Source organism: Pacificimonas flava (genome assembly GCF_000342165.1).
GTDB lineage: Bacteria > Pseudomonadota > Alphaproteobacteria > Sphingomonadales > Sphingomonadaceae > Pacificimonas > Pacificimonas flava.
The window spans coordinates 1-98,241 of record NZ_AMRV01000010.1; the positions used below are offsets into that span (position 1 = coordinate 1).

Below are 98,241 nucleotides of genomic sequence, written 5' to 3' on the forward strand. Positions count from 1 at the left end.
TCGAGTTCAGGGGCAGGTCACACGACCGCCCCACCGTCTGAAATCCACCTGCCTCCTTTCGTCATTCCTGCGAAGGCAGGAATCCACCAGCCTGCGCGGCCTTCCGGCTCCGCGCACCAGCCGCCATGGACCCCTGCCTCCGCAGGGGTGACGATGACGGTGGAGGTCTGCGCAAAGAACCTCCACCGAAGCGCCACACCGCCGCTCAGAAAAGGGTCGAGTTCAGAGGCAGGTCACCCCGACCGCTCAGCAGTCTGAAAACCACCTGCCCCCTTTCGTCATTCCTGCGAAGGCAGGAATCCACCAGCCTGCGCGGCCCTTCCGGCTCCGACCCGCTGCGCCGCATGGACCCCTGCCTTCGCAGGGGTGACGAAGATGAGAGGGGTGTTTCTCAACTGTCGGCCAATCGAACGTCGGATCATTGCCTTGTTGAGTCCGCCTCGCCACACCGCCACACCGCGTCTCCGCGACCCCGCAGCGAAACGCGCGGCGCGTAAACCTTCTTACCGCTCCTCAGACCGCTCGCGCCTCGCCCGGTACGCCTCGGCGATACGGTCGACCTCAGCCAGCCGGTCCTCCATGCCGTTCGCCGTCATGGCCTGAAGCGTGCTTTCCAATATCTCCGGCCGCGCGGTCTCCGGCGTGCCGCCGCCAAGCGGTGCCGGATCGTATTCCAGCGCCAGCTGAATCCGCTCCGCAACGTCACGGCCGTGCAGCCTTTCAGCGATTCGGAAGGCGAAATCGATGCCCGCCGTCACACCGCCGCCGGATAGGAAGCGCCCGTCCTCGACCACGCGCTCCGCGACCGGCTCGGCGCCGAACGCGGCAAGCCTGTCCCGCCACGACCAGTGACAGGCGCTCCGCCGCCCCTCCAGCAGCCCGGCCGCCGCCAGTATCAGCGAGCCGGTGCAGACGCTGGTGACGAACCGGGCGTCCGCCGCCGCCTGCCGCAACCAGCTCAGCACCTCCTCATCCCGCATCATCGCCGCGCAGCCATAGCCGCCGGGCACGCAGATCATGTCCAGCGCTGGCGCGTCGGCAAAGGTCGCCGTCGGCTGAAACACGAGGCCCAGATCGTCGCTGACCGGCTCCAGCCGCTTCCAGATGAAGTGCAGACGCGCACCCGGCATGCGGCCAAGCACCTGCGCCGGACCCGTCATGTCGAGCTGCGTCAGCTGCGGGTAGAGAAGAAATCCGATGTCGAACCGCTGCGCCATGGACGATCCTTTCCGCTCTCTAAGGTCGGTCCGTGCTATGCGCTCCGAACCCCCACCCGCAAGCGGCGATGGCCGTTCCTGGCGGCGATCCGCCGAAGGCCGGACTTTCCCACGAAGACGTTTCTGCGCTATCTGCCGCCGCATGATGTTTCCCGCTTCGCGCAAACCGCTGCGCTCCGCCGCCCTGATCGCCGCTATCATCGCCTTTCCTGTCGCTGCTCAGGAGACCGCGCCCATCCCCGGCGATGCAGAGGATTGGGTCGTCCAGCAAACCGAGAAGGCGCAGGCATTTGCGCCCGCGCTCGCCGATCTGCAGGCGGAGGCGGTCGAGCGCGTCAGCTGGTCGAAGACCATCGAACCCTGCGCCGCCCCGCCGGAAACGCTGCGCCTCTATGGCCTGCAACCCGCCACGGCCGATCGCATGGTCGCGCAGGGCATCATGGACGGCCGCTACCGTGGCGGCTGGACCTTCTACGGCGAAACCGGCTGTCCGGAGACGCCGGTGCTTCGCTTCCTCTACGTCGCTGAGGCGGACGGACGCCACATGATGGTCGTCGTCAACCGGGGAGAGGTCATCTCGACCCCCAGTATGATGAAGGAGACGAGCGCGCTTGCCGGGGCGGAGGCCTATGAGGCGGCGCGCCGCGCGGATCCGGACTGCTCGGTGGAAAGCGTCGTCATGCGCCGCACGGAGATCGCCGCGACCGACCGCAACCTTTCCGCCCCGGTGGGCGGCGCGCGCTTTGCCGGTGGCTGGAGCGAGAACTGGCGCTTCAGCGCCTGCGGCGAGATGGTCGACGTGACGGTCCGCTTCGATACGGACGGGAAGGGCGGGACGACCGCGCGAATTGCCGAGGTGGATGTGGACGCCTGAACCCGTGAAAAGGGAATGACAGCATCGCGATTTTGGAGAGATCAGCATGACCATTCCCGCCCTTTTCGACCTTAGCGGCCAGACCGCCATCATCACCGGCTCCAGCCGGGGTATCGGCCGCGCCATCGCGCATCGCATGGCGGAGCATGGGGCGAACGTCGTTGTTTCCAGCCGCAAGGTCGAGGCGTGCGAGGAGGCTGCCGCCGAAATCAACGAGCGTGTCGGCCGCGCCGCCGCTATCGCGACGGCCTGCAACATCTCGTCCAAGGACGACCTGTCGAACATGGTGGACCTCGCCGCCCGGACGTTCGGGCAGGTGGACCATCTGGTCTGCAACGCCGCCTCGAATCCCTATTACGGCCCGCTGGCGGAAATCGCTGATGAGCAGTTCCAGAAGATTCTGGCGAACAACATCGTGTCGAACCACTGGCTGGTGCAGCTTGTCGCGCCGGCCATGCGGCAGCGCAAATCGGGCACGATCACCATCGTCTCATCCATCGGCGGCCTGCGCGCCTCCACCGTCATCGGCGCTTATAATGTGTCGAAGGCGGCCGACCTGCAGCTCGTGCGCAACTACGCCGCCGAGCTCGGCCCCGACAATATCCGCGTCAACGCCATCTGCCCCGGCCTCATCAAGACCGACTTTGCAAAGGCGCTGTGGGACAATCCCGACACGCTGAAGCGTTCGACGGCCCATTCGACTCTGAAGCGCATCGGCGAACCCGACGAGATCGCCGGCGCCGCCGTCTTCCTCGCCGCGCCCGCCGGCGCCTTCACCAGCGGCCACGCCATGGTCATAGACGGCGGCGCCACCATCGTCTGAGGGGGCAGGACGCCGCGAACAATGCGGCCTTAACACCACCCTAAAGACCGTCGCCCCTGCGAAGGCAGGGGCCCATCCACGGTCAAAACCTGCGACGATCGCCAAACACGCAACCATGGGCCCCTGCCTCCGCAGGGGCGACGAGACGTGCGGTGAGCGTTGGAACAACCAATCATGCAGAGAGGCCGCCCTCCAGCGACGCAGCCTTACTCCCCTCACCAAAATACATCGTCGCCCCTGCGAAGGCAGGGGCCCATTCGTACTCGAAGCCCCGGAGCAGCGCCAAACACGCGACCATGGCCCCTGCCTCCGCAGGGGCGACGAGACGTGTGATGAGCTTTGAAAACTCAACATGGGGAGACCCGGCCGCCTAACGATGCAGCTTTACCTCTCCAAATACACCGTCGCCCCTGCGAAGGCAGGGGCCCACCGCCACCGCCCATCACCGACATAGCGGCCGGAAAGCCCCTCAGCTGATAAGCCTTTCCAGCGCCTCGATCCGGTCCGCCTCCGCCGCCGGCTTGTCGGTGCGGATGCGGTGGATGCGCGGGAAACGCATGGCCACGCCGGATTTGTGCCGTTTCGACGCGTGGATGCTGTCGAAGGCGATTTCCAGCACCATGGTCTTCTCCACCTCCCGGACCGGCCCGAAGCGCGCGACGGAGTTCTGCCGCACGAACTTGTCGAGCATGCGCAGCTCCTCGTCGGTGATGCCGGAATAGGCCTTGCCCACCGGCAGCAACTCGCCATCCTCGGTCCAGCAGCCGAACGTATAATCGCTGTAATAGGAGGACCGCCGCCCCGATCCGCGCTGCGCATACATCATGACGCAGTCGGCGAGCAGCGGATCCCGCTTCCACTTATACCAAAGGCCGGTCTTGCGCCCCGCGACATAGGGGGAATTGCGCCGCTTCAGCATCAGCCCCTCGATGGCGGCGCTGCGGGTACCCTCCCGTATTTCCGCCAGATGGTCGAAATGATCGGCATCCACCACCTCGCTCAGATCGAAACGGTCCGCGGGCAGGCGGTCGACGAACGCTTCCAGTCGCTGCCGCCGCTCGTGCCAGGGCAGGGCGCGCAGATCCTCCGCCCCGTCGAACAAAATGTCATAAACGCGCACGAAGGCCGGGGCTTCCTTCAGCATCTTTTTCGAAACCGTCTTGCGGCCCAGCCTTTGTTGCAGCGCGTTGAAGCTGGCCGCCTTGCCGCCCTGCACGTCGCCCTGGACCAGCAGCTCGCCATCGATCACCCCGTGCTCGGTGAACGCCTCAGCCACATCGGGAAAGCTGCCGGTCACGTCGTCGCCCGTGCGGCTGAACAGCTTCGTCTCGCCCCTCACATGGTTCAGCTGCACGCGAATGCCGTCCCATTTCCATTCCGCGACATAATCGGCCAGGTCGACGCGGCCGTCCTCCAGCGGATGCGCCAGCATGAAGGGGCGAAAGACGGGAATATCCTCATGGGTCGGCTGCGATATGCGGCCCTCGCCCCAGGCGAACAGCGTCGGATAGGGCGCATCGATGCCGTGCCACACCTCCTCGACATCATCCGTGTCGAGGTCAAACGCCTGCGCGAATGCGGTCTTCGCCAGCCGCGCCGAAACACCGATCCTCAGCGCGCCGGTCGCCAGCTTGATGAGGGCGAAGCGTTCCGTCGGTGTCATCTGATCCAGATAGGCCGTCATCACCGCCGGCGCGTCGGTCCGCGACAGGGCCTGCAGGCGTTCCACCACCTCCGCCAGCCGAACGTCTCGCATTTCCGGCTCCGCGCCCGGCAGCGGCTCCCAGATCAGGGAGACGGTTTCCGCCATGTCGCCAACGAAGTTGCGGCTCATCCTGAAGAGGACGGGGTCGACGCGCTCCTCGACCAGCGCCTTGATCAGCCCGGGCTTCACGCTGCGGAAATCGAGCTCGCCCGTCAGCGCCGCAAGCGCCCAGCCGCGATCGGGGTCGGGCGTCTCCACCAGATAATCCGCGATCAGCTTCAGCTTGGCATTGCGGGAACGGGTGTAGACCAGCCGTTCCAGGAGTTCCGCGAAAGCCTTCATCGACAGGGGGAACGCGGCATATTCGGCCGGGGTCCCTCCTGGATTCAGTCGGCGGCGGACAGTTCCAGGACGAAACGCGTGCCCGGCACCGTCTCGTCGCGGCGCAGCGTGCCCCCGGCCTGCGCGGCAAAGGCCGTGATCAGCTTCTGCCCCAGGCTGCCGGGCCGCGCCTCCGCGCCGTCCATGCCGCAGCCGTCATCGGCGACGATCAGGCAGATATTGCCGTCGGCATTGCCGTGCATGCGGATTTCGATCCGCCCTTCGCCCAGGTCCGGGAAGGCGTGCTTTGCCGCGTTCGTCGCCAGTTCGTTGACCAGCAGGCCGATGGTGATGGCGCGGTCGCGCGGCAGGTGGATGTCTTCCGCATCGCAGACCACCTCGATTCCGCGCGACAGCGACAGGCTGTCCGTCAGCGCGGTGCACAATTCCTGCAGATAGGGGCGCATCGCCACCATCGTCGGAAGGTCGCTGCCGCGATAGAGGGAGCGGTGCGCCCGCGCGATGGACTCGATGCGCAGGGCCGCCGTGCTCAGCGCCTCCGCCGCCGGATCGCCCTTCGGGAACTGCCGCCGCTGCATGTCGAGCAAAGAGGAGACCATGGCGAAGTTGTTCTTCACCCGGTGGTCGAGCTCCTGCAGGTAGAGGTCGCGCCGGGCCAGCGCCTCGTCGCGCTCCGCCGCCGCCCGCCGGACGGCACCGCGAAACACCTCGGCCAGCGCGACGATCATCAGGCCGGCGATCACGTTCGCCGCCACGCGGGGGCCGTCGGACGGCAGTTCGAACGCGAAACTGTCGGGGTAGGGCAGCACATGGTACCAGACGAAGACGGCGCACAGGATCTCCGTCAGCAGCCCGCTTTGCCACCGGGCGAACAGGCTGGCGATCAGTACGAAGGGCAGGGTCAGCGAAAACGGCCCGGCGCCGGGCATGACGCGGTCCACCAGCCAGCGCGTCGTATAGGCAAGGACACAGCAGACCAGCGCCGTCAGAACCATCGTGGCCGCGCGCGGCACACGCTGCGCGAACCTGTCGGGCAGGTCCAGTTCTCCAAGACGCATTCTGTTATCGACCCCGCGAGACGCCGCCCCGATATCTTCATTACGCCAAGGCCGCTGCGCTTGCGAATCGTTTTTTTCTCCTTAACTTAGGTCAGTCGTCTTCATCCTCTCGGCCCACCAGGTGCAGCGCGCGCGCCTTGATCTGCCGCGTCATGCACCAGTGGAGGAGCGCGTCCTCCCGCCCGTGCGTCACCCACACTTCCTTCGGACCGACCTCCGTGATGGTGCCGGTCAGCTCGTCCCAATCGGCATGGTCGGAGATGATCAGCGGCAGCTCCACGTTCCGTTGCCGCGCGCGCTGGCGGATGCGCATCCAGCCCGAGGCCATGGCGGTGATCGGATCGGGCAGGCGCCGCGACCAGCGGTCGTTCAGCGCGCCGGGGGGCGACAGCACGATGCGCCCGCGCAGTTCATCCTTCGTCTTTCCCGTCGCCAGTATCAGGTCGCCAAGATCGACGCCGAGATCGCCATAAAGCGAGCACAGCCGTTCCAGCGCGCCGTGAATATAGATCGGGTCATGGTGGCCGAGATCGCGCAGGTGCCGGATCACCCGCTGCGCCTTGCCCAGCGCATAGGCGCCGATCAGAACGCAGCGGTCGGGGTTGGCGGCAAGCGCCTCCAGCGCCTTTTCCACCTCTCCCGCCGTGTCCGGATGGCGGAAGACCGGCAGGCCGAACGTCGCCTCCGTGATGAAGACATCGCAGGCGACAGGCTGGAACGGCGCGCAGGTCGGGTCGGCGCGGCGTTTGTAGTCGCCGGACACCACCACGCGCTCGCCCGCGTGATCCATGACGATCTGCGCCGATCCCAGCACATGCCCGGCCGGCACGAAGCTGACGTCGACCTCGCCCACGCGCATCACCTCGCCGTGTTGCACGGGCGTCGATTCCGCATATTCGCCGTAACGGGTTTCCATGATAGCCAGCGTCTCGGGCGTGGCCATGACATGGTCGTGTCCGGACCGGGCATGATCGGCGTGGCCGTGCGTCACCAGCGCAAGCGGCTGCGGATCGGACGGATCGATCCAGAAATCGCCCGGCGGCACGTAAATGCCGCCGGGATGCGGCTTTATCCAGGAACCGGGCGTTGGCATGCTAGAGCGGACAATGAACGAAAAGCACCAAGGTTCACAGGACAGGCCCGGCACCGAAGCGGATGGCGAGGACGAGGAGGGGGCGCCCATGAAGACCGGCCCCCTGGCGGCGGCGCGCGGCCTATGGACCGGTGCGGCCGGCGCCGGACCCGCGCCGGCGGACGCAAGCCGTGCGCGGCCCGCCGCCACCGATGCGGATAGGGATGCTTCCACCGATGCCGGGGCAGGGCAAGCCGGCATGGAAGCCTCGGCAGCGCGGCCAGATGACGGGGCAGCAGCGGACGCTTCCGGAGACGCCGCCACGGATGCCGCGGCGGAGGCCGAGGCGCTCGCCCTCATGAAAACGCGCAGCCCTATTGCCCGCCGCCTCTATCTCGCGGCGGGCTGGTTCAATGTCGGGCTGGCGGTGATCGGCGCCATCCTGCCGGTGATGCCGACGGTCATCTTCCTGATCGTTGCGGCGGCCTGCTTCGCCAATTCCAATCCGAAGCTCGAGGCGCGCCTCCTCACCCACCCCGTCTTCGGCGAACATATCGTCGCCTGGCGCCGCCGCCGCGCCATCACGAAGAAGGGCAAATGGGGCGCAAGCCTCGGCATGCTCTGCGGCGCCGCCTTCGGCCTCATCTTCCTCCCCACCCCCTGGCGCTATGTCGGCACCGTGGTCGCCCTCATCTTCATCCCCTGGGTCTGGTCCCGCCCTGATCGGTGAGAGAGCTCGGACGCTGTTTGGTGACGTTCATGCTTGTAACCCGTCTTCCAAAGAGCGGACGCTAATTATCGTGTAGCGCGCATCCAAATGTAGGTGATGTCGGGCATCTTCTCTTCATTTCGTTCACCATCTGTCATTTCTTCAATGATGAATCCGTGCTTTTCGTAAAACGCTCGCGCGCCAACATTCGACTGGAAGGTGTATAGCCGAAGCTCGGATTGGTTCGATTGCGCAATCTTAATCAAAGACGAGCCGATACCTTGTCGATGCAAAGAAGGACCGACGTAGAGGTGATTTACCCATCCTGTCGAAAACGCTACGAATCCACTTAAATCCGGTCCGTCGAAAGCTCCCCAAACTGCATTTCTTTGCAGCACGTCGTCGCGATAGAACGCGCGATACTCTGCGGCGGAATGAATGGAGGTATCATAGTCCGGGACCAGCGCGACCGACGTACGGTGAAGATCGGCTGCAGCGTCGGCATGTTCGGCATTCAGTTGAACAAAAGTCAGCATACACAGCGATTATGGCGTTAGTCGGTCAACAATCCATCCATCGTGGAAAAAGTGTTTCCGCCTTACAAACCGCTGCCCTTCCAAAATAGGATTGTGAGCGCCATCTTCGCCGACATGGATCGGGCACATCTTGGCGGCATGATTTCGGGGTTGGACGCGGCTGCGGCCGGACCTGTGTCATGTCAGCAACAGTGCCGGATTTCTTCAATGATTTCTCATGCGCGCGTGCGTGAGTGGGTGTCCACATTGTCAACTTCGGGCCGGCGAGGGGCGTTTTGACGGCGCGTGCCGCCGGTCAGCCGGCGCCTGATCTGCCGCCCGTCATCGCGGACTGGTTCGCAGGCCGCGGGTGGCGGCTGCGGCGGCATCAGGCGGAAATGATCGCGGCGGCGCGCGGCGGGCGCGATGCGCTACTCGTTGCCTCGACCGGTGCGGGCAAGACGCTGGCCGGCTTCCTCGCCTCCATCGCCGACCTGATCGAGACGCCGCAGGAGGGGCTTCACACCCTCTACGTCTCTCCGCTGAAGGCGCTGGCGGTCGATGTGCAGCGCAACCTGATGGAGCCCATTCAGGAAATGGGCCTCGACATCCGCGTCGAAACCCGCACGGGCGATACGCCGTCGGACCGCAAGGCGCGGCAGCGTGCACGGCCGCCGCACATGCTGCTGACGACGCCGGAAAGCCTGTCGCTGCTCCTCAGCTACCCGGAGGCGGAGACCATGTTCGCCTCCCTGAAGACGATCATCGTCGATGAAATCCACGCCTTCGCACCCACGAAGCGCGGCGACCTTCTGGCCCTGGCCATGGCGCGGCTGCAACGCCTTGCCCCCGGTCTGCGCCGCGCGGCGCTGACGGCGACGGTGCGTGACCCGGACGGGTTTCGCGGCTGGTTGTCGCCCGACGGCGATTTCGAAGCGGTGGCGCTGGTGCGCGGCGAACCCGGCGCGCGGCCCGACATCCGCATCCTGCTGCCGGAGGACCGCGTGCCCTGGTCCGGCCATTCCGGCCGCTATGCCGCGCGGCAGGTGATGGAGGAAATCGAGGCGCACAAGCTGACGCTGGTCTTCTGCAACACGCGCAGCCTGGCCGAGCTGATCTTTCAGGATTTGTGGTCGGAAAACGAAAACGCGCTTCCCATCGGCGTCCATCACGGTTCCCTGAGCCGGGAGGCGCGGCGCAAGGTGGAGGGGGCGATGGCGCGGGGCGACCTGCGCGGCCTGGTCGCCACAGCCAGCCTCGACCTTGGCGTCGACTGGGGCGACGTCGATCTGGTTATCCAGATGGGCGCGCCGAAGGGCTCGTCCCGCCTGCTGCAACGCATCGGCCGCGCCAATCACCGGCTTGACGAGGCGTCGGAGGCGGTCATCGTCCCCGGCAACCGCTTCGAATATCTTGAAGCGCGCGCCGCCCTCGATGCCGTCGAGGAGGGGGAGCTGGACGAGGATCTGTGGCGTCCCGGCGCGCTCGACGTTTTGGCACAGCATATCATGGCGCTGGCCTGCGCCGCGCCGTTCGATGCGGACGATCTCTACGCCGAAATCCGCACCGCCGCGCCCTATGCGACGCTGCCGCGCGAAACCTTCGACCGGGTGCTGCATTTCATCGAATCCGGCGGCTATGCGCTGCGCGCCTATGACAAATACAAGCGGATTACGCAGGGGAAGGACGGCCTCTGGCGCATCAGCCATCCGCGCTATGCGAAGCAGCACCGGCTGAACGCCGGCATCATCGTCGATGCGCCCGTCCTCGACGTGCGGTTTCGCAACGGCCGCAAGCTGGGCACGGTGGAGGAATATTTCGCCTCTACCCTGACGCCGGGCGACACCTTCTTCTTCTCGGGCCTGTCGCTGGAGGTGGAGGGCATCAAGGATGCCGACCTGTTCGTGAAGGCGACCGCGAAGCCCGCGCGCATTCCCACCTATGTCGGCGCGCGGATGCCGCTGTCCACCAACCTCGCCAATCGCGTGCGCCGCTTCCTGCACGAGCGGGAGGAATGGCGGCGCTTCCCGCCCGACGTGCGCGAATGGCTGCGCATTCAGGACGAACGCTCGGTCCTGCCGCAGCCGGACCAGCTTCTGGTCGAGACATTCCCGAGAGAGGGGCGGTACTATATGGTCGCCTATAGTTTCGAGGGGTGGAACGCGCACCAGTCGCTGGGGATGCTCATCACGCGGCGCATGGAAACCATGGGCCTGTCGCCCATCGGCTTCGTGTCGAACGATTATGCCATCGCCTGCTATTCGCTGAAGCCGGTGGAGGATCCGCGCCCGCTGTTCTCGCCCGACATTCTGGAGGACGAGCTGGTCGAATGGATCCAGACCAGCCACCTTCTGAAGCGCGCCTTTCGGGAGGTTGCGGTGATCGGCGGCCTGATCGAGCGGCACGTCCCGGGAAAGCGAAAGACCGGGCGGCAGGTCACCTTCTCCACCGACCTCATCTACGACGTCCTCAGGAAATACGAACCCGATCATATGCTGCTGTCCGCCGCCTGGGAGGATGCGAAGGGGCGGCTGACCGATATCGGCCGCCTCGCGGACCTTCTGGACCGCGCGCCGCGCACCATGGTGCATCGGGCGCTGGACCGGATCAGCCCGCTCGCAGTTCCCGTCCTCGTGCTGATCGGGCGGGAGAAGGTGGCGATGGGAACGGCGGACGACGAACTGCTGATCGAGGCGGAATCGCTGGCGGAGGAGGCGATGCGCCTGAACTGATTTTCTTTGACGACAGCGGTCGTTCGTCACGCCGGCGATTGACGTGAAGCCGCTTCGGGCAGACACTTTCTCGCCATGCCTTGGGAAGGGCGAGACGACGATGAAGAGGGTTCCGTTCGCTGCCATAATGCTTGCCGTGCTGCCGGCCGCCAGTCTTCAGCCGCTGCCGCCGCCCGGTCCGGCCGACGAGATCGCGACCGGCGCGGACCGCTATGAGCGCATGACCGTGCCCGTCACCGTCAATGGAAAGGGCCCGTTCCCCTTCGTCATCGACACCGGGGCGGAGCGCACCATGGTCTCCACCGAACTGGCGGAATCGCTCGGTCTGGAAAGCCCCGGCGACGCCATCGTCCACGCCGTCACGGGCCTGCACCGCGTCCCGCTCTACAGTATCGACAGGCTCAGCGTCGCCGGGGACGGCGTGGATTTTCTGGAGGCGCCCTCCGTCCCGCAAAGCCGTCTCGGCGCCGTCGGCCTGCTTGGTCTCGACAGCCTGCAGAATTCTCACGTCGTCTTCGACATCGGCCGGGACACGATGACGGTCCGCGCTTCGGCCCGGGATCAGAAGCCGGCGCGCAGCTATGGCAACACCATCGTCATCACCGCCGAAAAGCGGCAGGGGCGGCTGATCTTCACAAACGCCAGGATCAACGGCGTCGCGGTGCGCGTCGTCGTCGATACCGGCGCGCAGGTTTCGCTGGGCAATGAGGCGCTGCGGCAGGCCATCATCCAGCGCCGCGTTCTGGAAGAGCGGGTCGGCATCATCAGCGTTGTCGGCGACAGCATAGAGGGCGATATCCTGAACGTCCGCAAGCTGACGCTCGACGGGCTCAGCATGATCGGCGGCAAGATCATCTTCAGCGATGCGCCGATCTTCGCCCAGCTCGATCTGGACGCGCAGCCCGCGCTGCTTCTCGGCATGAGCACCTTCCGCGCCTTTCAGCGCGTCGAGATCGATTTTCCGAAGCGTCAGGTCAGTTTTGTGCTGGAGCGCGATCCGACCCTTGACGGGCTCGTCCGGACTGGGTGCCGCGGAACGCGTATTGATCGCGGCGGCTGCTGAGGGCATAGGATCCGCATGGTTCCCCTTTCGTTCTGTGGCCATGATCTGGTTCCCCTGCCGGACGGCGCGGTGTTCTGGCCGGCGCGCCGGGCGCTGCTCGTCGCCGACCTACATCTGGAAAAGGCAAGCTGGTTCGCCCGTTCCGGTCAGATGCTGCCGCCCTATGACAGCCTGAAAACCCTGGAGGATCTTGAAGGGGTAATAGACGCTGCCGGCGCCCGTGAAATCTGGTGCCTGGGCGATTCCTTCCACGACCGCGAGGGCTGCGACAGGCTGCCCGCCGATGCGCGCAGCCTTCTCGAATCGCTGACGGCCAGAACGCAGTGGACGTGGATCACCGGCAATCACGATCCCGGCTTCTCTGCGACCTGCGGCGCCGCCGTGGTGGAGGAGGCGGAGGTGGACGGCCTGCTGCTGCGGCACGAGGCGGACCCGCGTGAGACGCGTCCTGAACTCAGCGGGCATTTCCACCCGAAGCTGCGGGTGCGCCTGCGCGGGAGGGGCGTGTCGCGCCGCTGTTATGTCGCCAGCGAGCGAAAGATCATCCTCCCCGCCTTCGGCGCGCTGACGGGCGGCCTCGATGCGCAGTCGAGGGCGATCCTGCGCGCGATGGGCGGACCAGCCGCCGCATTGGTGCCGACGCGGGACAGGCTGCTGCGCTTTCCGCTCGCGGCCTGAAAAAGGGGGGGAGCGCTATCGCTTCGCGTGTCGTTGGTGCGGTGAACTTATGAAGGAGCCTTTCCGTAATGCCGAAACTCACCGCCATCGCCCTCAATGCCACATTGAAATCGTCGGGAGAGGAAGCGTCCTCCACCGACAAGATGATCGACCTTCTTGCGCAGAAGCTGTCCGCCCATGACGTAGAACTGACGGAAACCATCCGCCTTGCCGACCATGACATCAAACCCGGCGTCACCTCCGACGAGGGGGAGGGCGACGCATGGCCTGCCATCCTTCGCAGGATTCTTGCAGCCGACATCCTCATTTTTGGAACGCCGATTTGGCTGGGACAGATGTCGTCCGTGGCAAAGCGCGCCTTGGAGCGCATGGACGCGTTTCTGTCGGACACCGACGATAAGGGCCGGATGCCGAGCTATGGGAAGGTTGCGGTGCTCGCGATCGTCGGCAATGAGGATGGCGCGCACAGCATCACGGCAAGCGCGCTTCAGGCGCTGAACGATACCGGCTGGACCATACCGGCGGCGTCGGCATGCTATTGGGTGGGAGAGGCGATGCAGTCGAAGGATTTCAAGGACTTCGATGAGACTCCCGAGAAGGTCGATCAGACGGCCGGGATGGTGGCCGACAACGCCGCCCATCTTGCGACGATCCTGAAGGGTCACCCTTATCCGGGCCATGAGGATTGAGCGAAGGACAGCGAACGGCTGAACCCCCTCTACGGATCGCAAAAGAAAGGCTTGTTTGCCGGACCGGCGTGCCGGGCCCATCTAGGCCGCATGAGTGAAACAGGTCGCATCATCCTCGTCGGCGCCGGTCCGGGCGATCCCGATCTCTTGACCCTCCGCGCCCTCCGCGCACTGGAGGGTGCGGAGGTCGTGGTCCATGACGGGCTGGTTTCCGGCGAAATTCTGGACCTGGCGAACCCGCAGGCGCGCCGGATCAGTGTCGCCAAGCGGCGGGCGCGTCATACCCTGCCGCAGGAAGCCATCGGCGAACTCCTGGTGCGAGAAGCGCGCGCGGGCCGCATCGTCGTGCGTTTGAAGGGGGGCGACCCCTTCATCTTCGGCCGCGGCGGCGAAGAAGTTGCAGCGGCGCAGGCGGCGGGTATTCCCGTCGAGGTGGTGCCCGGGATCTCGTCCGCGCTTGGCGGCGCGGCGGCGGCGGCGATGCCGCTGACCCACCGCGATCATGCCTCCGTCGTCAGCTTTGTTGCGGGGCAATGCAAGGGGCTCAGTGAACAGAATTGGGCGGGTCTCGCCGGCAAGGGCAGAACGCTCGTCATCTTCATGGGCGTGGCGACATCCGCCGCCATTGCCGAGAAGCTGATGCATGACGGTCTGGCGCCCGATACGCCGGTGGCCGTTCTGGAGCGGGCGACTTTGCCGGACATGCGGGTGCTCAGAAGCCTGCTTGCCGACCTGCCCGGTCTTGTCGAGCGTGAGGGCGTCCAGAGTCCTGCGCTGATTGTCGTTGGCGATGTGGCGCAGCTCGGCGCATCGCAGATTGCCGAAATGGAGCGAGTGAATTGATTATCCTGACGGGAAACGATCTGAAAACAGGCGACGTCGTGTGGTGGACCGGAGACGGCTGGTCGCGTCATGTCGGCCATGCCGTTTTTGTGGGCAGCGGCGAAGAACCGGGCGGCGCGGCCGAGATCATGCACCGGGAGGAGGCTGCGCGCGCGGTCAACGGTCCCTATGAGGTGGAAGCGACGGACGAGGGCGCTGGTCCCGTCCCCTCGCATATCAAGGAACGCATGCGCGCGGCCGGGCCGAGCGTGCGTCTTGATCTCGGCGTGCAGGCAGAGGGTTAAGCCGAATGTATCAATATGACGAATACGACCAGAAAATGGTCGAGACCCGTGTGGCCGAGTTCCGCGATCAGGTGGAACGGCGCCTTTCCGGAGATCTGACGGAGGATCAGTTCACGCCGCTGCGGCTGATGAACGGCCTTTATCTGCAGCTGCACGCCTACATGCTGCGCGTCGCCGTCCCCTACGGCACGCTTTCGGCCGCGCAGATGCGCATGCTCGCGCAGATTGCGCGAAAGTACGACAAGGGCTACGGTCATTTCACGACGCGCCAGAACATCCAGTATAACTGGATTCAGCTAAAGGACGCGCCGGACATCCTTGCCGATCTGGCGACGGTTGAAATGCACGCCATCCAGACCAGCGGCAATTGCATCCGCAACATTTCGTCGGATCAGTTCGCCGGCGTCGCAAAGGACGAGGTCTGCGATCCGCGCCCCTATGCGGAATTGCTGCGCCAATGGTCGAGCTTCCATCCGGAATTTTCGTATCTGCCGCGCAAGTTCAAGTTCGCGGTGATCGCCTCGGCCGAGGACCGGGCTGCAATGCGTTTGCATGATATCGGCATCGAGATGGTCAGGAACGACGCCGACGAACTCGGCGCGAAGTTCTTCGCCGGCGGTGGCATGGGCCGAACGCCGATGATCGGTCCGTGTGTGCGTGAATTCGTGCCAGCGGACGCGCTCATCAGCTATTCCGAGGCGATCCTGCGCGTCTACAATCGCTACGGCCGGCGCGACAACAAGTACAAGGCGCGTATCAAGATCCTGGTGCACGAACTCGGCATCGAGGAATTCCGCCGTCAGGTGGAGGCGGAGTTCGCGCATATGCATCCCCTCGACCTCGATCCGCCGCGCGCCGAACTGACGCGAATCCAGGCGTTCTTTGCGCCGCCTGCCTATGAACCGCTGCCGGACGGGTTCGACGACAGCGACCCCGACTTCAAACTGTGGGCGGACGCCAATCTGCATCCGCACAAGGTGCCGGGATATGCGGCCGCCACGATCAGCCTGAAGCCCGTCGGGGGCATTCCGGGCGACGCCTCGGCGGAGCAGATGGACCTCATCGCCGACCTCGCCGCGCGCTATTCAATGGACGAGGTTCGCGTGACCCACGCGCAGAATCTGGTCCTGCCGAACGTGCGGCAGGCGGATCTCTACGCCCTGTGGCAGGAACTGGATGCTGCGGGTCTGGCGCCAGCCAATCTCGATCTGGCGAGCGACATCATCGCCTGCCCCGGCCTCGATTATTGCAGCCTCGCCAATGCGCGCTCCATTCCCATCGCGCAGAAGCTGGCGCAGCGGCTCGCGCCGGTGGAGCGGGATCTGGGCGAGCTCAAGATCAAGATTTCGGGCTGCATCAATGCCTGCGGCCACCACCATGCCGGGCATATCGGCATACTCGGCGTCGACCGGAAGGGGGTGGAGAATTACCAGCTTCTTCTCGGCGGGTCGGGCGCGGAGGATGTCAGCCTGGCGAAGATCACCGGCCCCGGTTTTGACGAAAACGGCATCGTCGATGCGGTCGAAACGGTGACCAACCTCTATCGCAAACGGCGAGAGGACGGCGAGCGCTTCGTCGACACCTATCGCCGGCTGGGCATGGATCCGTTCAAGGAGGCGCTTTATGGCTGATTGGCCCCGTTACCGCGACGATGCAGCCGTGAACGAGCCGGCCGTGACGCTGGAGGCGTTCCTGGCGCAGCCGGAGGCCGTGGCCGTCCGCATCGAACCCGGCGCGGACGTGCGCGAACTCGTCCCGCACCTGGCGCGCCTGAAGCTCGTCGAGATCGGCTTTCCGACCTACCGCGACGGGCGCGGTTATTCTGCCGCACGCATCCTGCGGGAGGAGGGCTATCAGGGCGAACTGCGCGCGGAGGGCGACGTTCTTCTCGATCAGCTCGCCTATATGCGCCGTTGCGGCTTCGACAGTTTTGCGCCGGCCGCAACCATCGATGCGGGCAAGGCGGTGGCGGCCATCGGACGTTGGCCCTATCATTACCAGAAGGCGGCGGACGGTCTGAAGGCGGGTGCTGCGCCGCCGATATGGGCGCTGCGTCATGGCTGACATCGATGCGGCCAGCGAAGCGCGGCTGCGGGACCGGGTCGATTTCGGCTATACCGCGAACGACGCCTATGCGCTGAACCGGGAATTTCGCGGTGCGGACGCATCGGAATTTCTCGATGCGATGCTGAACGATCGGTTTGTCGGCGAACTGGCGATGGTGTCCTCGTTCGGGACCGAAAGCGCCGTGCTGCTGGACCTCGTGGCGCAGATCGATCCTTCGCTGCCCGTCATCTTTCTGGACACTGGCAAGCATTTTCCGGAAACCTTGGCCTACCGAGACACGCTGATCGCGCATCTCGGTCTCACCGGCGTGCGCAATATCGAGCCCGATGCTGCCGCCCTGGCTGAAAAGGATGAGAAGGGCCTTCGCTGGTCCTACGATCCCGACGGCTGCTGCGATCTGAGAAAAGTCCGCCCGCTTTCGCGCGCACTTGCGGGATTCGGCGGGTCGATCACGGGCCGGAAGGCGTTTCAGGCGGATACCCGCACCCTCTTGCCGCGCGTCGAGGTCGGCACCGACGGCAAGTTGAAAATCAACCCGATCATCGATTGGCAGAAGGCCGATATCGACGCGTGGTTCGAAACGCGCGGCCTGCCGCGTCATCCGCTTGAGGAATGCGGCTATCCCTCCATCGGCTGCGCACCCTGCACGTCCAAGGTGAAGCCGGGGGAGGATCCGCGATCCGGCCGCTGGCGCGGGTGGGACAAGACCGAATGCGGCATTCATGTCCCGGGCGAGACGAGCGAGCTGCCGAGCTTCTAGGGCAGATAGGGCTTCAGTTCGGCGGGGACGTCCTCTCGGAATGCGTCGTCCATCGGATAATGGGGCATGGCTTCTCGGATCGCGACCAGCAGCGCAGCGCCCTGCATGCGGTCCTTCTCGACCTTCAGCCGGTCCCGTCCCGGCTTTTCCGCCAGCCACAATTTCATCAGCGCGAAATAGCGCGGATCGGGCGCCACGATCCGCGCAGCCTTCCGGTCCGCCGTCGGAAGAACCTGGTCGACGGGCCGGCCCATCAACAGCCATTCCTGCTCGGCAAGCGGCACGGGCCGGGGCTGGTCGCGGCGCGGCAGGCCGGGCAGGGTGGAGGGCGCGGCCAGAAGCTCCACTTCATAGGCGTCGGCATTGCGAGCCTGGAATCCGCGCTCGCTGTTCACGGTGAAGGTCGTGTCGACGGATTTCAGCATCGGCCAGACCGCGGGTTCGGGTTCCGGCGTGTCGCCCTTCCGCCCGCCAGCAGCCCAGGCCAAATCGAAATCCTCCGTTTCCAGCGGTGCATCGTCGATCAGGGCCGCAGCCTCAGCCATGTAAGCGGGCAGGGCGTTCGTACCGACGACGAGAAGCTGCCCGTCGAGCATGCCGCGCTCGTCCGCTGCGCGCAGAATGGCGCCGGGCAGATTGGCGATCATCGGCAGACGCAGCGCGCGGGCAAGGGCGGCGCTTTCCGCCACGGCGGCGGAGGTGCGGGCCATCCGATCCTTCAGCGCGGCCTTTTCCGTACGATAGTCCTCGAAACGCTGCGTCAGCGCCTCGTCCATGCGGCCAAGGCTCTTGCCGTTCCCGTCCCGACCCGTGATTTCATAGAGATAGGACGCGCCGCCGACCTTCTTCCGGCGCAGGTCGTACGGCAGGGCCGCGAAGGCCCGCTGCGCGTCCATCCACCCTTCATAGCGCGTCCGCAGATTGACGAGCGTACGGGACTGTTCCTGTGAGAAGGCGCGCATGTGGATTTATCCCACAATTTCGAAAATGACGCAATTGTGGGATAAAGCACCGTTTCCGAGAGAGTTAAGCGTGGATCGGCTTGCCCTCAACCGCCATTGCGGCCTCTTTCAACGCTTCCGAATGGGTGGGGTGGGCGTGGCAGGTGAGTGCGATATCCTCGCTGGAGGCGCCGAACTCCATCGCCTGCGCAGCCTGTGCGATCATCGTGCCGGCCATGCTGCCGATCATGTGCACGCCGAGGACGCGATCGGTCTTCTTGTCGGCGAGCACCTTGACGAAGCCGTCCGTGTCGCGATTGGTTTTCGCGCGGCTGTTGGCGGCGAAGGGAAAGCTGCCGACGGCATAGTCGACGCCGTCCTTCTTCAGTTCTTCCTCGGTCTTGCCGACCGTCGCGACTTCCGGCTGGGTATAGACGACGGCCGGAATGACCGCATGGTTCACATAGCCTTCCTTGCCGGCGATCCAGTCGGCAACCGCAATACCCTCATCCTCCGCCTTGTGCGCGAGCATCGGGCCGGTGGTGACGTCGCCGATGACCCAGATGTGTCCTGCTTTCGTGCGGCCCTGATGATCACCCTCGATCTGGCCGCGCTCGTTCGTTTCGAGACCCGCTGCCTCCAGGTTCAGGCCCTCCGTATTCGCCTTGCGGCCGATGGATACGAGCACGGTATCGACTTTCAGGACGTCCTTGTCGCCGCCCTTTGCGGGTTCGACGGTGACCTCCGCGCCCTTGCCCTTGCGCTCCACCTTCGTCACCTTCGTGCCGGTTTTCAGCGTCAGGCCCTGTTTCTTCAGAATGCGCGTGAAGGCCTTTTGCACCTCGCCGTCGAGGGCAGGGACGATATTGTCGAAATATTCGACGACGGTGATCTTCGTGCCCAGGCGATTGTAGACGCTGCCGAGTTCCAGGCCGATATAGCCGCCGCCGATGACGACCATGCTCTTCGGCACGGACTTCAGGGAGAGGGCGCCCGTCGAGGAGACGATGACCTCCTCGTCGATATCCGCGCCCGGCAGCGGCATGACGGAGGAGCCGGTGGCGATGATGAAGCTGTCCGCGGTGTAGGTCTTGCCGTCCACCTCGACGCTGTTTGCGTCCTTGAAGCTGGCGCGGCCCTTCAGCCACTCAACCTTGTTCTTCTTGAACAGAAATTCGATGCCGCCGGTCAGTTCCGAAACGGCCTTTTCCTTTTCCGCCTTCATCGCGTCCCAGTCGAGTTCGACACCCTTGAAACCGACGCCGAATTTCGACAGCGCGCCCGATTCCGCCTCATGGTAGATTTCGCTGGCATGCAGCAGCGCCTTCGACGGGATGCAGCCGACGTTGAGGCAGGTGCCGCCCAGCGTGTCGCGGCTTTCCGCGCAGGCGACCTTCAGACCGTTTTGCGCGGCGCGGATGGCGGCAACATAGCCGCCGGGGCCGGCGCCTATGACGATAAGATCGAAGTCGGACATGGGCAGATTCTCCGGAAAGTCTGGTTTGCGCCGCGTCTAGCCCGCCCGCGCGGGAAAGATAAGGCGAAGAATGGCTGCCGCGGCAACCGGGACTTGTCATGACACTAGGGCGCGGGGCCTTTTCCGGCAATGGAAGGGCGGCTATGCGCTGACGCTATGGCAAAGCTCGCATTTCTCGGCCTCGGCGTCATGGGATATCCCATGGCCGGGCATCTCGTTTCCGCCGGCCATGAGGTCACCGTCTATAACCGAACCCCCGCAAAGGCGGAGGCCTGGGCGAAGGAGCATGGCGGCCAGACCGCCCCCACTCCCGCGCGGGCCGCGGTGGGCGCCGAGATCGTTTTCGCCTGTGTGGGCCGCGACGAGGATCTGCGTGAGGTGACACTGGGGAAGGATGGCTGCTTCGCGGCTATGCGTGAGGGGTCGCTGTTCGCGGACCACACGACCGTCAGCGCCGCGATCGCGCGGGAGCTGGACGAGGCCGCCCGCGCAGGGAAATTCGGCGCGCTCGACGCGCCCATTTCCGGCGGGCAGGCCGGGGCGGAAAGCGGGCAGTTGACCGTCATGGTGGGTGGGTCCGAGGAGGATTTTGCGCGCGCGGAGCCGGTCATGCAGGCCTATGCGAAGCGTGTCGGCCATATGGGCCCTGCGGGCAGCGGCCAGACGACGAAGATGGTCAACCAGATCTGCATCGCCGGCGTGCTGCAGGGCCTGTCGGAAGGGGTCAGCTTCGCGCAGGCCGCCGGCCTCGACACGGGCGCGGTTTTCGACGTGATCGGCAAGGGGGCGGCGCAGAGTTGGCAGATGGACAATCGCGCGGACACGATGGCGCAGGGGGAGTTTGATTTCGGCTTCGCCGTCGACTGGATGCGCAAGGATCTGGGGCTGGTGCTGGACGAGGCAGAGCGGCGCGGCGTGGCCCTGCCGCTGACGGCGCTCGTCGATCAATTCTACAAGGATGTGCAGGCCATGGGCGGCGGCCGACAGGATACGTCCTCGCTGATCCGGCGACTGACCGCATTCAAGGGGGAATGAGATGATGAAAACGGTTCTGTCGGCTGCGCTGATGAGCGCGGCGTTGGTCAGTGCGGGCACTGCCGATGCGCGCACCATCTTCACCGGCGCCAATGGCTATACGATTGACGAAAGCGGTCGCCTTCAGCGCTTCTCGACGTTGATCGTCGGCGACGACGGCCGCATCGAGGGAACGCGCAGCGGGAATGGCGACCTGCCGAAGGGGAATGTCGTCGATCTGAAGGGCAAGACCCTGCTTCCCGGTTTGATCGACGCGCACACGCACATCATGGGCCTGGGCGCGCAGATGCTGTCGCTCGACCTGACGGAGACGGAATCGCTGGAGGAGGCGGTATCGGCGATCGGAGCCTATGCCGAGGAAAATCCGGACCTCCAATGGATTACCGGCGGCGGCTGGAACCAGGTGATCTGGGGATTGGACCGCTTTCCGAACGCCGCAGACCTCGATCCAGTGGTGGCGGATCGTCCGGTCATGCTGTCGCGGGTCGACGGTCACGCGGCGTGGCTGAACAGCGCAGCGCTGAAGGCGGCGGGCATCACGGCGAAGACGGAGGATCCGGACGGCGGCCGTATCGAACGAGACGATGCCGGCAACCCGACGGGGTTGCTCGTCGATGCGGCCGTAGGGCTGGCGGACGCGAAGGTGCCCGCGCCGACGCAGGCACAGCTCGACGCGCAGTTGACGGCTGCACTTCGCGCGATGGCCGCCACGGGCATGACCGGCGCGGCCGATATGGGGACCACACCGGAAGCTTGGGCGACGTTCGAAAGTTTCGCGGAGGCGGGAAAACTGACCGCACGCATCGGCGCCTATGGCCGGCCCTATGCGTCCTTCACCGCTATTGCCGGACACGAACAGCCGGGCTGGCAATATGACGACCATCTTGCCCTTTCCGGGCTGAAGCTGGTCGTCGACGGCGCGCTCGGTTCGCGCGGGGCAGCCATGCTGGAGCCCTACAGCGATGCGCCGGAGGAAACTGGGCTGACGATCATCGACGGGGCCAAACTGCGCAATCAGATGGTGGGGGCGGCGAGCCAAGGTTATCAGATCGCCGTACATGCCATCGGCGACGCCGCCAACCGGGAGGCGCTGGATGCCTTTACAGACCTGTCGGATTATATGCCGGCGGGGCGGAACCGCGTCGAACATGCGCAGATCGTATCGAAGGACGACCTGCCGCGCTTTGCGGAACTGGGGTTGATCGCCTCCATCCAGCCGACCCATGCCACCAGCGACAAGGCAATGGCTGAGGACCGCATCGGGCCGCAGCGGATCGAGGGCGGCTATGCCTGGCACAGCATTGCCGAAACCGGGACCAGGCTGGCGCTCGGTTCGGACTTTCCCGTGGAGCCGGTCAATCCGTTTTACGGTCTCCACGCCGCCGTCACGCGGCAGGACCGGGAGGGTATGCCGCCCGGTGGCTGGTACCCGGAGGAGGCGCTGTCGCCTGCGCAGGCGCTTGCGGGATTCACCGCCGGCGCGGCCTATGCGATGAAGCTGGACCGTGCTGCCGGAACGCTGACGCCGGGCAAGTGGGCGGACTTCGTCATCGTCGACGGCGATCCCATAGAGGGGCCGCCGGGTGACATCTGGACGATCGAGGTGCTGGAAACCTGGGTCGGCGGCGAGCAGGTCTACGCCGCCGACTGACCGGCTAGTAGCGCAGGACCGAGACGATAGAACCGAAGTCGTCGCGCCATGCGCTGACGTTGTGACGTTCGAGGGGGCGCCAGCCCTGCGCTTCCGGCAAAGCCTCGATGCGCGATGCGTCCGGCGACATGGCGACCCAGATGGACCGCGTCGTCAGTCCGGCGCTTGGCCCCTCCTCGGACGGCCGGTCGTCCATGATGCGCGCCTGCCAGCCAAGCTCCTCGGTGATGGCGGACACGACCGGCTCCAGGTTCAGGAACCGATTGGAAATATGCACCATGAGCACGCCGTCTGTCGCGAGCCTCTGGCCATAAAGCTGAAAGGCCTCAATCGTCATCAGGTGCTGCGGAATCGCATCGGACGAGAAGGCATCGATGGCGAGGAGGTCGTATTTCGGCTTGTCCTTGCGCGCCAGGCTGAGCCGGGCGTCGCCAAGAACGATGCGAGCATCCGGGGTGCATGACGACAGGTAGGTGAAACGGCTCTCGTCGCGGGCGATCCGCACGATAGCGGGATCGATTTCGTAGAAGGTCCAGTCCTGTGCAGGCTTTGCGTAGCAGGAAAGCGATCCGACACCGAGGCCGACGACGCCGATCTTCGCGTCGGCCGCCGCCGCCGCGAATACGCGGCCGGCTCCACTGGTGTCCGAATAATAGCCGAGCGGCGTGCGGCGGTTCCCCGGCTCTAGGCTCTGCAGGCCGTGTAGCGTCGTGCCGTGTTCCAGGCGCCGCACCCCCTGATCCCGGTCAGTGGTCACGGTATAGATGCCGAAGAAGCTGCGCGTACGCTGACCGGTAGTGACACTTTGCACGACGGTCGTCCAGCCGCCCATCGACAGCAGAAGCGCGGTGAAGGCGAGCGCGAAGGGAAGGCGCATGCCGATCAGAATGACGGCCCCGATGCCGATGCCCACACGCAGCCATGTCGGCGTCCCTTCCGAAGAACCGAGCGCGACCGTGGACAGCGCCAGCAGGACAAGCGCGAGCGTCCAGGCTGCCTGCCGCCCGCGCGGGCCCTGCCACAGCGCCGCGAGCCATTTCAGAAGCGGCGTCGCCGGCAGCAGCGCCGCCGCGCCGATCAGCAGGATGGGATATTCGTATGTCCAGTCGAAGGCAGATGGAGCAACGACGGCGGGAAACAGCCCGCCGATCATGCCGCCGACGGAGATTGTCAGATAATATGCGGTAAGCTGCGCCGGTGGGGGGCGCGTCGCTGCCAGCTCTCCGTGCAGGGCAAGGGCAACGTAGAACAGCAGGATCAGCCCCGCCATCGCGAACAGCAGCGCCAGCACGCCGTCCGCCAGAAAGGCGTAGCTGCCGACACCCAGCAATAGGAGCGGTGCGATGAAGCGCGCCTGGCGCACGAAGATGGCGCCCCCCTCGGCATACGCGACGATATAGCTGAGTAGGTAGAGGCCGAGCGGTATGACCCAGAGAAGCGGAACGGCGACGATGTCCATGGTCAGGAACGTCGTCGTCGACAGCATCAGCCCCGATGGGATTGCCGCCAGCGCGCCCCAGTAGACATAGCGCCGACGCGGTATTGGCGCCCCGGCGGCGAGCGCGTCCCGCTTTTCCGGATGCACCCCGCGCGAAGCGAAGAAGGTGAGCGCGGCGAGAAGGAGGAACCCCGCCGACCAGCCGAAGCGCTGCACGTCGACGGGGAAATAGGGCTCGATCAACAGCGGATAGGCTGCAAGGGCAGCGAGGCTGCCGGCATTGGAGGCAGCATAGAGAAAATAGGGGTCTTGTCCGTGCGTGCGCTCGCCGGCTGCGAACCAGCTTTGCATCAGCGGCGCTTGCGCGGCGACGAGGAAAAAGACCGGTCCGATCGAAACCGTCAGCAGCGCCAGCAGCCAGAGCGTCGGCCCCACTGCCTCATAACCGCCAATGTCGCGCATGCCGATGGGAAGCGTCAGTGCGGCGGCGCCGAAGAGAGCGAAATGCACCCATGGCTGCCATTTCCCGCCGCGCCGGGTGAGGAGATGCGCATAGACATATCCGGCAAGTAGCGCAGCCTGATAGAACAGCATCGCCACCGTCCAAACGCCGGGTGCGCCGCCGAGCGCAGGAAGCGCGATACGGGCGAACATGGGCTGCACCAGGAACAGGAGGAACGAGCCGGTGAACACCGTCAGGACGAACAGTCCGCGTCCGGGCAGCGGCAATCCAGGCCGCTCGGGGCCGGTTTCAATAGTCATTGCTGATCCTGATTCCGATCGAATTGCCGCGGAAGGTGGAAACCCGTCCGAGAATTGAGAATACACGCGTCAGCGCATATTCGATTTGGGTGGCGGTGTTGCCCTCCGTGTCGGTCGCGACCTCCACATAGGTCCGCCGCCCGAGATATTCCCCGGCGGCAAAGCCCGCTCCCGATCCCTCGGGGCCGGACCCCCCGCCGATACGCAGTCGGTCGATGCCGATGGCGCTGCGAATATTGCCGATGGGGTCGAGCGCGCTGGATCCGCCCGACTGCAGCGCGGCCACGGCTCCTGCGAGTTGAACCGCTTCTGCGGGGTTCAGTTCTGCAAGCGATGCGCCGAACAGGACGCGTGAAAGGATTTCGTCCTGCGGAAGGCTGGGGATCGAAGCGAAGCGGATCTGCGGCTGGCTCGCCGTGCCGCGAATCTGGATGGTCGCGGTCAGGCCCTCCACCCGCGCTTCTGCATCGATATCGAGTGCAGGATCGGGCGGATAGCGTCCCTGAAACGCGATTTCGCCTCGGGTCAGCGCAAATCGGCGACCCGCAAAATCATAGTCGCCGCGCAGCAGGTTCGCCGTTCCCGTGACCTTCGGCTCGCTGACAGGCCCGCCCAAGTCGAAATCGACCGCCCATTCGCTGTCGAGGCCGGCGCCGCGGACCGTCACTCGGTTATTTCCGGCGGCCCTGACAGCGAGGGTCCAGTCCTCGGTCTGGGGTTGCGGCGGTTCCGCACGGGCAAACTCGCGGTTCACCTCCCTCACATTCAGGGCAGGGATCGCTGCGAGCTGCGCCTCGCCCGGCCGGTAACGCGCGCGGTCGACATTGAGGGCGCCCTCGATCCGGCCGCCGCGGTCCCGGCTGTTCGTGACGAGAAGGTCGCCCGTCACGCGCGCGGACAGCGTATCGATGTCGACGAGGTCGGTCTCTTCGGCCCTCAGGCTGATCTGCAGCGGAAATCCGCGCGTAAAGCTAAGGTCGATTGCGCCGGTTCCCGTGACCTTGCCGCCATTCTGGCTGCGTCCCGAGAAAGTCTGCAGCAGGAGACGCGATCCGGAAAAGCGCCCCTCGAGCGACAGGTCTTCCACGACCGTGCCGCTTGCAACGCTTTCAAAGCGCATTCTATCCGAAGTCACCGATCCCGACAGGTCGGGATCACCGATGAGGCCGCCAATGCGGATATCGGCAGCGATCGGTCCGTAGAGCGCCACCGATTCGATGCCGGTCAGCGGCCAGATGGCGCCGGCCGGCCCGGAAAAATCGAGGCGTCCACGGACACGCGCGCCGGCGAGCGCCGTCAGCGGTGCGGGCGCGTCGACGTCGATGCCGGTCATCGACGCGGCGAAGTTGCCGAGCTTCGTTTCGTTGTCGGCAAAGGCCGCACGCATTGCGGCGCGGCTGCCGGAGAGTTGCCCGATCAGCGCAATGTCGATCGGCTTTGCAAGGACACCGCTCGTTCGGGAGAAATCGTTCACGAACAGACGGGCTTCGGCAGCAGCGGCGCGTCCGGGGGCAGTACGGACGTAGGCGGCCTGGCCGCTGACCGTTCCGGAGAAGCTGAGGTCCGGCACGAATAACGACAGGGGCTCGAGGCCGGCCTCCTCGAACGAGAGGCGGATTGCCTGTTCACGTCCCAGCGCTCCCGATAGCGTCACCGAACCGCGCGGAAGGTCGAGCACCGTTTCCCGAAGCCGGTATGTACCCTCGTCCGCCAAAATGCGAGCGGGCTGCATAAGGCGAAAATCGTCACGGCCATATTGACCATTTGCGGCAAGCGTCAAGCCAGCGGGGTCAATGCCGAGATCCATCTCGGCGTTGAAGGGCTGTCCCCGCCGCCCGGTCAGTGCTGCGCTGACCTTTCCATCCTCACCGTTCAGGCGAAAGGTGCCGCGTGCGCGGGAAAGCGACAGACCGGCGAGGCGGACCCCCTGCAGATCATACTCGCCATTGGACCGGTTCCCCTCCGGCGCGATGCGAATGTCGGCCACCACCTTTCCGGAGCCGATATGAAGCTGCGGCTGGGCATCGATCATGCCTCGCCTCGCCAGAAGGTTGAGATCGATATTCTGCACGTCATCCTCGCCGGAGAAGCGGGCGGTGCCGTCGATCCCTTGTCCGGCAAGGCTCAGGGTGCCGTCCACCGGGACTCCCCCGCTCGGCTTCAGCACGCCGGCGGCCCGGATGCCGGCAAGATCGATGCGATCGAAACGATAACGGGTATCGTTCCCGGAGAGCACCGCTCCCTGTGTTTCGATCGGGCCGAGCGGCGTGTCTCCGGCGGCGGAAAATTCGTAGCCGCCATCGAAGGGCAGGAACGATCCGCGTATATTTCTGAGAGGCAGGCCGAGCCGGTATTCGTCCACCAGAATCTCGGCCGCCGGCTGGGCGATATCGCCGCTCAGTTCCGTCGCGACAGTTCCGAAGCGCCGCTGTGTGCCGGCGGCCGTAAAGGCGATTTGCTGACCCAGCCTGTAGGTGCCTTTGCCCGACAATGTCATATCCGGTCCGCGAACCGTTGCATCGGCAAAGCGTATGGTTCCGTCCGGCGTCCTGACGATCGAGGCCGTGCCGCTCGGCAACCCCCCAAACAGGAAGGACAGGAGCGGGTTGTCGAGTTGTGTCAGCTGCGCGCTGACGGGGCCGGTAATTCGCATTTTGCGCGGCTGTCCGGGTTCCGGGAACAGATGCAGGCGCGCCTTCGCCGCGACGACGGCGAAGCCCGGAAGCGGGTAGCGCGGCACATCAGTCGTCGCCCGAACGTCATAGCGCCCATCCCGAAGATCGAGCATGACCTCTGCGCGCGCCCGACCCTGCTCGGTCCGCATGTCCAGATCGTCCGTGGACAGCCTTAGTCCGTCCAGCTTGAGAATGGCGGAAAACTCTGCGCCGGTCGAAAGCTCTTCCACAAATTCGCCCGCCCCTGTCAGGCGGTTGAAGCGACCCTTCATGGAAAGGTCGCCGCCCCTGATGGCAGCGCCGAAGGCTCCGCTGGCGGCTGGGCGGACCAGCCTCTGATCGCCGAGCGATGCCCAGTCGGCTGCGAAACTATACTGGCCGTCGGGCGCCAGCGTGCTGCCGCTCAGGTCGGCGCTGAGGCGCATGTTCCGACCGCGCAGGGTGCTCAGCAAGGCAGAGGGATCGCTGAGCGTGATGAGGAGCTTCGTATTCTGTAGACGGCGCGCATCCTCAAGAAGAATGCCGCGGCCGTCGATGATGATGGCTTCGCTGGCTGCGCGGAATACGAACGGCATCCGTCCGCCGTTCGCGGTCAGGTCGCCGGTGATCCGAAGCCCGTTCGGGGCCAGCCGTCCAGGCACGCCGCCGACGAGCGGTGCCGGCGCCGCGCTGCCGTTGAGGTGGAAGTGGCCGCGGGTGGCCGTAATGCGGATGCTTGCGAGGCCCTGCCCCCCATCGGGCACGGCGGCAACAAGGTCGCCCTGCCAGCGCGACCATGTGCCCTCTCCCCCGATACGGGCGCGGACGGCGTTCGGTAGCCCGGCAAGGCCGGCGATCACGCCATCCGCCGGCGCTTCCACCCGAGCAGCCAGCGAAAACCGGTCGTCGTCGGGCTGCGCGTCGAGGTCAAGACGGACGAGATCGCCGCCGGTCGGGCTGCGCGCCGAAAGATGGACTTCGAGACGATTGGCCGCGCTTTCGGCTCGGCCGGAGAGCGAAAGGACGTGCGCTTGTCCTGCGACACCTCGGGCAAGTTCCAGCCGGCGAATATCCACTTCCGACAGATCGAGCCTTATGTCCGGCCATGCCGCGCCGGTGGCGTTCAACTCCGGCCGGCGCAGCACGGTCGCGCGGTCCGCAGCAAGACGGCTGATGGCGATCCGGCGTTCGGCAAGCAGCGGCCGTGGGCGCCAATCTATCGTCAGGTGCGGCGCGGTCAGGAACGCCCCCCGCCTATCGTAAAGGGTCAGCCCCTCGATCTCCATCTCTCCATAGATGGAGCCGGTGATCCGTTCGGCACGGACGCGCAGGCCGGACGCCGGCGCGATATTCGCAAGTTGCCGGACAAGCAGATCGCGCCCCGTCTGGGTATTCAGCAGCTGCGTGCCTGCGATCAGCAGCAGAAGCGGCAATCCGATAAGAAGGGCGCTCCATCGGACGATGCGTTGCAGGTGGCGTGTGATGCTCCGCATCAAAAGGCCTGCCCGATTGAAACGTAGACTGCGACGGTGGGATCGCCGGGACGGGGGTTGATGGGGGTGGCGATATCGGCGCGAATGGGCCCGAAACTCGTATAATAGCGAACACCGACACCCGCACCGTAGCGCAAATCGCGAAAGGACGGTGTCGTGGCGGTGTAGACCTGCCCCGCATCGAGAAAAACGGCCGCTCCCAAATCGCCGAAGCGATACCGGCCCTCGACACTGCCCTCGACCTTACTGCGGCCGCCACGTGGATCCCCATCATCATCGATGGGCCCGACATCCTGGAACCCGTAGCCGCGCACCGAACCGCCGCCGCCCGCGTAGAAACGGCGAGACGGAGCAATGTTCTCGCGCCCAGCGCCGATGATACTGCCGGCACTGCCGCGCAGGGCAATAATTCCCGTTCGGGCGGCATTCACCGGAATATAGGTCGAAGCCGCAACCTCCGCCCGGGTGTAGGCGAAGGCCCTACCGCGCATAGAGACTTCCGGACTGACGAACCCCGTCAGGCGAAAACTTTCGGTGGGGTCCAGGAGGTCGTCGGTTCCGTCATAGGTAAGCCGCGCGGGGAAGGCGCCGATGACATAATCGCGCAGCACCGGCTGATCGGCGGATCGGTCGCGTTCCTGGGTAAAGAGCAACTCGGGTCCGAATCTATAGGTCCAGCGCTTCTGCCAGATGATGTTGGTTTCGCGTTCCAGATAGGCGGAGACCGAAACGCCGCGATTGTAGAAGGCGTCCCGATCCTCGCGAAAGAAAGCGAGCCGGCCGCCGACCGCCTGATCGCGGCGGCGGAAATTAGAGCGGCGAAGCGCGGCGGAGGCAAGCACCTGCTGTTCGCCCGCGATCAGGGAGGCGGTGAAGGCGCCCTCCGGTGGGAACAGGTTTCGGTGTTGCCAGCTTCCCTCCACGCGAACGCCGTCGACGGTATCATAGGCAAGCTGTGCGGCGAGAGTGCGGGGCGGCGCGCGCTCGACCGTCATGACGAGATCGACGGACGCAGCGTTTCCGCCATCCGCCTCACCGGCCTCGGGCGAGGAGGGGGCGCTGCCAAGATCCGCGCCGGACGCCAATCCAGCCGGAGTGGGTTCGATGCTGATACTGCCGACGAGACCAGTCGCGATCAGGGCACGGCGCAGATCCTCCACATCCTCCGGATCGTAGCGATCACCAGGCGAAAAGCGCGCCAGACTGGCGATATGCTCCGCGTTGAAGGGTGCGTCCTCGTTTTCGACTATGATCCGCCCGAACGCTCCGCGCGGGCCGGGCGCGACGTCGACCACCAGTTGCGCTCTGGCGGTCTCATGATCCACCGTCACTTCGGCTTCCGGCACTTCGGCGAAGGCGAACCCGTTCGTTGCCAATGTGCCTGCATAGGCCGCAACGGCGGCCTGAACGGCCCTGGCATTTACCGGATCGCCGACCGCAACGCCGAGGTCGACAGGGCTGACCGAGGAGAAGCGGTAGATCGGCCCCGGATCGATATCGAACGACACGTCATAACCGCCGCCCGCGCGCGTGGTCAGTTGCGGATCGACCAGCGCGTCATAATAGCCCGCGGCGCGTAGAAGCTGTCCGATGACCTCGCTGTCGACCCGCACGCGTCTGTTCAGCTCGGCGAGCGACGGGGCAGAGCGCCCCGCGTCGCGCAGGAGGACGGAATACGCCGTGAAATCCCCGCTGAGGCCGATGCTATCCAGCGCGGAGGTGGAGACGGAATAGGCGATGTCGCCGCTGTCCGGTGACCGGGCGCCCGTGGCGGGATCGCTGCGCAGCAGCGCGTCGACCTCTGCCTCGCTCGGTATGCTGACTTCCGGCAGGTCCGGCGTCAGGGCCGTATCCTGCGTCGTCTGCGCGTGAAGGGGAAAGGCGCAGGAGCAAAGCAAGACGATAAGGGGCAGGGACCGGGCGCAGAACTGCATCGCGTTTCTTATCCCCGTCACCACTGCACAGAAGCTGAACTCGGCATGAGGCGCCGCCGTAACTTAGCGGCGCGCGCGTGTGAACAGTCGGGTGGGTCCGGACAGGTCGATCATCCGCTCGAAACCATAGCCGCACTTCTCCGCAACGCGGGCGCTCGCGCCATTTTCCCGGTCGATGAGGCAGCATGTCACGGGAGCGGAGAGATGGGCGTCGGCCCAGGACAGCATGGCCGCGAGCGCTTCCGTCGCGAAGCCCTGGCCCCAGGCATAGGGAGCGAAGGCCCAGCCGGCCTCCGGCGCGGTCAAAGGCGGGTCGGACGGGCGGTGGAAGTCGGCAAAACCCCCTTGACCGGCAAGGCGCCCCTCATGTTCGATCAGCCAGTAGCCATATCCGAGAATATGCCACATGCCGGCGCCGGCAAGCATGCGCATCCACACGTCCGCTGGCGGGCGTACCGCACCGCCGATGAACCGGACGGTTCGCTCATCGCCCCACATATCGGCAAGTGCCGGAAAATCGTCGCTCGTCGCGGGGCGCAGACGCAGGCGCGGCGTCTCGATCACCGGAATCTCGTTCACTTTGCTGATATGTCCCGTTCCCCCGCGGCCTTTGTTTTCGTCCCTACTGTGCGGTGTGCCTTCGTTTCCTTTTCCCGTGCCGGCGCGTCGGCCGCAGGCGGGACGAAGCCGGGCCGTTGGATTGCCGCCGTTGCCTGCCGCAGGCTTTCCGACCAATCGCGCGAGAGGTTCGTGAAATACTCGTCACCCTCTTCGATCGTATGTTCGACGGGCTGGGAGTCCGGTTCGTCGCGCAGCATGACAATGTCGATGGGAAGACCCACCGCAAGGTTCGACCGCATCGTGCTGTCGAAGCTGATCAGGCCGATCTTCACCGCTTCGTTCATGCGCGAATCATATTCCAGGGCGCGGTCGAGTATCGGCTTGCCATATTTGATCTCGCCGATCTGCAGGAACGGATTTTCCGGCCGGCATTCGATGGCGTTTCCGGCATCGTAGACGCGGAACAGCTTCAGCGGTTCGTCACCGACGCGGCCGCCGACCAGCATGGATGCACCGGACCGAATGCCGTCTTCGCGCAGGGCATCGCGGACCTCCGCGCGCGCTGCGTGGAGCGCGCGGCCGATCAGACGGGTCACGCGGAAGATGTTGGGCTGGTTGTCGATCGTCTCCAGCTTGGTTTCGTCGTCCCCCTCCAGCCCCTCATCCAGGCGCAGAAGCGCGCTCTGCGTCACGGACAGGCTGCCGGCCGTGCAGATCGCGACGAAGCGATCGTTGCGTTCGTAGATATGGAGCTTGCGATAGGAAGAGATATTGTCGACGCCCGCGTTCGTCCGGCTGTCGGCCATCATGACGAGACCGGCATCGATACGCATTCCCACGCAATAGGTCATGGGCTAGACCTTCCCTCCGGCCAGGCGGCGGGTATTGCCGCGCTTACTGATTCTGCGATTGCCCCATAGCGCTGCCGGAATGCGATTGCGACTGTGACTGTCGCGCTGCTCGTCCCGCCATTTTTCGGCTCGTCTCCGCCGTGACGGTCAAATCCTCGGTGCCGCCGCCCATACGCGTTCCGACGATGGGGGCGGCCGTGCGATAGTCGAGGCCGGAGGAAACCCGCACATAATGCTCGTCCGTCGAAATCCCGTGCGCCGGGTCGAAGGCGGTCCAGCCCAGATCCTCAATATAGGCCTCCGCCCAGGCATGGGCCGCCGGCTGCCGGTTCTGCCCGTCACGGCGCAACAAGTGTCCGCCCACATAGCGGGCGGGAACGTTCAAACTGCGCGCAGCGCCGCAGAAAAGATGCGCCAGATCCTGACAGACGCCCGCGCGGTGCTGCCAGGCCTCCCGCGCCGTGGTGTGCACATCCGTCGTTCCGGGTTCGAAGCGAATCTCCGCGTGGAGCGCGGCCAGAAGGGCATGCATCTTGGCGAGGGCGCCATCAACCGCTTCCGTCGCTTCCCGCGCGAAGGCAGCGATGCCCTCATCGACCCGGCTGAGGTGCGTGGGGCGGCGATAGACGGTCGGCACAAGCGGTTCGTCCAGACCCGTCACCACACCGCTGGTGTCGACCGTGTCGACATGGCCCTCGGCCGTGATGAGCAATTCGTTTGGCGGCTGTTCGACGGTCAGAAGATGCGTGATGTTGCCATAGGCATCGCGCTTGCGGATGAGATCGGCATCGCAGTTGACGTCGATCTGCCAGCTGCCGACAATTTGACCGTCATATTCCCGCGGGGTCAGGCGGAGGAGCTGCATGACGCGCCGCGGCGGCGCCTCGTAGCGGTAGAGCGTCTGATGCTGGACTGAGATACGCACGGCGTCGGTCCTTTCCCGCTCAGAAGGAGAATTGCCGGCCAATCTCCCGGCTGAGGCGGTTGTTCTCTGCAATGAAGGTCTGCAGAAATTCGTGAAGACCGTCCTTGTAGATGGTGTCGATGTCGAGATGGCCCAGCCGGTCCGACAGCTTTCGGGCCAGGCGGTCTGCCGGTCCCACGCGGCCGTGCCGGGCGCGTAGATCCTGCATATATTCGCTGGCGACATCCATGCAGTGGGCAAGGCTTCTTGGAATATCCTCGCGCAGGATAAGGAGGTCGGCGATCAGCCATGGCTTCAACGTTTGTCGATAGGCGTGGCGGTAGGCCGTGACGGCGCTGACGGAGCGCAGCACGGCGGTCCACTGCGCCTGATCGAGCGCGCCGCCAACGTCCTCACCTTCTGGCAGAAGGGTGTGATATTTTACATCGAGCAGACGCGCCGTATTGTCCGCGCGTTCGATGACCGTGCCCAGGCGAATGAACCAGAAATTCTCACCGCGCATCAGGGTTCGCCAGATGGCCCCTTCGAAATTGCGAACCTCGAGCTTTATGCGCTCGATCAGCGTCTGCATGTCCACGCTTTCGCCGCGCCGCAGCCAGTCCTGCATTTCCATCCAGCATTGATTGAGCGTTTCGAACGCTTCGCTTGTCAGCGACGCGCGTACGATCCGGGCGTCGAACCGCGCCTTGTCGATACAGGATCGAATGGAACTCGGATTGCCGGCGTCGAGAGCAAGGAATTCCGAGACCGTGTCGTGGTTCGCCGTCAGTCCTCGCTCGTCGAACAGGGGGCCGGACCCGGACGAGCGCACCGCGCTTTTCCATCCCGAATTGGGGTCGTGCTGGGGCAGAGCCTCGAACCGGTAGGCCGCGTCCATGAGGCGCGCGGTAAAGTCCGCGCGCTCGACATGACGGCCAAGCCAGAAGAGGGCGGCGGCGGCGCGGCTAAGCATCGGACAGGACCCAGCTGTCCTTCGTGCCGCCACCCTGGCTCGAATTCACGACGAGCGAGCCGTCCTTCAGCGCAACGCGCGTCAGACCTCCGGGTACGACCCGAACAGCATCCGGGCTCGAGACGGCGAAGGCGCGAAGATCGACATGGCGCTCGGCAATGTTCTTGCCGATCACCGTAGGGCAGGTGGACAGTGCGAGGGTCGGCTGCGCGATATAGCCGTCGGGGTCAGCCTTTACCCGGCTGCGAAATTCCTCGATCTCTGCCTGCGTGGCCGCAGGACCGATCAGCATCCCGTAACCCCCGGACGCATCGACACGCTTCACGACAAGTTCGCCGATGTTCTCGAGCACGTATTTCAGCGAATCCGGCTCCCGGCAGCGCCAAGTCTCCACATTCTGCAGACTGGCGTCCTTTCCGGAATAGAATTTCACGATGTCCGGCACGTAGGAATAGATCGCCTTATCGTCCGCAACACCGGTTCCCGGCGCATTTACGATGGTGACGTTTCCGGCCTCATAGGCATCCATCAGCCCGGCGACCCCCAGGATGGAGTCCGGCCGAAATTCCAGAGGGTCCAGATAATCGTCGTCGATCCGGCGATAGATCACGTCGACCCGCTCCGGCCCCTCCGTGGTCCTCATGTAGATGCAGCGCCCGGATGCGAACAGATCACCGCCCTCAACCAGTTCGACACCGAGCCGGTCCGCAAGGAAACTATGTTCGTAATAGGCGCTGTTCAGCGAACCCGGCGTGAGCACGACGCCCAGCGGATCGCCGCGAACCCCGCGCGGCGCCACCTCCCGCATCATGTCCTGCAGATGATCGATGTAGGTGTCGACCGGGCGAACACGATGTTCGCGCAGAAGCTTTGGAAAGAGGCGCAGCATCGCCTCCCGATTTTCGAGCATGTAGGCGACGCCCGAAGGAGTGCGCAGATTATCCTCAAGGACGAAGAACCCCTCTGCGGTACGCACCATGTCGATGCCGCTTATGTGCGAATAGATGCCGCCGGGCGGCCTTATTCGCGTCATGGCCGGTTGGTACTGCGAGTTCGCCAGCACGAGTTCGTCTGGAATGATGCCGGCCTTCAAGATCTCCTGCGGACCGTAGATATCGGCCAGAAACTGGTTTAGCGCCTCGATGCGCTGGATGACGCCCGCCTCGAGGCCTGCGAATTCGTCGCTGGTCACGATACGGGGAAGGACATCGAAGGGAATGATCTTCTCGTCGGCACTCTCCTCCCCATAGACTGCGAAGGTAATGCCGAGGCGGCGAAAGGCGATTTCGGCAGCGGCATGGCGCCGTTCAAGTTCGTCGACCGGGATTTCCCGCAGCCACGCATCGAGACGTTCATAGGCGGGGCGAACCGCGCCGTCTTCGCCAGTCATCTCGCTGAAATTTGTCAGACAATCCTCTCGTGGTTTGCACAGCTATGTTATAAACAGAAGGGACCGGGCATAAATTTGTTCCCAAGCTGAAAGGAATGCCATGCTGAGCTACGAACCCGTGGGAAAAGAGGGCTATGCCGTCCTCACTATCAGTGGCCGCGTCTCCGCTACCGACTTCGATGGCATAAGGCCGCAGATCGAGCGGGACATCGAGACGCATGGCAAGATCCGGCTTCTGGAGAAGGTCGAGAGCTTTTCGGGAATGGATCCCATGGCCTTCGTCAAGGACGTGCAGTTCGGCCTGCCGCTGATCAACAAGATCAGCCATGTCGCGGTCGTTGCCGAGCCGGCGTGGATGCGCGTTTCCACCGACCTTTTCGGCGGACTGTTCCCTGGAAAGGTGAAGAGTTTCGAACCGGAAACCGAGGAGGCGGCGAAGATCTGGTTGACGAAGGTCAGCTAGGCTCGGCGAAAGAACAAAGACAGATTGTTCGCCGGCATGTCGATGCGCTGCGTCAGCCTCAGGCCGTGTTGCCCTGCCAGATGTTCGACCGCGCTCAAGTCTCGCAGGCCCCATTCGGAATTTCGCGCGCGAAGGTCCGCGTCGAAGGCCGCGTTGGACGCAGCGAGCGTTTTTCCCGCCTCACGATAAGGGCCATAGAGGTAGAGAAGTCCGCCCGGCGGAAGACAGCGGGCAGCCCCGACCATCAGCCCCTCGGTCGCTGCCCAGAGCGAGATGTGGATCATGTTTATACAGGTGATGGCTTCGGCATGCTGAACCGGCCAGTGCGGAGCGGACGCATCCAGCGCGACGGGCGCCTTTAGATTGGGAAGGTCCGCGTTCCTCCGGTGCGCAGCGATTGAATCTCTCGCCCCCTCGTCCGGGTCGCTCGGAAGCCAGGTCAGTGCGGGAAAGCGGCGAGCGAGATACACCGCATGCTCTCCCGACCCTTCTGCTACCATTAGCACCCGGCCCTTAGCGGGCAGGGCGGGCGCCAGGGCTGCCGCGATTGGTTCCCTGTTGCGTAAGGCGGCTGGCGAGGTGCGGGCGGACATCGAGGGGGGTTTACCGCGGTCCGCCCGACATGGGAAAGGCCGGCGGCATCTCATTGCCGAGTTGCACTTCCGAATATTTCAACAGCTCGCCTGAATTTCCGCTCGTTCTGGCAATTGCATTGACGGCCGCGCCGCGCTCTATGGCTGCAAACACCATTCTTGGGGAGTGCCGTCTCGTGCCCGACTTCAATCGTCGCCGCTTTCTCGAATCCGCGGCTCTGCTTGCTGCCGCTGCGCCGCTCTCCGGGTGTCTCGATACGGTCCGTTCGACCGGTACGGGGCACTGGCGCGACGCTGTTTCGCAGGCAAGCAGCGTGCATGACCCGGCGGACGCGCTGGAACTCGTCAACCTGGCCATTTACCGGCTGCAGGAAGTAAATGGCCAGATCAATGCGGTCACCTTTACCGATTTCGACTCTGCCCGGCGCCAGGCGGTTGCGCTGCCGAACGGGCGTTTTGCGGGCGTGCCGACGCTGATCAAGGACAATTTGATGGTGGCCGGGAAACCCTACACGCAGGGGTCCCGCTCACTTGCCGAGTATGTCGCGACCCAATCCGATCCCTTTTACACCTCGGCGATCGGGCCCATGGGTCTCGTCCCCATCGGCCGTTCGTCGCTGCCGGAGTTCGGGCTGACTGCGACGACGGAGCCTGTGCTGAGCGGGGCTGCGCGCAATCCCTGGAACACAGGCCATTCCACCGGCGGATCGTCGGGCGGCAGCGCCGCAGCGGTGGCGGCCGGCGTCGTCGCCATTGCCCATGCCAATGACGGCGGCGGCTCGATCCGCATTCCGGCGTCCGCTTGCGGCCTCGTGGGCCTGAAGCCCAGCCGCGGACGCATGGCCGGCGACGACGACAGCGACGCCGCGACCGACCTTGGCGTTCAGGGTTTTCTGACCCGTACGGTGCGCGACACAGCCGCTGCCTTTCACGCCGCGCAGGGCGGGCCGCTTTATCCGGCGGCGGATCTTGTCACGGGCGCGTCCTCGCAGCGCCTGCGTATCGGCGGACGCCTGACGCGTGCGGACGGTTCTCTGCCGGACCCCGAAGTGGTGCGGGTCTTCGAGGAAACGATGGCGATCCTGTCGCGACGCGGGCACCGTGTTTCCGAAGCGGATGCGAGCTTCGTCCCCGCCACAATGGTCGGTGATTTCATGACGCTGTGGACGCTGGGGGCTGCGGACCGTTTGCAGCGCGCCAGGAGCCTCGGCGAAATTCCCGCAGATGGGGACCTTGCTGATTATTTCGAACCGCTGATGCTCGGCATGGCGGAGCGCGGCGCGGCCCTGACGGATGCGGATCGGGACGCGGCGTTTGGGCGGCTGGCGGCCTTCAGCGCGGCCTACCGCGAGCAGTTCCAGACCTATGACGTACAGGTGACGCCGGTGCTCGGCGCCCCGCCCGCGCCGATCGGCTATTTGTCGCCGCGCATTCCGTTCGAGGAGCAGCAGGCGCGGCTGACCGACTATGCGGGTTTTACCGGCGCTGAAAATGTCGCCGGTTTGCCGGCCATTTCGCTGCCCGTTGGCATGAGCTCCGACGGGCTGCCAATCGGCCTGCAGTTCATCGGTGCGCCGGGCGCGGAACCGGTGCTTCTTGCGCTGGCCTTTGAGCTTGAAAACGAACTCAACTGGGCCGGGCGGCGTCCGTCGGTCTGGGTCGGAGATATGGAGCTTCCCGAATGACCATGGAGATCTGGTTCAATCCTCGCTGCGGTACGGCGCGCAAGGTCCGCGGCCGGCTGGAAGACAGCGGGCGCGACGTCACGGTTCGCGACTATCTGAAGCAGCCGCCGACACGAACGGAAATCGAGGAGGTTTTGCGCAAGTCCGGCATGAAGGCGAGCGACCTGCTTCGTTCCAAGGAGTCCCTGGCAGGGGAACTCGGCCTGCGGGAAACAGACGATGAGAGCCGCATATTGGACGCGATGGCAGAGCATCCCGTCCTTATAAACCGTCCGGTCGTTATCGACGGAGAGCGCGCGCGGCTGTGCCGTCCGGCGGACGAAGTCGAGGCACTGCTGGACTAGATCATGACCCCGTCCGCCATCGTTACCCGTTTCGCGCCCAGCCCGACCGGCAGGCTGCACGTCGGCAATATCCGCACCGCGCTCGTCAATTGGCTGTTCGCCAGGCAGAATGGCGGCCGCTTCCTGCTGCGTCTGGACGATACCGACCGGCAGCGGTCCACCGAGGCTTATGCGCAGGACATCCGCAGCGATCTCGACTGGCTTGGATTGCGACCCGACGGGGAGGTGCGGCAGTCGGACCGCATGGCGCTGTATGACGCGGCATTCGAACGGCTGCGTGCGGCTGGCCGTATCTATCCCGCCTACGAGACGGCGGACGAACTCGATATCAAGCGCAAGGTGCAGCTGTCACGGGGTCTGCCGCCGGTATATGACCGTGCAGCGCTGAACCTGTCGGAGGACGACCGCGCCGCGCTGGAAGCCGAGGGGCGCAGGCCGCACTGGCGTTTCCGCCTCGATACGGCTGCCGAGACAGGCTGGACCGACCAGGTGCGGGGGCCGTCACATGTCGACCCTGCCTCTCTCAGCGACCCGGTCGTGCGCCGGGAGGATGGTTCCTATCTTTACATGCTGCCGTCCGTGGTCGACGATATCGATATGGGCATCACCCATGTGGTTCGCGGAGAGGACCATGTGACCAATTCCGGCGTGCAGGTGCAGATGTTCTCTGCGCTGGGGGCAGGCGCCCCGGCGTTCGCTCATCTCTCCCTGCTGACCGGGGCGCAGGGCGGAAAACTGTCCAAACGCGTCGGCTCCATGGGTGTCGACGAACTGCGGGAGCAGGGGTTCGAGGCCGGAGCGGTCACGTCGTTTCTGGCGCGCATTGGAACCTCTCAGCCCGTCGTTCCGGTGCCGGATCTGAATATCCTCGCGAAGGATTTCGACTTCTCCTCATTCGGTCGTGCGGCGGCACGGTTCGATCCAGAGGAGTTGGCGCACCTCAATGCAAAGCTGGTGCACATGCTCCCTTACGACCAGGTGGCGGACCGACTGCCGCAGGGAATGAATGAGGCGGCATGGTCTGTGCTGAGGCCCAACCTGAACACAGTTTCGGATGCCGCCGACTGGTGGCAGGTGGTGACGGGGCCGCTGACAATGGCGCCGCAGCCGGCGGAGCGAGACTTTCTTATCGCCGCGCGCGACGCTCTGAACGATCTTGGCTGGGACGACGATATCTGGAAGCGGTGGACGGCTGACGTGAAAGGCCGCACGGGCCGCAAGGGAAAGACATTGTTCCAGCCGCTGCGGCTGGCCCTGACCGGCCGTGAGCAGGGGCCGGACATGTCGGCCCTCCTCCCGCTTATCGGGCGAGAGGCTGCGCTCCAGCGCCTTGAGGAGGCCGCGGGTCCGGAGGGCCGGTCCGCGGCCTGAGTTCTACAGCAAGAGCGGTTATTGCTGCGGCGCGCCGCCCGCGCCACCCGGCACGGAGCTGACCCGGCCGATATTGCCGAAGATGTCCTGGAACAGGCTGCTGTCGCGTCCGAACACAGGGGTGGTTTCGCTGGCGGGGTCGAGCTGTACGACCTGCTCCAGCCCCTTCTGCCGGTCCACCGCAGCAACATTGCCGCCGGCATCGAAGCGCACGGTCAGCACCTGCTGGGAGGTGGGTTCGCTTGGAAGAAAGGCGAGCTGCTCGACATTGCGGGAGACGTAATACCAGGTACTGTCGTCCCATTCGGAAACGAAGGTCGGGCGGCCGAGCGTACGTTCCACCGATTCGCGATTGTCCACGCCGGGGGAGATCGCCGAAACGAGCTCTTCGTCCACGACATAACCCTGGGCGTCGCGAATCCGCGCGCAGCCCGACAAGGCAGAACCGGCGATCAGGGCGACAGTCAGGAATTTCGCCGCGCTGAGAGAATGGTTTCGGAAAATCATGGCTGGTTCACTATTGCGTCGAGGGTTATCCGGCAAGCGGCGGCGGCGTTCAAATGAGACGGCCTGCATGAAGCTGGGATGAAAAGCCGTGAAACAGGTGAGAAGGTGAAGGTGCCGTTTTTTTCGAAAGCCCGTGATCGCGAAGAAGAGATCGCAGCCGCCCTCTACGGAGACGTCGTGTCGCGAGCGCGCCGCCCCGCCTGGTATCAGGCGGGACAGGTGCCCGATACGGTCGATGGCCGCTTTGACATGGTCGCGCTGATCCTTAGCCTTCTGATCCTGCGGCTCGAAGCGATAAGGACGAAGGAAAGTCAGAGACTGGTGGTGCGCCTGACCGAACGGTTCGTGGACGACATGGATTCGTCGCTGCGCCAAATCGGTATCGGCGATATGGTGATCGGCAAGCATGTCGGGCGGACGGTGTCGGCGCTGGGCGGCCGGCTCGGGGCCTATCGGGAGGCCTTTGCGAAGGGGCGCGGGCTGCGCGATGCCTTGCAGCGCAACCTGTATCGCGGGGAGGGTGCGCAGGAGGCGCTGGACTGGACGGCGGAGCGCGTTCGAGAGGAATCGCTGCGCCTTGGGCAGATCAGCGACCGGGCCTTTTTGACGGGAGAGGCGGCATGAGTGCGGGAAGCGAATTTTCACGCATCGTTCGGGTGGATGAGATCGGCTCTGGCCTTTCACGCGATATTTCCGCGTCGGAACTGGAGCGGGCGGCCCTTGCCCGGCGTTTCGACCTGATTGCAATTCCGGTGCTGGATGCCGACGTGACGCTTCGTCCGGCACCGGGCGGCTACCGGCTGACCGGAAGAGTGAAGGGGCGGGCGATCGCCGCCTGCGTGGTGTCCGGCGAAGACGTCGCGCAAACCGTGGACGAGCCCATCGATCTCTTGCTGGGCGAACCGGCCACCCGGCACTCCCCCCCAATGGAAGAGGAAATCGAGCTGGACGAGGACGATCTCGACCGGCTGACGATCGAGAACGGGCGGGTCGACTGGGGCGAATTGTCGGCGACGAGTTTCGCACTTGCGCTCGATCCCTACCCGCGCGCTTCGGATGCGCGCATCGCCGACGCTCGGCGTCACCTCCTCAGCGAGGATGAGGCCGCAGCGCAGGAAGCGGAGGATCGGGCCTCCCAGTCTCCCTTCGCCGGACTGCGCCGGGATTGATGGGCGTACAGCCAAAGGGAGGGTTCGAAACACACCCATGGATTTGACTGATCGACCCCGGCGCATCGCGTTGGTCGAGGATGACGGCGCCCTTCGAACCTTGCTAAGCCGCACGTTGCGGGAAAACGGATTCGAGGCCAGCGGTTATCGTAGCGGAGCGGAACTGCGTGCGGCGCTGGAAGCGCAGCAATTTGATCTGGTTATTCTCGATATCATGCTGCCGGGGACCAACGGACTCGATATCTGCCGCTGGCTTCGGGCGCGCAGCCACGTCCCGATCATCTTCATGAGCGCGCGCGGTCAGCAGACTGATCGGATCGTCGGCCTGGAACTCGGTGCAGACGATTTCCTGCCCAAGCCCATCGATCCGCACGAGTTGATCGCCCGCGTGCGTGCCGTGCTGCGCCGCTGGGAGTCGCATCCCGGGGAACGCACCGAATCGACGGGAATCGTTCGTTTCGACGGCTGGAGCATGGACCGGCGTCGGCGCGAACTGACAGCACCCGACGGCAGCCGCGTCGCCGTGTCCAGCGCCGAGTTCGACCTGCTCGGCGTCCTCGTCGATATGCCGCAGCGCGTCGTCGGACGGGAACTCCTGCTGGAACAGGCGCGCGAGCGCCCGGCCTCCGGAGATTCCAGCGATCGCAGTATCGACGTCCTCATCAGCCGTCTTCGCCGGAAGCTTGGTCAGTATGATGGCGGGCGGGATATCATCAAAACGGTGCGGGGGATCGGTTACGTATTCACGCCCTCGGTCACCCGCTGATGCGGGTGATCCGGCTGTGGCCGGCGGGATTCACGGGCCGGGTCACTCTGGTGCTTCTTGGGGCGATCCTGGTGCAATTTTTGGCGGCCGCCTATCTGCTCGGTATCGGTGAACGGCATTTGCAGCAGGCCGATCTCGCACGGCGTATCGCGGAGCAGCTCGTCGTGGCGGAGCGCGTGATCGGCGCGGCGCCGCCGGCTGACAGGGCGCGTTTGGTCAGCGACTTGTCGACTGCTCATCTCTATTTTTCACTGGAGGAGGAAAAGCCGCCGCTTTCCGGCACCAGCCATCCGATGGTGACGGATGTCCGTGCCGAGATCATCCGCTGGGAGCCAGCTCTGGCCGCCTATGAAATGCAGTTTGCCGTCCGAACGGCGCGGCAGGTGGGTTTCGTGCGCAACCTGGAGGGCGCGTTGCACCTCCCCGGCGGGCCTTGGATCTACTTTCGTACGCAGCAGCCTCTCCTGGGTTGGGCCGTCATCGTCAGCACGATGATCTGGGTCGGATTGACGGCGGCCGCGGTCCTGTTGTTCGCCGCCGTCATGGTTCAGACACTGGGCGCGCCCCTGCGCAAGCTCGCCTCACATGCCGATCAGATCGGCACCGGGCCGCCAGTGCATTTCGCCGAGAACGGGCCCAAGGAGCTCAGGCGCGTGGCCTTGGCGCTGAACGAGATGCAGGCGCGTATCGCGGCGCTTATCGACGAACGCACGACGGCGCTCGCGGCGGTGGGGCATGACCTTCGCACACCCCTTGCACGGCTGCGCCTGCGGCTCTCTGCGGTGGCGGATACCAATGCGCGGGCCGCGGCGGAACGAGACGTGCGCGAGATGGAGGACATGCTTTCCGCGCTTCTGGAATTCCTGAACGGTGGGGAGGAATGGGGGGAGCGCGTGAAGACCGACCTTGCCAGCCTGCTTCAGGTCATCGTCGAGGAAGCGCAGGATCTCGGCGGCAATGCGGAATATCTTGGACCCGCCAAGCTGGTCGCCAATGTCTATTTCGACGATCTGCGGCGCGCGCTCGTGAACCTCGTGGACAATGCTGTCAAATATGGCGGCGCAGCGCATGTCGATGCCTGGGTTGAGGATCGGTTCCTGATAATCCGTGTCGACGATTACGGCCCCGGGATCGACAGCGAAATTCTGGGGGCCGTGAAGCAGCCCTTCTACAGGGCGGATCAGGCGCGGGGCGGCGATACCCACGGCTTCGGACTCGGACTTAGCATTGCCGAGCAGGTCGCGCGCCGGCACGACGGGGAACTGGTCCTCGCGAACCGGCCAGAGGGCGGGTTGTCGGCCAGCCTGAAACTTCCGCGATCGGGTAGCCAGCCTTCCGCCTGAGGCGTTCAGTAATATTTTGTCACAGTTCGCGGGGGTCCGGGGAAACAATCCTCCTTCATTTTCTGCGCTGACGGTCCCTCTCGGGACCCCGAAGTTTATGGAGGAAAATCTTGGATCTGCTTATTAACGGCGTCAGCCGCTTTCAGGGCGAAATCTTTCCGACGAAGAGCGAGCGCTTCCGGGACCTGGCGCAGAACGGACAGGCACCGAAAACGCTGATGATCAGCTGCGCCGACTCGCGCGTCGTGCCGGAACTCATTACTCAGTCGGAACCGGGTGATCTGTTCGTGTGCCGCAACGCCGGCAATATCGTCCCGCCGTACAGCCGCCATCCGGGCGGCGTCTCCTCTGCGATCGAATATGCGGTCGTCGCGCTGGGTGTCGAGGACATCGTGATCTGCGGTCATTCCGACTGCGGGGCCATGAAGGCCTTTCAGACACCCGAGGCGCTGGAGATCATGCCGACGGTAAAGGAATGGCTCAGCCACGCCCATGCCGCGAACGAAGCGGTTCGCGCGTGCTGTGCCGGCAAGGATGCAGGCGAGCAGACGGCCGCGCTGATCCGTGAGAACGTCATTGTCCAGCTCACGCATCTGAAGAGTCATCCGTCCGTCGCGGCTGGGCTGGCATCCGGAAAGCTGCGTTTGCATGGCTGGGTGTTTGATATCGAATCCGGCGAGGTTGAGGCGCTTGATGGCGCGACCGGCCTCTTCCACAAGGCGGACGGCGGTGCGCTCTCGGTCGCGGACCGCGGCCGACAGGCGGCGGTGCCGGCGGCGCCGATCGGAGCGGCGGCATGACGACCGCTCCCGCCGCGTCCGGCGTGCCGGACGTCGATCCGCACGGCTACAAGAGTGCGAACATCGTTCGCGACATCGCAGCGTCGTTCGTGGTCTTCCTGGTCGCGATGCCGCTGTGCATGGGCATTGCGCTCGCGTCGGGTGTTCCGCCCGCACTGGGTCTGATCACCGGGATCGTCGGCGGCATCGCCGTTGGCATGGTCGCGGGATCGCCGCTTCAAGTCAGCGGTCCGGCCGCCGGCCTCGCCGTCATCGTTTTCGGAATCGTGAACGATTACGGGATTGAATCGCTCGTGCCCATCCTGGTGCTTGCCGGAATCCTGCAACTCGTCGCTGGTGCGCTGAAGATCGGCACATGGTTTCGGGGCGTTTCGCCGGCCGTCGTTCACGGCATGCTTGCCGGCATCGGCGTGCTGATTCTGGCAGGGCAGGTGCATGTCCTGATGGATCAGAGCCCGCAGGCGTCGGGTCTGACGAACCTGGTGGAGATTCCGCGCGCGTTCTTCGACCTGTCCCTCGCCGATCCGAGTTCGGCGGAGGCCGCGCTTGCTGTCGGTCTCGCGACGATCCTGACCATGCTGGCCTGGGACAAGTGGAAGCCGGAGAAGCTGAAGCTGGTGCCCGGTGCGCTTCTCGGCGTGCTTGCCGGAATCGCTCTTGCGACGTTCGCCAACCTGAATGTCGACCGGGTCATCGTGCCTGAAGACCTTCTGAGCAGCCTTACGCTTCCGAACCCGTCGGAATTCAGTCTGCTCCTGAACCCGTCGATCATCTTCACCGCCGTTGCCGTTGCGTTCATCGCCAGCGCCGAAACGCTGCTGTCCGCAGCGGCTGTGGACAAGATGCAGGACCGGGTGAAGGCACGCTTCAACAAGGAACTGAGCTCTCAGGGCGTCGGGAACTTCATTTGCGGTCTGGTCGGGGCGCTGCCGATGACCGGCGTGATCGTACGGTCCTCTGCCAATGTTCAGGCTGGGGCCGTGTCGCGTTGGTCGACGATTCTCCACGGCATCTGGATCCTCGGGTTCGTTGCGGTCTTTCCGCAGGTCCTGGCGCTCGTCCCGACTGCTGCTCTCGCCGGCGTGCTCGTCGTCGTCGGCGCGAAGCTGGTGAAGCTGGACGACGGCAAGAAACTGTTCCGCCGCCACGGTGCATTGCCGGCCGCGATCTGGGCGGCCACGCTCATCACCGTTGTGGCCGTGGACCTGCTGGTTGGCGTCATGGTCGGCCTCGGGCTGTCAATGATCGAATTGCTGCCGCATTTCCGCGATCGCCGTCTGCACGTCGATCGGGAGCGGACGGAAGAGCGCGAGGATGTGCGTCTGTCCGGCAAGGCAACGGTGCTTCAGGTCGACGATCTGACGAAGTGCCTTGACGATCTGCCGCGCGACCGCGCGGTTCGTTTCGACATGACCGACCTGAAGTTCAGCGATCACAGCTGCGCGGAAATGATTGCCGATGCGATCAAGAGTCGCAGGCAGAGAGGGCTGGAAACCGAAGTTCGCGCTGCCGATGGCAGTGCCGGGGCGAGGATATCCGCGCTCGCAGCCGCGTAGGGGTCGGGGCTACGCAGCCTGATCAGTAGCCCTTCCCTGCCGGTGGCCTGCGATGTTGCCCCCGTCGCAGGTCACATCGCCCCGGATCGAATGCGTGACCGCATTCGGTTCGGGGCATTTTTATTTCCGCTGTTTTGGCTGGGCCGCGAGCGGCTGGCGTGCATATCGACGCGCGAGGACCGCGCAGACGAGGAGCTGAATCTGGTGAAAGATCATCAGGGGCAGGATCACCGGGCCGACCGCAGCCGCCGGAAACAGGATGGCTGCCATGGGAACGCCGGATGCGAGACTCTTCTTCGATCCACAGAACAGGATCGCGATTTCATCCGCACGAGAGAACCCAAGGCAGCGTGCCGCCCCGCGCGTCAGCAAGAGCACGATGGCGAGCAGCAGGCTCGATAAGAGGACCAGTGCCGCAACTTGCCAGGCCGGAACGTCTTGCCACAAGCCTTGCACGATGGCGGCGCTGAAGGCCGTGTACACAACCAGCAGGATTGAGCCGCGATCCACAAAGGAGACAAGGCTGCCATGCTTCTGCACGAATCCTGCCGTCAGCGGCCGGGACAGGTGGCCGAGAAGGAATGGTAACAAGAGCTGAAGCGCGATCGTTTCAACCTTTCCGAGGGCTATCGTCCCCGCACCTCCCATCAGTCCAGCGACGAGGAGTGGCGTGAGACCGATGCCGATGAGGTTGGAAAGCGACGCACTGCATATCGCGGCGGGAACGTTTCCGCCCGCGATCGACGTAAACGCGATGGAAGACTGAACCGTGGACGGGAGCAGCGCCAGAAACAGAAAACCCGACGCCAGCGAGGGGGCCAGAATCAGGGTGCCGAGTTCGCGAAATCCAAGGCCGAGGATGGGAAACAGAAGGAACGTCGCTGCAAGGATGACGAGGTGCAACCGCCAGGCGGTCAGCCCGCCGACAATGGCGGCACGAGAGAGCTTCGCGCCATGCAGGAAGAAGAGCAGCGCTATGGCGAGCGACGTGACGGCTGCGAAGATGTCGGCGCCGGCGCCCCTGAGGGGCAGCAGCGAAGCCAGCAGGACGGATGCAAGAAGCGCCGCGCTGTAGCGGTCGACACGCTTCGGAATTCTAAGCATGTCGGACCGTTCGAAAATCGGGCTGGCGGGCGGAGCGGCGATGGGCCGACCCGCGCCCCGCCCGCAAGTCTAGGGTCAAGACGAAGGGATCAGAAGGGAACGTCGTCGTCGAGATCGTCGTCGTACGTCGGGCGTTGCGGGCGCGAGCCACCGCCACCGCCACCGCCACCGCCACCGCTTCCGCCGAAGTCGCTGCCGGAGCTGCCGCCATAACCCCCGCCATAGCCGCCGCCGGAGCCGCCGTCGCCGCCGCGACCGTCAAGCATGGTGAGCTCGCCGCGAAAATTCTGCAGGACAACCTCTGTCGTATAACGGTCATTGCCGTTCTGGTCCTGCCACTTGCGTGTCTGCAACTCGCCCTCGACGTAAATCTTCATACCCTTCTTCAGATAGTCGCGGGCGATCTTCACGAGTTGCTCATTGAAGATGGCAACGGAATGCCACTGGGTGTTCTCGCGCCGCTCGCCGGACTGGCGGTCACGCCAGGTCCGCGTCGTGGCGAGGCGCAAATTGCAGACTTCGCCGCCATTGGCGAACGACCGGAATTCCGGATCCTGGCCCAGATTTCCGATCAGCATGACCTTGTTCAGGCTTCCCGACATGATGTCCTTTCGCTGTTGCCGCCGTCAGGCGCCCAGCGCCCAGCGTGCGGTCCAATATGTGATTCCCGCCCCCACATAGGCCATGGCGAACAGGTATGCGAACATGAAGATCGGCCATTTGTAGCCGTTCGTTTCCCGCCGGGTGACGGCGAAGGTGGAAATGCACTGCGGTGCGAACACGAACCATGCAAGGAAGGCGAGGGCGGTCGGCAGCGGCCAAGCGTTTCTCAACCGGTCGACCAACTGCCCTTGCAGCACGTCCTCTTCCTCCGCGTCGATGGCGTAGACCGTGCCGAGCGCGGCGACGGCGACTTCCCGTGCGGCCATGCCGGGGACGAGAGCGATGGAAATTTCCTTGTTGAAACCGATCGGCGCGAACACATGCTCGAGACCGGTGCCGATCCGGCCCGCTATGGAATAGTCGACCTGGCTCACGCCCTCCGGCGCACGCGGAAAGCTTGCAAATGCCCAAAGCACGATGGTCGAGGCGAGAATGATGGTGCCGGCACGCCGCAGAAAGGCCCATGCACGCTGCCATATGCCGATGCCGAGATCGCGAATCGCGGGCCACTGATATTTCGGCATTTCCATCAGGAAGCCGCTATGCTTGCCCTTCGTGACCGTGCTGCGGAGGGCAAGGGCTGCCAGAAGCGCGCCGACGACTCCGAACGCATAGAGGCCGAAGAGCACGAGACCCTGCAGATTGGCGAAGCCCACCGGCCGGTCTGGAATGAACGCCGCGATGATGACGGCATAGACGGGAAGCCGCGCCGAGCAGGTCATCAGCGGCGCGATCAGGATCGTCGTCAAACGGTCCCTCGGGTCGGCGATCGTCCGCGTCGCCATGATGCCGGGAATGGCGCAGGCAAAGCTCGACAGGAGCGGGATGAACGCGCGCCCGGAGAGGCCGACACTTGCCATCAGCCTGTCCATCAGGAAGGCCGCGCGCGTCATGTAGCCGGACTGTTCGAGGACCAGGATGAAGGCGAACAGGATGACGATCTGCGGCAGGAAGACGATGACGGCACCGACACCGGCGAGCAGACCCTCATTGATCAGGTTGCGAAGAAAGCCGGCGGGAAGGATATTGCTTGCGGCGCCTTGCAGCACCGCGATCAGGCCCTCGATCCAGGCCATCGGTGCCTCCGCCCAGGCGAAAACCGCCTGAAACATGAAGAAGAGGACGGCGGCAAGGATGAGAGGTCCGGCGACGGGATGCAACACGACCCGGTCTATCCGGCGCGTCAAGCCGCCGGCCTGATGCCCACCAGTCACGACCGCGTCAGCGATCTGCCGGGCCCGCCGCTGCAGGCTGCGCATGTCCTGAGGTTCGCGAGAGGCAGAGGCGGCCTCGATCTTCGTCAGCAGAGGCAGAACCTTTTGGCCGAGGTCGTCAAGGCCACGCCGGCGAACGGCAACGGTCGGTACGACGGGCACGCCGAGTTCACGCTCTAGCGCGGGCACGTCGATCGTCAGGCCGTCGCGCTTCGCAAGGTCCATCATGTTGAGCGCCACGACGAGCGGGCGGCCCAGCATTTTGAGTTCAAGAACGAACCGGAGCTGCGCGGGAAGATTGGTGGCGTCGACGACCGCGACGATGGCGCGGGGCAGGGTCTCACCCTCCTGCCGGCCCATCAGCACGTTGCGCGTCACGGCCTCATCGGGCGATCGGGGATCGAGGCTGTAGGCGCCGGGCAGGTCGATCAGTTCCGCGCTGGAACCGTCGGGCAGGCGCAAAACCCCCGCTTTTCGCTCGACGGTGACGCCGGGATAGTTGGCGACCTTCTGGCGGGCGCCGGTCAGCGCGTTGAACAGGCTGGTCTTGCCGGCATTGGGATTGCCGACCAGCGCCACGGCGGGCGCAGCGGTCATTGTCATCGGGCGTTCGCCCCTCTTATTCGGCGGCCTGCACCTGCGGTGCATGGGCGGGCGTATAGGACACGTCCGCAGCGGCGGTTTCGCTTTCCAGCGTCACGAGAATATGTCTGGCCATCGCACGTCGCATGGCGACGCAACAATTTCCGATCCGAATCGCGATCGGATCGGCACCCAGCGCGGCCCGGTGCAACAACTCGACCTCCATACCCTCGTCGACGCCATGTTCCCGCAAACGCTGCTCATCGAGGGCGTTCGCTTGAATCGCAGCCACTGTGGCACGCGTGCCGGGCTTCAGGTCGACAATGTTCATAAGCAATCATTCCAAAAGACTATTGCGAACAATTATCAGCCTTTTGACGCCATGGCTAGACGCCGGGGTAACGAAGGCGCCCGAGAAAACGAACGGGGGAGGGCAGGCGGTGGCGCACCTTGAGGACGCTCGCCTTCGTCTTTTCGAACTGCATGACATTCTCGATCCGCCGGTCGAGGAAGGCGCGACTGTCGGCGAAGCCTTCGCTGTCGTCCTGCAACCAATAGAGGAGCGTGCTCGAATAAACCGCGGAGAAGGTCAAGCGCTTGGTATAATGATTATAATCGGTGGCGTCGTCTCCGGCGCAGCGCCAGATCACGTCCGCGGTCCGCCAAAGACGCCGCGCGGAGGCAGCGGCGTTTTGCGGGCGGGATAGGATCTGTGCGGCCGCGCGGACCGCCTCCTTATAAGGGTAGGCCTGCTCCAGCCGTATCTCGATCGCGCGCCGGATCCGTTCCCGTATCTTCATGGCCGAGACATTCTCGGCTTGAAGCTGCGCTGCCATGTCGCTGTCGGCGAGCATGATCCACGCCTCGACCATGCTCCGTTCCGCGTTCGGAAAGACGAGGCGCGTGCGCTCCGGCGGGATCTGCAGCCGCTCGGCCGCCGCCGATGCCGCGGCCCACGTCCACCCGTCGAACACGATGTCCGGCAGCATCTCCCGGATCAGGACGGGACGCAGTTCGTCGAGGGTCATGTCCGCCGGCTCCAGATCGGCTGGCGCTGCTGCCGGGGCCGAGGAGGATGAGGAGGAAGAGCGGAAAGAGGTCATGGCATGTTCATGCGTCAGCCCCCATATGTGTTGCAAGCGTTGTAGCGTCGCATGCCGCTGTGTCCGAAAGACAGCGGTGTGCCTGTTCTATACCTCCTTGAGCGCCGGAACGCCTTGCGGACCTTGTGCGTCATTGGTATGAGCCGCGCGTTTCCACTGCAGGATTCGTTCTGCGGTGCATCGTGCATGGGGTAAGGATATCCGCTTGCGCGTGTTTTTCTCGAAGATTGGAGTGATTTAGACCGCATGCAAATCATCGTTCGTGACAACAATGTCGACCAGGCGCTGCGCGCGCTCAAGAAAAAGCTGCAGCGCGAGGGCGTCTATCGCGAGATGAAGCTGCGTCGTCACTATGAGAAGCCGTCGGAAAAGCGGGCACGGGAGCGTGCTGCCGCGATCCGCCGGGCGCGCAAACTTGAGCGCAAGCGTATGGAACGCGACGGTATCCGTTAAGAAAAGCCGGCCGGCGCTTCCCGCGCGCTGGCCGAATGCGTTTCCTGCAGCCAGAAAGTTCCGCATGGCCCGCCGCTCGACGATCGACGACCCGATGCACAAAGACCAAATTCGCCACCGCGGCGTGGGGTTCTGGCTTGTGCTGCTTGCTCTCGCTGTGCTCGTGGCGGGGCTGTTCTCCTGCGTTGGCACCCGTCATCTGCAGATGGTAACGACGGAGTCGGGGCTGGAATATCAAGTGCTTCGCGCTGGAAATGGCGAGGCGCCGGGACCGGATGATCAGGTTCTGGTTCATTATGAGGGCACGCTGGAGGACGGCACGGTTTTCGATTCCAGCTATCAGCGCGGCACGCCGGCCGCCTTCGGCGTCAGTCAGGTTATTCCGGGCTGGACCGAAGGGCTGCAACTGATGAAGCCGGGCGCGCGCTACCGCTTCATCATTCCATCCGACCTCGCTTACGGCCCTGAGGGCGCCGGCGGCGTCATTCCGCCCGATGAAGAATTGACCTTCGAAGTCGAACTGCTCGATGTACGCCGTGCGGCGGACATGCAGCAGCTTCTCGGGCAGTAGTTTCGCGGGCGCCTTGCCGCCCATGTCGACCACATGAAATGCACGAGCCTGCAAGGCGACCGCGGAGAGACCCTCATCTCCGCCTCCGCCCTCGGGATGGTTCGACGCGATCGCCCCTTATTCCGCAATATCGAGTTCACGCTTTCCGCAGGTGAGGCGATTCAACTCACCGGGCCAAACGGGTCGGGCAAATCGACCCTGCTACGTATTCTCGCCGGTCTCCTCACGCCCACCGTCGGCGCAGTCGTTCGCCGCGTGCCGCTATCCTATCTGGGCCATCGGAACGGTCTTACGACGGCAAACACGGTGGCAGCAGAACTTGCGGACTGGGGCGTGGCGGATGAGAGCGTTTTCAGGCGGTTCGGACTTGAGGCGCTTGGCCCCTTTCCCTTGCGAACTCTTTCTCAAGGGCAGCAGCGCCGTGTTGCCCTGGTCCGGGTGCTGGCTTCGGGAGCGAGACTCTGGCTGCTCGATGAGCCGGCGGTGGGACTCGACGCGGAAAACCGCAATCATCTGGCGGAGGCGATGGACCGGCACCGTTTGGACGGCGGAGCGATCGTCGCCGCGACGCATGACGATCTCGGCCTTCAGGACGCCCGCCAACTTGAACTGGGCGGAAGACCGCGATGCGGCTGAGACGTCTCATCGCCCGCTATGTGCGGTTCGAGGATGCCTTCGTGCCCGTGGCGTTTTTCCTGATCGTGGTCAGCCTCTCGGTGTTCGGGGCGGGGCCTGAACGCGATACGCTGGTTCAAATCGGGCCGGGTACTCTCTGGACGGCCGCACTCCTCGCCTTTCTGCTACCGGTCGGTACGATTTTCGCACGCGATCTCGAGGCGGGGGTTCTCGATCAGCTGCGTGTCGGCGGGCTGGCCTTCGAAACCATTGCCGCGGCCCGCATTCTCGGTCTCTATATCAGCGTGGCGCTGCCCCTGCTGGCCGCGTGCGTGCTCGCGAGCGTCTTGATGCCCGGGGGGACAGCACTTCTCGGGCCTGCATTTCCCGTGGGGTTCATGGCCCTGGCAGCGCTTTCCGTTGCAGCGGGCGCGCTTATCGCTGGCGCGCGTGGGGGCGAGGCGCTGGCGGGGCTTCTGATCCTGCCGCTTGCACTTCCGGTCCTCATATTCGGCGCTGGCGGAGAATTTCGTCTGTTGGCGGCCGCGACGCTCGTGCTCGTCGTGACCGCACCCTTCGCGGCGGCTGCGGCTTTGCGCGCGGCAGAGGCCTGAAAGCGGCCTCAGTCGATCAGTTTCTCGAGCTCGCTGACAAGGCGTTCGGTCTGGAACGGCTTGTTGCAGACCGGCGCACCGGTAAAACGCCGCTGCAGTGTTTCGCTGTCGCCATGTCCCGTGTGAAACAGGAACGGTACGCCGCGCGCCCTCAGACGTTCGGCGATGGGGAACACCTCCTCCCCGCGGAGATTAACGTCGAGGACGGCGCAGTCGAATTCCTGTTCGGGGTCTTCTGCAATCGGCAGGCCGTCCGAGAGACGCGTGATGGGCCCGTGCACGATCGCGCCGCGGTCTTCCAGCGCCGCCTCGATATCGAGAGCGATCAAGACCTCGTCCTCGACAATAAGGACCGAGCGGCCATTCAGGCTGCTGATGCAGGGATCCGTCATAGCGGGACCGCGACTTTAACACTTCTGCGCAACTCAAAAACTCCCCCGAGAATGGCTGCAGCGCATTCGGCGCATTTCCATCAGACGTTTTCGGCTGTGGAAAGTTTCTTCCCCCATCCGAGTTTTCTCCCCTGTGTGTCAACCAAGTCTCTTGTCGGCAGCGACGCGTACGCTAAGCGGCCCCATGCTCAAACGCCTATATGATTGGACTCTGGCGAAGGCGGCGCATCCGCTCGCCGAACGCTGGCTGGCCGTGATTTCCCTTGTCGAGTCGAGCTTCTTTCCCATTCCGCCGGACGTGGTGTTGGCACCGATGGCCCTGTCGAGGCCGGAGCGGGCGCTGAAATATGCCGGGATCGCGACGTTCGCATCCGTATTGGGAGCGGCCATTGGCTGGATGATCGGTGCGACATTTTTCGAAACTGCCGGCCGGTGGTTGCTGGAATTCTACGGTGCGGGTGAGCAATTCGCGCAGATCAGCGCAGATTTCAACGAGCGAGGTTGGCTGATCGTCCTGCTGGCCGGATTCACGCCGATCCCGTTCAAGATCGTGACGATCGCCAGCGGCGCGACGGGGCTCAGCATCTACGTGCTCCTGGCTGCCAGTGTCGTCAGCCGCGGTGCCCGCTTCTTTCTGCTGGCGGGCCTTCTGAAGCTGTTCGGGCCGCCCGTGAAAGCGCTCCTGGACCGGCATTTCGGTCTTATTACCTCGCTATTCGCCCTTCTCCTCGTTGGCGGCTTTCTGGCCGTCCGCTTTCTGTTCTGAGGAACCCTCCGTTCAGGTGAGGGGGAACGCAGCGCCGCTTCCGCACATTCAGATGTGGACGTTCTAGAAAGGGTAAGTTGCATGATTGGGAAAGTCATTGGCGCCACCATCGGGCGCAAGGCGGCGCGGACACTCGGTACGACGATTGGCGGCCCGGCCGGTGCCGCAATCGGCTATGGCCTCGTGTCCAGGCGCTTCCGCAAGCTCGCTTTCGGAGGTCTGGCCGTGATGGGCGGGCTTGCCGCCTATCGGAAGATGAAGGAACAGAGCCGCGGTCCCGTCACTGGTGCGGCCGACGGTCCCGCGCAGGAGCGTTCGAACGAGGATCCGTTGCCGGTCTACGCACCGCATAGCTAAAGAGGGCCGGCATCAGCCCTCCGCCGAACGGCATCCTTCTCAGTCGGAAAGAAACCGCCGGACCACATCGCGCGCAATGCGTGTGGGCCGGTGGGAGGCGCTGTCCACACTGCACCACACGCTCTCGACCTCGGCCAACACGTCTTCGCCGCGTTTGATCAGCGTGCGATAGAAGGCGCGAACGCCGCGCACCTTTTCAAGAACAACCGAAGCTGTCAGATTGTCCTCCAGGAAGCCTGCGCGGCGGTAGGTAATCTCGTGCTTCAGGGCGACCCAGAGATAGCGCGCCTGCGCATCGCGCGGGGCAAAGCGTTCCCAATGTTTAACAACGGCCTCCTGAACCCAGTTCAGGTACACGGCATTGTTCACATGACCCATGTGATCGATATGCGATATATCGACGGATAAGGGATGTTCGATCTCGGCCGCGTTCATGGGTTCATTATAGGTATATTGTCACCGATGCCAATAACAATTCGCAAGGGCAGGCGAACGCCCGAGGAGGTCAGGCGAGATGCCGTCGCGGCTGCGCGCGCTCTTCTGATCAACGAGGGACCGCAAGCCGTCACGCTGAAGGCGGTCGCCAAGTCGCTGGGCATGACGCACGGCAACATCACCCATCATTTTGGGTCCGTCGGCGGTCTTCATGCGGCACTGATCGGCGCCATGACACGGGAATTGACGGCCATCGTCGGACATTTGGCCGCTGAAATGCGTGCCGGCAGGGCGAGCCCTAGAGAGATCGTCGATACGGTGTTCGACGCATTTGGACGAGGCGGCGCGACCCGAATGATCGCCTGGGTCGAATTGTCGGGGAAGCGTGCGGACCTCGCCCCGTTCCACGCGGCAGTGGCCGATCTCGTGGACGCTCTGACCGGCTCCGTGCCTGGCCGCCGCAAGATCGACTCCGCGCGCGTGACCTTGGCAGTCATGTTGCCCGCTCTCGGCCACGCGCTGGTTGCCAGCGACCTGCAAAGCGAACTCGGTATCCACGAGGATGAAGTTCGCGCGCAGGTGACAGGATCTTTGCAGGCGTTGCTGCGGCTGATGCCGCTCGCCAACGGCGCCTCTGCGCCGGAGGGGGAGCGTGCTAGTGAAGTTCGCCGACGACGTCCTCAAGTTGAAGCATGAGCACGGCGCGCTCGACCTGACGCCAACGTGCGAAACTCGCCGGGTCCGTACGATGTGAATCCGCCAGGAAGGCTGCCTCCACGACAGCCTCGGGACCGAATTCTGCGACCAGAGCGGCCGCTTCGTCAAACGAGTGACGATCCATGAGACTTTGAATATACACTGATGCCCACTCCGCCTTTTTCTTCGCTATCAGCAAGAAGCGGGCCAGTTTGAAAAACTGCAGACCATGGCGGGCGGGCGCGACGGCCAATTCGATCAGAAGGAAAATTAGTGTACGCGGTGTCCCAGAATAATACATCCGGCCCTATCGCTCTGGAAGCGAAATGAAAAAAGCGTCCAATGGCGTGGGAATCGTGATCGCGGGCTGCGTACTCAGCGGTGCGGTCATCGGCATCGTTCTTGAACAGCCATCCATCGGCTTTCTTGTCGGCCTTGCTATAGGCGTCGCCGCGGCGGCTGCTCTTACATGGTTCAGCGGAGCTGGCGGCCGACCCAGATAACGCGGCCGATAATATCGATCTCCGCGGGATCGCACTCACCGATATCGGGATAGATGTCATTGTCGCTGGTCACGCGGATGCGCCGACCGGCGGGACTACGCGAGACCCGCTTCACGAGCAGCGTGTCTTCCGCGCGCATGACATAGATGCCGTCTCGCAGATGCTCGCTTGCATCGCCGCGATCAACAAGGATCGGATCACCATCGCCCAATGTGGGCAGCATGGAATCCCCCTGCACCTTGATGACGGACAGAAGGTCCGGATTGCTCTTGCACATATCGGTGACCCAGCGCGCCTGAAAGGCCAAGGCGGACTCCGCGAGTTCCTCCTCGGCCAGCAGCGCCCCGGGCCCTGCGGATGCACCGATCGCGGAAAAATAGGGAATCAGCAGATAATCGTCCGGCTGCCGTTCCCCCGTTGCAAGCAGTGGCCTGGCGCGACGCTCGGCCACCGGACCGCCAAGTTCCGATTCCGGAACATCGAAGTGCCGCGCGAGCTGTCGACGGTCATCGCCATCGAGTTTCTTGGGAACACCACGCTTTATAAACTGCTGAATATAAGCGGCATTCCGGTTTAGCAGCCGCGAAATCGATGCGTAATCGTCCGCGCTGTTGCGGATCAGTTCGTCCAGCCTGTGCCTGATTCGGTCCGAGTCGTTCACATCGCCAATCCTGTCGTTTCGCATGTGATAGAACAAAAGATGAACAAGTTCAACATGATGTTTATTTGCCTAGCATAATAGGAAAATACCTGCATAATTTCCAGCGTGTTGGAACGTGATGAGGACGAGATGACCATTCTAACTCAAATAGATGTCTGCATGCGCAGAACAGGACGCAGCGCCACACGGATTGGACGAGAGTCGGTCCGCGATCCGCGCCTTGTCTTCGATCTCAGAAGGGGACGGCAGCTGCGTGCCGAAACACGAGCGCGCGTACTGCAGTATTTGAATCTCGCCGGGGGTGCCCAGGATGAATTCTGAGGAGTGTGTGCGCGCGCTTTTGGAGACGGCGCTGCGTTTTGTGGCGGCCTCCTTGTGGGAAAAAGGGGGGCAGCGGCAGCTTTCGACCCGACCCGATTGGAAGAATCCTATCGCATCAGTCGAGCGTCTTCATACTGCACCCTGGGCGAGTGGCTCGCTGGAAGGTTACAGAACCGAACTGACGATCAAGATCATCGGAGAGGAGGACGCGGTGAACGCCTATGCCGCTGCGCTGGAGACGCATGTTCTGACGCCGGAGGATCCCGTGACGGGCTATTTCCTGGCCGAGGCTGCGCGTGTCCAAACGGACATGTTTGTGGACGGGGACGGCGGCGCCTACTCTCTGGTCCATTTCGAAACGCTGCTTATTCGCGAATGACGCGATGGTGGGTTCCGGCAAGATGGCGAAGAAGCGCGGGGGCTACGCTCGCGGCGCATTTGCTCCAGTCATAGCGGGAGGCGAGGCGCCCTGCCGCCGCCTCCCGCTCATCGGCTGGAACATTCAGCATCGCGTGAATCGTTTCGGCGAGCGTGCCGGCACGGGCCGTTCTGCCGGCGGCGGGATGCCCCTCCAACATCCACGAGAAAAAGGGGAGGTCGGACGTGACCACGGCGCGGTGGAGCGTCAGCGCAGTCAAGAGCGCGCCGCTTCCGGTGATGTTGCGATAGGGAAGGAGCACCAGATCACTGGCGCCGTGATAGTCGCTCAGTTCCTGTTCGCTGAGGCGGCGAGCGACGATATGCACGTCTGATTGAGCTGCCGCGGCGGCCTTTAGCGCTCCCAGGTCAAAGGTTTCATGCGGTGTCCCGGCGATAAGCAGCTGGACGCCGGGCAGATCGCGAAGCGCAGCAAGTGCCACGTCGAACCCCTTGTAACCGCGCAGCAGCCCGATAATCGATAGAACCGGGCGATCGGGATCCAGTCCCAGCTCCCGGCGAACGCCGTCGGCCGGCCGCGATGGAGGGAAGGCATTGCCGTAATTGCCGTGCGGCATGACGACGACCTCGCCGCGCGGATGAAAGCGGGCGCGTGCCTTCTTGGCCGTTTGCGGGTCGTGACAGATCAGAAGGTCGGCGAAACGACCGAGGAGCAGCCCGCCGAGCCAGTCGCCCGTTGCCGCGCCCTCATGCGGCCTCAGATTATGCACCGTCCAGAAAATCGGCCGCTTCATGCGGCGTGTTTCGGTGAGCAGCCGCGTGAAATCGATCAGCGACTTTGCGGTCACGCGCCCACTTGGGCCGCGCCAGATCGCCTCGGGCCAGTGGAAATGAAGCGCGTCGATCTGCGCCATGGCGGTCCGGAGCGCCTCCGGCGGCCAGGTGGGCAACGTGCCGCTGGCCGCCTCTATGCCGTCCAGATGACCGTAGAACAGATCTAGATAGGCGTTTTCCCGCCAGTTGGGCATCGGCTGGATGCGGAACGGTTGTTCCTGCGGGCGGGCTTTATCGTCTTCGCTCATCGCGGCGGTCACGGTCGCCGGCTCTGACCGAACAGCCCGGACAATTGTCCGCCCAGGCTGACGAAGTCGAGAAGCCCCCCGAAACGCCGGCTTGCCTCAACGCCGCTCAGCGGACCCAGAAGGTAGGTGCCGAGACCCATTATGCCCTGGCGCCACCGCCAGCGGGGTAGGCCCAGAAAGGCCGGGCCGGCCACCTGACCGCGATCCATGCGCGCATTCGATTGCCCGTTCGAATAGGCCCAGCGCATATAATAGGATCGCCTCATCCGGCTTTCCGGAATGGCGTGGCGGATGACGAGCTCGGGCCGGAACTGCCCTCTCTTTCCCGCCCTCAGCAGGCGTTGATGCAATTCCCTGTCCTCGCCCGTGCCGGTGCCCGTCCCGTAGCGGCCATAATCGGGATCGAACGGGCCAACCTCCTCAATCACCGAACGCCGGATGACGAAATTGCCAGCCATCAATTCCCCCGGCCATTCGCCGTAGGTCTGTACCTGCGTGCTGGGCTTCACGATCCCGATGACGGCGGGGTAATTGTGTGTCGGCAGCCAGCGGGGTGGCGGCGCCTCGTAATTCGGTTCGTAAACGCCGGAGATGAAGTCGAGGTCCGCGTCGGCCTTGAACGCTGCAATGGCGGCATGAAACCAGTCCTCTTGCAGGAGTTCGTCGTCGTCGACGAAGCCGACCAGTTCGCCATCCGATGCCGCGATGCCGCGATTGCGGGCCGCCGAGGATCCTTGGCGCGGTTCGAACATATAGGCGAGTTCAGGCCCGTAACGCCGCGCCATGGCCTTGCCGACCTCGGCCGTATCGTCGGTGGAGTTGTTGTCGACGAGGAAGACCCGCCGGCGCCATCCGTTCGGCACCGGGGTCGACATCAGATTCGCGCACAGCGGTTCGATCCGGTCGGACCGGTTGTAGCTGCAAACGACCAGGTCGAAGGTGCGCTGGGTCATGCGGCGCGCTTCAGTCCCGTACGCCGCGCCAGCAGGGAGAGCGTCTTGCTGGCACATCGGCCGGGCCGGTATCCCAGCGCCGCTGCGCGCGCGAGATAGGGCGCGCCGCCGATTTGCGAGTGTGGCGGATCGATCAGCGCCTCTCCCGCGTCATAATAGGCCTTTCCGAGGGCAAAGCGGCGCTGCGCGGGCGAAAGCCTGTCGCCGTACCGCTTCAGGTTCAGCCGGATCATGCGGATCGTATCGCGGCGATGCGTGACCGCCTTTCGCACCATCGTGCTTTCCGGCACGCGGACATAGTCGAACATCGGCTCCTCGATCAGCCCGAGCCGCCCTTCCATGGCGAGGCGAATGAACAGGTCGCGGTCCTCCCCGATCTGAAAACTTTCATCGAAGCCGTTCGAGGGTATGGCCGTCCGCCTTGCGGTCACCGCGCTGGTTTGCAGAAAGGCGTCCCAGAAGAGGGCCAGACGGGGGTCCGGCATGCGAAAAACGCTGTCCGGGATCAGCATCCCGATCGCTCCGCCATCCGGTATGCGGATCGTGCCCTGCGCACCCACGATCGTCAGCTCCGGCCGCGCGTCGAACAGTTGGAGCTGCCGTGATAGCTTTTGCGGCATCCACCTGTCGTCCACGTCGCAGAAGGCGACGATCTCGCCGCGTGCCGCGCCAATGCCGCGGTTGCGCGCCGCAGCCGGGCCGCCATTCCTGCTCGCTTCGAGAACCGCTACGGGGAAGGGGGCTGTGCCGGCCAGCTGTCTCGCCCGCGCCAGACTGTCGTCCGTGCTGGCATCGTCCGCGATAACGACTTCGAAATCGTCCCAGGTCTGACCCGCGAGCCTGTTAAAAAGTTCCGGCAGGTGTGCCGCCCCATTATAGACGGGAACGATGATGGAGACGCGGGGCGTTGCCATTATCGCTGGACACCGCCGGGACGCGGGAAAGCGATCATCGCATAGAGGCGGCGCAGCCACTGCTTCGGGTGCAGCTTACTGGGTGAAGGGAGAAGCGCCGCGGCGCGCTCCAGCTCGGCCCTGTCCTTCAGAAGGAAGGCGGCGCGAAAGGCATGCGGCGCGCGCTCTGCGATCAGCCTGTCGAGATAGGCCCGCTCTTCTTTGTTCCAGTCGAGCGTGCCGCGCAGCCAATCCCAGATGCGCAGCTTGCCGATCTCGCGCTTCAGCGGGTCGCGAACGCTATTTCCCTCGTGCATCCGGTAGCGCACAGTGGGCTTCAGCGAGAGCGCGAGCGGAGAGCGATAGGTTGCGCGCGTGGTGAACTCCATATCCTCGCACTTGATGCCGCGGATCCTGGGATCGAAACCGCCGATGGCTTCGTAATGCTGGCGGCGAATGGCCATGACCGACGGGTAGAAGATCGAAAGTTCGGCCTGATCCTCGACGGGCCAGCGGGCGAAATGCTGATAGCCGCCGGACAGGTTGCCGGGCGGGAAATGTTTCGGAAAGCGGGCGAAGAAGCTCTCCGCCTCGTCCTCGCCATCTTCGAAGCGAACGAAATTCGCGAAGACGGTGTCGGGCGTTCCCGACTGAATCGCCCCCGCCAGCGTTTCCAGATGATCGGGCAGGAACTGGTCGTCGTCGTCCAGAAAGACGAGCCAGTCTCCACTGGCTGCGGCGGCGCCCGTGTTGCGGGCGGCCTGCTGCCCTGCATTGTCCTGCCGGATCACGGTCAGGGGCAGGCCGTCCCGGTCCTTCGTGGCGGGCGTGATGTCCACGGTCGAGCCATCATCGACAACGAAGATTTCCGAGGCCGGCCATGTCTGCGCAGCGACAGAATCGAGCGCCTCCGTCAGAAAGTCCGCTCGGTTATGCGAGATGAGAATGACGGAGAAGCGAGGGCGCCCATTCATGGCTGCGTCCAATAAGGGGAAAAACGGTGCGGCACTAGCACAGTCGTTCTCACCCATCCCGCTTAAGATCGCGTAACCGCCAGCAAGAACGTGCGCATAGTGGTTTCGGACCAGAAAATGGTGGACGCACTAGGGCTCGAACCTAGGACCCGCTGATTAAGAGTCAGCTGCTCTACCAACTGAGCTATGCGTCCACACCGGCATGCCGGTCGGCCAATTCTGGTTGGCCGGAAGTGCCGGATCGACCGGCGGAGGCGGGGAGATAATAGAGTCGGGCCGGCTTGTCAAAGCCTAGATTCGACCAGGACCCTCCGTCAGGCGCGTCCGATCCCTCTGGCCGTGTACGGAGAGCAGGATTCCCACCAGCAAAGTGGCCGTCAGCATGGCCGAACCGCCGTAGCTCATCAATGGGAGCGGAATGCCCACGACGGGCGCAAAGCCCATGACCATGGCCAGGTTGACGAAGACGTAGAAGAACAGCGTTGCGGACATGCCCATGGCGACGAGCTGCGCGAAGATCGTGCGGGCGGTCAGCGCCGTCCCGACACCGCGGGCGATGATGATCGCAAAGCAGGCGATGACGAACAGGCCGCCGATCAGGCCCCATTCCTCCGACATGGTCGCAAAGATGAAGTCGGTGTGCAGTTCCGGAAGATATTGCAGATGACTTTGCGTACCGGACATGAAGCCCTTGCCGCCGATGCCGCCGGAGCCGATGGCGATTTTAGACTGGGTGATATGATAACCCGCCCCGAGGGGATCCGCCTCCGGATCGAGAAAGATCAGGACACGCTTCTGCTGATAGCCGTGCAGCAGAAATTTTACGGCGAGCGGGATCGCAACGATGGCAAGTGCACCGCCCGTGATGAACAGCCAGGCGGACGCGCCGCCAAGGAAGACGATGGCCGTGCCGCCGAACAGGATCGCGAGTGCTGTCCCAAGGTCCGGTTGCAGCATGACGAGTGCGGCGGGAAGAGCGAGAAGCGTTGCAGGAAAAACCAGCGCCTTCCAAGACTTGACGTTCGCTCTTGGAAGAAAGTGATAATACCGCGCCAGCGCGAGAACGACAGCGATCTTCATCAGTTCGGAGGGTTGAAGATTGATGACCCCAAGATTGAGCCAGCGCTGCGATCCGCCGCCGACCTGTCCGATGATTTCGACCGCCAGCAGTAAAATCAGGCACAGACCGTAAATGGGGTAGGCGAAACGCATCCATATCCGCATGTCGAGCTGGCTGATGCCGAGCATCATCACGAACATCGCCGCGAAACGAACCCCCTGATTGAGCGCCCAGGGTCTCAGGCTTCCACCAGCGGCAGAATACAACACCAGCAGACTGAAGCCGCCAAGCGCGAGCACGGCGACGACGGTGAGGAGGGGAAGCCGGTTAAGCCGGTCGGGTAGTGCCAGCGAGGCCATCGGCGCTCTCCGTCCTGATCGTCTCCGGCCGCCTGAACAGGTCCCCCGCGACAGGTGTGATGCCCCAGGCGTCTTCAAGCCGGCGCAGCGAGGCGAGCGCCTTGTCCTTGTCGTAGATGAAGGTCATGACGTCCTTTGCGATCGGGGCTGCCGCAACGCTGCCGCCACCGCCATGTTCGACCGTCACGCTGATTGCGTAACGGGGATTTTCAACCGGCGCGAACGCGATGAACAGACCGTGATCGCGATATTTCCATGGAATGCCGCCGCCCCGGTTCTTGGCCAGCGCGCGGACCTGCGCCGTGCCCGTCTTGCCGCCCATGCGCACGTCGGAAAGCGGCAGGCGTGAACGGCCGGCGGTTCCGGCAGGTCCGTTCACGCAAAGGTCCATGCCATGCCGGACATCCTGCAAATGAACGGGATCGATATCGAGCGGCGCGCCCTGATGACTGTCGCCGGCGAGGAGTGTCGGCATGACCGCATGGCCGCTGGCGACTCGTGCAGCCATCACCGCAAGCTGCAGCGGCGACATGGCGTTATAGCCCTGTCCGATGGAACTGTTCAGCGTTTCGCCGACCAGCCAGTCCTGATTGTAGCGGTCTCGCTTCCACGCTGGATCGGGGAGAATTCCGCTATTCTGATGCGGCAATTGCAACGTGTCGTAGCTTTGCCCGAGACCGAGCTTTGCGCCCATGTCGTGGATCGCCTCGATTCCGATCTGGCGACCGCGCGTATAGAAGTAGACGTTGCAGCTTTGATATATGCCCTTGTAAAGGTCGGTCGCACCGTGGCCACCGCGACGCCAACAGGCGAACCGATGCCGGCCGAGCTGATAGCCGCCACTGCAGACCACCCGGTCGTCCGGACTGATGCCTGCCGCCAGCGCCGCGAGGGCGGTCACGGGCTTGAAGGTCGACCCCGGCGGATAGACACCCTGCACGCATTTGTTGATGAGAGGACGCATCTCATCCCCCATCAGTGCGTCCCATTCCTTCTGACTGATTCCGTCCGAGAAATCGTTGGGATCGAAAGCGGGCATTGAAACCATCGTCAGGATCTCGCCCGTCCGGGTGTCGATCACGACGACGCTGCCGGATTCCGGACCGATCCGGCGCGCGGAGAAGGCCTGCAAATCCCGATCGATAGACAGACGGACGGTTTCGCCGGGCACGTCGGGTTGGGTTTCGAGGTCGCGAATGATGCGGCCCCGCGCATTGACCTCCACCCGCCGCGCGCCCTGCTTGCCGCGCAGCCGTTCGTCGAGTTCGCGCTCGACGCCGTCCTTTCCGACCTTGAACGCGGGATGCAGGAACAGCGGGTCGCGGTCATGCTCCAGCCATTGTTCGCGTGTCGGGGCGCCGACATAGCCCATCAAATGGCCGACCGCCGCTCCCTCGGGATAATAGCGGGTGAAGCCGCGAACCGGCTGGACACCGTCCAGTTCGGGCAGGCGGACGTTGATGGCGCTGTATTCCTGCCAGTCCACATTGCTGGCAATCTCGATCGGCAGATAAGCAGGCTTCGCATCGATTTCCTCGCGAATCCGCTGCATCTCCTCCGGCGGCAGTTTCAGGAAGGACTGAAGCCGGCTGAGCATCGCCGGGATGTCGTCGATCTGCTCGGGAACCATTTCCAGCCGGTATTCCGGCTGATTGATCGCAATTGGCTTTTCATTGCGGTCGACGATCCAGCCGCGCCGGGGCGGGATCAGGCGGACGGCAACGCGGTTTTCTTCCGCCAGCGTACTGTATTTTTCGCTTTCGAAGACCGAGAGATAGACCATCCGGCCGCCGAGCAGCGCCGCGGCAGCAGCCTGCAGGCCGCCGACGAAGATCGCGCGGCGGGTGAAGGTGTGCTGCCTTTCTGCGTCGGTTCTCACTTGGTAAGCCTATCTACGAAACGACGCTGTACGCTGACGAACAGGAATGCGATCAGCGGAAACGCCGCAATCGTGGCTGCCCCTTGCGTCAGGAAGGGAAGCAGCGGCGCGTCCGGGCCGCCAAAGCGGCACAACATCCACAGCACGAACTGGTAGCCCAAAATGAACGGGACCGACATCAGCCAGTCCGCGAACCAGTGTACGCGCCTCGTCAGCGTATCCACATAGTAAATGGCCAACATGAATAAAGGCATAAGAAGGGCGTTCGCCCCAAGCGGCATGTTCAGAAAAAGATCTGCGATGAAGCCAAGCGGCACGGAAGACCACGCCGCAAGCTGGGTCGGGCGGTAGAGCGCGAAGAGAAATAGGAGAAGAAGGCCGAAGTTCGGAATGACGGCGAGCGGCGGGAAAAAGGGTATCGTCGTCAGCAGGAACCCGAACACCGTCGCCAGGAACGGAATGGCGCGCTTCATATTCCCGATGAACAGCGCAACCTTCTCGCCTGTGGACAGGGAGCGATAGGGCCGGCTGCTCATGGGGTCGGCACCGACTCCATGGGCAGGGATGCCTCGGGTTCCTGCTGCTCGGTCACAGCCTCGAAATTCGTGCCCCAAGGCTCCTCGACAAGCACATATTGCGTCAGGGCGGGAAGGGCTGCCGGTCTTGCGAGCGGCGTGTTGTTTTCTTCGGCCCGTACGATCGTCGCGACGGGAATGCCCGGCGAGAACAGCCCGCCATCGCCGGACGTGATCAACCGATCGCCGATTTCGACCTGGTTCGAGGTCGGGCCGGTCAGGTCGACCTGAAGCAGCGGCTGGTTTGCTCCGACGACGAGAGCAGGCAGCCCGGTGCGAACGACGCGAACCGGAATGCGGCTTGAAATATCCGTCACCAGCATGACGCGGGCGGCGTTATGGCCGACCTCCACGGTGCGTCCGATCAGGCCCTGCGGCGTGCGAACGGGCTGCCCCGTGCGGACGCCGTGACGCCAGCCACCGCCGATCAATGCTTCGGAGGAAAAGACGCCGCTCGATGCACCCGAGATGGCGAAGGTGCCGACGCGCGCGCGGTCGGGTTCGACCACACCCATCAGCGCTCGCAATTCCCGGTTCTCGCGGACCGCCTCTTCAAACTGCACGCGCCGGGCGCGGTAGACGGCCTCTCGTCCTTCGAGCCGCTTCACCCGGTTCACGGCATCGAAATAATTGCCGATATTGTCGCTGGCGTTCGACAGGGCGGTGATCGGCACCTGCAGCAGGCGCCAGAACGGCGCGACAGCGTCGGCGCTGGCACCGCGCAGATCGTCGGTGCGCGCCGGCGCGTACCGGCTGAGGATCAGCAGCATGGCCGCAATCAAAAGGACGACGATCAGTACGCCGCGGCCAAGCAGCGCCTGGGTCTGCTCCCGCTTCGTGGTTCGCGATGTCTTGCGGCGGGGCGGCCACGCCATAGACCGCTTCCTACTGAGTTGTCAGGACGCCGCGGTAGACCGGGTCCTCCAGCGCCTTGCCGGTTCCGAAGGCGACACAGGTCAGCGGGTCGTCCGCAACCGTCACGGGCAGGCCGGTCGCGTCGCGAATGACCTCGTCAAGCTGACCGAGCAGGGATCCGCCGCCGGTCATGACGATGCCCTGATCGACGATGTCGGCGGCAAGTTCCGGAGCGGTGTTCTCAAGCGCCTGCCGCACGCCCTCGACGATCTGGCTGACCGGTTCGGAAAGCGCCTCGGCGACCTGCGCCTGGTTGATGGTGATTTCCTTCGGCACGCCGTTCATCAGGTCGCGGCCCTTGATATCGAGCGTGCGGCCGACGCCCTCGGCCGGCGGCTTCGCGGTACCAATGGTCGCCTTGATCCGCTCGGCCGTTGCCTCGCCGATCAGCAGATTATGGTTTCGGCGAACGTAGGAAACGATGGAATCGTCCATCTTGTCGCCGCCGGTGCGCACGCTGGTCGTGTAGGCGATGCCGCGCAGGCTGAGAACGGCCACCTCGGTCGTCCCGCCGCCGATATCGACGACCATCGACCCGATCGGCTCCGTCACCGGCATGCCCGCGCCGATGGCGGCGGCCATGGGCTCGTCGATCAGGTAAACCTGGCTTGCCCCGGCATTCAGCGCCGCGTCGCGGATGGCGCGCCGCTCCACCTTCGTCGATCCGGACGGCACGCAGATGACGATCTCCGGATGCGAAAGAAACCCGCGCTTGTGCACCTTGTTGATGAAGTGCTTGATCATGTCCTCGGCGACGTCGATGTCCGCGATAACGCCTTCCGACAGCGGACGGATGGCCTCAATGGAGCCGGGCGTCTTGCCCATCATCATCTTTGCGTCGTTGCCGACCGCCTTCACGCTCTTCCGCCCATCGATGGTTTCCATCGCCACGACGGACGGTTCGTTCAGCACGATGCCTTCTCCGCGCACATACACGAGCGTGTTGGCCGTGCCGAGGTCGATGGCCATGTCCGAACTGAAGAAGGAAAAGAGCTTGTTGAGCATGCGCTTGGGCGAACTTTCTGGCGGAGGTGGGCAACAGTGTTCCGCCTCATAACGACCTCGGCGACGCTTTGCGAGAAATCATGCAGCGCCGAGCGAGTGAATGCGCAGCCGTAACGGTTTCATGTCCAGTAGCTGTGGAGCGCGTCCGCGCACATTGATAGGTTGGTCCCAAGCATGACGATCCGCCGCCTTCCCGATTCCCTCGTTGACCGCATCGCCGCAGGCGAGGTCGTCGAACGCCCCGCCTCCGCGGTCAAGGAGCTGGTCGAGAATGCGCTCGATGCCGGCGCATCGCGTATCTCCATCGCTCTGGAGGAGGGCGGCGCGCGGCGGATCGAGATTACCGACGACGGCAGCGGCATGGACGCGGACGGCCTCCGCCTTGCTGTCCAACGCCATTGCACGTCCAAATTGGCGGAGGGCGATCTGGAGCGCATCGCCACGCTCGGTTTTCGCGGCGAGGCATTGCCCTCGATCGCCAGTGTCAGCCGTTTCCGCCTGGCCAGCAAGCACGGCGATGCTGAGCCGTGGGCGGTGGAGATCGACCACGGCATGATCGTCTCGGACGGTCCGGCGGCGCGGCCTGCCGGTACGCAGGTCGTCGTCGAGGACCTGTTCGGAAAGGTGCCCGCGCGCAGGAAGTTTCTGAAGTCAACGCGTGCGGAACTTGGCGCGATCAACGACTGCGTGCGCCGCCTCGCCATGGCGCGTGCCGATGTGGCGTTCGAACTGCTGCACGAGGGGCGGCGGCTGATCGATGCGCCGGGTGCCGGCTCATTGCTGGAGAGCGCGCGAGTGGAACGGCTCGGGGCGCTTCTCGGTCGTGACTTCGCGGCGAATGCCGTTCCCGTGGACCTCGAGAGGGACGGGCTGCATATTGGCGGGCTTGCAGGGGTGCCGACGTTCAATCGGGGTGCGGCGGACCACCAGTATCTGTTCGTGAACGGGCGTCCGGTAAAGGACCGGCTGCTGCTGGGCGCGGTGCGCGGCGCCTATCGCGACCTTCTGGCGCGCGATCGGCATCCGGTCCTCGCGCTCTTCCTCGAAGTGCCGCATGAATTCGTCGACGTGAACGTGCATCCCGCCAAGACGGAAGTGCGCTTTCGGGATCCCGCCATGGTCCGCGGCATGATCGTTTCCGGACTGCGCCGCGCGCTCGATCTCGGTAGCGGTCACGCCGCGACGACGGTGTCCGACGACGCGCTGTCCCGCTTTCGGCCGGAGGAGATGTCTTCGACCGCGGCGCAGACAGAGCCGGCACCGCTTCCGCCGGAATCGCGGATGTTCGGGGAAAGCCGCCTCAGCTTTGCGGCGCCGCCCATCGCGCGGCCCGTGGAGACTGACCCGCAAGAGGCCGCGGCGCGGGACGAACCCCAGGGCGAAGGCGTCGATTTGCGCGAGTTCCCGCTCGGCGCGGCGCGCGGACAGGTGCACGAAAGCTGGATCGTTGCGGAAACGGCGGATCACCTGATCCTCGTGGATCAACATGCGGCGCACGAACGCCTGACCTTGGAGAAAATGAAGGCGGGCGCCGCCAATGGGGGCGTGACGACGCAGGCGCTGTTGATGCCCGATATCGTCGACCTGACGGAGGACGAAGCGGACGCGGTTGAGGCGCACGCGGCGTCCCTTGCCGACCTGGGGCTGGAGGTTGAACGCTTCGGACCCGGCGCGATCATGGTTCGCGCGGTGCCGGCCATCCTCGCAAATCGCCTGGACGTTGCGGGCCTCGTTCGCGATCTGGCCGACGATATTCGCTCGCTGGGGGCCGCCCACACGCTCAAGGAGCGGATCGACGAGGTGTTCGCGACCATGGCCTGTCACGCCAGCGTCCGCTCCGGCCGCCGCCTTGCGCTGCCGGAAATGAACGCGCTGCTGCGGGAGATGGAGGCGACGCCGCATAGCGGCCAGTGCAATCATGGTCGTCCGACCTATGTAAAGCTGGCGCGCGCCGACATCGAGAAGCTGTTCGGGAGACGCTGATCGCTATCCTTCGGCTTACGGGACGAGAATCTCGATTTCGCCTGGGCTGGTGCCGGCGATGGCGGTCATGTCGACCACTTCGGGGGTCATATTGCCCAGTTCGCCGGGCATTGCGCCCTGCAGCCATGCGCCGAGTTCGTTCGCCGCGGCCTTGTCCGCCCTGTTGAAAAAGCGGGTGCTGGGGGTGCGGATCGGAAAGCTGGCATCGTCCACCGAATCGACATCCCAACCGTTGAGGCGGAGCGCCCGCGCGACGTCGTTTGCGCGGTCCTCGCTCGCGTCGTTCCCGTCGACATAGTAGATCTTGACGCTGGCCGGACGCACGCGTCCCTGATTGGCGGTTCGCGGCGCCGACACCACGGCGCGGACGCTTTGCGCCGCCGAGGTGCGCGGCGGGGAGGGGGCGGACTGCCGGGTTCGGGGTGTAGGCCCATCCCGGCGCGGCCGCTCGGCTGCGTCCGTATCTTCGCTTCGTTCCGCGGTCTGGTTCGTCTCTTCTGCCTCCTCAGCCTCAGGCGCCTCCCGATCAAGAGCCTCCTCCTCCTCTCCCTCTTCGCTGCGAAGCGATGAGGCATCGCTGCCTTCGGTCATGTCGGGCAGCGCAAGCGGGTCTTGCCCGCTCGGGGCATCCGGCGCTTCGGCGGGTGTGCGAACGCTCTCCGGCCCACCCGACTCTGCCGCAGGCTCCCCTCGCAGCAGGAGCACCGCCGCCAGTGCCGCCGCTGTCCCCGCTACCGCTCCGCCGGCCACCATTTTCGCGATACCGCCGCGTTTGACGGTCGTCTTTGTCGCCGGCCGGGCCTCGCCTGGTTTGAGGTTCGCCGCTGCCGTGGGGGCGGGGCGAGGGGGCGCAGCGTCATCAGGCGCAGTCAGGGGGCGGAAGGGGGCTGTGACCGCTGCCGCACCGGCGGCATCAGCAGCGCTGGCGCCACCTTTCGCCTTGTGCGCCTCCTCCGCCGTCTCCGCTTCCTCGTCGTTCGCCGCCGCAGCAGCGCTGGCAGCCGCCCTTGCATCATCCTGGCTTGCCGCACCGCTGTCTGCCGCTTCAGCGCGCGCCTCTTCTGGGGCGGTCCGGTCTGCAGGACCGGGGTGAGCGTTCCCGCCGCTTCCGGCTTGCCCCTCGATCTCACCGGCTGTCTTTGCCGCCTCCACATGAGCGGCGGTGACGACGGTTTCCCCGGCGACCATGGCCTCGACCATCGAGCGGCCAACGAGCGCGCGCAACTGCCTAAGCGAGCCGCCTGCGCTGCGAACAAGTTCCGACACGGCCTCGCGGCTTAGCAGGGTGGGGTCGCCGCCGGCTGTTTCTATCGCGCTGCGCAGATATACGGCGGCATCGACGGGCGACATGGGCCTCAGCTTCACGAGCTTGTCGGCAGCGGCGCTGACGTCCGCGTCCGGCTCGCCCCCATAAGCGGCAACGAGAATCCCGTCCGCCTTCGACCTTAGCCGCTTCTCAAGTTCACCCGGCGGCAGTCGATCCGCCTCATCGAGCATGTCGAGTTGGGGGGATGCATCTTTATGCTCCGGCGCCGCCGCGCTGATCTTGTCCCGCGCCAAATTCATCGTGGTGGTCAGGCCGCTGCCGGGCGCGCCGACCAGCAGGATACGGCGCGCGCCTTGGCGAACGGCGGCGGCGATCTCGTTCGCGGCCATGATTGCATTGGTGACGGCCACGCTGCCGGGACGGAAGGGCATCGTCTTCAGCGAGAAATGTTCCGTCAAATCCATGGCTCTGTCCCCGCATCCGGCCAATTTCTATGCGCTGTCAGAACGAAAGCGGAGCGGTTTCGCTCCGGTGCGGCCAGCCTCCTCATCTGCGGGCCAATTCGACGATCTGCGTGGCGAGCCGCTCCGCTTCCGTGCGGTCGTGGGTGACGTAGAGGATTGGCAGCCTCAGTTCGTCGCGAATGCGTTCTATCAGCGTCATGATCTCCTCGGCGCGGCGCCGGTCCAGCGATACGAGCGGTTCGTCCATCAGCAGGAACTCGGCCCCGGACAGTAGGGCCCTGCCGATGGCCACGCGGCGAGCCTCTCCGCCCGACAGGCTGCGCGGCCATCGATCGAGAAGCGGTTCGAGCGCCAGAAGCGCGACAATATCGTCGCGGTCGAGTGAACCCGCAGTTCCGTAATCGAGATTGGCCTGGACCCGCATATGCGGAAACAGCCGCATGTCCTGAAAGACATAGCCGCACCGTCTTGTTTCCGGCCGCAAATCGATGCCGTCCCCGAACAAGGTCCGGCCGGCAACGCGAATATGACCCCGGTCGGGGGCGACGAGGCCCGCCACCGCGCTGAGGATGCTGGTCTTGCCGGCACCCGAGGGGCCGAACAGGACGGTGAGGCCGGGCGGCGTGTCGAAGGCGGCGGAAATATGCCGTTCGCCGCGATGCAGATCGATATCGACGTTAAAGGACATGAAGCCCCTTGCCCGCACGCCGAGCGAGTATCTCGGACAGGATCAGCGCACCCAGCGAAAGCGCGATCGAAATGGCCGCGAGGCGCAGCACCGCGGTTTCTCCGTTCGGCATCTGCAAGGCCGAGTAGATGGCCAGCGGCAGCGTCCGCGTTTCGCCCGGAATATTGGAGACGAAGGTGATCGTCGCGCCGAACTCGCCAAGTGCCCTGGCAAAACCCAGGACGGTGCCGGCGAGAATGCCGGGCAGCGACAGGGGCAGCGTCACGGTGACGAATGCGCGCCACGGCGATGCGCCGAGCGTGCGCGCGGCCTGCTCCAGCCGACGGTCGACATTTTCGAGGCTAAGGCGGAGAGCGCGGACCATCAGGGGGAGGGCCATGACCCCGGCGGCAATGGCGGCGCCGGTCCAGCGGAACAGCACCGTCGTACCGAAAAGGGCTTGCGTCATTCGGCCGATCGGCCCGCCGGGGGCAAACAGAAGAAGGAGCAGCCACCCCGTCACGACCGGGGGCAGCACCAGCGGCAGATGCACGATGCCATCGAGGAGGACCTTGCCGGGAAAGCGGGGACGGGCGAGCAGCCAGGCGAGGCCGAAGGCGACCGGGAGCGTAACGGCAATCGCGACCGCACCCACCTGCAGCGATAGCGCGACGATTTCCCATTCCGCGCCGACAGGCATGATCCCGGCTCAGCGGTCGTTTGCGGCGGGAGCGAACCCGTAGCGGCGGAAGATCGCCTGCGCCCGCGGCGAGGTCAGGAAATCGAGAAACGGGGCGGCATCCTCGTGGCTTGCGGTCTTCAGAAGCGCGGCGGGATAAACAATTGGTGCGTGCGCCCGCGGTGCGAAGCGGCCGGCGATCCTGACTGCCTTTGAGGCGCGCGCATCGGTCTGGTAAACGATTCCATAGGGCGCTGCGCCGCGCTCGACGAGGGCCAGGGCCGCACGCACATTTTCCGTGCGGGCAAGATCGCCCTCAACCCGGTTCCAGACCCCCATTTTCGTAAGCGCGGCCTTCGCATAGCGTCCGGCGGGGACGCTTTCCGTGTCGGCGACCGCGAGTGGCCGCCCCTCCACTGCGTTCAGAAACGCCGCCGGATCGCCCAGCCATGCGCCGTCCTCGCCGGCGACGATGACCAGGCGGTTGCGCGCCAAGATATGGCGGCTGTCCGCCTGCAGATGGTCACCCTTCTGCAGATAATCCATCCACTGCCGATCCGCGGAGATGAAGATGTCTGCCGGTGCGCCCGCCGCTGCCTGCCGCGCGATCGCCTGCGTTCCCGCAAAGGAGAGAACCGGCCGTTCGCACCCCCTGGCTGCCCAGTCATCCGCAAGCGCCACCATCACATCCTGCAGGCTTGCCGCAGCGAGGACGAGCGGTCCCTCCGCGCGCGCAGAGGTGGGCGACACCAGGAGTGCCGCAAGAAGAACCGCGAAAAAAGCGGGCAGTCCGCGCATCATTCCGGCCGTCCGCGCGCGCTTGCGATCGCGGCCTTCAGGGCGTCGTACCCTGCCGCGCCGTCGATAAGCTGGTCGCCAACGATATAAGCGGGCGTTCCGCCGATACCGAGTGCGCGGGCCATGGCCAGATTGCCGTCAATCTCCCGGCGGATCCGGTCGTCCTGATCGGCGCGGCCGATCACATCCGGGCTGAGCCCGACATCCTCGGCCACGGTTTTCGCCTTGTCCTCGGTAACCCGTCCGCCTTCGAACAGGGCACCATGGAATGCGCCGTATCGGCCGGCTTCCGCGGCCGCGAGGCTGATTTCCGCCGCACTGCGGCTGGCCGGACCGAGGACCGGGATATTGCGCCAGACGACCTTCAGATCGTCATCCTCCCGCAGGAGCCGCTGCACATCCTCATGTGAACGGCGGCAATAGGGGCAATTATAATCGAAGAACTCGACCATGACGACATCGGCGTCTTCCGCGCCCGCCCAGGCGCTGGCGTACGGCGTTTCCAACGCGTCGCGATTGGCTTCGATGGCCTTTGCGACGCCCCGGTTTTGCAGCACGTCGATGGCTTCGGGAATGATTTCGGGATGTTCGAGGATATAGGTACGGACGATCGACTCGATCGCCGCGCTCTCCTGAGAGGTAAATGCGCCGCCACTGCCCCTCGTCGTTTGGCTGGGCGCGAGCACCAAGGCGCCGACGCCGACAGCGAGAAGCACCAACACGCCGCCGAGCAGCCAGCCCCTGTATCCCGTCATCATCCGCAGTGGTTCAGTCTCGTCCGTCTTCGATTTCGTTCTGCGCGACCATTAGGATGTCCTGCGCGCGAATCCAATCGGGCGTTCCCTTGGGAATGCCGTTCATGGCCATTTGCGCGCTGCGCACCGCCAGCTCCGGCTGCCGCGACATGCTGTGCTGTTCAGCAGAGGCGAGAGCAGCGCGCGCCTCGTCTCCCGTCTGCGAATAGGCGATACCGAGTTGATACCAGGCGAAGGGGTTCAAACGATCGTGCGCGACAGCGCCCCTTAAGACTTCGATGGCGCGGGGCAGCATGTCCGGATCCTCCGACGCGATCAGGGCATGGCCCAGCAGGGTCGCGATCAGCGGCTGGTCCGGCGCATTCTCGATGGCGCGTTCCAGCGGCGCAACGGCGTCCTCCGGGCGTCCGGATTCCAGGAGGACCTGCCCCTTCAGCTCAAGAATGTAAGGATCGTTGGGATTCTCCGCGAGCAGGGCGTCCGTTTCCGCCGCAGCCTGGTCCGGGTACGCGCCCTTATGCCAGGCATAAGCCCGCGCGACCCGCGCGGGGGCGGACGTGTCGGATTCGGGATATTTGCGCAAGGTACGCTCCGGGTCCTCGATGAAGCCGAACAGCTTTGCCTTGATACGCTCGAACTGCGCCTCCAGCTTCGGATCGGTCGGCGTGTCCCAGTAGGGCGACTGCCGATACAGGCTCTCAAGGGCCGAAATGCGATCGGCGGACAGTGGGTGCGTCCGCATGTAATCATTGTCCTGCGGGATCGCGTAACGATATTCCTGATTCTGGATTTTCTCGAAAAATTCGATGGAGCCTCGTCCGGAAATACCCGCCCGTTCGAGATACCGGGCGCCGGCCTGGTCCGTGCGGGATTCCTGCTGCCGGTTGAATGCTAGGACCTTGCCGAGGGCCGCGCGCTGGCCAAGGCCCATGATTGCCATCCCGGCCTCCCCGGCACCGGCAGCGATAGCGCCCACGGCCGCGAGCAGAGAGAGGATTGAGACCGAACTGGCGCCCTTCATGCCTTCCGGGCCGAAGCGGACGGAATGGCCCGCCGCGATATGGCCAAGCTCGTGCGCGATAATGCCCTGCAGCTGGTTGGCGTTGTCGGCCTGCAGGATCGTACCGGAATGTACGTAGATCGTCTGCCCCGTCATCACGAAGGCGTTGAGGCTGGGATCGTTGATCAGCACGAGTTCGACATTGCGCGGGTCGAGGCCGGCAGCCTTCGCCAGAGGCGTCGCCATCTCGTGCAGCCACGCCTCGGTCTCCGCATCGCGCAGAATGCTTTGTGCATGCGCCGGACGCACGGCCAGCATCACCGCAAGCATCAGGGCCAGAACGGAGCGGATCAGGGTCATGGTGCGCATTTAGAACGCATACGTGAACCGCGTCTGAAATCCCGTGAGCAGGCTGGCAAACCCTGACGCATCGACGCTGATATGAGATGCGGCTGTCCGTACCGAACAGACAGCCGCATATCGATCAGGCGCCGAATGTGCGTTGCCACCAGCCCTTTCGCTTCGGCGTATCGCCATCGGGGTCATTGGCTGCGGCAGGTTCCGGGGTCTGGGCGGTTTGATCCGCTGCGCCCGCCTCGGCACCATCGGTCACGCGAGGCGTGTCGGCGGCTGCTTCCGCTGGTGCGTCTTCGGTCTTCTTCTTGCGGCGCGCCCGCGGCTTCGGCTTTGGCGCATCATCGGCGGGGGCGGCGGGGCTGCTGTCGCCCTCCTCCGCCTTCGATGTCGCGGCCTTGCGCGTCCGGCGGCGGGCCGGCTTCTTCGCAGGCGCTTCGGCGGCCTCTACGCCCGCCGCTTCGTCAGCCTTCGCTTCACCGGTATCCGCGCTCTCGGCCATCGTGTCCGCGGCCTGCGATGCATCCTCGTCCGCGGATGCCGTCTTGCGGCGGCGACGCGGTTTGCGGGCCGGTTTTTCCTTCACCTCTTCCTCAGCCTGCGGCGCGTCCGCGGCAGCGGCGATATCGAGGTCGGCGGCCGGTTCGGCCTGCGCCTCTGCGACCTTGCGGTCGTCTGACTCCGCCTCGGGGCGCTCTTCGCTGGCTGCGTCCGCCTGTTCGCTGCTCTGCCGCTCTTCGTTCCGGCGGCGACCGCGTCCACCCCGACGGCCCCGACGGCGGCGGCTAGAGCGCCCGTCATCGGCGTCGGCATCGGCGCCGTGTTCGCGATCTGCCCGTTCGGCCGGCTCCTCGCGGCCCTGGTCATCGCCGGACGATCCACGCGCTTCGCGGCTATCCTCATCATGCGCCGTTTCGTCGCGAGTCCCCTCCTCGCGGTCGCGGCCTCCGCGCCTGCGGCGATTGCGTCCGCCCCGGCGCCGCCGTCCGCGTCCACGGTCGGAATCGCGGTCGCGATCCTCCTCGCGTCCCTCGCCGCGCGCGGTACGCTCATCGGCTTCCTCGTCTTCGTAATCGTCGACGATATCCTCTTCGGGTTCCTGCTCCTGCAGCCCGTCCGGACGGGAAATGTCGACCGTGGGGCGCGGCGCTCCGCCCCGGGCCTCGATCTCCCGCTCGTTGATGTGCATTTCGTCCTCGGGACAGATGCGCACATGAATGCCGTAGCGTTCCTCGAGGTTGTTCAGCGAACGCCGCTTTTCATTGACGAGGTAGACCGCGACCTCAGCCGGCAGATGCAGGCTGAAATCATTGTGCTGACCCTTGAGGGCCATGGCCTCAACTTCACGCAGCGCGCCCAGCGCAGCCGATTCCACCGTGCGGACGATGCCCGCACCGTCGCAGACCGGGCACGTGCTGGTCGACGCTTCCAGAACGCCGGTGCGCAGACGCTGCCGGCTCATCTCCATCAGACCGAACTGCGAGATGCGGCCGACCTGAATGCGCGCCCGGTCGTCCTTCAGCGCTTCCTTCAGCGCCTTTTCGACCTTCCGCACGTTGCTGCCATGATCCATATCGATGAAATCGATGACGATCAGGCCCGCCATGTCGCGCAGCTTCAGCTGCCGTGCGATCTCTCGCGCCGCCTCCACGTTCGTCTTGTAGGCGGTTTCCTCGATATTGTGTTCGCGCGTGGACTTGCCGGAGTTGATGTCGATCGAGACGAGCGCTTCGGTCGGATTGATGACGAGATAGCCGCCCGATTTCAGCCGGACCGTCGGATGGTACATTTCCGACAATTGCTCCTCGACGCGGTAGCGCTGATAGATGGGCACCGGGTCGGCATAGTGCTGCACCTTGCGCGCATGGCTCGGCATCAGCAGCTTCATGAAGCCCTTTGCGGCCTTGTAGCCCTCCTCGCCGTCGACCAGCACCTCTTCTATGTCGCGCGAATAAAGATCCCGGATGGCCCTCTTGATGAGGTCCGAATCCTCATGGATCAGCGCGGGAGCCGAGGATGCGAGGGTCAACTGACGAACCTCGTCCCACAGCCGCGAGAGGTAATCGAAGTCGCGCTTGATCTCCGGCTTCGTGCGGCTGGCGCCTGCCGTACGGACGATCACGCCCATATGCGCCGGCAGGTTCATCTCGCTGACGATGGATTTCAGGCGCTTGCGATCCGCGGCGCTTGCGATCTTGCGACTGATCCCGCCGCCATGACTGGTGTTCGGCATCAGCACCGAATACCGGCCGGCGAGGCTGAGATAGGTGGTGAGGGCAGCGCCCTTGTTGCCGCGCTCTTCCTTGACGACCTGAACCAGCAGCACCTGACGGCGCTTGATGACTTCCTGGATCTTGTAGCGCCGGCGGAGGTTCTGACGCTTCTTCCTCAACGCCTCGTTGGAGGCGTTATCCACATGATCGTCGCCGCCCGTGTCATGATCGTCATGATCGTGCTCGTCATGCTCATCGTCATGATCGTGATGGTCTTCGTCCTCGGCCGTCTCGCTGTCCTCGTCGCGGCGGCGGCGTTTCGTGCGGCGGCTTTCGACCTCCTCGTCATGCTCCTGCGCAGCGGCGCGCTCTTCCGCGAGAAGCGCGTCCCGGTCGGCCTTCGGGATCTGGTAATAGTCCGGATGGATTTCCGAAAACGCCAGGAAACCATGACGATTGCCGCCGTAATCGACGAAGGCTGCCTGCAGCGACGGCTCGACGCGCGTCACCTTCGCCAAATAGATATTGCCCTTGATCTGAGCCCGCTGAGCGGACTCGAAATCAAACTCCTCGATCCGGTTTCCCTTGACGACCGCGACCCGGGTTTCCTCCGGGTGGCGCGCGTCGATCAGCATACGCGTTGCCATTGATATTTCTCCGTAGCCCACGGCCTGCTGCTCCTCTGACGAGCGCGTCCGGGGCGTGTGTTGAAAGGCGCGCGGGAGAAGCCCGGCGCCGGACTGTTAAGACGAGTGGGGCAGGGCGGTCGGCGGCACGTATGGCCAGGCGGGGCGCCTGGTCCTTCGTGTCGAAACATGCCGTCTTCATACCGCTTGCCAAAACCTTCAGAATCTGGCGCCGTCATCAAGACGGTCGCCCAGCGATCGCGCAGGAATTGCAGCACCGCCGAAAAGCCAACGTAGTCGCTTTCCTAAAAAGCGCTAGCACCATTGCACGCCGCGAACAACAAATGCGTGTCTCTGGGGACACAGAGGTCCGTCAGTTCCATGCGCCAGGGGCTGTCGCCGCTTGCCACCTTGCCAGCGGACTCTTACGATTCCATCGCTTAATCTATTGTTAAGCGCGTTCTTTCATAGATGCGCGCGACTGCGAACGGCCTCGCTGCTTCCAGTGTCGTATTGAGTAGGTGCGAAAAGCAGATGCTGCGACTGTTGTTCTTGATCCTTGGCGTCGTCGGGGCCGCCGCGCTTGGTGCGCGCGCGGCGGAAATGCGCGCGGCGATCGTGACCGAACAGCCTGCTGGAACTCAGCTCGCCGTCAAAATGGACGGTCCCGTCACGCATGCTTCCCATTTCGCGCTCGACGGTCCCCGCCGCATCGTCATCGATGTGCCCGGCGCCGCCGCCAGGAACGTGGCCGCCGGGGCAGGGTCTGTGCTGAACATCCGCTCGGGGCAGTTCTCCCCGGACACGGCGCGACTTGTTCTCGACCTGAAGGAACCGATGCGGATTGAGGCTCTGCGGTTCGAGGGCGGCGAGCTGATCGCCGATCTGGCGCCCGTGTCGCCTTCCGCCTTCTCGAAGGCCGTGACCCGCGGGCGCGTTCGGACTTCATTCGGAACGGCGGCCGAACTCGCCAGCGCGGCGGAGGTGGCGGTCGGCGTGCCGGAACAGGGCTCTTCGGACGGGGAAGCGGGAGTGGTGAGGGCATCGCTGACGCGAAGGCAGCCGGCGATGCGCGCCGATGCCGGCCTGCCGCTTGTGGTGATCGACGCCGGTCATGGCGGAAAGGACCCAGGCTCGCCGGGCGTCGATGGCCTGCGCGAGAAAGACGTCGTTCTCGATATTGCCCATGCCATCAAGAGAGAGATCGAGGCGTCTGGCCGCGCAAGGGTGCTGCTGACGCGGGACGACGATACGTTCATACCCCTCAGCGAGCGGCCGGCCATCGCTCGCCGTATGGGAGCGCAACTGTTCATTTCCGTTCACGCGGACAGTTTTCCAAAAGACCCATCCGTGAGCGGCGCGACAGTCTACACGCTTTCGGAAAATGCGTCGGACAAGGAAGCGGCCCGCTTGGCGCATCGTGAGAACCGTTCCGATCTGATTGCCGGCGTCGACCTTGCGGGCGAGACCGACGATGTGACCTCCATCCTGATCGACCTGGCCCAGCGGGAGACGATGAATTCCTCCGCCGAGTTCGCCGCGCTGATGCAGCGTGAACTCACCGCGACTGGCGTACCGTTCAAAAGCTATTATCATCGGTTCGCGGGCTTCGCCGTGCTGAAGGCGCCGGACGTGCCGGCCGTTCTTCTGGAGACGGGATACATGTCGAACGACAAGGACGCGCATTATCTCGCCTCCAGGAAAGGACAGCGGGAAATTGCCGAGGGTGTGCGGCGGGCTGTCGAGGCGCACTTCCTGCGCCGCCTGGCTCGGTACTGAGCGGTCAGCATGCGGTTCGCGCCTCTCCCCCTCGTCGTTCTCGCCGCGGCGCTTCTTTCGGGCTGCATCGCCCGCACGGCGGCAGACATCGTGACCTTCCCGGTCAAGGCCGGTTCGAAGGCCGTCGACCTTGCGACGACCAGCGAGGAGGAGAAGGACGAAAAGTTCGTTCGGCGGATGCGCCGCGACTGCGAAGCGTGGGAGGAGGCCCATGAGGATGCGCAGAAGGCGCGTCGCCGCGACCCTTCCGTCCCGTTGCCCGCACCGCCGAACGCCTACTGCGAGGAGCGCTGACGCCGCCTTCACGGTCGCTCCGAACCGCTGCGCCCTCATAAAAAGACGTGCCGACAATGCGGTTCCTCCAGACTTAAAGCGGATGCGAAAAGTTCTGGGAGAGTTGCCTTGTCCGACGCCATGCCGGCCGTCCCCGCCAGTTTTCCGCAGCGCTCGCTCGCCGAGGTCGAGGCGATCCTCTGCGCGCCCGGTGCGAAGTTCGAAATGGAAACGGTGCGCATCCGCGGCGTGCAGACGCGGGTCTGGAAGAATGCGCCTGCGACCTTTGCCGATCTGGTTCGTCACGCGCGAACGCATGGAGAGCGTCCGTTCGTCATCCTGGACGATGAGCGGGTCAGCTATGAGGCGTGGTTTCGCGCAACGGCGCATCTGGCCGCCGCGATGCTGGACATGGGAATCAGCAAGGGCGACCGGGTCGCGCTGATCATGCGAAACCTGCCGGAATGGCCGGTCGTCTATTTCGCCGCCGTCAGTATCGGCGCGATTATCGTGCCGCTGAACGCTTGGTGGACGGGGGCGGAACTCGCCTACGGTATCGAGGACAGCGGCGCATCGCTTCTGGTGGCGGACTGCGAACGGCTCGACCGGCTGCAGGGTCATGAGAAAGCCCTGTCGGGTGTAGAGACGCTCCTGTGTACCCGCGGCACCAGCCCGCTTGCCACGGGCGCGCTGTCGGACATAATTGGCGAGCCGCGCGACTGGAGCGCGCTTGCGGACCGGGATCTTCCGACTGTCGAGAGCGAGCCCGACGACCGCGCCACCATCTTCTACACCAGCGGGACGACGGGCGCGCCAAAGGGTGCGATCGGAACGCAGAGGTCCACGCTGACGAACATCCTGTCGAGCGGCTATTCGGCCGCGCGAGCCGCCCTGCGGCGGGGCGAGGTGCCGCCGGAGCCGCAGCCGCGAACGATGTTGACCGTCATCCCGCTGTTCCACGTCACTGCCTGCAACGCGACGTTGATGGGCGCGCTGCAGTCGGGCAGCACGATGGTCTTCATGCCAAAATGGGATGCGCTTGAGGCGATGCGCATCATCGAGCGGGAAAAGGTGCAGATGACGGGCGGCGTGCCCACCATCGCCTGGCAGTTGCTGGAGCATCCAGACCGCGAGAAGTACGACCTGTCTTCGCTCGAGACGATTGCCTATGGCGGCGCGCCGTCGGCACCGGAACTCGTGCAAAAGATTTATCAGGTATTCGGGGCGCTGCCGGGGAATGGCTGGGGCATGACGGAAACGTCTGCGACGGTGACCAGCCATTCGGCGGAGGACTATCTGAACCGGCCGACCAGCTGCGGCCCTCCCGTGGCGGCGGCGGACCTGAAGATCATGGACCCGGACGGAGAGCGGGAACTGCCCGCCGGCGAGATCGGCGAACTCTGGGCGCGCGGACCGATGATCGTCGAGGGCTATTGGAACAAGCCCGATGCGACTGCGGAGACGTTCATCGACGGCTGGGTCCGGACGGGCGACCTGGCGCGGCTGGATGCGGAGGGGTTCTGTTACATCGTCGACCGAGCGAAGGACATCGTCATTCGCGGCGGAGAGAACATCTATTCGCTTGAGGTGGAGGACGCGCTCTACGAGCATCCGGCCGTGACGGACGCGGCCGTCGTCGGCATCCCGCATCGGACCTTGGGAGAGGAACCGGCCGCCGTCGTTCATCTCGCCCCCGGCCTGGTGGCGGGGGAGGACGAACTGCGGGCTTGGGTGCGGGAACGATTGGCCGGATTCAAGGTGCCCGTGCGCATCCTGTTTTCCGAGGCGACCTTGCCACGCAACGCCAATGGCAAGATCCTGAAACGGGATTTGAAAGCGCTCTTCGCCTGAGGGATTGTCGAAGGTCAGCGAAAGCGCGGCTCGCGAACCCTAAGGATCAGCATGGCGAGCGCCGCCATCAGGCAGATCAGAGTGAGGACGAAAACGGGCGGATAGCCCGATAGCGACACGATCACTCCGCCGACTAGGGGACCGACGGTCGCCATGGCTGTCTCGATGGTCGTGGAAAGGGCAAGCCGCATCGGCACATCGTCGCGGCCGCCGAATTCCAGCACGAGCGTCTGGGCGCTCATCATATAGCCCGACAGCGATGCGCCGAGGCCGGCGAAGGATGCGAAAAACATAAGCGTGCTGTGCGATGCGAGGAGGAGCGCGATGGACAGCGCCCACGTCGAGATCGCGCAGATGAAGACCAGCCGGAACCCGAAACGGTCGCCCATCGGCCCCCAGATCAGGTTCGAGATCGTATCCGCGCCGAGGAAGGCAAGGGAGAGCAGTCCGACCGTCTCCCCCGACAGGCCGAGCGTCTCGCCCGCGTAGAGGATGCAGAAGGGGATCGAAATGCGTCCGGACATGGCCAGAAGCTGCGCGATCAGGAAGTTGCGATAGTCACGGTCGGCAATAAGGGAGGGGAACTCGCGGAAGCGGTCCCGAAGACTCATGCGCTGGCGAACGGTGGGCGGTTCCGGTTCCCGCATGAAGCGGGCGATGATCATCAGGCCTATGGACGTGAGCACGAAGCTGAAGGCGAACGTCGTGGCGTAACCGTTCCCCAGCCAGTCCTCCTCGATGATCGTCCTGCCGGCCCAATAGCTGAGCGCGGCCGCGAGGCCGCCGCCGAAGAGGTTGCGCCATGCCTGCAACCGGCCGCGCTTGCGGATGGGAATGACCTTTGCGAGCAGGACCTGGAACGCGACACGCTGGGAACCCATGAAGAACCCCAGCAGGAACAGAAAGAAGAATGTGGCAACGACAAGGCTCGGCCCCTCCAGCAGCCAGCCGACGACGGCGAGGCCCAGCAGCTGAAGTCGCATGAGTCCACCAAGTAGCAGCGACACCGGCAGGATTCGCTTGCGATGCTCGATCTGCTGGGCGCCAAGCACCGGCGAGAGAACGGCGCCCGCCTGTTGCAGCGACTGGCCGAAACCGACCAGAAACGGCGAGCCCGTCAAGAGCCCGAGATAGGCCGGAACGAAGGTCGGCGCATAAACCAGCCGAAAGCCTGTCATGCCGAGCATGCCGTGCGTGAAATGGGCGATGTAGTTGCGCTTCAGATTTTCATCGACGAATCGCGTATAACCCGCCTCCGCATCGGCATCGCCGTACGTGCACACCTTCCGTACAGGCTGCGCGTCTGCCCGCAACATAACGATAATGCCGGTAGCGCGGAAAAATCGTGGACTTGGCAGATGGCTGCCGGGAAAAGGCAGGGCATGGATCCCATCATCGACATTCGCGGTCTGACAAAGACCTATGCCGGCGGCTTCACGGCGCTGAAGGGCGTCGATCTGAGCGTAAAAAAGGGCGAAATCCTGGCGCTTCTCGGGCCGAACGGCGCCGGCAAGACGACCCTGATCGGAATCGTCTGCGGTACGGTGACGCCCTCCGGCGGCACGGTTCTGGTGGACGGCCACGATCACCGCAAGGAATGGCGGGCGGCGCGCTCGCGCATCGGACTGGTGCCGCAGGAACTCAGCACCGACGCCTTCGAAAGCGTGTGGAGTGCGGTGCGGTTCTCTCGCGGGTTGTTCGGGCGGCCGCGCGACGATGCGTTTCTGGAGCAGTTGCTGCGTGATCTGACCCTTTGGGACAAGCGCAAGGCAAAGATTCTGGAATTGTCGGGCGGTATGAAACGCCGCGTGATGATCGCAAAGGCACTCAGCCATGATCCCGACATCCTGTTCCTGGACGAACCGACCGCCGGCGTCGACGTCGAACTGCGGCGGGACATGTGGGAAATGGTGCACAAGATGCGCGCCCGCGGTGTCACCATCGTCCTGACCACGCACTATATCGAGGAGGCGGAGGAGATGGCGGACCGTGTGGCCGTCATCCGGTCCGGCGAGATCGTCGTGGTCGACGAGACCCGGTCGCTGATGCGGCAACTGGGCCGCAAGACCCTGACCCTGAACCTGACGGAACCACTGTCCGAGGTGCCGCCCGACCTTGCGGAATGGGCGCCGCGGCTGGCGGATGGCGGGCACGAACTGATCTACGAGTTCGATACGAAGGCCGAACATACCGGTGTGCCCTCGCTCCTGCGGCGAATGACCGACATCGGCGTCGGCTTTAAGGACCTGGGCACGCGCCAGAGTTCGCTGGAGGATATTTTCGTGGATCTGGTACACAAGCGGGAGGACGCATGACCAACCGGCGGGGAATCTGGGCGATCTACCGGTTCGAGATGGCGCGCTTCGGGCGCACCTTCTGGACCAGTCTCGTCATGCCGGTCATCACCACGTCGCTTTATTTCATCGTCTTCGGCTCGGCCATCGGCAGCCGCATGGACGAAGTGTCCGGCGTACCCTACGGCGCATTCATCGTGCCTGGGCTGATGATGCTGTCCATGTTCACGGAGAGCATTTCGAACGCATCCTTCGGCATCTACATGCCGAAATGGTCCGGCACGATCTACGAGATGCTGTCCGCGCCGATTTCGCCGCTGGAAACCATCACCGCCTATGTCGGCGCGGCTGCGTCCAAGTCGATCATCATCGGCGTGATCATCCTGGCGACGGCCAATCTTTTCGTGGATGTGGAGATCGCGCACCCTGTGCTGATGGCGATCTTCCTTGTGGTGATCGCCATAACATTCTGCCTGTTCGGTTTCGTCATCGGCGTCTGGGCGAAAAGCTTCGAGCAGCTGCAGGTCATTCCGCTGCTGGTGGTCTATCCGCTCACCTTTCTCGGCGGCGCCTTCTACGCCATCGAGATGCTGCCGCCCGTCTGGCGGACGATCACGCTGTTCAATCCGGTCGTCTATCTGATCAGCGGGTTCCGGTGGACGTTCTTCGGTGTCGGCGACGTGCCCGTTGAGATCAGCATCGGCGCCGTGCTTGGCTTCTTCGCAGTGCTGCTGGCGATCATTTTCTGGATGTTCCGCACCGGCTACCGCCTGAAGACCTGAGAGCGGATATCGCCCCTTTATGCTGGCGGGGCGGGGACCGGGTCGGCTAGACGGCGTATATGGCCGATATGACCGATTCCGAAGATCGCCGGCGGCGCCTGCCGCGTTGGGCACGCCGCATGCTGATCACGTTCGGCGCCCTGTTCGCGCTGGGCGTCGCAATCCTGGCGGGCGGCTATTTCTACCTGGCGAGCGATCTGCCCGATACGGCGCAGCTTGCGGAGTATGAGCCGCCGCTGCCGAGCCACTTGCGCGACGTGAACGGCGAGCCCTTCGCCACCTTCGCGCGGGAACGGCGCATCTATGCCACCTATGACGATCTTCCCGCAGAGTTGATCGCCGCGTTTATTTCGGCGGAGGACAAGACCTTCTTCGTTCATGGCGGCGTTGACATCACGGGATTCACGAACGCCGTGTTCGATTACGTATCCAAGATGGGATCGGGCGAACGGGCGGTCGGCGGTTCGACCATCACGCAGCAGGTCGCGAAGAACCTGCTGCTGGGCGATGAATATTCCGTGACGCGCAAGCTGAAGGAAATCATTCTTGCCATGCGGATCGAGCGCACCTTTTCCAAGGAGCGCATTCTCGAGCTTTATCTGAACCAGATTTTCCTGGGGCGGAACGCCTATGGCGTCCAGGCGGCAAGCTTCGCCTATTTCGACAAGCCGGTCACGGAACTGACGACGCCGGAATCCGCTTTTCTGGCGGTGCTGCCGAAGGCGCCGTCCAATTATAACCCTTCGACAGAAACCGGTCGCCGGCTTGCCCTGGCGCGCCGCAACTACGTTCTCCGCGAAATGGAGAGGAACGGCTACCTCTCGTCCGCTCAGCGTCAGGCGGCGGCGAACGCGCCGCTGGACACGATCGACCGGCGGCAGCAACTGACGCAGCGCAGCCTGGGTGCCTATTATACCGAGGCCGTCAGGCGTGACCTGATCGATCGCTATGGCGAGGAGGGGCCGCACGGCGTCTATACGGGCGGACTTTGGATACGCGGCACGATCGATCCTGCAATGCAGGCTGCGGCGGAAACGGCGCTGCGCGACGCGCTGGTCCGATACGACCGGGGGCGGGGCTGGCGCGGTGCCACCGACACCATCGAACTGGGGGAGGGCTGGGCCGAGCGCCTGCGCGACCTGAATTTGCCCGTGGGCTATGACGACTGGGTCGCCGCCGTTGCCCTGTCGAAATCCGGCGGCACCATTACGCTGGGCTTCGAAAACGGCACCGAGGGCACGATGAGCCGAGGCGATGCCGATCTCGCCGTGCGCGGCGCCGGCGGCACCGCCTTCTCGGAAATCACGCCCGGCGACGTCTTCCCCGTAAAACTGAACGACAACAGCGAAACCACCTACAAGCTGCGCCAGATTCCGGAAGTCGGCGGCGGCATGGTGGTGCAGGAGATTTCGACCGGCCGCGTCTTCGCCATGGTCGGCGGCTTCGATACGCGCCGGTCGCAGTATAACCGCGCGACACAGGCGAAGCGTCAGCCGGGATCGGCGATCAAGCCCTTCGTTTACGCCGCCGCGCTGGAAAACGGGTTCACGCCGGCGTCCATCGTTCTGGATGCGCCGTACTGCGTCTATCAGGGCGCGGGGCTGGGACAGAAGTGTTTCCGCAATTTTTCCGGCCGCTCGGCCGGCGCGCAGACGATGCGTTGGGGGCTGGAACAGTCGCGTAACTTGATGACGGTGCGCCTGGCCTATCAGACCGGCATGGAGAACGTCGTCGGCCTGATCAAGGACATGGGCATCGGCGACTATCAGCCCTATCTGGCCATGAGCCTGGGCGCGGGCGAAACCACCGTTCTCGACCTGGTCAACGCCTACGCCATGATGGCGAACGGCGGGAAGCGGCAGCGGCCTGTGCTCTACGACCTGATCCAGGACCGGCACGGCAATACCATCTACCGCGCGGATGGCCGCAACTGTCAGGGTTGCAACGTGCCGCGGTACGAGGGGCAGGCGATGCCGACGCCCGGCGACAATCGCCCGCAGGCCATGGATGCGCGAACCGCCTATCAGGTCATCCACATGCTGGAGGGGGTGGTGCAGCGCGGTACGGCGACAGCGCTGCGCCGGCTGGAACGGCCGATGTTCGGCAAGACCGGCACGACGAACGGACCGACGAACGTCTGGTTCGTGGGCGGCACGCAGGATCTGGTCGCCGGTCTCTATCTCGGTTTCGACGAGCCGCAGAATATGGGCTATTACGCGCAGGGCGGTACGCTGGCGGCGCCGGCGGCGCGCCAGTTCTTTGAGGCGGTGATCCCCGAGGACGTGCCGAAGAAGCCCTTCATCATTCCCGACGGCGTCCGCATGGTTCGCATCGATCGCCGGTCGGGCAAGAAGGTCTATGGCAGTTGGCCGACGGACGGCTACACCCCCTCCGTGATCTGGGAGGCGTTCAAGCCCGAGAGCGAACCTCGCCGTCAGATTGCACAGCAACAGAACGATCCGTTCGTGGAGGGGCAGGAACGCGAAGTCCGCTCCGACAGCGACTTCTTGCAGCAACAGGGCGGGATTTACTAACGAGCCCGCCCGAAAGATTCATTTCCCCTCGGCTCCGCTGCCGCGCCCGTTCGGCGTGCCCGGCGCCGCTTTAATCGAAAGGAGCACGCCCATGCGCGCCGAAGCCCAGACCTATGTCGACCGTATCGAAGATGCGCTGACTCTTATCCGGAGGTTTCTTTGACTGGGATGTCGCGACCCGGCGCCTAGACGAGCTGAACGCCCGCGCCGAAGACCCCGGCCTGTGGGACGACCCCGCTGAGGCGCAGAAGCTGATGCAGGAACGCGGCCGGTTGGAAGAGGCCGTCGGAGCGACGCGCGCGATCCGCAAGGAGCTGGACGATACCGCCGAGATGGTGGAGCTGGCGGAAGCCGAAGGCGACGATGAACTGGTGAACGATGCCGTCAAGGCTCTCGCCGCGCTGGCCGAGCGTGCAGACCGCGACAAGGTTGCCGCCCTCCTTTCTGGAGAGGCGGACGGCAACGATACCTATGTCGAGATCAACTCCGGCGCCGGTGGCACGGAATCGAACGACTGGGCCGGCATGCTGCAGCGCATGTACCAGCGCTGGGCGGAGCGGCGCGGCATGAAGGTCGAGCTTGTCGACTATCATGCGGGCGAGCAGGCAGGCATCAAGTCGGCGACGCTGATGCTGAAGGGGCAGGGCGCCTACGGCTATGCGAAGGTGGAATCGGGCGTGCACCGGCTGGTGCGCATCAGCCCCTACGATTCCGCCGCCCGCCGGCACACGAGCTTCGCCTCCGTCTGGGTTTATCCGGTTGTCGACGACGATATCGATATCGAGGTCAATGAAAGCGACCTGAAGATCGACACCTATCGGGCATCGGGCGCCGGCGGACAGCACGTCAACACGACGGACAGCGCCGTTCGCATCACGCACGTCCCCACCGGAATCGTCGTTGCGTGTCAGAACCAGCGCTCGCAGCACAAGAACCGCGCGCAGGCCATGCAGCAGCTGAAGGCACGGCTTTACGAGGAGGAACTCCGCCGACGGGAGGAGGAAGCGAACGCGACCAACGCCACGAAAACCGATATCGGTTGGGGACACCAGATCCGCAGTTACGTGCTGCAGCCCTATCAGATGGTGAAGGATCTGCGGACCGGCGTCACCAAGGGCAATCCGACCGCCGTCCTGGACGGCGATCTCGACGAGTTCATGGCGGCCGCTTTGGCGCAGCGCGTGACCGGAGAGACCGTTGAGGTGGAGGACGTCGATTAGTCCTGCCGTCGATACCGGTGCCGCTGTCATGCCGCGCGCGCCACTGGCGTCGGCGCGCGTGCATCATTACCTTGGATCCCTATGTTCCTGACTTCGCTTCGCGCACGCCTTGCCAACATCGAACGCACGCAGTGGATCGGCGCCGCAGTCGCGCTTGGCGCGGTTCTGTTCATCGCTTCCCTGTTCGTGGTAGAAGCGCTGTATGGCTATTGGAAGCCGGAACCGGAGATCGTTTACGTGCAGAGCTGGGACGGCGACCGCTCCTACGAGGATGCCCTTGCGGCGCAGGAGGAAGAGCGCCGGATCGCGGATGCCGCGGAGACTGCAGCGGATCAACTTGCCGCCGAAGCGGTAGCGGATCTTGGTGCCGAGGATGCCGCCGGCGCGGCAGAACCCGCCATCCGGCGCGGCACGCTCGGCGCGGCGGCCGCCAGCGAGGACAGCGAAACCGAGTGAGTTCTGGCCGCTGGATGCGCGCGGCCATCGCGCTCGGCGCGCGCGGCCTTGGGCGTACGGCGCCGAATCCGGCGGTGGGTTGCCTGATCGTGCGAGGCGGGGTCGTGGTCGGGCGCGGCTGGACCCAGCCCGGCGGCCGGCCCCATGCGGAGGCATGCGCATTGCAACTGGCAGGCGGTCGGACACGCGGCGCAGACGTCTTCGTTTCCCTTGAGCCCTGTGCCCATGCAAGCGCGCGCGGTCCGGCGTGCGCCGAGATTCTAGCGGCAGCCGGGCCGGCGAATGTGTTCATTGCCATGACGGACCCCGACCCCCGCACGGCGGGCCGCGGGGTGCAAATTTTGCGCGCCGCCGGGATTCGGGTCGTCGAAGACTGCAAGAGGGCGGAGGCTGAAGCCGCGCATGCCGGCTTTCTGACCCGCTTGTCGCGGGGCAGGCCAAGGATCACGTTGAAAGTGGCGGTCTCGATCGATGGGCGGGTGGCGCTTGTAAGCGGCGAAAGCCAGTGGATCACGGGGCCGATTGCCCGCGCGCATGCCCATATGATGCGGGCCCGCGCGGATGCGATACTGATCGGGCGGGGCACGTTCGAGGCCGACGCGCCGGCGCTGACATGCCGGCTGCCGGGCCTGGAGAGCAGGAGTCCGGTGCCGCTGCTGATGTCGGCCACCATGGCGGAATTGCCGGCGGCCTTCGCCGAGCGCGGCGGAGTCTTGCTGCGGCGACCCGAGGAGTTTCCCGGCCTGCCGTTCAATGATGTTCTCGTCGAAGGCGGCGCCGGACTTGCCGGAACGCTTCTCGCCGCCGATGCGGTGGACCGGCTTCTGGTCTACCGCGCCCCCATCGTGATCGGCGACAACGCGCCGGGTCTCGGCCGCATTGGGCTGGAGCGTCTGAACCATGCCCATGGGCGCTGGACTCTTCGGCAATCGAGGCGTCTCGGCACGGACCATCTCGAAATCTACGACCGGACCCGGTAGGGACGCGGCTATGTTTACCGGAATCATCACCGACATCGGCACGGTCGTGCGCAGCGAGGAGCGCGGCGATCGCCGCTTGTGGATACGCACCGGCTATGATCTGTCCACTGTCGACATTGGCGCCTCCATTGCCTGTTCCGGGGCATGCCTGACGGTCGTCGCGAGAGATGCCGACCTGTTTGCCGTCGATGTCTCCGCTGAAACGATCAACCGAACTGTCGCTGCCCATTGGCAGGAGGGCGCCCGCTTGAACCTCGAACGCGCCCTGCGCATGGGCGATGAGCTTGGCGGCCACATCGTCACCGGGCATGTGGATGCCACCGGGTGTATCGCAGCGCGGCGCCCGGTCGGGGACAGCCATGAAATCTGGATAGAGGCGCCGGAGAGCGTTGCCGCGTATGTCGCGCCGAAAGGCTCCGTCACGCTGGACGGCGTATCGCTGACCGTCAATTCCGTCGAAGATATGGGGACGGGGCTCGTTCGCTTCAGTTTCAACATGATCCCGCACACCGGTGAGGTGACGACGCTCGGGGCGCTAAGCGAGGGCGATGCTGTGAATATCGAGATCGACACGCTGGCCCGCTATCTGGGCCGGATGCTCGATCGACGCAGCGCGGCCGAAACGCAATCGAGGAAGGTCGCCTGATGGCGCATGTTCTGCTTGTCGAAGCCCGCTTCTACGACGGGTTCGCGGATGCCCTTCTTGATGGCGCCCGGCACGCGATCGAGGAGGCTGGGCATACGCACGAGACGGTCACCGTGCCCGGCGCGCTGGAGATTCCGGCGGCGATCGGCATGGCATCCGATAGTGGTCGTTATGACGCCTTCGTCGCGCTTGGCACCGTCATTCGCGGCGAGACCTACCACTTCGAGATTGTGGCCGGTGAGAGCGCGCGTGCGATCATGGCGCTGACGCTCGACGGGATTGCCATCGGCAACGGCATTCTGACGGTGGAGAATGAGGAGCAGGCGCGGGTGCGCGCCGAACGCTCTCAGAAGGACAAGGGCGGCGAGGCGGCGAAAGCGGCCCTTGCCCTCCTCGATCTCAGGGTGCAGTTCCTGGGCCGAACATAGGAACGGCGATCAGCCCGCCATCTCGATCCCCGGGCGGCGTTTCAGCCACGCGACGAGCCGTCCTACGGTCGCGCCCTGCACGAGAACGCTGAACAGCACCACGCCATAGGTCGTCGCCAGGATCGCATCGCGGAGCGGGCCGGCCGGCAGGCTGAGCGCAAGGGCGATGGAAATTCCCCCGCGCAGACCACCCCAGACGAGTATCGGGGTTGCCGCGCGCGACAGGGGCGTGAAGCGGCGAAGAAGGGACATCGGTCCGGCGACGGCCAATGTGCGGGACGCAAGCACCAGAGGTATGGCGGCGAGTGCGAGGATCAGGAATTCCCAACGTGCGGCGATGACGATGATTTCGAGACCGATCAGCAGGAACAGGACCGAGTTCAGCATTTCATCGATCAGCTCCCAGAATTTCAGAAGATAATCGCGCGTGATGTCGCTCATGGCGAAGGTGACACCCTGATTGCCGATGAGGAGGCCCGCGATCGCCATGGCGACCGGGCCGGCAAGGTGCAGGTGCATCGCCAGCGCGTAGCCGCCCATGACGACGGCAAGGCTGATCAGGACCTCGATCGAATAAACGTCGATGGCGCGCATGGCGCGGAACCCGATATAGCCGGCCGCCAGCCCGAGGAGGATACCGCCGCCGGCTTCGGCGGCGAACAGGCGCGCGCCCTCCGAAAGACTGAAGTCGGCGCCGGAGATCGCGGCAGACGACAGGATGGAGAAAACGACGACGCCGACGCCGTCGTTGAAAAGGCTTTCGCCCGCCACCGTCGCCTGCAGCGTCGGTGGAACGGCTGCGCGCCGCAGAATGCCGAGCACGCTGACGGGATCGGTGGGGCTGATCAGCGCACCGAAGACCAGGCACCAGATCAGCGGAATGGCGACGCCGATCAGGTTGCAGAGGCCGAAGAAGAGGAAGCCGACGATGATGGTTGAGGTGATCACGCCGATCGTGGACAGAACCAGGATCGGCAGCCAGCCCTTCTTCAGTTCGTCGAGATCGACATGCAGCGCCCCGGCGAAGAGGAGGAAGGACAGCATGCCCTGCATCAGCGTATCCGGGAAATCGAGGTCGGAAAGGAACGCCTCCGTTCCCTCGGCCAGGGAAAGAGTTGGTATGATAAGGTCGGTGCCCACCGCGATCAGCGACGCCGCCGCGCCCATGATCGTCAAGCCGATAACGTGCGGCAGCTTCAGGTAGCGATGATTGAGATAGCCGAGCCCGGCCGCCATAACGACGATGATCGCGGCGGCGTCGAAGGCAGACAGGGGCGGCAGGTCCATGACGCGATCCTTACCGCCCGCATGGTGGCGTGCAACTGATCGCGTCCGTCATCGAACCATCCGCACCCCGGGCACGGCTGGATGATCGGAACGATAGCGAGTAGGCGAAGCGCAATGCCGGGTTCGCTGCAAAATGGGGATGAGGCGGTTGCGCCGATCATTCTGACCGCCATGATGGAGCCTCGCGCGCTCGCCCATTTCGACGCGCTGCGGCGGAAGCATTTTCCGGCCGAGCGCAATTTCCTCCCTGCTCACCTGACGCTGTTCCATCATTTGCCCGGTCCGCGCGCAGACGCGCTGATACAGGACCTGAAGGACGAAGCGAGGCACGAAGGCCGGATGGAGGCGCGGGCGATCCGCCCGCATTTCATGAGGCGGGGCGTGTCCATCATCGTCGACTCCCCTGCGTTGATGGATTTTCGCTTTCGTCTGGCCGAGCGGTGGTCGCTCGACCTTGTGCCGCAGGACCGGCGGGGTTTTCGCCCTCACGTCACGATCCAGAACAAGGTTTCCCCGGACGCTGCAAAAGCGCTTCATGCAGAGCTATCGGCAGGGTTTCGACTTTTCCCCTTCGACGTGTGCGGCGCGGCCCTCTGGTGGTATCGCGGCGGCCCGTGGGAGCCGCTACGTGAGGTGCGTTTCCGAGGTCGGCTCTAGCTGACAGTGCCGATATCGTCGCAGCTGAGGTCGAACGCGGCAAGGCCGGCTTCCAGAAGGCTTGCCAGCATCGGAGTTTCCAGAAGTTCCTCCGTGATGTCAGAGACCTCGTCGGCGACCAGCTGCAACGCATCGTCCCATTCCGACGCATCGTAGGAACCGCGGCCGACCAGCATCAACGCATAGACCTCTGCCTGCTCGTCCTCGTTCAGATCGTCGATGGCGGATTGCAGTTCCTCCTCCACGGAGGTGTTCGTCTCGTCCTCCAGCGTGTCGACCGCATCGTCGTCCGCCATGTTGGAACTGTCATTCGGGTCGACCGCCGGCACCTGCGCGTCATACTCCTTGGCGCGCACGATGATGCGGCAAAGCTCTTCCAGAGAGATTGTCAGTTCCATAAGGCGGCCTTTCCGCGCGAAGCTTGGTTAAAAGTTGCTTCGGCCAACGCCGCCCAATGAGGCCGGTTCCTTTATTTCGGCAGATCGACCTTCCCCGTCGACAATCGTGTCAAGCGGCAATTCGCCCCCGCGCTTCAGCATATTCGCGGATCAGACGCTGGGTCAGCTCTGCCGCGGGCTGAATGCGATCGACGGCACCGATTCCCTGTCCGCATCCCCATATGTCCTTCCAGGCCTTCTTGTCCTGATTGCCGCCCGAGGCGAAGTTCATCTTGCTGGGGTCGGATTCGGGAAGGTTGGCGGGATCGAGTCCGGCACGGGCCACGGACGGCGCGAGATAGTTGCCGTGCACGCCCGTGAAGAGATTCGAGTAGACGATGTCCTCCGCGCCGGATTCCACGATCATCTGCTTGTAGGCCTCGTCCGCCCGCGCTTCCTCGGTTGCTATGTAGGCGGACCCAATATAGCCGAGGTCCGCGCCCATGGCCTGGGCCGCCAGCACCGCGCCGCCCGTGGCGATCGATCCGGACAGCGCAAGCGGACCGTCGAACCATTTGCGGATCTCCTGCACCAGCGCGAAAGGGGAAAGCGTGCCGGCATGACCGCCGGCGCCCGCCGCCACCGCGATCAGACCGTCCGCACCCTTTTCCACGGCCTTGCGTGCGAAACGGTCGTTAATGACGTCGTGCAGCACGATGCCGCCATAGGAATGGATCGCCGCGTTCACATCCTCCCGGGCGCCAAGTGAGGTGATGATCACCGGCACCTTGTATTTGACGCACAGGTCGAGGTCGGCCTGTAGCCGGTCATTGGATTTATGGACGATCAGATTCGCCGCGAAGGGGGCGTCATCCTGTGTCAGTTCCGACGTCAGGCGCTGCAGCCACTCTTCGAGCTGCTCGACCGGCCGGGCATTCAGAGTGGGGAAGGAGCCGACGACGCCGGATCGGCACTGAGCGATGACGAGGTCGGGATTGGAAATGATGAACAGCGGCGAGGCGATGACTGGAATCTTCAGCCGGTTCTGCAAGGGCGCTGGAAGGCTCATTTCTCGTCTCCGTAAATGCCGATTTCCAAGGTGCCGTCGGCCCTGGCGCGACCGCGGTACATTCCAGGGGTATTGAACGACCATGCGGGCGTGCCGTCGGGCGCGACGGCGATGACACCGCCGGAGCCGCCCATCTCCCTAATCTCCGCTTGCACGGCGTCAGCCGCAACCTGCAGGCTTTCCCCGCCGAAGCGCATTCGCGCCGCGATTGCCGAGGCGGCGGCCGTACGGATGTAGAACTCGCCTGCACCGGTTGCCGATACGGCGCATGTGCGTATGTCGGCAAGCGTGCCGGCGCCGATGACCGCCGTGTCGCCGACCCGGCCGAAGCGTTTGCCTGTCAGGCCGCCCGTGGAGGTGGCGGCGGCGATGTTGCCGCTGGTGTCGCGCGCAACGGCCCCCACTGTGCCGAACTTCACGTCGATATCGAACACATCGCCAGAGCCGGCCGCACGCTCGCGCATGCGTTCCAGCTGCATGCGCCGCTCATCCGTTTCAAAATAGCTGTTCTCGACCTGATCCAGGCCGGAATCGCGGGAAAATTCGTCGGCGCCCGAGCCCTGCAGCAGGACGTGCGGGCTGCGTTCCATCACGGCGCGCGCCAGGCGCACGGGATTGCGGGTTCGGGTGGTCCCGCAGACCGCGCCCGCCTCCAGCGTCCGCCCGTCCATGATGGCGGCGTCGAGTTCGATGGAGCCTGCCGCGTTGAAAACGGCGCCGTGACCGGCGTTGAAGCCGGGATCATCTTCCAGCACCGCCACTGCCGCTTCTACCGCGTCGACGGCGCTGCCGCTGGAAGCCAGCACAGCCTTTCCGGCCTGGAGCGCGCGGCTGAGCGCCTGTCGCTGCACGCCGTCCTGCTCAGCGGAAATCGTGTCCCGGCTCATGGCGCCCGATCCACCGTGAATGACGAGGGTCCAGTCGGTCATACTTTGCTCTGCTTTCCTTTTGCGGGTGCCGCGCTGTTCGGCTTTCGGTGTCGCCTTCCTTGGCAAGTGCGCGGTCGGTGCCAAGCTCAGGCGCGGGCTTAGGCGCCGCCACGCGTGCGCGCAACGCAGGCGATTGACCGACCTCTCGACCCGCCCTATATCGCCGCCCTCACAGCCGGTGCCCCTACCGAAAATCGGGGCAACCCTTCGGGCGGCGGAGTAGCTCAGTCGGTTAGAGCAGTGGAATCATAATCCATGTGTCGGGGGTTCGAATCCCTCCTCCGCTACCAGGAAATAGCGTCCGTATAGGTTCGCTTGTGTCCGTATGCGTCCGGATTTTCGACCCAAATCCCTGATTTCGATAGCTGATGTGCTACCACGCCAGTCCGCTTGTGTCCGTATGCGTCCGCATGTGTTCGCTTGAAGCCGGAGGCTTTGTGGGGGTATTTTGGGGGTATTTCCCGCTGTGGGTGAGTTAGGTGATACCCCCACCCGCGAATGCGAGCCGAAGGATAGATTTTGACGCTAGGACAACGGCTTGTTCAAGACATTTCATGGCGAAATACATCGCAGAGGTCCCGGTCAAACGGTGGAGTTCGAGTCCCGCGTGAGGATTCGAACGGAAATGACCGACGTGGGGCAGGGGAGGCACTACCTTTTCACTCCTGAGATGACCGCTTTGCGCCCTCATAGCGGCCATAACGTCAGGCGAGGACACGACTGAAAGCTGCCGTTCCAAAGTTTCGTCTGATTGAGGAAAATAAGCCTTCAATCGCAATAGGTCGAAAAATTTTCTTCGCGATGCGTCTTGGTCGCTGAAGTGAGGCGCATGAAATCCTCGTTAAGTTCGGCTTTGCCGTATCGTGACCGTGCACGAATTAAGTTGCTCCTTCATTATGACTTTCGGATGAGCACCACCCCAGCAATCACAAGCGCGCCGCCAGCCAGAAGCCAGGATTGATCGACAAGCAACGCGCTAGCTATGATCAATGCGGCAGCTAGAGGGCCTTTCAAGGACTGACGCTCATTGCGAAGTCCAGCGAGCTGCTCGATACTGAGCGGATCGAGCTGAACCGGCACATATCCTGACTTTGCGATCGAGTTCGCAGTGGCAAGTATGTCGGGCAAGGACGCCGACAACCCCAGCAGCTGACCGCGAAGTCTCTTCAAACCCGACCGAGCGCTGCCGAGCGAGAACCGCTCGGCGAGAAGCTCCGTCATGATCGGCCGGGTCTCTTCGGCGATGTTGTAGTCCGGTGCCAGCGATCGGACGAAGCCCTCTGCAGTCAACAAGGTACGCAGAAGAATGGCCAGATCAGGTGGCAGAACCAGTCGATAATCCCGCAACAGATCGAAAACGCGGGAAAAAATCTGCGAGAACTCGATGCCAGATAGCACGGTCCCCCTGAACTCTCCAATCAACTGATCCAGATCCACCGCGAGCGCATCGCGATCCACCTTCGGCTCCCCCGCCCATGCGAGCAGGACATCCGCGACATCGCTGGTTTCCTCACCAGCAATCGCAAGCACGAGGCGGACGATCTCGTCGCGCCTGGCCTTGGTGAGCGTCCCGACCGATCCGAAGTCGATGAAGCCGACATCCTGCTCGCCGATCAGGAAAACATTGCCGGGATGAGGGTCGCCGTGGAATTCGCCGTTCAGAATGATCATGCGCAGGACTGCGTTGGCATAGCACTTGGCGAACGCCGCCACCTCCGGATCGCCCGATGAGGCGCCCAGCGAAGACGCGGGCCTGCCGTACAGGCGTTCCTGAACGTTCACCCGCAGCCCGGTCAGTTCCCAATGGATGGCCGGGGTCCTGACGCCGATGGTTTCGAGATATGCGCCGATCCGCTCGCAGGCTCGGGATTCCGCAGCGAGGTCCATCTCCCAGGCAAGATTGCGGCCGAAGGTCCGCAGAAACTCGACTGGCCGGTAACGCGCGATGTCAGGCGAGCGTGCTTCCGCGATCTCGGCAAGACGCACAAGCAGGCGCACATCGGCTTCCATGCGCGCGGCGGTGCCCGGGCGGCGAACTTTCACGATGACCTCGCTACCGTCCCGTAGCTTGGCGGAATAGGTCTGTGCAATCGAGGCGGACGCCAGAGGCTGTTCGTCGAACTGCGCAAAGTCGTTCCGCCAGTCCTCACCCCAGCTTGAAGCAAGTACGGGCTCGATATCTGCGAAGCGCACCGGCGACACCTGATCGTGCAGGGTTGAGAATGCAGTGATCCAGTGTTCGGTAAACAGATCGCTTCGGGTGGCGAGGAGCTGCCCCAGCTTTATGCCGACTGGCCCGATGTCACGGAGGAACGCGACAACTGCGGCCGGACGAAATTCGCGAGGATCGATGACATTGCTCGAAGAGGGAATAAATCCGAGGGCTCCGGCGAGAGTCTTCGCACCGTGCCTCATTAAGATTCGGCCAATCTCCGCGGCGCGAGCGATGCTGCTGATAGGCTTTTCCGGGGGCGATGCCATGATATTACTCAGCCTCGGCCCGGAGTTGGTCCAGATTTTCCGATACCCTTGCAAGAATCTGCTGCAACGTTTGCTTCTCGTCGGCGGCAATGTCGCGCCAAAGCAGATCATGAAGCCTATCCGCGGAGCCTCTCAGTTCGGGCAGCAGATCGTCAAGCTGCTCCGTGAGGATGAGCT

93 protein-coding genes and 2 tRNA genes are annotated in these 98,241 nt (G+C 64.4%); 46 read left to right on the forward strand and 49 right to left on the reverse strand.

What is annotated here, in order from left to right:
* Nucleotides 1-503: 503 nt before the first annotated feature.
* A complete protein-coding gene (locus C725_RS12225) occupies nucleotides 504-1,217 on the reverse strand; it encodes a DJ-1/PfpI family protein (protein ID WP_008603423.1) in 714 nt (237 codons plus the stop codon).
* Between the two features lie 142 nt (nucleotides 1,218-1,359).
* On the opposite strand from C725_RS12225, the gene C725_RS12230 reads away from it, so the two are divergent.
* Both C725_RS12230 and C725_RS12235 read left to right on the forward strand, forming a co-directional pair.
* Nucleotides 1,360-2,091 (forward strand): hypothetical protein, encoded by a 732-nt coding sequence (locus tag C725_RS12230; protein ID WP_008603426.1) that lies wholly within the window; start codon nucleotides 1,360-1,362, stop codon nucleotides 2,089-2,091.
* 46 nt (nucleotides 2,092-2,137) lie between these two features.
* A complete protein-coding gene (locus C725_RS12235; RefSeq protein ID WP_008603427.1) occupies nucleotides 2,138-2,914 on the forward strand; it encodes an SDR family oxidoreductase in 777 nt (258 codons plus the stop codon).
* Between the two features lie 469 nt (nucleotides 2,915-3,383).
* Here the strand turns inward: C725_RS12235 and C725_RS12240 are convergent, their stop codons facing one another.
* The 3 genes from C725_RS12240 to C725_RS12250 all read right to left on the reverse strand — a co-directional run bounded on the left by C725_RS12240 (nucleotide 3,384) and on the right by C725_RS12250 (nucleotide 7,112).
* Nucleotides 3,384-4,961: a cisplatin damage response ATP-dependent DNA ligase gene (locus C725_RS12240; protein ID WP_008603429.1), complete on the reverse strand. Its 1,578-nt coding sequence runs from the start codon at nucleotides 4,959-4,961 to the stop codon at nucleotides 3,384-3,386.
* A gap of 44 nt (nucleotides 4,962-5,005) precedes the next feature.
* Complete coding sequence (locus tag C725_RS12245; RefSeq protein ID WP_008603432.1) at nucleotides 5,006-6,019, reverse strand: sensor histidine kinase; 1,014 nt, start codon at nucleotides 6,017-6,019, stop codon at nucleotides 5,006-5,008.
* Between the two features lie 91 nt (nucleotides 6,020-6,110).
* Nucleotides 6,111-7,112, reverse strand: coding sequence for a ligase-associated DNA damage response exonuclease (locus tag C725_RS12250; protein WP_038283226.1), 1,002 nt, complete (start codon nucleotides 7,110-7,112; stop codon nucleotides 6,111-6,113).
* A 13-nt stretch (nucleotides 7,113-7,125) separates the two neighbouring features.
* Here C725_RS12250 and C725_RS16230 point away from each other — a divergent pair, with 13 nt between their 5' ends.
* The gene (locus tag C725_RS16230) at nucleotides 7,126-7,821 is read left to right on the forward strand and encodes a YbaN family protein (RefSeq protein ID WP_008603436.1); all 696 of its coding nucleotides are present in this window, start codon (nucleotides 7,126-7,128) and stop codon (nucleotides 7,819-7,821) included.
* Between the two features lie 65 nt (nucleotides 7,822-7,886).
* On the opposite strand, the gene C725_RS12260 is transcribed toward C725_RS16230, so the two are convergent.
* Nucleotides 7,887-8,336, reverse strand: a complete 450-nt coding sequence (locus tag C725_RS12260) for a GNAT family N-acetyltransferase (protein ID WP_038283203.1) — start codon at nucleotides 8,334-8,336, stop codon at nucleotides 7,887-7,889.
* Nucleotides 8,337-8,611: 275 nt separating this feature from the next.
* Here C725_RS12260 and C725_RS12265 point away from each other — a divergent pair, with 275 nt between their 5' ends.
* From C725_RS12265 to C725_RS12305, 9 genes are all read left to right on the forward strand, one after another.
* Nucleotides 8,612-11,047, forward strand: coding sequence for a ligase-associated DNA damage response DEXH box helicase (locus tag C725_RS12265; RefSeq protein WP_008603438.1), 2,436 nt, complete (start codon nucleotides 8,612-8,614; stop codon nucleotides 11,045-11,047).
* A 100-nt stretch (nucleotides 11,048-11,147) separates the two neighbouring features.
* Nucleotides 11,148-12,110, forward strand: coding sequence for a retroviral-like aspartic protease family protein (locus tag C725_RS12270; protein WP_078056277.1), 963 nt, complete (start codon nucleotides 11,148-11,150; stop codon nucleotides 12,108-12,110).
* A 15-nt stretch (nucleotides 12,111-12,125) separates the two neighbouring features.
* Nucleotides 12,126-12,788 (forward strand): ligase-associated DNA damage response endonuclease PdeM, encoded by a 663-nt coding sequence (pdeM, locus tag C725_RS12275; protein WP_008603442.1) that lies wholly within the window; start codon nucleotides 12,126-12,128, stop codon nucleotides 12,786-12,788.
* A gap of 68 nt (nucleotides 12,789-12,856) precedes the next feature.
* A complete protein-coding gene (locus C725_RS12280) occupies nucleotides 12,857-13,477 on the forward strand; it encodes a flavodoxin family protein (RefSeq protein ID WP_008603449.1) in 621 nt (206 codons plus the stop codon).
* A 90-nt stretch (nucleotides 13,478-13,567) separates the two neighbouring features.
* Nucleotides 13,568-14,320: a uroporphyrinogen-III C-methyltransferase gene (gene cobA, locus C725_RS12285; protein WP_008603450.1), complete on the forward strand. Its 753-nt coding sequence runs from the start codon at nucleotides 13,568-13,570 to the stop codon at nucleotides 14,318-14,320.
* Complete coding sequence (locus C725_RS12290) at nucleotides 14,317-14,604, forward strand: DUF2849 domain-containing protein (RefSeq protein ID WP_008603453.1); 288 nt, start codon at nucleotides 14,317-14,319, stop codon at nucleotides 14,602-14,604. The genes cobA and C725_RS12290 overlap by 4 nt, the downstream gene beginning before the upstream one ends.
* 5 nt (nucleotides 14,605-14,609) lie before the next feature.
* Nucleotides 14,610-16,235 (forward strand): nitrite/sulfite reductase, encoded by a 1,626-nt coding sequence (locus C725_RS12295; protein ID WP_008603455.1) that lies wholly within the window; start codon nucleotides 14,610-14,612, stop codon nucleotides 16,233-16,235.
* Nucleotides 16,228-16,668: a DUF934 domain-containing protein gene (locus C725_RS12300; RefSeq protein ID WP_008603457.1), complete on the forward strand. Its 441-nt coding sequence runs from the start codon at nucleotides 16,228-16,230 to the stop codon at nucleotides 16,666-16,668. Before C725_RS12295 ends, C725_RS12300 begins: the two co-directional genes overlap by 8 nt.
* On the forward strand, nucleotides 16,661-17,431 hold the full coding sequence (locus tag C725_RS12305; RefSeq protein ID WP_008603459.1) for a phosphoadenylyl-sulfate reductase: 771 nt from the start codon (nucleotides 16,661-16,663) through the stop codon (nucleotides 17,429-17,431). The genes C725_RS12300 and C725_RS12305 overlap by 8 nt, the downstream gene beginning before the upstream one ends.
* Here the strand turns inward: C725_RS12305 and C725_RS12310 are convergent.
* The gene (locus tag C725_RS12310) at nucleotides 17,428-18,393 is read right to left on the reverse strand and encodes a GSU2403 family nucleotidyltransferase fold protein (protein ID WP_008603461.1); all 966 of its coding nucleotides are present in this window, start codon (nucleotides 18,391-18,393) and stop codon (nucleotides 17,428-17,430) included. The two genes, C725_RS12305 and C725_RS12310, sit on opposite strands and share 4 nt — an antisense overlap.
* A gap of 64 nt (nucleotides 18,394-18,457) precedes the next feature.
* Nucleotides 18,458-19,849: a dihydrolipoyl dehydrogenase gene (gene lpdA / locus C725_RS12315; RefSeq protein ID WP_008603462.1), complete on the reverse strand. Its 1,392-nt coding sequence runs from the start codon at nucleotides 19,847-19,849 to the stop codon at nucleotides 18,458-18,460.
* A gap of 156 nt (nucleotides 19,850-20,005) precedes the next feature.
* Between lpdA and C725_RS12320 the strand changes: the two genes are divergently transcribed.
* Complete coding sequence (locus C725_RS12320; RefSeq protein WP_008603464.1) at nucleotides 20,006-20,884, forward strand: NAD(P)-dependent oxidoreductase; 879 nt, start codon at nucleotides 20,006-20,008, stop codon at nucleotides 20,882-20,884.
* 1 nt (nucleotide 20,885) lies between these two features.
* Nucleotides 20,886-22,535: an amidohydrolase gene (locus C725_RS12325; protein ID WP_008603465.1), complete on the forward strand. Its 1,650-nt coding sequence runs from the start codon at nucleotides 20,886-20,888 to the stop codon at nucleotides 22,533-22,535.
* A gap of 4 nt (nucleotides 22,536-22,539) precedes the next feature.
* Here the strand turns inward: C725_RS12325 and C725_RS12330 are convergent, their stop codons facing one another.
* The 8 genes from C725_RS12330 to C725_RS12365 form a co-directional block, all read right to left on the reverse strand.
* Entirely contained in the window at nucleotides 22,540-24,735 is a 2,196-nt protein-coding gene (locus tag C725_RS12330) for a fused MFS/spermidine synthase (protein WP_051051399.1), read from the reverse strand.
* The gene (locus tag C725_RS12335) at nucleotides 24,725-28,882 is read right to left on the reverse strand and encodes a translocation/assembly module TamB domain-containing protein (protein WP_008603469.1); all 4,158 of its coding nucleotides are present in this window, start codon (nucleotides 28,880-28,882) and stop codon (nucleotides 24,725-24,727) included. Before C725_RS12335 ends, C725_RS12330 begins: the two co-directional genes overlap by 11 nt.
* The gene (locus C725_RS12340) at nucleotides 28,882-30,816 is read right to left on the reverse strand and encodes an autotransporter assembly complex protein TamA (RefSeq protein ID WP_008603470.1); all 1,935 of its coding nucleotides are present in this window, start codon (nucleotides 30,814-30,816) and stop codon (nucleotides 28,882-28,884) included. The genes C725_RS12335 and C725_RS12340 overlap by 1 nt, the downstream gene beginning before the upstream one ends.
* A 63-nt stretch (nucleotides 30,817-30,879) precedes the next feature.
* Nucleotides 30,880-31,395, reverse strand: coding sequence for a GNAT family N-acetyltransferase (locus tag C725_RS12345; protein ID WP_008603471.1), 516 nt, complete (start codon nucleotides 31,393-31,395; stop codon nucleotides 30,880-30,882).
* Nucleotides 31,392-32,228, reverse strand: coding sequence for a proteasome-type protease (locus tag C725_RS12350; RefSeq protein WP_008603472.1), 837 nt, complete (start codon nucleotides 32,226-32,228; stop codon nucleotides 31,392-31,394). The genes C725_RS12345 and C725_RS12350 overlap by 4 nt, the downstream gene beginning before the upstream one ends.
* 43 nt (nucleotides 32,229-32,271) lie before the next feature.
* Nucleotides 32,272-33,153 (reverse strand): transglutaminase family protein, encoded by an 882-nt coding sequence (locus C725_RS12355; RefSeq protein ID WP_008603474.1) that lies wholly within the window; start codon nucleotides 33,151-33,153, stop codon nucleotides 32,272-32,274.
* Nucleotides 33,154-33,172: 19 nt separating this feature from the next.
* A complete protein-coding gene (locus C725_RS12360; protein WP_008603476.1) occupies nucleotides 33,173-34,105 on the reverse strand; it encodes an alpha-E domain-containing protein in 933 nt (310 codons plus the stop codon).
* Nucleotides 34,098-35,495: a circularly permuted type 2 ATP-grasp protein gene (locus tag C725_RS12365; protein WP_008603477.1), complete on the reverse strand. Its 1,398-nt coding sequence runs from the start codon at nucleotides 35,493-35,495 to the stop codon at nucleotides 34,098-34,100. Before C725_RS12365 ends, C725_RS12360 begins: the two co-directional genes overlap by 8 nt.
* A gap of 100 nt (nucleotides 35,496-35,595) precedes the next feature.
* Here C725_RS12365 and C725_RS12370 point away from each other — a divergent pair, with 100 nt between their 5' ends.
* Entirely contained in the window at nucleotides 35,596-35,958 is a 363-nt protein-coding gene (locus tag C725_RS12370) for a SpoIIAA family protein (RefSeq protein ID WP_008603479.1), read from the forward strand.
* Here the strand turns inward: C725_RS12370 and C725_RS12375 are convergent.
* Nucleotides 35,955-36,605: a DUF938 domain-containing protein gene (locus tag C725_RS12375; protein WP_338046309.1), complete on the reverse strand. Its 651-nt coding sequence runs from the start codon at nucleotides 36,603-36,605 to the stop codon at nucleotides 35,955-35,957. The genes C725_RS12370 and C725_RS12375 overlap by 4 nt on opposite strands.
* An 86-nt stretch (nucleotides 36,606-36,691) precedes the next feature.
* Between C725_RS12375 and C725_RS12380 the strand changes: the two genes are divergently transcribed.
* From C725_RS12380 to gltX, 3 genes are read left to right on the forward strand one after another with little or no spacing between them, the layout of a single operon-like run.
* Nucleotides 36,692-38,236, forward strand: a complete 1,545-nt coding sequence (locus tag C725_RS12380; RefSeq protein ID WP_160165728.1) for an amidase family protein — start codon at nucleotides 36,692-36,694, stop codon at nucleotides 38,234-38,236.
* Nucleotides 38,233-38,580, forward strand: coding sequence for an arsenate reductase family protein (locus C725_RS12385; protein ID WP_008603487.1), 348 nt, complete (start codon nucleotides 38,233-38,235; stop codon nucleotides 38,578-38,580). The genes C725_RS12380 and C725_RS12385 overlap by 4 nt, the downstream gene beginning before the upstream one ends.
* A gap of 3 nt (nucleotides 38,581-38,583) precedes the next feature.
* Nucleotides 38,584-39,951: a glutamate--tRNA ligase gene (gene gltX, locus C725_RS12390; protein WP_008603489.1), complete on the forward strand. Its 1,368-nt coding sequence runs from the start codon at nucleotides 38,584-38,586 to the stop codon at nucleotides 39,949-39,951.
* A gap of 18 nt (nucleotides 39,952-39,969) precedes the next feature.
* Here gltX and C725_RS12395 read toward each other — a convergent pair whose 3' ends face one another.
* Nucleotides 39,970-40,458 carry an outer membrane protein assembly factor BamE gene (locus C725_RS12395; protein ID WP_008603491.1) on the reverse strand — a complete coding sequence of 163 codons (489 nt, stop codon included), beginning with the start codon at nucleotides 40,456-40,458 and terminating at the stop codon, nucleotides 39,970-39,972.
* 78 nt (nucleotides 40,459-40,536) lie between these two features.
* On the opposite strand from C725_RS12395, the gene C725_RS12400 reads away from it, so the two are divergent.
* The 6 genes from C725_RS12400 (at nucleotide 40,537) to C725_RS12425 (ending at nucleotide 46,092) form a co-directional block, all read left to right on the forward strand.
* Nucleotides 40,537-41,082, forward strand: coding sequence for a ubiquinol-cytochrome C chaperone family protein (locus C725_RS12400; RefSeq protein ID WP_008603493.1), 546 nt, complete (start codon nucleotides 40,537-40,539; stop codon nucleotides 41,080-41,082).
* Nucleotides 41,079-41,627 (forward strand): YceD family protein, encoded by a 549-nt coding sequence (locus C725_RS12405; protein WP_008603496.1) that lies wholly within the window; start codon nucleotides 41,079-41,081, stop codon nucleotides 41,625-41,627. The genes C725_RS12400 and C725_RS12405 overlap by 4 nt, the downstream gene beginning before the upstream one ends.
* Nucleotides 41,628-41,664: 37 nt before the next feature.
* Complete coding sequence (locus C725_RS12410; protein WP_008603498.1) at nucleotides 41,665-42,393, forward strand: response regulator; 729 nt, start codon at nucleotides 41,665-41,667, stop codon at nucleotides 42,391-42,393.
* Nucleotides 42,393-43,736: an ATP-binding protein gene (locus C725_RS12415; RefSeq protein WP_051051401.1), complete on the forward strand. Its 1,344-nt coding sequence runs from the start codon at nucleotides 42,393-42,395 to the stop codon at nucleotides 43,734-43,736. The genes C725_RS12410 and C725_RS12415 overlap by 1 nt, the downstream gene beginning before the upstream one ends.
* Before the next feature lie 110 nt (nucleotides 43,737-43,846).
* Nucleotides 43,847-44,536 carry a carbonic anhydrase gene (locus C725_RS12420; protein ID WP_008603502.1) on the forward strand — a complete coding sequence of 230 codons (690 nt, stop codon included), beginning with the start codon at nucleotides 43,847-43,849 and terminating at the stop codon, nucleotides 44,534-44,536.
* Nucleotides 44,533-46,092: a SulP family inorganic anion transporter gene (locus tag C725_RS12425; protein ID WP_008603503.1), complete on the forward strand. Its 1,560-nt coding sequence runs from the start codon at nucleotides 44,533-44,535 to the stop codon at nucleotides 46,090-46,092. Before C725_RS12420 ends, C725_RS12425 begins: the two co-directional genes overlap by 4 nt.
* A gap of 120 nt (nucleotides 46,093-46,212) precedes the next feature.
* Here C725_RS12425 and C725_RS12430 read toward each other — a convergent pair whose 3' ends face one another.
* The 5 genes from C725_RS12430 to C725_RS12450 all read right to left on the reverse strand — a co-directional run bounded on the left by C725_RS12430 (nucleotide 46,213) and on the right by C725_RS12450 (nucleotide 50,758).
* The gene (locus C725_RS12430; RefSeq protein WP_008603504.1) at nucleotides 46,213-47,196 is read right to left on the reverse strand and encodes a bile acid:sodium symporter family protein; all 984 of its coding nucleotides are present in this window, start codon (nucleotides 47,194-47,196) and stop codon (nucleotides 46,213-46,215) included.
* Between the two features lie 89 nt (nucleotides 47,197-47,285).
* A complete protein-coding gene (gene ssb / locus C725_RS12435) occupies nucleotides 47,286-47,798 on the reverse strand; it encodes a single-stranded DNA-binding protein (protein ID WP_008603506.1) in 513 nt (170 codons plus the stop codon).
* Between the two features lie 24 nt (nucleotides 47,799-47,822).
* The gene (feoB, locus tag C725_RS12440) at nucleotides 47,823-49,670 is read right to left on the reverse strand and encodes a ferrous iron transporter B (protein ID WP_038283249.1); all 1,848 of its coding nucleotides are present in this window, start codon (nucleotides 49,668-49,670) and stop codon (nucleotides 47,823-47,825) included.
* Nucleotides 49,671-49,692: 22 nt separating this feature from the next.
* Nucleotides 49,693-49,986 carry a FeoA family protein gene (locus C725_RS12445; RefSeq protein ID WP_008603510.1) on the reverse strand — a complete coding sequence of 98 codons (294 nt, stop codon included), beginning with the start codon at nucleotides 49,984-49,986 and terminating at the stop codon, nucleotides 49,693-49,695.
* A gap of 55 nt (nucleotides 49,987-50,041) precedes the next feature.
* Entirely contained in the window at nucleotides 50,042-50,758 is a 717-nt protein-coding gene (locus C725_RS12450) for a COQ9 family protein (RefSeq protein WP_008603512.1), read from the reverse strand.
* A 246-nt stretch (nucleotides 50,759-51,004) separates the two neighbouring features.
* Between C725_RS12450 and rpsU the strand changes: the two genes are divergently transcribed.
* From rpsU to C725_RS12470, 4 genes are all read left to right on the forward strand, one after another.
* Nucleotides 51,005-51,211, forward strand: a complete 207-nt coding sequence (rpsU, locus tag C725_RS15855; protein WP_008603513.1) for a 30S ribosomal protein S21 — start codon at nucleotides 51,005-51,007, stop codon at nucleotides 51,209-51,211.
* Between the two features lie 64 nt (nucleotides 51,212-51,275).
* Nucleotides 51,276-51,782, forward strand: a complete 507-nt coding sequence (locus C725_RS12460; RefSeq protein WP_008603515.1) for an FKBP-type peptidyl-prolyl cis-trans isomerase — start codon at nucleotides 51,276-51,278, stop codon at nucleotides 51,780-51,782.
* A gap of 33 nt (nucleotides 51,783-51,815) precedes the next feature.
* Nucleotides 51,816-52,418, forward strand: coding sequence for a heme ABC exporter ATP-binding protein CcmA (gene ccmA, locus C725_RS12465; protein ID WP_008603516.1), 603 nt, complete (start codon nucleotides 51,816-51,818; stop codon nucleotides 52,416-52,418).
* Nucleotides 52,409-53,011 carry a heme exporter protein CcmB gene (locus C725_RS12470; protein ID WP_008603517.1) on the forward strand — a complete coding sequence of 201 codons (603 nt, stop codon included), beginning with the start codon at nucleotides 52,409-52,411 and terminating at the stop codon, nucleotides 53,009-53,011. The genes ccmA and C725_RS12470 overlap by 10 nt, the downstream gene beginning before the upstream one ends.
* An 8-nt stretch (nucleotides 53,012-53,019) precedes the next feature.
* On the opposite strand, the gene C725_RS12475 is transcribed toward C725_RS12470, so the two are convergent.
* Nucleotides 53,020-53,403, reverse strand: a complete 384-nt coding sequence (locus tag C725_RS12475) for a response regulator (RefSeq protein WP_008603518.1) — start codon at nucleotides 53,401-53,403, stop codon at nucleotides 53,020-53,022.
* 184 nt (nucleotides 53,404-53,587) lie between these two features.
* On the opposite strand from C725_RS12475, the gene C725_RS12480 reads away from it, so the two are divergent.
* Both C725_RS12480 and C725_RS12485 read left to right on the forward strand, forming a co-directional pair.
* The gene (locus tag C725_RS12480) at nucleotides 53,588-54,169 is read left to right on the forward strand and encodes a YqaA family protein (RefSeq protein ID WP_008603519.1); all 582 of its coding nucleotides are present in this window, start codon (nucleotides 53,588-53,590) and stop codon (nucleotides 54,167-54,169) included.
* A gap of 81 nt (nucleotides 54,170-54,250) precedes the next feature.
* Entirely contained in the window at nucleotides 54,251-54,526 is a 276-nt protein-coding gene (locus C725_RS12485) for a hypothetical protein (protein ID WP_008603520.1), read from the forward strand.
* A 39-nt stretch (nucleotides 54,527-54,565) separates the two neighbouring features.
* Here C725_RS12485 and C725_RS12490 read toward each other — a convergent pair whose 3' ends face one another.
* Nucleotides 54,566-54,961, reverse strand: a complete 396-nt coding sequence (locus C725_RS12490) for an acyl-CoA thioesterase (RefSeq protein WP_008603521.1) — start codon at nucleotides 54,959-54,961, stop codon at nucleotides 54,566-54,568.
* Between the two features lie 27 nt (nucleotides 54,962-54,988).
* On the opposite strand from C725_RS12490, the gene C725_RS12495 reads away from it, so the two are divergent.
* The gene (locus tag C725_RS12495) at nucleotides 54,989-55,657 is read left to right on the forward strand and encodes a TetR family transcriptional regulator (protein ID WP_008603522.1); all 669 of its coding nucleotides are present in this window, start codon (nucleotides 54,989-54,991) and stop codon (nucleotides 55,655-55,657) included.
* Here the strand turns inward: C725_RS12495 and C725_RS12500 are convergent.
* On the reverse strand, nucleotides 55,617-55,958 hold the full coding sequence (locus C725_RS12500; RefSeq protein ID WP_038283213.1) for a hypothetical protein: 342 nt from the start codon (nucleotides 55,956-55,958) through the stop codon (nucleotides 55,617-55,619). The genes C725_RS12495 and C725_RS12500 overlap by 41 nt on opposite strands.
* Nucleotides 55,959-56,131: 173 nt before the next feature.
* Nucleotides 56,132-56,821 (reverse strand): S24 family peptidase, encoded by a 690-nt coding sequence (locus tag C725_RS12505; protein WP_038283259.1) that lies wholly within the window; start codon nucleotides 56,819-56,821, stop codon nucleotides 56,132-56,134.
* A gap of 310 nt (nucleotides 56,822-57,131) precedes the next feature.
* On the opposite strand from C725_RS12505, the gene C725_RS12510 reads away from it, so the two are divergent.
* Entirely contained in the window at nucleotides 57,132-57,521 is a 390-nt protein-coding gene (locus tag C725_RS12510) for a hypothetical protein (protein ID WP_038283215.1), read from the forward strand.
* Here the strand turns inward: C725_RS12510 and C725_RS12515 are convergent.
* From C725_RS12515 to C725_RS12560, 10 genes are all read right to left on the reverse strand, one after another.
* Entirely contained in the window at nucleotides 57,508-58,602 is a 1,095-nt protein-coding gene (locus tag C725_RS12515; RefSeq protein WP_149864673.1) for a glycosyltransferase, read from the reverse strand. The genes C725_RS12510 and C725_RS12515 overlap by 14 nt on opposite strands.
* Nucleotides 58,603-58,610: 8 nt before the next feature.
* The gene (locus C725_RS12520) at nucleotides 58,611-59,555 is read right to left on the reverse strand and encodes a glycosyltransferase family 2 protein (RefSeq protein ID WP_008603528.1); all 945 of its coding nucleotides are present in this window, start codon (nucleotides 59,553-59,555) and stop codon (nucleotides 58,611-58,613) included.
* A complete protein-coding gene (locus C725_RS15445; protein WP_008603529.1) occupies nucleotides 59,552-60,469 on the reverse strand; it encodes a glycosyltransferase family 2 protein in 918 nt (305 codons plus the stop codon). Before C725_RS15445 ends, C725_RS12520 begins: the two co-directional genes overlap by 4 nt.
* Nucleotides 60,469-61,422, reverse strand: coding sequence for a glycosyltransferase family 2 protein (locus C725_RS15450; RefSeq protein WP_008603530.1), 954 nt, complete (start codon nucleotides 61,420-61,422; stop codon nucleotides 60,469-60,471). Before C725_RS15450 ends, C725_RS15445 begins: the two co-directional genes overlap by 1 nt.
* A gap of 118 nt (nucleotides 61,423-61,540) precedes the next feature.
* Nucleotides 61,541-61,616: transfer RNA gene (locus tag C725_RS12535), tRNA-Lys, on the reverse strand.
* A gap of 97 nt (nucleotides 61,617-61,713) precedes the next feature.
* Nucleotides 61,714-62,841 carry a rod shape-determining protein RodA gene (gene rodA, locus C725_RS12540; RefSeq protein WP_008603532.1) on the reverse strand — a complete coding sequence of 376 codons (1,128 nt, stop codon included), beginning with the start codon at nucleotides 62,839-62,841 and terminating at the stop codon, nucleotides 61,714-61,716.
* The gene (gene mrdA, locus C725_RS12545; RefSeq protein WP_008603533.1) at nucleotides 62,810-64,720 is read right to left on the reverse strand and encodes a penicillin-binding protein 2; all 1,911 of its coding nucleotides are present in this window, start codon (nucleotides 64,718-64,720) and stop codon (nucleotides 62,810-62,812) included. The genes rodA and mrdA overlap by 32 nt, the downstream gene beginning before the upstream one ends.
* Nucleotides 64,717-65,256, reverse strand: a complete 540-nt coding sequence (mreD, locus tag C725_RS15455) for a rod shape-determining protein MreD (protein ID WP_008603534.1) — start codon at nucleotides 65,254-65,256, stop codon at nucleotides 64,717-64,719. The genes mrdA and mreD overlap by 4 nt, the downstream gene beginning before the upstream one ends.
* Nucleotides 65,253-66,170: a rod shape-determining protein MreC gene (locus C725_RS15460; protein WP_008603535.1), complete on the reverse strand. Its 918-nt coding sequence runs from the start codon at nucleotides 66,168-66,170 to the stop codon at nucleotides 65,253-65,255. The genes mreD and C725_RS15460 overlap by 4 nt, the downstream gene beginning before the upstream one ends.
* Before the next feature lie 10 nt (nucleotides 66,171-66,180).
* Entirely contained in the window at nucleotides 66,181-67,215 is a 1,035-nt protein-coding gene (locus C725_RS12560; RefSeq protein ID WP_008603536.1) for a rod shape-determining protein, read from the reverse strand.
* 174 nt (nucleotides 67,216-67,389) lie between these two features.
* Here C725_RS12560 and mutL point away from each other — a divergent pair, with 174 nt between their 5' ends.
* Nucleotides 67,390-69,198, forward strand: coding sequence for a DNA mismatch repair endonuclease MutL (gene mutL / locus C725_RS12565; protein WP_008603537.1), 1,809 nt, complete (start codon nucleotides 67,390-67,392; stop codon nucleotides 69,196-69,198).
* Between the two features lie 15 nt (nucleotides 69,199-69,213).
* Here the strand turns inward: mutL and C725_RS12570 are convergent, their stop codons facing one another.
* From C725_RS12570 to C725_RS12600, 7 genes are all read right to left on the reverse strand, one after another.
* Nucleotides 69,214-70,929 carry a hypothetical protein gene (locus C725_RS12570; RefSeq protein ID WP_008603539.1) on the reverse strand — a complete coding sequence of 572 codons (1,716 nt, stop codon included), beginning with the start codon at nucleotides 70,927-70,929 and terminating at the stop codon, nucleotides 69,214-69,216.
* Nucleotides 70,930-71,011: 82 nt separating this feature from the next.
* Nucleotides 71,012-71,617 (reverse strand): ATP-binding cassette domain-containing protein, encoded by a 606-nt coding sequence (locus C725_RS12575; RefSeq protein ID WP_008603540.1) that lies wholly within the window; start codon nucleotides 71,615-71,617, stop codon nucleotides 71,012-71,014.
* Entirely contained in the window at nucleotides 71,607-72,296 is a 690-nt protein-coding gene (gene modB, locus C725_RS12580) for a molybdate ABC transporter permease subunit (protein ID WP_008603541.1), read from the reverse strand. Before modB ends, C725_RS12575 begins: the two co-directional genes overlap by 11 nt.
* A gap of 9 nt (nucleotides 72,297-72,305) precedes the next feature.
* Nucleotides 72,306-73,076 carry a molybdate ABC transporter substrate-binding protein gene (gene modA / locus C725_RS12585; RefSeq protein WP_008603542.1) on the reverse strand — a complete coding sequence of 257 codons (771 nt, stop codon included), beginning with the start codon at nucleotides 73,074-73,076 and terminating at the stop codon, nucleotides 72,306-72,308.
* Nucleotides 73,073-73,831 carry a DsbA family protein gene (locus C725_RS12590; protein ID WP_008603543.1) on the reverse strand — a complete coding sequence of 253 codons (759 nt, stop codon included), beginning with the start codon at nucleotides 73,829-73,831 and terminating at the stop codon, nucleotides 73,073-73,075. The genes modA and C725_RS12590 overlap by 4 nt, the downstream gene beginning before the upstream one ends.
* Before the next feature lie 10 nt (nucleotides 73,832-73,841).
* On the reverse strand, nucleotides 73,842-75,188 hold the full coding sequence (locus C725_RS12595) for a M48 family metalloprotease (RefSeq protein WP_008603544.1): 1,347 nt from the start codon (nucleotides 75,186-75,188) through the stop codon (nucleotides 73,842-73,844).
* A 124-nt stretch (nucleotides 75,189-75,312) separates the two neighbouring features.
* Nucleotides 75,313-78,042: an Rne/Rng family ribonuclease gene (locus tag C725_RS12600; protein ID WP_243442750.1), complete on the reverse strand. Its 2,730-nt coding sequence runs from the start codon at nucleotides 78,040-78,042 to the stop codon at nucleotides 75,313-75,315.
* A 513-nt stretch (nucleotides 78,043-78,555) separates the two neighbouring features.
* Between C725_RS12600 and C725_RS12605 the strand changes: the two genes are divergently transcribed.
* From C725_RS12605 to C725_RS12615, 3 genes are all read left to right on the forward strand, one after another.
* A complete protein-coding gene (locus tag C725_RS12605; protein ID WP_008603546.1) occupies nucleotides 78,556-79,800 on the forward strand; it encodes an N-acetylmuramoyl-L-alanine amidase in 1,245 nt (414 codons plus the stop codon).
* A 9-nt stretch (nucleotides 79,801-79,809) separates the two neighbouring features.
* The gene (locus tag C725_RS12610; RefSeq protein ID WP_008603547.1) at nucleotides 79,810-80,094 is read left to right on the forward strand and encodes a hypothetical protein; all 285 of its coding nucleotides are present in this window, start codon (nucleotides 79,810-79,812) and stop codon (nucleotides 80,092-80,094) included.
* A 120-nt stretch (nucleotides 80,095-80,214) separates the two neighbouring features.
* Nucleotides 80,215-81,924: a class I adenylate-forming enzyme family protein gene (locus C725_RS12615; RefSeq protein ID WP_051051405.1), complete on the forward strand. Its 1,710-nt coding sequence runs from the start codon at nucleotides 80,215-80,217 to the stop codon at nucleotides 81,922-81,924.
* A gap of 14 nt (nucleotides 81,925-81,938) precedes the next feature.
* Here the strand turns inward: C725_RS12615 and C725_RS12620 are convergent, their stop codons facing one another.
* A complete protein-coding gene (locus C725_RS12620) occupies nucleotides 81,939-83,240 on the reverse strand; it encodes an MFS transporter (protein WP_051051407.1) in 1,302 nt (433 codons plus the stop codon).
* Between the two features lie 66 nt (nucleotides 83,241-83,306).
* Here C725_RS12620 and C725_RS12625 point away from each other — a divergent pair, with 66 nt between their 5' ends.
* The 8 genes from C725_RS12625 to ribH all read left to right on the forward strand — a co-directional run bounded on the left by C725_RS12625 (nucleotide 83,307) and on the right by ribH (nucleotide 91,264).
* On the forward strand, nucleotides 83,307-84,239 hold the full coding sequence (locus C725_RS12625) for an ABC transporter ATP-binding protein (protein ID WP_008603550.1): 933 nt from the start codon (nucleotides 83,307-83,309) through the stop codon (nucleotides 84,237-84,239).
* Nucleotides 84,236-85,000, forward strand: coding sequence for an ABC transporter permease (locus tag C725_RS12630; RefSeq protein ID WP_008603551.1), 765 nt, complete (start codon nucleotides 84,236-84,238; stop codon nucleotides 84,998-85,000). Before C725_RS12625 ends, C725_RS12630 begins: the two co-directional genes overlap by 4 nt.
* Nucleotides 85,001-85,059: 59 nt before the next feature.
* Nucleotides 85,060-87,534, forward strand: a complete 2,475-nt coding sequence (locus C725_RS12635; protein ID WP_008603552.1) for a penicillin-binding protein 1A — start codon at nucleotides 85,060-85,062, stop codon at nucleotides 87,532-87,534.
* Nucleotides 87,535-87,625: 91 nt separating this feature from the next.
* Nucleotides 87,626-88,754, forward strand: a protein-coding gene (gene prfB, locus C725_RS12640; RefSeq protein ID WP_149864674.1) for a peptide chain release factor 2 whose coding sequence is annotated in 2 segments (ribosomal slippage) — nucleotides 87,626-87,694 and nucleotides 87,696-88,754 — 1,128 coding nt in all. Because the reading frame shifts where the segments join, the coding sequence is not laid out codon by codon here.
* Nucleotides 88,755-88,835: 81 nt separating this feature from the next.
* The gene (locus tag C725_RS12645) at nucleotides 88,836-89,210 is read left to right on the forward strand and encodes a hypothetical protein (RefSeq protein WP_008603555.1); all 375 of its coding nucleotides are present in this window, start codon (nucleotides 88,836-88,838) and stop codon (nucleotides 89,208-89,210) included.
* A 14-nt stretch (nucleotides 89,211-89,224) separates the two neighbouring features.
* Entirely contained in the window at nucleotides 89,225-90,190 is a 966-nt protein-coding gene (ribD, locus tag C725_RS12650) for a bifunctional diaminohydroxyphosphoribosylaminopyrimidine deaminase/5-amino-6-(5-phosphoribosylamino)uracil reductase RibD (RefSeq protein WP_038283218.1), read from the forward strand.
* A gap of 10 nt (nucleotides 90,191-90,200) precedes the next feature.
* On the forward strand, nucleotides 90,201-90,836 hold the full coding sequence (locus C725_RS12655) for a riboflavin synthase (RefSeq protein ID WP_008603559.1): 636 nt from the start codon (nucleotides 90,201-90,203) through the stop codon (nucleotides 90,834-90,836).
* On the forward strand, nucleotides 90,836-91,264 hold the full coding sequence (gene ribH / locus C725_RS12660) for a 6,7-dimethyl-8-ribityllumazine synthase (RefSeq protein WP_008603561.1): 429 nt from the start codon (nucleotides 90,836-90,838) through the stop codon (nucleotides 91,262-91,264). Before C725_RS12655 ends, ribH begins: the two co-directional genes overlap by 1 nt.
* Before the next feature lie 9 nt (nucleotides 91,265-91,273).
* On the opposite strand, the gene C725_RS12665 is transcribed toward ribH, so the two are convergent.
* Nucleotides 91,274-92,551 (reverse strand): cation:proton antiporter, encoded by a 1,278-nt coding sequence (locus tag C725_RS12665; RefSeq protein ID WP_008603563.1) that lies wholly within the window; start codon nucleotides 92,549-92,551, stop codon nucleotides 91,274-91,276.
* A 114-nt stretch (nucleotides 92,552-92,665) separates the two neighbouring features.
* Between C725_RS12665 and C725_RS12670 the strand changes: the two genes are divergently transcribed.
* The gene (locus tag C725_RS12670) at nucleotides 92,666-93,208 is read left to right on the forward strand and encodes a 2'-5' RNA ligase family protein (protein ID WP_008603565.1); all 543 of its coding nucleotides are present in this window, start codon (nucleotides 92,666-92,668) and stop codon (nucleotides 93,206-93,208) included.
* On the opposite strand, the gene C725_RS12675 is transcribed toward C725_RS12670, so the two are convergent.
* The 3 genes from C725_RS12675 to C725_RS12685 all read right to left on the reverse strand — a co-directional run bounded on the left by C725_RS12675 (nucleotide 93,205) and on the right by C725_RS12685 (nucleotide 95,583).
* Nucleotides 93,205-93,606 (reverse strand): DUF3775 domain-containing protein, encoded by a 402-nt coding sequence (locus C725_RS12675; protein ID WP_008603566.1) that lies wholly within the window; start codon nucleotides 93,604-93,606, stop codon nucleotides 93,205-93,207. The genes C725_RS12670 and C725_RS12675 overlap by 4 nt on opposite strands.
* Before the next feature lie 109 nt (nucleotides 93,607-93,715).
* Nucleotides 93,716-94,654 carry an NAD(P)H-dependent flavin oxidoreductase gene (locus C725_RS12680; protein ID WP_008603567.1) on the reverse strand — a complete coding sequence of 313 codons (939 nt, stop codon included), beginning with the start codon at nucleotides 94,652-94,654 and terminating at the stop codon, nucleotides 93,716-93,718.
* Complete coding sequence (locus C725_RS12685; RefSeq protein ID WP_008603568.1) at nucleotides 94,651-95,583, reverse strand: isoaspartyl peptidase/L-asparaginase family protein; 933 nt, start codon at nucleotides 95,581-95,583, stop codon at nucleotides 94,651-94,653. Before C725_RS12685 ends, C725_RS12680 begins: the two co-directional genes overlap by 4 nt.
* A 213-nt stretch (nucleotides 95,584-95,796) precedes the next feature.
* On the opposite strand from C725_RS12685, the gene C725_RS12690 reads away from it, so the two are divergent.
* Nucleotides 95,797-95,873: transfer RNA gene (locus C725_RS12690), tRNA-Met, on the forward strand.
* 604 nt (nucleotides 95,874-96,477) lie between these two features.
* Here C725_RS12690 and C725_RS12695 read toward each other — a convergent pair.
* On the reverse strand, nucleotides 96,478-98,175 hold the full coding sequence (locus tag C725_RS12695; RefSeq protein ID WP_008603569.1) for an ABC1 kinase family protein: 1,698 nt from the start codon (nucleotides 98,173-98,175) through the stop codon (nucleotides 96,478-96,480).
* Nucleotides 98,176-98,241: the final 66 nt, after the last annotated feature.

What these genes read in the sequence shown, in the direction of transcription:
- C725_RS12225 (WP_008603423.1), bottom strand. Translation starts at nt 1,217, where the DNA reads ATGGCGCAGCGGTTCGACATCGGATTTCTTCTCTACCCGCAGCTGACG.
- C725_RS12230 (WP_008603426.1), top strand. Translation starts at nt 1,360, where the DNA reads ATGATGTTTCCCGCTTCGCGCAAACCGCTGCGCTCCGCCGCCCTGATC.
- C725_RS12235 (WP_008603427.1), top strand. Translation starts at nt 2,138, where the DNA reads ATGACCATTCCCGCCCTTTTCGACCTTAGCGGCCAGACCGCCATCATC.
- C725_RS12240 (WP_008603429.1), bottom strand. Translation starts at nt 4,961, where the DNA reads ATGAAGGCTTTCGCGGAACTCCTGGAACGGCTGGTCTACACCCGTTCC.
- C725_RS12245 (WP_008603432.1), bottom strand. Translation starts at nt 6,019, where the DNA reads ATGCGTCTTGGAGAACTGGACCTGCCCGACAGGTTCGCGCAGCGTGTG.
- C725_RS12250 (WP_038283226.1), bottom strand. Translation starts at nt 7,112, where the DNA reads ATGCCAACGCCCGGTTCCTGGATAAAGCCGCATCCCGGCGGCATTTAC.
- C725_RS16230 (WP_008603436.1), top strand. Translation starts at nt 7,126, where the DNA reads ATGAACGAAAAGCACCAAGGTTCACAGGACAGGCCCGGCACCGAAGCG.
- C725_RS12260 (WP_038283203.1), bottom strand. Translation starts at nt 8,336, where the DNA reads ATGCTGACTTTTGTTCAACTGAATGCCGAACATGCCGACGCTGCAGCC.
- C725_RS12270 (WP_078056277.1), top strand. Translation starts at nt 11,148, where the DNA reads ATGAAGAGGGTTCCGTTCGCTGCCATAATGCTTGCCGTGCTGCCGGCC.
- pdeM (WP_008603442.1), top strand. Translation starts at nt 12,126, where the DNA reads ATGGTTCCCCTTTCGTTCTGTGGCCATGATCTGGTTCCCCTGCCGGAC.
- C725_RS12280 (WP_008603449.1), top strand. Translation starts at nt 12,857, where the DNA reads ATGCCGAAACTCACCGCCATCGCCCTCAATGCCACATTGAAATCGTCG.
- cobA (WP_008603450.1), top strand. Translation starts at nt 13,568, where the DNA reads ATGAGTGAAACAGGTCGCATCATCCTCGTCGGCGCCGGTCCGGGCGAT.
- C725_RS12295 (WP_008603455.1), top strand. Translation starts at nt 14,610, where the DNA reads ATGTATCAATATGACGAATACGACCAGAAAATGGTCGAGACCCGTGTG.
- C725_RS12300 (WP_008603457.1), top strand. Translation starts at nt 16,228, where the DNA reads ATGGCTGATTGGCCCCGTTACCGCGACGATGCAGCCGTGAACGAGCCG.
- C725_RS12305 (WP_008603459.1), top strand. Translation starts at nt 16,661, where the DNA reads ATGGCTGACATCGATGCGGCCAGCGAAGCGCGGCTGCGGGACCGGGTC.
- C725_RS12310 (WP_008603461.1), bottom strand. Translation starts at nt 18,393, where the DNA reads ATGCGCGCCTTCTCACAGGAACAGTCCCGTACGCTCGTCAATCTGCGG.
- lpdA (WP_008603462.1), bottom strand. Translation starts at nt 19,849, where the DNA reads ATGTCCGACTTCGATCTTATCGTCATAGGCGCCGGCCCCGGCGGCTAT.
- C725_RS12320 (WP_008603464.1), top strand. Translation starts at nt 20,006, where the DNA reads ATGGCAAAGCTCGCATTTCTCGGCCTCGGCGTCATGGGATATCCCATG.
- C725_RS12325 (WP_008603465.1), top strand. Translation starts at nt 20,886, where the DNA reads ATGATGAAAACGGTTCTGTCGGCTGCGCTGATGAGCGCGGCGTTGGTC.
- C725_RS12330 (WP_051051399.1), bottom strand. Translation starts at nt 24,735, where the DNA reads ATGACTATTGAAACCGGCCCCGAGCGGCCTGGATTGCCGCTGCCCGGA.
- C725_RS12335 (WP_008603469.1), bottom strand. Translation starts at nt 28,882, where the DNA reads ATGCGGAGCATCACACGCCACCTGCAACGCATCGTCCGATGGAGCGCC.
- C725_RS12340 (WP_008603470.1), bottom strand. Translation starts at nt 30,816, where the DNA reads ATGCAGTTCTGCGCCCGGTCCCTGCCCCTTATCGTCTTGCTTTGCTCC.
- C725_RS12350 (WP_008603472.1), bottom strand. Translation starts at nt 32,228, where the DNA reads ATGACCTATTGCGTGGGAATGCGTATCGATGCCGGTCTCGTCATGATG.
- C725_RS12360 (WP_008603476.1), bottom strand. Translation starts at nt 34,105, where the DNA reads ATGCTTAGCCGCGCCGCCGCCGCCCTCTTCTGGCTTGGCCGTCATGTC.
- C725_RS12365 (WP_008603477.1), bottom strand. Translation starts at nt 35,495, where the DNA reads ATGACTGGCGAAGACGGCGCGGTTCGCCCCGCCTATGAACGTCTCGAT.
- C725_RS12370 (WP_008603479.1), top strand. Translation starts at nt 35,596, where the DNA reads ATGCTGAGCTACGAACCCGTGGGAAAAGAGGGCTATGCCGTCCTCACT.
- C725_RS12375 (WP_338046309.1), bottom strand. Translation starts at nt 36,605, where the DNA reads ATGAGATGCCGCCGGCCTTTCCCATGTCGGGCGGACCGCGGTAAACCC.
- C725_RS12380 (WP_160165728.1), top strand. Translation starts at nt 36,692, where the DNA reads ATGGCTGCAAACACCATTCTTGGGGAGTGCCGTCTCGTGCCCGACTTC.
- C725_RS12385 (WP_008603487.1), top strand. Translation starts at nt 38,233, where the DNA reads ATGACCATGGAGATCTGGTTCAATCCTCGCTGCGGTACGGCGCGCAAG.
- gltX (WP_008603489.1), top strand. Translation starts at nt 38,584, where the DNA reads ATGACCCCGTCCGCCATCGTTACCCGTTTCGCGCCCAGCCCGACCGGC.
- C725_RS12395 (WP_008603491.1), bottom strand. Translation starts at nt 40,458, where the DNA reads ATGATTTTCCGAAACCATTCTCTCAGCGCGGCGAAATTCCTGACTGTC.
- C725_RS12400 (WP_008603493.1), top strand. Translation starts at nt 40,537, where the DNA reads ATGAAAAGCCGTGAAACAGGTGAGAAGGTGAAGGTGCCGTTTTTTTCG.
- C725_RS12405 (WP_008603496.1), top strand. Translation starts at nt 41,079, where the DNA reads ATGAGTGCGGGAAGCGAATTTTCACGCATCGTTCGGGTGGATGAGATC.
- C725_RS12410 (WP_008603498.1), top strand. Translation starts at nt 41,665, where the DNA reads ATGGATTTGACTGATCGACCCCGGCGCATCGCGTTGGTCGAGGATGAC.
- C725_RS12415 (WP_051051401.1), top strand. Translation starts at nt 42,393, where the DNA reads ATGCGGGTGATCCGGCTGTGGCCGGCGGGATTCACGGGCCGGGTCACT.
- C725_RS12425 (WP_008603503.1), top strand. Translation starts at nt 44,533, where the DNA reads ATGACGACCGCTCCCGCCGCGTCCGGCGTGCCGGACGTCGATCCGCAC.
- C725_RS12430 (WP_008603504.1), bottom strand. Translation starts at nt 47,196, where the DNA reads ATGCTTAGAATTCCGAAGCGTGTCGACCGCTACAGCGCGGCGCTTCTT.
- ssb (WP_008603506.1), bottom strand. Translation starts at nt 47,798, where the DNA reads ATGTCGGGAAGCCTGAACAAGGTCATGCTGATCGGAAATCTGGGCCAG.
- feoB (WP_038283249.1), bottom strand. Translation starts at nt 49,670, where the DNA reads ATGACCGCTGCGCCCGCCGTGGCGCTGGTCGGCAATCCCAATGCCGGC.
- C725_RS12445 (WP_008603510.1), bottom strand. Translation starts at nt 49,986, where the DNA reads ATGAACATTGTCGACCTGAAGCCCGGCACGCGTGCCACAGTGGCTGCG.
- C725_RS12450 (WP_008603512.1), bottom strand. Translation starts at nt 50,758, where the DNA reads ATGACCTCTTTCCGCTCTTCCTCCTCATCCTCCTCGGCCCCGGCAGCA.
- rpsU (WP_008603513.1), top strand. Translation starts at nt 51,005, where the DNA reads ATGCAAATCATCGTTCGTGACAACAATGTCGACCAGGCGCTGCGCGCG.
- C725_RS12460 (WP_008603515.1), top strand. Translation starts at nt 51,276, where the DNA reads ATGGCCCGCCGCTCGACGATCGACGACCCGATGCACAAAGACCAAATT.
- ccmA (WP_008603516.1), top strand. Translation starts at nt 51,816, where the DNA reads ATGAAATGCACGAGCCTGCAAGGCGACCGCGGAGAGACCCTCATCTCC.
- C725_RS12470 (WP_008603517.1), top strand. Translation starts at nt 52,409, where the DNA reads ATGCGGCTGAGACGTCTCATCGCCCGCTATGTGCGGTTCGAGGATGCC.
- C725_RS12475 (WP_008603518.1), bottom strand. Translation starts at nt 53,403, where the DNA reads ATGACGGATCCCTGCATCAGCAGCCTGAATGGCCGCTCGGTCCTTATT.
- C725_RS12480 (WP_008603519.1), top strand. Translation starts at nt 53,588, where the DNA reads ATGCTCAAACGCCTATATGATTGGACTCTGGCGAAGGCGGCGCATCCG.
- C725_RS12485 (WP_008603520.1), top strand. Translation starts at nt 54,251, where the DNA reads ATGATTGGGAAAGTCATTGGCGCCACCATCGGGCGCAAGGCGGCGCGG.
- C725_RS12490 (WP_008603521.1), bottom strand. Translation starts at nt 54,961, where the DNA reads ATGAACGCGGCCGAGATCGAACATCCCTTATCCGTCGATATATCGCAT.
- C725_RS12495 (WP_008603522.1), top strand. Translation starts at nt 54,989, where the DNA reads ATGCCAATAACAATTCGCAAGGGCAGGCGAACGCCCGAGGAGGTCAGG.
- C725_RS12500 (WP_038283213.1), bottom strand. Translation starts at nt 55,958, where the DNA reads ATGTATTATTCTGGGACACCGCGTACACTAATTTTCCTTCTGATCGAA.
- C725_RS12510 (WP_038283215.1), top strand. Translation starts at nt 57,132, where the DNA reads ATGAATTCTGAGGAGTGTGTGCGCGCGCTTTTGGAGACGGCGCTGCGT.
- C725_RS12515 (WP_149864673.1), bottom strand. Translation starts at nt 58,602, where the DNA reads ATGAGCGAAGACGATAAAGCCCGCCCGCAGGAACAACCGTTCCGCATC.
- C725_RS12520 (WP_008603528.1), bottom strand. Translation starts at nt 59,555, where the DNA reads ATGACCCAGCGCACCTTCGACCTGGTCGTTTGCAGCTACAACCGGTCC.
- C725_RS15445 (WP_008603529.1), bottom strand. Translation starts at nt 60,469, where the DNA reads ATGGCAACGCCCCGCGTCTCCATCATCGTTCCCGTCTATAATGGGGCG.
- C725_RS15450 (WP_008603530.1), bottom strand. Translation starts at nt 61,422, where the DNA reads ATGAATGGGCGCCCTCGCTTCTCCGTCATTCTCATCTCGCATAACCGA.
- rodA (WP_008603532.1), bottom strand. Translation starts at nt 62,841, where the DNA reads ATGGCCTCGCTGGCACTACCCGACCGGCTTAACCGGCTTCCCCTCCTC.
- mreD (WP_008603534.1), bottom strand. Translation starts at nt 65,256, where the DNA reads ATGAGCAGCCGGCCCTATCGCTCCCTGTCCACAGGCGAGAAGGTTGCG.
- C725_RS15460 (WP_008603535.1), bottom strand. Translation starts at nt 66,170, where the DNA reads ATGGCGTGGCCGCCCCGCCGCAAGACATCGCGAACCACGAAGCGGGAG.
- C725_RS12560 (WP_008603536.1), bottom strand. Translation starts at nt 67,215, where the DNA reads ATGCTCAACAAGCTCTTTTCCTTCTTCAGTTCGGACATGGCCATCGAC.
- mutL (WP_008603537.1), top strand. Translation starts at nt 67,390, where the DNA reads ATGACGATCCGCCGCCTTCCCGATTCCCTCGTTGACCGCATCGCCGCA.
- C725_RS12570 (WP_008603539.1), bottom strand. Translation starts at nt 70,929, where the DNA reads ATGGATTTGACGGAACATTTCTCGCTGAAGACGATGCCCTTCCGTCCC.
- C725_RS12575 (WP_008603540.1), bottom strand. Translation starts at nt 71,617, where the DNA reads ATGTCCTTTAACGTCGATATCGATCTGCATCGCGGCGAACGGCATATT.
- modB (WP_008603541.1), bottom strand. Translation starts at nt 72,296, where the DNA reads ATGCCTGTCGGCGCGGAATGGGAAATCGTCGCGCTATCGCTGCAGGTG.
- modA (WP_008603542.1), bottom strand. Translation starts at nt 73,076, where the DNA reads ATGATGCGCGGACTGCCCGCTTTTTTCGCGGTTCTTCTTGCGGCACTC.
- C725_RS12590 (WP_008603543.1), bottom strand. Translation starts at nt 73,831, where the DNA reads ATGATGACGGGATACAGGGGCTGGCTGCTCGGCGGCGTGTTGGTGCTT.
- C725_RS12595 (WP_008603544.1), bottom strand. Translation starts at nt 75,188, where the DNA reads ATGACCCTGATCCGCTCCGTTCTGGCCCTGATGCTTGCGGTGATGCTG.
- C725_RS12600 (WP_243442750.1), bottom strand. Translation starts at nt 78,042, where the DNA reads ATGGCAACGCGTATGCTGATCGACGCGCGCCACCCGGAGGAAACCCGG.
- C725_RS12605 (WP_008603546.1), top strand. Translation starts at nt 78,556, where the DNA reads ATGCTGCGACTGTTGTTCTTGATCCTTGGCGTCGTCGGGGCCGCCGCG.
- C725_RS12610 (WP_008603547.1), top strand. Translation starts at nt 79,810, where the DNA reads ATGCGGTTCGCGCCTCTCCCCCTCGTCGTTCTCGCCGCGGCGCTTCTT.
- C725_RS12615 (WP_051051405.1), top strand. Translation starts at nt 80,215, where the DNA reads ATGCCGGCCGTCCCCGCCAGTTTTCCGCAGCGCTCGCTCGCCGAGGTC.
- C725_RS12620 (WP_051051407.1), bottom strand. Translation starts at nt 83,240, where the DNA reads ATGTTGCGGGCAGACGCGCAGCCTGTACGGAAGGTGTGCACGTACGGC.
- C725_RS12625 (WP_008603550.1), top strand. Translation starts at nt 83,307, where the DNA reads ATGGATCCCATCATCGACATTCGCGGTCTGACAAAGACCTATGCCGGC.
- C725_RS12630 (WP_008603551.1), top strand. Translation starts at nt 84,236, where the DNA reads ATGACCAACCGGCGGGGAATCTGGGCGATCTACCGGTTCGAGATGGCG.
- C725_RS12635 (WP_008603552.1), top strand. Translation starts at nt 85,060, where the DNA reads ATGGCCGATATGACCGATTCCGAAGATCGCCGGCGGCGCCTGCCGCGT.
- C725_RS12645 (WP_008603555.1), top strand. Translation starts at nt 88,836, where the DNA reads ATGTTCCTGACTTCGCTTCGCGCACGCCTTGCCAACATCGAACGCACG.
- ribD (WP_038283218.1), top strand. Translation starts at nt 89,225, where the DNA reads ATGCGCGCGGCCATCGCGCTCGGCGCGCGCGGCCTTGGGCGTACGGCG.
- C725_RS12655 (WP_008603559.1), top strand. Translation starts at nt 90,201, where the DNA reads ATGTTTACCGGAATCATCACCGACATCGGCACGGTCGTGCGCAGCGAG.
- ribH (WP_008603561.1), top strand. Translation starts at nt 90,836, where the DNA reads ATGGCGCATGTTCTGCTTGTCGAAGCCCGCTTCTACGACGGGTTCGCG.
- C725_RS12665 (WP_008603563.1), bottom strand. Translation starts at nt 92,551, where the DNA reads ATGGACCTGCCGCCCCTGTCTGCCTTCGACGCCGCCGCGATCATCGTC.
- C725_RS12670 (WP_008603565.1), top strand. Translation starts at nt 92,666, where the DNA reads ATGCCGGGTTCGCTGCAAAATGGGGATGAGGCGGTTGCGCCGATCATT.
- C725_RS12675 (WP_008603566.1), bottom strand. Translation starts at nt 93,606, where the DNA reads ATGGAACTGACAATCTCTCTGGAAGAGCTTTGCCGCATCATCGTGCGC.
- C725_RS12680 (WP_008603567.1), bottom strand. Translation starts at nt 94,654, where the DNA reads ATGAGCCTTCCAGCGCCCTTGCAGAACCGGCTGAAGATTCCAGTCATC.
- C725_RS12685 (WP_008603568.1), bottom strand. Translation starts at nt 95,583, where the DNA reads ATGACCGACTGGACCCTCGTCATTCACGGTGGATCGGGCGCCATGAGC.
- C725_RS12695 (WP_008603569.1), bottom strand. Translation starts at nt 98,175, where the DNA reads ATGATCTGCTTTGGCGCGACATTGCCGCCGACGAGAAGCAAACGTTGC.